Annotated in this window: 97 protein-coding genes (2 of these 97 cut by a window edge); 42 read left to right on the forward strand and 55 right to left on the reverse strand. The window is 66.8% G+C overall.

Annotated features, from left to right (window positions below):
* The 4 genes from FQV39_RS11240 to FQV39_RS11255 all read left to right on the forward strand — a co-directional run.
* A protein-coding gene (locus FQV39_RS11240; RefSeq protein WP_149130364.1) for a BMP family ABC transporter substrate-binding protein crosses the window boundary here: on the forward strand, positions 1-822 show its 3' portion. Its footprint begins 258 nt before the window's first position; 822 of the gene's 1,080 nt are visible here — the last part of the coding sequence; its start codon lies beyond the left edge, outside the window; the stop codon is at positions 820-822.
* Positions 823-1,146: 324 nt separating this feature from the next.
* Positions 1,147-1,419 (forward strand): HU family DNA-binding protein, encoded by a 273-nt coding sequence (locus FQV39_RS11245; RefSeq protein WP_149130365.1) that lies wholly within the window; start codon positions 1,147-1,149, stop codon positions 1,417-1,419.
* 83 nt (positions 1,420-1,502) lie between these two features.
* Complete coding sequence (locus tag FQV39_RS11250) at positions 1,503-2,678, forward strand: vWA domain-containing protein (RefSeq protein WP_149130366.1); 1,176 nt, start codon at positions 1,503-1,505, stop codon at positions 2,676-2,678.
* An 11-nt stretch (positions 2,679-2,689) separates the two neighbouring features.
* Positions 2,690-3,286, forward strand: coding sequence for a hypothetical protein (locus FQV39_RS11255; RefSeq protein WP_149130367.1), 597 nt, complete (start codon positions 2,690-2,692; stop codon positions 3,284-3,286).
* A 3-nt stretch (positions 3,287-3,289) separates the two neighbouring features.
* On the opposite strand, the gene FQV39_RS11260 is transcribed toward FQV39_RS11255, so the two are convergent.
* The 3 genes from FQV39_RS11260 to FQV39_RS11270 all read right to left on the reverse strand — a co-directional run bounded on the left by FQV39_RS11260 (position 3,290) and on the right by FQV39_RS11270 (position 4,721).
* On the reverse strand, positions 3,290-3,712 hold the full coding sequence (locus tag FQV39_RS11260) for a universal stress protein (protein ID WP_149130368.1): 423 nt from the start codon (positions 3,710-3,712) through the stop codon (positions 3,290-3,292).
* Positions 3,713-3,839: 127 nt separating this feature from the next.
* On the reverse strand, positions 3,840-4,160 hold the full coding sequence (locus FQV39_RS11265; RefSeq protein ID WP_149130369.1) for a 2Fe-2S iron-sulfur cluster-binding protein: 321 nt from the start codon (positions 4,158-4,160) through the stop codon (positions 3,840-3,842).
* A gap of 192 nt (positions 4,161-4,352) precedes the next feature.
* Positions 4,353-4,721, reverse strand: coding sequence for an Hpt domain-containing protein (locus FQV39_RS11270; RefSeq protein WP_149130370.1), 369 nt, complete (start codon positions 4,719-4,721; stop codon positions 4,353-4,355).
* A 223-nt stretch (positions 4,722-4,944) separates the two neighbouring features.
* Here FQV39_RS11270 and FQV39_RS11275 point away from each other — a divergent pair, with 223 nt between their 5' ends.
* Complete coding sequence (locus tag FQV39_RS11275) at positions 4,945-11,337, forward strand: apolipoprotein A-IV repeat region-like domain-containing protein (RefSeq protein ID WP_149130371.1); 6,393 nt, start codon at positions 4,945-4,947, stop codon at positions 11,335-11,337.
* A 92-nt stretch (positions 11,338-11,429) separates the two neighbouring features.
* Here the strand turns inward: FQV39_RS11275 and FQV39_RS11280 are convergent, their stop codons facing one another.
* The 5 genes from FQV39_RS11280 to FQV39_RS11300 all read right to left on the reverse strand — a co-directional run bounded on the left by FQV39_RS11280 (position 11,430) and on the right by FQV39_RS11300 (position 16,070).
* Complete coding sequence (locus FQV39_RS11280; protein ID WP_149130372.1) at positions 11,430-12,143, reverse strand: DNA helicase; 714 nt, start codon at positions 12,141-12,143, stop codon at positions 11,430-11,432.
* Between the two features lie 178 nt (positions 12,144-12,321).
* Complete coding sequence (locus FQV39_RS11285; protein ID WP_149130373.1) at positions 12,322-12,918, reverse strand: ABC-type transport auxiliary lipoprotein family protein; 597 nt, start codon at positions 12,916-12,918, stop codon at positions 12,322-12,324.
* Positions 12,919-12,921: 3 nt separating this feature from the next.
* On the reverse strand, positions 12,922-14,064 hold the full coding sequence (locus FQV39_RS11290) for an MlaD family protein (protein ID WP_149130374.1): 1,143 nt from the start codon (positions 14,062-14,064) through the stop codon (positions 12,922-12,924).
* Between the two features lie 3 nt (positions 14,065-14,067).
* A complete protein-coding gene (locus tag FQV39_RS11295) occupies positions 14,068-14,922 on the reverse strand; it encodes an ABC transporter ATP-binding protein (protein WP_187640248.1) in 855 nt (284 codons plus the stop codon).
* A gap of 2 nt (positions 14,923-14,924) precedes the next feature.
* Entirely contained in the window at positions 14,925-16,070 is a 1,146-nt protein-coding gene (locus FQV39_RS11300; RefSeq protein ID WP_149130375.1) for an ABC transporter permease, read from the reverse strand.
* Positions 16,071-16,377: 307 nt separating this feature from the next.
* Here FQV39_RS11300 and FQV39_RS11305 point away from each other — a divergent pair, with 307 nt between their 5' ends.
* Complete coding sequence (locus FQV39_RS11305; RefSeq protein WP_149130376.1) at positions 16,378-17,241, forward strand: hypothetical protein; 864 nt, start codon at positions 16,378-16,380, stop codon at positions 17,239-17,241.
* Positions 17,242-17,294: 53 nt separating this feature from the next.
* Here the strand turns inward: FQV39_RS11305 and FQV39_RS11310 are convergent, their stop codons facing one another.
* From FQV39_RS11310 to FQV39_RS11320, 3 genes are all read right to left on the reverse strand, one after another.
* Positions 17,295-18,170, reverse strand: coding sequence for an ABC transporter permease (locus tag FQV39_RS11310; protein ID WP_149130377.1), 876 nt, complete (start codon positions 18,168-18,170; stop codon positions 17,295-17,297).
* A complete protein-coding gene (locus FQV39_RS11315; protein ID WP_248313327.1) occupies positions 18,167-18,988 on the reverse strand; it encodes an ABC transporter ATP-binding protein in 822 nt (273 codons plus the stop codon). The genes FQV39_RS11310 and FQV39_RS11315 overlap by 4 nt, the downstream gene beginning before the upstream one ends.
* A gap of 173 nt (positions 18,989-19,161) precedes the next feature.
* Positions 19,162-20,193: an ABC transporter substrate-binding protein gene (locus tag FQV39_RS11320; RefSeq protein ID WP_149130379.1), complete on the reverse strand. Its 1,032-nt coding sequence runs from the start codon at positions 20,191-20,193 to the stop codon at positions 19,162-19,164.
* A gap of 149 nt (positions 20,194-20,342) precedes the next feature.
* Between FQV39_RS11320 and FQV39_RS11325 the strand changes: the two genes are divergently transcribed.
* A complete protein-coding gene (locus tag FQV39_RS11325) occupies positions 20,343-21,143 on the forward strand; it encodes a creatininase family protein (protein ID WP_149130380.1) in 801 nt (266 codons plus the stop codon).
* Between the two features lie 176 nt (positions 21,144-21,319).
* Here FQV39_RS11325 and soxR read toward each other — a convergent pair whose 3' ends face one another.
* Positions 21,320-21,775: a redox-sensitive transcriptional activator SoxR gene (gene soxR / locus FQV39_RS11330; protein WP_210251197.1), complete on the reverse strand. Its 456-nt coding sequence runs from the start codon at positions 21,773-21,775 to the stop codon at positions 21,320-21,322.
* 76 nt (positions 21,776-21,851) lie between these two features.
* On the opposite strand from soxR, the gene FQV39_RS11335 reads away from it, so the two are divergent.
* On the forward strand, positions 21,852-22,445 hold the full coding sequence (locus FQV39_RS11335) for an NADPH-dependent FMN reductase (RefSeq protein ID WP_149130381.1): 594 nt from the start codon (positions 21,852-21,854) through the stop codon (positions 22,443-22,445).
* 366 nt (positions 22,446-22,811) lie between these two features.
* The gene (locus FQV39_RS11340; protein WP_149130382.1) at positions 22,812-23,576 is read left to right on the forward strand and encodes an MBL fold metallo-hydrolase; all 765 of its coding nucleotides are present in this window, start codon (positions 22,812-22,814) and stop codon (positions 23,574-23,576) included.
* Positions 23,577-23,783: 207 nt separating this feature from the next.
* Here FQV39_RS11340 and FQV39_RS11345 read toward each other — a convergent pair whose 3' ends face one another.
* From FQV39_RS11345 to otnK, 3 genes are all read right to left on the reverse strand, one after another.
* Positions 23,784-25,313, reverse strand: coding sequence for a malonate--CoA ligase (locus tag FQV39_RS11345; RefSeq protein ID WP_149130383.1), 1,530 nt, complete (start codon positions 25,311-25,313; stop codon positions 23,784-23,786).
* Between the two features lie 29 nt (positions 25,314-25,342).
* Positions 25,343-26,677, reverse strand: coding sequence for a malonyl-CoA decarboxylase (locus FQV39_RS11350; RefSeq protein ID WP_149130384.1), 1,335 nt, complete (start codon positions 26,675-26,677; stop codon positions 25,343-25,345).
* 106 nt (positions 26,678-26,783) lie between these two features.
* Complete coding sequence (gene otnK, locus FQV39_RS11355; protein ID WP_248313328.1) at positions 26,784-28,067, reverse strand: 3-oxo-tetronate kinase; 1,284 nt, start codon at positions 28,065-28,067, stop codon at positions 26,784-26,786.
* A 288-nt stretch (positions 28,068-28,355) separates the two neighbouring features.
* Between otnK and FQV39_RS11360 the strand changes: the two genes are divergently transcribed.
* The 6 genes from FQV39_RS11360 (at position 28,356) to FQV39_RS11385 (ending at position 35,022) form a co-directional block, all read left to right on the forward strand.
* Positions 28,356-29,861: an ABC transporter substrate-binding protein gene (locus tag FQV39_RS11360; RefSeq protein WP_149130385.1), complete on the forward strand. Its 1,506-nt coding sequence runs from the start codon at positions 28,356-28,358 to the stop codon at positions 29,859-29,861.
* Positions 29,862-30,006: 145 nt separating this feature from the next.
* Positions 30,007-30,951: an ABC transporter permease gene (locus FQV39_RS11365; protein ID WP_149130386.1), complete on the forward strand. Its 945-nt coding sequence runs from the start codon at positions 30,007-30,009 to the stop codon at positions 30,949-30,951.
* Positions 30,951-31,832 carry an ABC transporter permease gene (locus tag FQV39_RS11370; protein ID WP_149130387.1) on the forward strand — a complete coding sequence of 294 codons (882 nt, stop codon included), beginning with the start codon at positions 30,951-30,953 and terminating at the stop codon, positions 31,830-31,832. Before FQV39_RS11365 ends, FQV39_RS11370 begins: the two co-directional genes overlap by 1 nt.
* An 18-nt stretch (positions 31,833-31,850) precedes the next feature.
* Positions 31,851-33,650: a gamma-glutamyltransferase family protein gene (locus tag FQV39_RS11375; protein ID WP_149130388.1), complete on the forward strand. Its 1,800-nt coding sequence runs from the start codon at positions 31,851-31,853 to the stop codon at positions 33,648-33,650.
* A 12-nt stretch (positions 33,651-33,662) separates the two neighbouring features.
* Positions 33,663-34,391 carry a DUF1028 domain-containing protein gene (locus FQV39_RS11380; RefSeq protein ID WP_149130389.1) on the forward strand — a complete coding sequence of 243 codons (729 nt, stop codon included), beginning with the start codon at positions 33,663-33,665 and terminating at the stop codon, positions 34,389-34,391.
* A gap of 88 nt (positions 34,392-34,479) precedes the next feature.
* A complete protein-coding gene (locus tag FQV39_RS11385) occupies positions 34,480-35,022 on the forward strand; it encodes a DUF2345 domain-containing protein (protein WP_149130390.1) in 543 nt (180 codons plus the stop codon).
* A 36-nt stretch (positions 35,023-35,058) separates the two neighbouring features.
* Here the strand turns inward: FQV39_RS11385 and FQV39_RS11390 are convergent, their stop codons facing one another.
* From FQV39_RS11390 to FQV39_RS11435, 10 genes are all read right to left on the reverse strand, one after another.
* Complete coding sequence (locus tag FQV39_RS11390) at positions 35,059-36,180, reverse strand: D-TA family PLP-dependent enzyme (RefSeq protein ID WP_149130391.1); 1,122 nt, start codon at positions 36,178-36,180, stop codon at positions 35,059-35,061.
* Positions 36,177-36,635, reverse strand: coding sequence for a RidA family protein (locus FQV39_RS11395; RefSeq protein ID WP_149130392.1), 459 nt, complete (start codon positions 36,633-36,635; stop codon positions 36,177-36,179). The genes FQV39_RS11390 and FQV39_RS11395 overlap by 4 nt, the downstream gene beginning before the upstream one ends.
* Before the next feature lie 50 nt (positions 36,636-36,685).
* Positions 36,686-37,192, reverse strand: a complete 507-nt coding sequence (locus tag FQV39_RS11400) for a GNAT family N-acetyltransferase (protein ID WP_248313329.1) — start codon at positions 37,190-37,192, stop codon at positions 36,686-36,688.
* A gap of 157 nt (positions 37,193-37,349) precedes the next feature.
* Entirely contained in the window at positions 37,350-38,513 is a 1,164-nt protein-coding gene (locus FQV39_RS11405) for an amidohydrolase/deacetylase family metallohydrolase (protein WP_149130393.1), read from the reverse strand.
* A 155-nt stretch (positions 38,514-38,668) separates the two neighbouring features.
* Entirely contained in the window at positions 38,669-39,604 is a 936-nt protein-coding gene (locus FQV39_RS11410) for an N-carbamoyl-D-amino-acid hydrolase (RefSeq protein ID WP_149130394.1), read from the reverse strand.
* Positions 39,605-39,716: 112 nt separating this feature from the next.
* Positions 39,717-40,625, reverse strand: coding sequence for an ABC transporter permease (locus tag FQV39_RS11415; RefSeq protein ID WP_248313330.1), 909 nt, complete (start codon positions 40,623-40,625; stop codon positions 39,717-39,719).
* The gene (locus FQV39_RS11420) at positions 40,622-41,563 is read right to left on the reverse strand and encodes an ABC transporter permease (RefSeq protein ID WP_149130395.1); all 942 of its coding nucleotides are present in this window, start codon (positions 41,561-41,563) and stop codon (positions 40,622-40,624) included. Before FQV39_RS11420 ends, FQV39_RS11415 begins: the two co-directional genes overlap by 4 nt.
* 134 nt (positions 41,564-41,697) lie before the next feature.
* Entirely contained in the window at positions 41,698-43,293 is a 1,596-nt protein-coding gene (locus FQV39_RS11425) for an ABC transporter substrate-binding protein (protein WP_149130396.1), read from the reverse strand.
* 216 nt (positions 43,294-43,509) lie between these two features.
* Positions 43,510-44,922 carry an amidase gene (locus tag FQV39_RS11430; RefSeq protein ID WP_149130397.1) on the reverse strand — a complete coding sequence of 471 codons (1,413 nt, stop codon included), beginning with the start codon at positions 44,920-44,922 and terminating at the stop codon, positions 43,510-43,512.
* Positions 44,923-44,933: 11 nt separating this feature from the next.
* Complete coding sequence (locus FQV39_RS11435) at positions 44,934-46,163, reverse strand: M20 family metallo-hydrolase (RefSeq protein WP_149130398.1); 1,230 nt, start codon at positions 46,161-46,163, stop codon at positions 44,934-44,936.
* Between the two features lie 145 nt (positions 46,164-46,308).
* On the opposite strand from FQV39_RS11435, the gene FQV39_RS11440 reads away from it, so the two are divergent.
* The 4 genes from FQV39_RS11440 to mbfA all read left to right on the forward strand — a co-directional run bounded on the left by FQV39_RS11440 (position 46,309) and on the right by mbfA (position 50,659).
* Positions 46,309-47,715: an MATE family efflux transporter gene (locus tag FQV39_RS11440; RefSeq protein WP_149130399.1), complete on the forward strand. Its 1,407-nt coding sequence runs from the start codon at positions 46,309-46,311 to the stop codon at positions 47,713-47,715.
* A gap of 175 nt (positions 47,716-47,890) precedes the next feature.
* Complete coding sequence (locus tag FQV39_RS11445; protein WP_149130400.1) at positions 47,891-48,652, forward strand: L,D-transpeptidase; 762 nt, start codon at positions 47,891-47,893, stop codon at positions 48,650-48,652.
* A gap of 114 nt (positions 48,653-48,766) precedes the next feature.
* Positions 48,767-49,582 carry a DUF2076 domain-containing protein gene (locus FQV39_RS11450; protein ID WP_149130401.1) on the forward strand — a complete coding sequence of 272 codons (816 nt, stop codon included), beginning with the start codon at positions 48,767-48,769 and terminating at the stop codon, positions 49,580-49,582.
* 120 nt (positions 49,583-49,702) lie between these two features.
* Positions 49,703-50,659, forward strand: coding sequence for an iron exporter MbfA (gene mbfA, locus FQV39_RS11455; protein WP_149130402.1), 957 nt, complete (start codon positions 49,703-49,705; stop codon positions 50,657-50,659).
* Between the two features lie 170 nt (positions 50,660-50,829).
* On the opposite strand, the gene FQV39_RS11460 is transcribed toward mbfA, so the two are convergent.
* Both FQV39_RS11460 and FQV39_RS11465 read right to left on the reverse strand, forming a co-directional pair.
* The gene (locus FQV39_RS11460) at positions 50,830-51,636 is read right to left on the reverse strand and encodes a L,D-transpeptidase (RefSeq protein ID WP_149130403.1); all 807 of its coding nucleotides are present in this window, start codon (positions 51,634-51,636) and stop codon (positions 50,830-50,832) included.
* A gap of 166 nt (positions 51,637-51,802) precedes the next feature.
* Entirely contained in the window at positions 51,803-53,233 is a 1,431-nt protein-coding gene (locus FQV39_RS11465) for a lipopolysaccharide biosynthesis protein (protein ID WP_149130404.1), read from the reverse strand.
* A 333-nt stretch (positions 53,234-53,566) separates the two neighbouring features.
* On the opposite strand from FQV39_RS11465, the gene FQV39_RS11470 reads away from it, so the two are divergent.
* Together FQV39_RS11470 and FQV39_RS11475 are read left to right on the forward strand one after the other, a co-directional pair.
* A complete protein-coding gene (locus FQV39_RS11470) occupies positions 53,567-54,070 on the forward strand; it encodes a GNAT family N-acetyltransferase (RefSeq protein WP_149130405.1) in 504 nt (167 codons plus the stop codon).
* A complete protein-coding gene (locus FQV39_RS11475; RefSeq protein WP_248313331.1) occupies positions 54,067-54,909 on the forward strand; it encodes a DMT family transporter in 843 nt (280 codons plus the stop codon). The genes FQV39_RS11470 and FQV39_RS11475 overlap by 4 nt, the downstream gene beginning before the upstream one ends.
* Here FQV39_RS11475 and FQV39_RS11480 read toward each other — a convergent pair.
* Together FQV39_RS11480 and FQV39_RS11485 are read right to left on the reverse strand one after the other, a co-directional pair.
* Entirely contained in the window at positions 54,896-55,378 is a 483-nt protein-coding gene (locus FQV39_RS11480) for a PaaI family thioesterase (protein ID WP_149130406.1), read from the reverse strand. The two genes, FQV39_RS11475 and FQV39_RS11480, sit on opposite strands and share 14 nt — an antisense overlap.
* Before the next feature lie 228 nt (positions 55,379-55,606).
* Positions 55,607-56,062: a MarR family winged helix-turn-helix transcriptional regulator gene (locus FQV39_RS11485; protein WP_149130407.1), complete on the reverse strand. Its 456-nt coding sequence runs from the start codon at positions 56,060-56,062 to the stop codon at positions 55,607-55,609.
* Positions 56,063-56,286: 224 nt separating this feature from the next.
* On the opposite strand from FQV39_RS11485, the gene groES reads away from it, so the two are divergent.
* From groES to FQV39_RS11505, 4 genes are all read left to right on the forward strand, one after another.
* On the forward strand, positions 56,287-56,574 hold the full coding sequence (gene groES / locus FQV39_RS11490; RefSeq protein ID WP_149130408.1) for a co-chaperone GroES: 288 nt from the start codon (positions 56,287-56,289) through the stop codon (positions 56,572-56,574).
* A gap of 49 nt (positions 56,575-56,623) precedes the next feature.
* Positions 56,624-58,261 (forward strand): chaperonin GroEL, encoded by a 1,638-nt coding sequence (groL, locus tag FQV39_RS11495; RefSeq protein ID WP_149130409.1) that lies wholly within the window; start codon positions 56,624-56,626, stop codon positions 58,259-58,261.
* Positions 58,262-58,716: 455 nt separating this feature from the next.
* Entirely contained in the window at positions 58,717-59,829 is a 1,113-nt protein-coding gene (locus FQV39_RS11500) for a branched-chain amino acid ABC transporter substrate-binding protein (protein WP_149130410.1), read from the forward strand.
* Positions 59,830-60,214: 385 nt separating this feature from the next.
* Positions 60,215-62,308 (forward strand): ABC transporter ATP-binding protein/permease, encoded by a 2,094-nt coding sequence (locus tag FQV39_RS11505; RefSeq protein ID WP_187640249.1) that lies wholly within the window; start codon positions 60,215-60,217, stop codon positions 62,306-62,308.
* Positions 62,309-62,470: 162 nt separating this feature from the next.
* On the opposite strand, the gene FQV39_RS11510 is transcribed toward FQV39_RS11505, so the two are convergent.
* The 8 genes from FQV39_RS11510 to FQV39_RS11545 form a co-directional block, all read right to left on the reverse strand.
* A complete protein-coding gene (locus FQV39_RS11510) occupies positions 62,471-62,953 on the reverse strand; it encodes an META domain-containing protein (protein WP_149130412.1) in 483 nt (160 codons plus the stop codon).
* A 130-nt stretch (positions 62,954-63,083) separates the two neighbouring features.
* On the reverse strand, positions 63,084-64,070 hold the full coding sequence (gene hisG, locus FQV39_RS11515; RefSeq protein WP_149130413.1) for an ATP phosphoribosyltransferase: 987 nt from the start codon (positions 64,068-64,070) through the stop codon (positions 63,084-63,086).
* Positions 64,067-65,179 carry an ATP phosphoribosyltransferase regulatory subunit gene (locus FQV39_RS11520; protein ID WP_149130414.1) on the reverse strand — a complete coding sequence of 371 codons (1,113 nt, stop codon included), beginning with the start codon at positions 65,177-65,179 and terminating at the stop codon, positions 64,067-64,069. The genes hisG and FQV39_RS11520 overlap by 4 nt, the downstream gene beginning before the upstream one ends.
* A gap of 200 nt (positions 65,180-65,379) precedes the next feature.
* Positions 65,380-67,008: a histidine--tRNA ligase gene (gene hisS / locus FQV39_RS11525; RefSeq protein WP_149130415.1), complete on the reverse strand. Its 1,629-nt coding sequence runs from the start codon at positions 67,006-67,008 to the stop codon at positions 65,380-65,382.
* A 292-nt stretch (positions 67,009-67,300) separates the two neighbouring features.
* Complete coding sequence (gene glcF, locus FQV39_RS11530; protein ID WP_149130416.1) at positions 67,301-68,674, reverse strand: glycolate oxidase subunit GlcF; 1,374 nt, start codon at positions 68,672-68,674, stop codon at positions 67,301-67,303.
* Complete coding sequence (gene glcE, locus FQV39_RS11535) at positions 68,674-69,861, reverse strand: glycolate oxidase subunit GlcE (protein ID WP_149130417.1); 1,188 nt, start codon at positions 69,859-69,861, stop codon at positions 68,674-68,676. The genes glcF and glcE overlap by 1 nt, the downstream gene beginning before the upstream one ends.
* A 163-nt stretch (positions 69,862-70,024) precedes the next feature.
* Positions 70,025-70,309: a GIY-YIG nuclease family protein gene (locus tag FQV39_RS11540; protein ID WP_149130418.1), complete on the reverse strand. Its 285-nt coding sequence runs from the start codon at positions 70,307-70,309 to the stop codon at positions 70,025-70,027.
* 15 nt (positions 70,310-70,324) lie between these two features.
* Positions 70,325-71,761, reverse strand: coding sequence for an FAD-binding oxidoreductase (locus tag FQV39_RS11545; RefSeq protein ID WP_149130419.1), 1,437 nt, complete (start codon positions 71,759-71,761; stop codon positions 70,325-70,327).
* Positions 71,762-71,897: 136 nt separating this feature from the next.
* Here FQV39_RS11545 and FQV39_RS11550 point away from each other — a divergent pair, with 136 nt between their 5' ends.
* Entirely contained in the window at positions 71,898-72,803 is a 906-nt protein-coding gene (locus FQV39_RS11550; protein WP_149130420.1) for a LysR family transcriptional regulator, read from the forward strand.
* 60 nt (positions 72,804-72,863) lie between these two features.
* Positions 72,864-73,796, forward strand: coding sequence for an SMP-30/gluconolactonase/LRE family protein (locus tag FQV39_RS11555; protein ID WP_149130421.1), 933 nt, complete (start codon positions 72,864-72,866; stop codon positions 73,794-73,796).
* A gap of 197 nt (positions 73,797-73,993) precedes the next feature.
* Here FQV39_RS11555 and FQV39_RS11560 read toward each other — a convergent pair whose 3' ends face one another.
* The 3 genes from FQV39_RS11560 to mscL form a co-directional block, all read right to left on the reverse strand.
* Complete coding sequence (locus FQV39_RS11560; protein ID WP_149130422.1) at positions 73,994-75,055, reverse strand: AbrB family transcriptional regulator; 1,062 nt, start codon at positions 75,053-75,055, stop codon at positions 73,994-73,996.
* Between the two features lie 120 nt (positions 75,056-75,175).
* A complete protein-coding gene (locus tag FQV39_RS11565; RefSeq protein WP_187640250.1) occupies positions 75,176-76,369 on the reverse strand; it encodes a pyridoxal phosphate-dependent aminotransferase in 1,194 nt (397 codons plus the stop codon).
* Positions 76,370-76,489: 120 nt separating this feature from the next.
* Positions 76,490-76,912, reverse strand: a complete 423-nt coding sequence (mscL, locus tag FQV39_RS11570; RefSeq protein ID WP_149130424.1) for a large conductance mechanosensitive channel protein MscL — start codon at positions 76,910-76,912, stop codon at positions 76,490-76,492.
* Between the two features lie 381 nt (positions 76,913-77,293).
* On the opposite strand from mscL, the gene FQV39_RS11575 reads away from it, so the two are divergent.
* Complete coding sequence (locus tag FQV39_RS11575; protein ID WP_149130425.1) at positions 77,294-80,857, forward strand: hybrid sensor histidine kinase/response regulator; 3,564 nt, start codon at positions 77,294-77,296, stop codon at positions 80,855-80,857.
* A gap of 128 nt (positions 80,858-80,985) precedes the next feature.
* Here FQV39_RS11575 and FQV39_RS11580 read toward each other — a convergent pair whose 3' ends face one another.
* Positions 80,986-81,567: a thioesterase family protein gene (locus FQV39_RS11580; protein ID WP_149130426.1), complete on the reverse strand. Its 582-nt coding sequence runs from the start codon at positions 81,565-81,567 to the stop codon at positions 80,986-80,988.
* A 224-nt stretch (positions 81,568-81,791) separates the two neighbouring features.
* On the opposite strand from FQV39_RS11580, the gene FQV39_RS11585 reads away from it, so the two are divergent.
* The 4 genes from FQV39_RS11585 to FQV39_RS11600 all read left to right on the forward strand — a co-directional run bounded on the left by FQV39_RS11585 (position 81,792) and on the right by FQV39_RS11600 (position 84,468).
* Positions 81,792-82,334 (forward strand): tyrosine phosphatase family protein, encoded by a 543-nt coding sequence (locus tag FQV39_RS11585; RefSeq protein ID WP_149130427.1) that lies wholly within the window; start codon positions 81,792-81,794, stop codon positions 82,332-82,334.
* A 220-nt stretch (positions 82,335-82,554) separates the two neighbouring features.
* Positions 82,555-83,019, forward strand: a complete 465-nt coding sequence (locus tag FQV39_RS11590) for an Lrp/AsnC family transcriptional regulator (RefSeq protein WP_149133795.1) — start codon at positions 82,555-82,557, stop codon at positions 83,017-83,019.
* A 73-nt stretch (positions 83,020-83,092) separates the two neighbouring features.
* A complete protein-coding gene (locus FQV39_RS11595; protein ID WP_149130428.1) occupies positions 83,093-83,365 on the forward strand; it encodes an exodeoxyribonuclease VII small subunit in 273 nt (90 codons plus the stop codon).
* Positions 83,366-83,547: 182 nt separating this feature from the next.
* The gene (locus tag FQV39_RS11600; RefSeq protein ID WP_149130429.1) at positions 83,548-84,468 is read left to right on the forward strand and encodes a pirin family protein; all 921 of its coding nucleotides are present in this window, start codon (positions 83,548-83,550) and stop codon (positions 84,466-84,468) included.
* A gap of 30 nt (positions 84,469-84,498) precedes the next feature.
* On the opposite strand, the gene FQV39_RS11605 is transcribed toward FQV39_RS11600, so the two are convergent.
* A complete protein-coding gene (locus FQV39_RS11605; protein ID WP_149130430.1) occupies positions 84,499-85,728 on the reverse strand; it encodes an MFS transporter in 1,230 nt (409 codons plus the stop codon).
* A gap of 180 nt (positions 85,729-85,908) precedes the next feature.
* Between FQV39_RS11605 and dxs the strand changes: the two genes are divergently transcribed.
* Together dxs and FQV39_RS11615 are read left to right on the forward strand one after the other, a co-directional pair.
* Entirely contained in the window at positions 85,909-87,819 is a 1,911-nt protein-coding gene (gene dxs, locus FQV39_RS11610; RefSeq protein WP_187640251.1) for a 1-deoxy-D-xylulose-5-phosphate synthase, read from the forward strand.
* Positions 87,820-87,829: 10 nt separating this feature from the next.
* Positions 87,830-88,558, forward strand: coding sequence for a TlyA family RNA methyltransferase (locus FQV39_RS11615; protein ID WP_149130432.1), 729 nt, complete (start codon positions 87,830-87,832; stop codon positions 88,556-88,558).
* On the opposite strand, the gene FQV39_RS11620 is transcribed toward FQV39_RS11615, so the two are convergent.
* Positions 88,559-89,059: an NAD-glutamate dehydrogenase gene (locus FQV39_RS11620; protein WP_149130433.1), complete on the reverse strand. Its 501-nt coding sequence runs from the start codon at positions 89,057-89,059 to the stop codon at positions 88,559-88,561.
* Between the two features lie 87 nt (positions 89,060-89,146).
* On the opposite strand from FQV39_RS11620, the gene FQV39_RS11625 reads away from it, so the two are divergent.
* Positions 89,147-89,914, forward strand: coding sequence for an SOS response-associated peptidase (locus tag FQV39_RS11625; protein ID WP_149130434.1), 768 nt, complete (start codon positions 89,147-89,149; stop codon positions 89,912-89,914).
* A gap of 49 nt (positions 89,915-89,963) precedes the next feature.
* A complete protein-coding gene (locus tag FQV39_RS11630; protein WP_149130435.1) occupies positions 89,964-91,559 on the forward strand; it encodes a gamma-glutamyltransferase family protein in 1,596 nt (531 codons plus the stop codon).
* 1 nt (position 91,560) lies between these two features.
* Here the strand turns inward: FQV39_RS11630 and FQV39_RS11635 are convergent, their stop codons facing one another.
* The 5 genes from FQV39_RS11635 to FQV39_RS11655 form a co-directional block, all read right to left on the reverse strand.
* Positions 91,561-92,337, reverse strand: coding sequence for an ABC transporter permease (locus FQV39_RS11635; RefSeq protein ID WP_149130436.1), 777 nt, complete (start codon positions 92,335-92,337; stop codon positions 91,561-91,563).
* Between the two features lie 187 nt (positions 92,338-92,524).
* Positions 92,525-93,325 (reverse strand): ABC transporter ATP-binding protein, encoded by an 801-nt coding sequence (locus FQV39_RS11640; RefSeq protein ID WP_149130437.1) that lies wholly within the window; start codon positions 93,323-93,325, stop codon positions 92,525-92,527.
* Positions 93,326-93,420: 95 nt separating this feature from the next.
* Positions 93,421-94,494, reverse strand: coding sequence for an ABC transporter substrate-binding protein (locus tag FQV39_RS11645; protein ID WP_248313394.1), 1,074 nt, complete (start codon positions 94,492-94,494; stop codon positions 93,421-93,423).
* Between the two features lie 260 nt (positions 94,495-94,754).
* On the reverse strand, positions 94,755-96,167 hold the full coding sequence (locus FQV39_RS11650) for an FAD-binding oxidoreductase (RefSeq protein ID WP_149130438.1): 1,413 nt from the start codon (positions 96,165-96,167) through the stop codon (positions 94,755-94,757).
* 15 nt (positions 96,168-96,182) lie between these two features.
* The gene (locus tag FQV39_RS11655) at positions 96,183-97,421 is read right to left on the reverse strand and encodes a class I SAM-dependent RNA methyltransferase (protein ID WP_149130439.1); all 1,239 of its coding nucleotides are present in this window, start codon (positions 97,419-97,421) and stop codon (positions 96,183-96,185) included.
* Between the two features lie 254 nt (positions 97,422-97,675).
* Here FQV39_RS11655 and FQV39_RS11660 point away from each other — a divergent pair, with 254 nt between their 5' ends.
* Both FQV39_RS11660 and corA read left to right on the forward strand, forming a co-directional pair.
* Positions 97,676-98,722, forward strand: coding sequence for a cysteine synthase A (locus tag FQV39_RS11660; protein WP_149130440.1), 1,047 nt, complete (start codon positions 97,676-97,678; stop codon positions 98,720-98,722).
* 112 nt (positions 98,723-98,834) lie between these two features.
* Complete coding sequence (gene corA, locus FQV39_RS11665; protein ID WP_149130441.1) at positions 98,835-99,890, forward strand: magnesium/cobalt transporter CorA; 1,056 nt, start codon at positions 98,835-98,837, stop codon at positions 99,888-99,890.
* 151 nt (positions 99,891-100,041) lie between these two features.
* Here corA and FQV39_RS11670 read toward each other — a convergent pair whose 3' ends face one another.
* The 4 genes from FQV39_RS11670 to FQV39_RS11685 all read right to left on the reverse strand — a co-directional run bounded on the left by FQV39_RS11670 (position 100,042) and on the right by FQV39_RS11685 (position 104,919).
* Positions 100,042-101,820, reverse strand: a complete 1,779-nt coding sequence (locus FQV39_RS11670) for an SLC13 family permease (RefSeq protein WP_149130442.1) — start codon at positions 101,818-101,820, stop codon at positions 100,042-100,044.
* 18 nt (positions 101,821-101,838) lie between these two features.
* The gene (locus FQV39_RS11675; protein WP_149130443.1) at positions 101,839-102,828 is read right to left on the reverse strand and encodes a magnesium transporter CorA family protein; all 990 of its coding nucleotides are present in this window, start codon (positions 102,826-102,828) and stop codon (positions 101,839-101,841) included.
* Positions 102,829-103,193: 365 nt separating this feature from the next.
* Positions 103,194-104,054, reverse strand: a complete 861-nt coding sequence (locus FQV39_RS11680) for an SDR family oxidoreductase (protein ID WP_149130444.1) — start codon at positions 104,052-104,054, stop codon at positions 103,194-103,196.
* On the reverse strand, positions 104,038-104,919 hold the full coding sequence (locus tag FQV39_RS11685) for an SDR family NAD(P)-dependent oxidoreductase (RefSeq protein ID WP_149130445.1): 882 nt from the start codon (positions 104,917-104,919) through the stop codon (positions 104,038-104,040). The genes FQV39_RS11680 and FQV39_RS11685 overlap by 17 nt, the downstream gene beginning before the upstream one ends.
* Before the next feature lie 284 nt (positions 104,920-105,203).
* Between FQV39_RS11685 and FQV39_RS11690 the strand changes: the two genes are divergently transcribed.
* Positions 105,204-106,004 (forward strand): class I SAM-dependent methyltransferase, encoded by an 801-nt coding sequence (locus FQV39_RS11690; protein ID WP_149130446.1) that lies wholly within the window; start codon positions 105,204-105,206, stop codon positions 106,002-106,004.
* A gap of 119 nt (positions 106,005-106,123) precedes the next feature.
* Here FQV39_RS11690 and FQV39_RS11695 read toward each other — a convergent pair whose 3' ends face one another.
* Complete coding sequence (locus FQV39_RS11695) at positions 106,124-107,899, reverse strand: acyl-CoA dehydrogenase (protein ID WP_149130447.1); 1,776 nt, start codon at positions 107,897-107,899, stop codon at positions 106,124-106,126.
* Positions 107,900-108,073: 174 nt separating this feature from the next.
* On the opposite strand from FQV39_RS11695, the gene FQV39_RS11700 reads away from it, so the two are divergent.
* A complete protein-coding gene (locus FQV39_RS11700; RefSeq protein WP_149130448.1) occupies positions 108,074-109,054 on the forward strand; it encodes an L-threonylcarbamoyladenylate synthase in 981 nt (326 codons plus the stop codon).
* Positions 109,055-109,220: 166 nt separating this feature from the next.
* Complete coding sequence (locus FQV39_RS11705; RefSeq protein WP_149130449.1) at positions 109,221-110,120, forward strand: LysR family transcriptional regulator; 900 nt, start codon at positions 109,221-109,223, stop codon at positions 110,118-110,120.
* A gap of 3 nt (positions 110,121-110,123) precedes the next feature.
* Here the strand turns inward: FQV39_RS11705 and acuI are convergent, their stop codons facing one another.
* A complete protein-coding gene (gene acuI, locus FQV39_RS11710) occupies positions 110,124-111,110 on the reverse strand; it encodes an acrylyl-CoA reductase (NADPH) (protein ID WP_149130450.1) in 987 nt (328 codons plus the stop codon).
* Between the two features lie 150 nt (positions 111,111-111,260).
* Complete coding sequence (locus tag FQV39_RS11715) at positions 111,261-112,490, reverse strand: MFS transporter (RefSeq protein WP_149130451.1); 1,230 nt, start codon at positions 112,488-112,490, stop codon at positions 111,261-111,263.
* A gap of 338 nt (positions 112,491-112,828) precedes the next feature.
* Here FQV39_RS11715 and FQV39_RS11720 point away from each other — a divergent pair, with 338 nt between their 5' ends.
* Positions 112,829-114,002: the 5' portion of a cell wall hydrolase gene (locus tag FQV39_RS11720; RefSeq protein WP_248313332.1), read on the forward strand. It continues 23 nt past the right edge of the window; only the first 1,174 of its 1,197 coding nucleotides appear in the window; it begins with the start codon at positions 112,829-112,831; its stop codon lies beyond the right edge, outside the window.

Consider the following 114,002-nt stretch of genomic DNA (forward strand, 5'->3'; position numbering starts at 1 on the left):
CAGCTCGCCCAGGCCAACAACCAGCTGATCTTCGCGACTTCCTTCGGCTTCATGAACCCGACGATCCAGGTCGCCAAGCAGTTCCCGAAGATCAAGTTCGAGCACGCCACCGGCTATATGCGCGCCGAGAACGTCGCCACCTACAATGCGCGCTTCTATGAGGGCCGCGCCGTGATCGGCACCATCGCCGGCCACATGTCGAAGACGGGCCAGGCCGGCTATGTCGCCTCCTTCCCGATCCCGGAGGTGGTGATGGGCATCAACGCCTTCCACCTCGCGGCTCGCAAGGTGAACCCGAACTTCAAGACCAAGGTCGTCTGGTGCTCGACCTGGTACGACCCCGCCAAGGAGGCCGACGCCGCCAAGGCGCTGATCGACCAGGGCGCCGACATGATCACCCAGCACACCGACTCGGCGGCGCCGCTGCAGGCGGCCGAGCAGCGCGGCGTCTTCGCCTTCGGTCAGGCGTCCGACATGAAGGCCTTCGCGCCGAAGGCCCACCTCTCCGCCATCGTCGACGACTGGTCGGGCTACTACATCAAGCGCGTCAAGGACGTGATGGACGGCACCTGGAAGACCGGCGACGTCTGGGGCGGCATCAAGGACGGCTTCGTGAAGCTCGCGCCCTACAATGACGCGATCACCCCGGCCGCGCGCGCCGCTGCGGACGAAGTGACCAAGGGCATCGCCGCCGGCACGCTGCACCCCTTCACCGGCGAACTGAAGGACCAGAAGGGCGAGGTTCGTCTCAAGGCCGGCGAGAAGGCCAGCGACGAGATGCTCTCCAAGATGGACTGGTACGTCGACGGCATCCAGGCCTGATCGGATGTCCAGCGGCGCCGGCGGATGCGTGTCCGTCGGTGCCGTGATTCGGGCAATGCCCTCCCCATCACGCGCCAGCGGCCGTCCCGCGACCGTTCCAACCCCTAAAAAATGGCGCAATCAGACCGGGAACCGGCGGAACGAAGCCGTTTTCTGTGCGTATCTACCGCCACGGGCATCGTCTTTCCTCGATAACCGTGGCAACTGCGTGAGTTGCGCGCCGCGAATAGCATCCATGTGCCGCGGTCGCTCGTGTCGGAAACGAGCATGAACGGCCGTAGTCCCGCACGCGACGCCTGAAGCACCTTCTCAAGGAGGATTTTCATGACCAAGAACGAACTGATCGCCGCCATCGCTGACGAGACCGGCAAGACCAAGGCGGACGTCTCCGCCATCCTGGCCTCTCTCGGCGCGACCGTCGCCAAGACCCTCAAGCAGGGCGACGACGTCACGCTCGGCGGCATCGGCAAGCTCTCCGCCGCCAAGCGCGAGGCCCGCGAGGCCCGCAACCCGTCGACCGGCGCGACCATCAAGGTTCCGGCCAAGACCGTCGTGAAGTTCAAGGTCACCAAGGACCTCGCCGACGCGGTGGCGTAACAGCCAACGTTCGGGATCGAGCAGCGTTCGCGCTTAGCGCGGACGCTGCTTGACCCGGCGCCTCATGCCCTCACATTAGCGGCATGTTCCTTCGCCTCTTCACCGATCTGCGCGCCGCCAAGGTCCCCGTGACCTTGCGGGAATACCTCACGCTGCTCGAAGGGGTGGAGGCCGATCTCGCCGAGCATAAGGTCGACGAGTTCTATTATCTCGCCCGCGCCACGCTGGTGAAGGACGAGCGCCATCTCGACAAGTTCGACCAGGTCTTCGCCCAGGTGTTCAAGGGCATGGAGACGCTGGGCCAGGCCATCGAGCAGGCCGGCATTCCCGAGGAATGGCTGCGCAAGCTCGCCGAGAAATTCCTGACCGACGAAGAAAAGGCGCAGATCGATGCGCTCGGCTGGGACAAGCTTTGGGAGACGCTGAAACAGCGGCTCGAGGAGCAGAAGGGCCGCCACCAGGGCGGCAACAAATGGATCGGCACCGGCGGCACCTCGCCCTATGGCGCCTATGGCTACAACCCCGAAGGCATCCGCATCGGCCAGGACAAGAACCGCAACTTCCGGGCGGTGAAGGTCTGGGACAAGCGCGAGTTCAAGGATTTCGACGACACGCGTGAGCTCGGCGTGCGCAATCTACGCGTCGCGCTGAGGCGCCTGCGCCGCTTCGCCCGCACGGGCGCGGCCGAGGAGCTCGATCTCGACAATACGATCTCCGAGACCGCCAAGCACGGCTATCTTGACGTCAAGCTGCGGCCCGAGCGCCGCAACGCCGTGAAGGTGCTGCTCTTCCTCGATGTCGGCGGCTCGATGGACTGGCATATCGAGCTGGCCGAGGAGCTGTTTTCGGCGGCGCGGGCCGAGTTCAAGCATTTCGAGCACTTCTACTTCCACAACTGCCCCTATGAGCGCGTCTGGAAGGAGAACCGCCGCCGGCATGATCAGATCATCCCGACATGGGACGTGCTGCGGACCTACCCGGCCGACTACCGCCTCGTCTTCGTTGGCGATGCCTCGATGAGTCCCTATGAGATCGCGATGCCCGGCGGCTCGGTCGAGCACTGGAACGAGGAGGCTGGCGAGGTCTGGATGGAGCGGCTGGTGAACAAGTTCCCGAAATCGGTCTGGCTCAATCCGGTTCAGCAGCATCTGTGGAACTACACCCAGTCGATCCGGCAGATGGGTGGGCTGATGGGCGGGCGCATGTTCCCGCTGACGCTCGACGGGCTGGATGGCGCGATGAGGGTTCTGGCGCGTTGACGATGACGATCATGGATGAAGAGCTGGACGACGCCCCTCCTCCGAGCTGGCGCCAGCGGCCGAAGCCGGTCGGCTTCGAGATCGGCTACAAGCTGGTGGGGGACAGCCTCGAGATCGACCGGACGCGCCGCGTCGACACCGTCAGGCTCAGTGCCGTCGAACAGGTGCGTTTCGTCTACGCGCCGAGCAACATTTCATCCAAAGGCTACAAGACGCAGCTTCGGCTCAGCGACGGTCGGACCGTGAGTTTCGGCAACCTGTCTTGGCGCTCGCTGACCGATCTCGACCGCGACGATGCACGCTATCACCGCTTCGTCTCGGCGCTGTCGGCCGCGATCGCTCGGGCCAATCCGCGCGCCCGCTTCGTGGCTGGGCGGCCGAAACCGCTCTGGCTCGGCGTCGCGGTCGTCGGCGCGCTGTCTCTCCTGATGCTCGCCGCCTTCACGTTGCGCGCCTTCCAGCAGGGAGCAACCAATGCCGGGTTGCTCGGCCTCCTGCTGGTTGCCGCTTCGGTCTGGCAGGTCTGGCCGCTCGTAAGCCTCAACCGGCCGCGGGAACTCGCGACCGGCGAAGTGCCCGACAGCCTCGTTCCGGGCCGGACTGGCTGAAGCTCAGCGTACCACCAGCACCGAGCACTTGGCCCGGCGCACGATGGCCGAGGCGTTCGAGCCGATGACATAGGCCAGCATGCCCGGCTCATGCGAGCCGATAACGATGAGGTCGGTGCCGGCAGCATCCGCCTCGGCCAGCACCTCGCCATGGACCGAACCCAGCAGCACCTTGGCCGAGACGTTATCGGCGGGCAGGTCAACCTTCGCCGCGATCTCGGCGAGCTTCGCTTCGGCATCCTGCTGCTGCTCGGTATCGAAATCAGCAGGCACGAATTCCATGTAGGTGACGGGGACCAGCGAGCGGACATAGATCAGCCGCACCACGCCGCCCGATACCTTGGCGAAGGATACGGCAGCCGCGATCGCTGGCTGGGCAAGTTCGGCCTCCGCCAGATCGACGGGAACCAGAATCGACTTGTACATCGCATCCTCCAAGGCTGGTTGCAGAACCATTCTGGAGTTTGCCAGCACGCGCGCCATGATCCAGCGCAAAATGCGCGATGCGGCAGGGCGCCGCGCGCGCGTCGGTCACGCGTAAGTCAGCGGGATTTCAGCCCTGGCGCTCGGGTGTGCGCACGACGAGCCCGTCGAGATCGTCCCTGATGCGGATCTGGCAGGAGAGGCGCGAGGTCGGCCGCACGTCGAAGGCGAAGTCTAGCATGTCTTCCTCCATCGGCTCGGCGTGGCCCACCGCTTCGATCCAGGCATCATCGACATAGACATGGCAGGTAGCGCAGGCGCAGGCACCGCCGCATTCGGCCTCGATGCCGGGGATCGCGTTGCGGATCGCCGTCTCCATCACTGTGGAGCCCGTGTCGCCCTCGACGGTGCGGCTCTCTCCGTGAGCGTCGATGAAGGTGATGTTCGGCATAAGAGACTCCGGCGGGGCGATATCGGCCCCGCTTAGAACATGTCCCGCAAAAGTGGAAACCACTTTTGCGACAAGAACATGCTTAGCTTTTTGATTTTGCGCGAATTCTATTCGTTCGGCTGGATCAGTCGAACGGAAAGCGCGCGGAGCATTTCAAAGCGGCACGGAACGGGGTTTTGCGCAGCGCCCCGATCAGGCCGCACAGTCGAAGCGCGAGATCACCGCCCGCGCTTCGGCGGCCGCCAGCGCCAGCTCATCCAGAGCACTTTCGGTCAAACGCAGTTCCGCGTCACCAAGACTGTGCTCGATCCGGTCGGCCGCTTCGGCGACCTGCCAGGCGCCAACGGCGCGGGCTGCGCCCTTCAAGGTATGGGCCGCGTCCATGCGGGCCTGCCTGTCGGCGCTGCCGTGGATGGTGCGCAGATGCGCGACGCATTGCTGGGCGAACAGGGTCAGCAATTCGCGCTCAAGCTCATGATCGCCGCCGGTCTGGCGGTGAAGGTGCTCGGTATCGATCGCATTCTGGGGCATGGGCAACTCGTGAACATCAAACCGCCGCATGGGCGATCTCACCCACTCCAAGAAGCGCCTTGATGGTGAACGAGGCGTTAACGACGTTTGTGAATCAAGCACTCAAATGGGTTTCCAAGGTTCCAGGGCTCCACTACCCTTCCAATTGGTAAATGATGGGCGCAGTGTCTCCGATCATCCCGGCCAGAGGCGGCAAGGGACGACGGGGACGGGCTTTCGCGTCCATCGTCAGTAGCGTGGCGAGGCGGCAACGATGAATCGACCCAAGAAGCTCCAGGATCCCACTGAAGCTGCGATGTCGGCGATCGAGGAGGCGCTTCGACTCGACCAGCCCCAGTCCGACATCGCCAGAGGCGAGACGGAAACGCCGGTCAGCGCCGAGCCCCGGCTTCCCGCCACCAGCGAGAACGATCTCAAGCTCGAATTGCCGCGCGTCGAGCCAGCAGCCGCACAGCCCGCGCCCGTAACCCCTCCTCCTCCGGCGCAGCCGCGCGCCAGCGCTGCGCTTGCGCCCGACACGACCCGCGTCGCCAATGACGACCGCCGCGATTCCAGCTCGCTGGTGCAGGCCTTCGCCGTGCGCCCGTCGCGCAAGCCCTATTGGTTCGCCGCGCTTGCCTCGCTCGCCTGGCTGGGCGGAGCCGCCTTCGTGCTGTTCGGCCGCTACGGCTCGTTCAGCAATGGCCTCCCCGAGCCGGTCGCCAATTTCGGCATCGGCGAGTGGACCCTGCTCGCGCTCTCGATCGGCGCGCCGGTCGTGTTCTTCTTCGTCCTGGCGGCGCTCTATCGCCGCACCCAGGAGATGCGCCTGATCTCGCGCGCAATGACCGAGGTCGCGCTGCGTCTCGCCGAGCCGGAGGTCGCGGGGGCCGATTCCGTCTTGTCGCTCAGCCAGACCATCCGCCGCGAGGTCGCCGCCATGGGCGACGGCATCGAGCGCGCCGTGGCGCGCGCCGGCGAATTGGAGACGATCGTGCGCGGCGAGATCTCGACGCTCGAGCGCGCCTATGCCGACAATGAAATCCGGCTGCGCTCGCTGATCGACGAGCTCGTCACCCAGCGCGAGGCCGTGGTCGGCAATGCCGAGCGCGTCAAGCTCGCGATCAGCGGCGCGCATGACGGGCTCGCCAAGGATCTCGACAGCGCCAGCCGCGTCATCGCCGAGGCGGTCACGCAGGCCGGCGACCGCGTCACCGGCTCCCTCAGCGCCAAGGGCGACCAGATCACCCAGGCGCTCGGCCGCGCCGGCGAGCGGATGGTCGAGGAGATCAGCGGCCGCGGGCATGATCTCGTCGAGCGGCTCCAGGTGACCTCGGGCGAGGTATCCGAGCGGCTGGCTGGCGCCAGCGACAATCTTTCGACCATGCTCGACGGTCGCGCCAAGGAGATCGCCGGCTCGCTGGAGCGCACCGGCGCCTCGCTGACCGACGGGCTGACCGCCAGCGCTCAGGGCGTCACCCGTGCCATCAGCGAGACCGGCATGCAGGTCGCGGAGTCGCTGACCGCCCGCGTCGATGTCGTCAACGAGACGCTGAAGAGCACCGGCGAGACGCTGGCGAAGGACATCTCTGCCCGCGGGACCGAGGCGGCGGAGCGCTTCGAGACCAGCAGCCGCAACATGGTCGCGCTGATCGAAAGCCAGAGTGACGCGCTGCAGAAGCGCCTGTCCGAGTCCGGCGAAGCGCTGCGCAGCGCGCTCTCCGACGAGGGCGAGAGTGTCACCACCCGTCTCGCCGAGGTCGGCCGCGGCGTCAACAGCCTGCTCAACCGCCAGAACGAAGCCATCGCCAACCGGCTCACTCAGGTCGGCGAGAGCGTTCATGCTCTCATCGGCACACATGGCGATACGCTGGTCGGCCGCCTCAACGACACGGCCCGCACCGTCGACGACGTGCTGCGCGAGCGCAGCGAGGCGATCATCCTGCGCGTCAGCGATGCCGGCGAGAATCTGAGCAACGCCGTCGAAAAGCATGGCGACGCCCTCACCGGCCGCATCACCGACGTCGCCGGCCAGGTGCACGGCCTGTTCACCGAGCAGGCCGGCAAGCTGGTCGATCGTCTCAGCGAAACCGGTGAGACCGTGCATGCGCTGCTCGACCAGCAGGCGGAGAAACTCGTCGAGCGCGTTTCCGGCGCCGGCAACGAACTCGCCGACCTCGTCGGCCAGCAGAGCGGCTCCGCCGTCGCCCGCGTCTCGCAAGCTGGCAGCGAGCTGGCCCGCCTGCTCGCGGAACGCAGCGAAGCAGCCGTCGCCAATGTCTCCGAAGCCGGTCGCAACCTGACCGCCCTCATGGGCGAACAAGGCGATGCCACCGTTGCCCGCGTCTCCAATGCCGGCGCGGATGTCGCCCGCCTGCTCACGGAACGCAGTGAAGCGGCCGTCGCCAATGTCTCCGAAGCCGGTCGCAACCTGACCGCTCTCATGGGCGAACAGAGCGATGCTACCGTCGCCCGCGTCTCCGATGCCGGCGCGGATGTCGCCCGGCTGCTCTCGGAGCGCAGCGAGGCGCTGGTCGCCAGCGTTTCGGGTGCCGTCAACACCGTCGAGACCCGCCTGCGCGACGAGAGCGACCTGCTCGTCGGCCGCCTGACCCAGGCCGGCCAGGACGTCGGCAATCTCGTCGGCCACCAGAGCGAGCGCCTGATCTCCGGCCTCTCCGAGACCGGCATGCGCGTCAGCGCCCTGCTGGAAGAGCAGGCCGGTGCGATGACCGTGAAGGTTTCGCAGGCCGGCCTCGAGATCAAGGATCTGCTCGGCAGCGAGAGCCAGGCTCTGGCCAGCCGCGTCGCCGATGTCGGCCGCTCCGTGCACGGCATCCTGGCCGAGCGCAGCAACGCGCTGATCTCCCGCCTTGCCGAAACCGGCGAGAGCATCGACCAGAAGCTGGAAGAGCGCGGCGCCGTGCTCGCCCAGCGCATCACCGGCAGCGTCGAAGCCGCACAGAACGCGCTGGAACAGCAGCAGACCGGTTTCCTCGCCAGCATCGGCGAGACTGGCGACAAGGTCGGCGCCCTGCTCGGCGAGCAGCGCGAGACGATGGTCCGCGACCTCGTCAACACCGGCCGCGAGGTCCACACCCTGCTCGGCGAGCAGAGCGAGGATCTGGCGCGCCGCATGACCGAGGCGACCCGCACGCTGACCGAAACGATCAATGTCGACGGCCGCCACGTCGCCGACCGCGTCGCCGAGGCGACGCAGGGCCTGCGCGACACCTTCACGGTCCATGCCGAGGACGCGCGCACCATGCTCGCCGGCACCGGCCGCGAGATCGTGATGGCGCTCACCCAGCAGGGCGGACGTGTCAACGAAGCGCTCTCCGCCAACGCCGAGTCGATGCTGCGTTCGGTCGAGGGCCGCGCCCAGGCATTGACCGAAGCTCTCGCGCTGCGCCACGACGCGCTGACCCGCCTCTTCGACGAGCGTGGCCGCGAGATCGAGACTGCTCTCGGCTCGCGCATGGCGACGCTGTCCACGCTGTTCGACACACAGGGGCGCGAGATCGAAACCGCGCTCGGCGACCGCCTGTCGGCGCTGGCCACCTTGTTCGATACGCAGGGCCGCGACGTCGAGACGGCGCTCGGCGCGCGCCTCGCCGCTTTCGAGGATCTGATCGTCCATCAGGGCGGTGCGCTCACCGCCAAGATCTCGGGTGACGCCCGCGAGCTCACCGAAGCGCTGCACAGCGGCATCGCCCAGGTCGAGAAGCTGATTTCCGAGGACGGCGTCTCGCTCGCCGACAAGGTCGGCACACGCGCACTCGAAGCCGCCGAACTCCTCGCCAGCCGCACCCGCGAGGCAGCGGATGCGATGGAAGGCCAGATCAAGCTGTTCGAGGACCGCTCGGGCGCCAAGAGCGCCGAGATCGCCGGGGCGCTCGACAGCCTGATCGCCCGCATCGACGGCAGCCTCGGTTCGCGGGCCACCGCCCTCAACGAGGCGCTGGTCGAGCGGACGGTCGACATCGCCCGCGTGCTCGCCGAGGGCGGCCGCGAGGTCACCCGCGCGCTTGCGGCCAAGGCCGACGAGATCGGCGAGGTCGTCACCTCGAAGAGCGAGTCGCTGACCCGCACGCTTAGCGACAAGGCCGACAGCATCAACGCCACGCTCGGCGGCCGCGCGCTGCAGATCGCCGATACGCTCGACCAGAGCGTCGCGCGCTTCGAGGAGCGCGTCGTCAACCGGCTCGACACCGTCTCGCACACGCTCGACAGCCGCGGCGACGAAATCGCCACCACGCTGCAGGGCCGCTCCGAGGCGATCGCGGCAGTGTTGTCCGAGCGGGCGCAGGAGCTGCGCGCCCTGTTCGACGATCAGGGCGGTGGCATGGTCTCGTCGCTCGCTCAGCAGAGCGAGGCCATCGCGGCCGCGCTCACCGAGCGTGCAGAGCAGCTGCGTACCTTGTTCGACGATCGTGGGCTCGGCATCGTGGCTGCGCTCGGGCGACGCGGCGACGCCATCTCCGGCGCACTCGACCAGCGCGCCGAGCAGTTGCGCGCGATCTTCGAAGATCAGGGCTCCGGCATCGTCACCGCGCTCGAACGCCAGGGCACAGCCATCGCGAACTCGCTGGAAGAGCGGACCGACGCCATGCGCGCCGCCTTCGACGCCAAGGGCCACGGCCTCGTCGAAGTGCTTGGCCGCCAGGGCGAGACGATCACCCAGTCGCTCGATGAGCGGGTCGAGACGCTGCGTGCGGTCTTCGACGCCAAGGGCAACGGCCTCGTCACGGCCCTCGGGCAGCAGGGCGAGACCTTCACCCAGTCGCTCGACGAACGGGTCGAGGCGCTGCGTGCCGTCTTCGACGCCAAGGGCAATGGTGCCGTCGAGGCGCTGAACCAGCGCGGCGAAGCGCTGGCCGCCGAGTTTGCCACGGTCGGCGAAACGGTGGTGCGCGCGCTCGAAAGCCGCGGTAACGCCATCGTCGCCGGGCTGCGCGACCGCGGCGCCGCCATCTCCAACGCGGTCGAGGCCTCGTCCAACGCTCTGCGCGAGACGCTCGAAGCCGGCTCGAAGCAGTCGGTCGAGGCGCTGGTCGGCACGAATGAGCAGCTGCGCGAGGAGCTGGGCGGCATGCTCGGACGCCTGGGCGAAGCCAACAAGCTGATGCAGCAGATCGTCAACGGCGCGAACAAGAACCTCGCCGCCGTCGAGAACAGCCTGTCGACCCGCGTCGGCGAGTTGCAGAACGTGATCGGCACCGTGATGACGGAGGCCGGCAACGCCTCGCAGCAGGTCACGGCGCAGATCGCCGAGCTGAAGAGCTACTCCGAAGGCACGCTGCGCGAGACGACGGCCCTGATCGGCCAGCTCGACGATCGCGGCACCTCGCTCAGCGAGGCGACGCAGGCCAGCACCGCGGCGCTCAATGCCGTCGCCGGCCGCCTCGAGCAGATCGAAGCCCGCGTCGGCAAGGCGCTGGCCGAACGCCGCGACGCCCTGGAGCAGCTCCATGGGCTGATCGCCAACCGCACCGAGGACGTCGAGACGATCACCCGCTCCTTCGCCTCGCTGATCGACGAGTCGCTCGGCACCGCCGAGGCGCGGGCGCGCCAGATCGGCACCGTGCTCTCCGACTCGGCCGAGGCGACGACGAGCGCCATCGCCCAGCAGTTCGAGACGATCCGCACGGCGACCGGCAAGGAGCGCGAGCGCACGGCGGAGGCCCTGCGCTCGGCCTATGCCCAGGTCTCGACCGAGATCAGCGGCGAGCTCGCCAAGGTGACCGAGCGCTTCCAGAAGGCGGCGCAGGACATGCGCGGCATCACCGGCGACATCCAGCGCGAGCTGGAAGCCACGCGCGCGGAGATGAAGCGCGGCGTGCTGGAGCTGCCGCAGGAGGCCCAGGAATCGACCTCCGCCATGCGCCGTGTCGTGGCCGAGCAGATCAAGGCGCTGAACGATCTCACGGAGATCGTGACACGCTCCGGCCGGCGTGGCGATGTCTCGCTGCCGATCGAGCCGGTCGCGAACCGCAGGACCACGGCCGCCGCCGCTGCCGCCCCTGCCCCGCAGTCGGCTCCGGCCTTCACGCCAGCGCCGCAGCCGAAGCCGGCGGCCGCGGAGCCCCTGCTGCGTCCCTCGCTCGATGCCTCGACCGAGACGGCGCGCGCCGCCACGCCTCGCGCGGAGCCCCGCAGCGAGCCCACCCCTGCGCCGAGCCGCCCCGCTCCGGCTCAGGAGACCGCGCGCCGGCAGCCCGAAGCGACGACGCAGCAGCCTGCCAAGGCCGGCTGGCTCTCGGACCTGCTCAGCCGCGCTTCGCGCGAGGACAAGCCGCCGGAGCCAAGCAAGCCGACGACCCATTCAATCGAGAAGCTCGACTCGCTCTCCGTCGATATCGCGCGGATGATCGACCATGACGCCGCCGTCGAGCTGTGGGATCGCTACAAGCGCGGCGAGCGCAACGTCTTCACCCGCCGGCTCTACACGCTGCAGGGCCAGCAGACCTTCGACGACATCCGCCGCAAGTACCGGCGCGACCCGGAGTTCAAGGAGACGGTCGATCGCTACATCGACGAGTTCGAGCGCCTGCTCGGCGAGGCCGCCAAGGACGACCGCGACTCGATGGTGGCCAAGACCTACCTGACCTCGGAAACCGGCAAGGTCTACACCATGCTGGCCCATGCCAGCGGCCGCTTCGAATAAGCGGCCGCATCCCAGCGGATCAGAAAACGAGAAAGGCCGCCCGCGAGGGCGGCCTTTCCTTTTGCGAGCAGCCGTGACGCGGCCGGCGTATGCTATGCCCCGGTGCGGACGTGCACCTCGCCCCGATTGAGGAAGCAGGCCTTGTCGAAGAGCGACAGGTCGAGCGGGTTGGGCAGCCGTACATCGGCAATGTCCGGGAACGGCTTGCCCGACGCCTCGTAGGACCGGTCCACCTGCGAGATGAAGACCAGGATCAGCCCCCTCTCCCGCGCGAAGGCTCGCAATGTCCTCACCTGAAGCACCAGCTCCGGCGTATCGCGCCGCTGGTCGAGCAGTTGCAGGTAGTCGATGACGACCACCGTGCCGCGCGGCGCCGTCGCCAGCGTTCCCACGATATAGTCGGCGCTGATCGCATCGGAGCAATCACAGTCGAACAGGCCGGCGAACTCGTCCGGCTCGATGCCGAGCGCACGCAGGCGACCCGCCACGTCGGCCGGCGTGTATTCGAGCGTGAAGAAGACGCCACGGCGGCCAGCTCTCATCGCCTCCGCCAGCAGGCCAAGGCTCGCCAGCGTCTTGCCCTGGCCCGGCCGCCCGGCCATCAGAACGAGATCGCCGGACGCAAAGTGGGGCAACAGCGCGCGGGCCGTTTCGGTTCGGGGCTGCTTCGCGACGAGCAGGCTCCAGCTGCGATAGCCTTCATCTGTCGCGATACGATCGAGAGCGGCGTGGAGGGGAATCCGTTCCCTGCGGCTCAGCAGCCTGGCCCTGCGCTTCAGCTGATGGATCGGGGCCGACAACGTCATGACATGAACCTCCTATCGCGGGCAGCGAGTGCAGTCCCTCCTCATGCGTGATGCCCGGACAGTCGGTTGGATCGTCGGAAATGCCCCGTATGGTCATACTTCCCCGGCTGGAGGGGGGAGGCTCGGGCCGAGCCGGGATCGGAATCTAGCCGATGCCGGCCCGATAGGCCATGCCGGATCAGCGCGCCCAGCGCACAATCTCGATCAGCACCTGCGAGAGCGCCCGGTCGAGCGCCTGCGTCGCTCCCGCCCCGTCGACTGAGGCAGCCGGCACGCGGGCGGAGAACAGGCGCGCGCGCTGGATCTTGCCACTCTGATCACCGACGATCCGGGCGGTGATCTCGACCACCGCCATCCCGCTCGCGGCGTCGATGTTGAAACTGCGGATGTTGGTGTTGAGCTGCAGGTCGGGCTGAATACGTTGGCCGGGCGCCGAAACGGAGCCGACGCGGCTGGCGTTCTCGAAGGTCTGGATCAGGCGCGCCTGCACCAGCGCCGGGATGCGGTCGGCCCATTGAGCGCCACCGACGAAGGAAAGCGCCCCGCTCGAATCCCTGACGATGACCCGGTCGGAATCGAGCGTCTGCACCGTGGTCGGCTCGGCCACCACCATGACGGCGCGCGAGCCGCCGACCTTGCCGAAGCCGCTCGGCGCCGAGAGATCGAAGGTCGTCGGCGTCGGGCCGCCACAGCCGGCAAGCATCGCGCCAGTCGCCAGCATGAGGGCCGTGAGGCGAGCCTTCGTCGCCGGGAAGAGCGCTGCCTCGATCGTCATCGCTTAGCGGGATCCATTGTATTGCGGGAGCGGCGGCTTGCTGCCGAAGATGAACTGTTGCGGGTTGCGCTCGAAATTGCGCAATGTCCGGTTGATCTCGGTCAAGGTCTTCTTGCCGTCCGATGCGAGGGTTTCGATATCGCGTACCCCCGGGCCGGTGAAGCGGCTGATACCGGCTGTGATCTCGGCGGTGCGCTTGTCGAGATTGTCGGAGAGCGTGCGGAACGACTTGGCGGCGTCGGCGACCTCCTGGAAGGCGCTGCGGCCGTCAGCGCCCGAGCCGGCGTTGAGGAAGCTCTGCGCCGCCTTCAAAACGCCCTCGAACTGGTCGGCTGCCCTGTCGATCTTGGCCGAGATCGAGGCGGCATCCTTGACGACCTTCGCGACATCGGAGCTCGAGCCGCCGAGCGCGCCGGTGAACTTGTCGACATTTTCGATGATGGCTGCGACCTTCTGCCGGTCGACCGAGCGCACCACCCCGGTCAGTTCCTCACTGAGCGTCTGCAGCCTCTGCGAGAGCGGCTGAATCGTCTCGGCGATGTTGCCGAAGCCGGCCATCAGCTTGTCGACCCCATCAGCGTTCTTGCCGAGCGCCTCGGAGAATTTCTCGACGTTGCGGACGGTGTTGTTGATCGGACCGGCGTTCTGCTTGATCAGCCCGTCGAACGAGGTGAGCATCGTGTCGGCCTTCTGCGCGACGTTGCGCACGGTCTCGATGATGTCCTGCAGCTCGGAGCGCTCGGCGATGATCGTCGGCATCGGCTCGCCGGGCTTGGCGGTCAGAACCGGCGCATCGGGTGCGCCACCGATCAGCTGGAGCGCGACCACGCCGGCCAGGCCCTGCGCCTCGATGCGGGCGCGGGTGTCCTCGCGCAGCGGCGTCGTGCTGGCGACCTGGATGACGGCATAGATGCGGCGCGGATCGTCTGGCTGCAGTTCGATATGGGTCACTTCGCCGACGCGCAGGCCGTTGAACAGCACGCTCGATCCGCGGCCGAGGCCGGTCACGGTGCCGGTGAAGATGACGCGGACACTCTCCTTGCGCCCTGCCCCGCCGCTGTTGAACCAGTAGACGAAGCCGAAGGCCGCAGCGAGGACCGCGAGCGTGAAGAGACCGACGAGTGCGTAGTTGGCGCGCGATTCCATGCCCTAGCCGTTTCGTTCCCGCTCCCCGGCCGGCAGCCGGGCCGTGGCGCGCTCGCCACCGAAATACGCCTTCAGCCACGGATGTTCCGAGGCCAGCATCGTCGCCAGCGGGCCAACCGCGATCACCTTCTTGTCCGCCAGCGCGGCGATTCGGTCACAGGCATGATACAGGCTGTCGAGATCATGGGTCACCATGAAGACGGTGAGCCCGAGAGTCTTCTTCAGCGTCATGATGAGGTCGTCGAACTCGGCCGCGCCAATAGGGTCGAGGCCCGATGTCGGCTCGTCGAGGAAGACGATCTCCGGATCGAGCGCAAGCGCCCGGGCGAGCGCGGCCCGCTTGATCATGCCGCCCGAGAGCTCCGAGGGAACCTTGTCGGCAGCGTCGAGCGGCAAGCCGACGAGATCGAGCTTCACCATCGCCAGTTCTTCGAGCAAGTCAGGCGACAGATGCAGATATTCGCGCATCGGCACCTGAATGTTCTGCTTGACCGTCAGCGCCGAGAACAATGCGCCCTGCTGGAACATCACGCCGAAGCGACGCTCGAGGACGCGCCGCTGCTGAGGGCCGAGCGTATCGACGTTCTCGCCGAAGACCTCGATCGTTCCGCGCGCCTGGCGCACCAGGCCGAGGATCGTACGCGTCAACACGGACTTGCCCTGCCCCGAGCCGCCGACGAAACCAAGGATCTCGCCGCGCATCACGTCGAGGTCGAGCCCGTCCATGATCACCTTCTCACCGAAGGCCACCTTGAGGTTGCGCACCCGGATCACCGCTTCGGGCTCGCCCGCATGCGACTGCTCCGCGGGCGAGACCACCTGCGCCGCATGGGCTGGAGATCTGTCGGGGAAAGCCATCGTCAGAACTCGATCGACGCGAAGAACATGGCGAAGAGGCCGTCGACGACGATGACCATGAAGATCGCCTTCACCACCGAGGCGGTGACCTGGCGGCCAAGCGATTCCGCCGAGCCCTGGACCGCAAGTCCCTCGATCGAGGCGATCAGCCCGATGACGAAGGCCATGAAGGGCGCCTTGATAAGTCCGGCGGCAAAGTGCTTCCAGGTGATGACCGACTGCAGCCGGGCAAGGAAGGTGTCGACGCCGATGCCGCCATAGAGCCATGCGACGAGGCCGGCACCTACGAGGCCCGCCATCGCCGAGATGAAGGTCAGGATCGGCAGAGAGATGATCAGGGCGAGAATGCGCGGCACGACGAGCACCTCGATCGGGTCGAGCCCCATCACGCGCAGTGCGTCGATCTCCTCGCGCATCTTCATCGACCCGATCTCGGCGGTGAAGGCCGAGCCGGAGCGGCCCGCGATCATGATCGAGGTCAGCAGCACGGCGAGTTCGCGCAGGATCAGGATGCCGGTCAGGTTGACGACGAAAGCCGAGGCGCCGAACTGCTGAAGCTGAAAGATGCCCTGTTGCGCGACGATGCAGCCGACCAGGAACGAGATCAGCATGATGATCGGCGCGCCGTTGAAGGCGATCAGCTCGATCTGGTTGACCAGGGACGGCCCGCGGAACTTGCGAGGACCTAGGAAGACGCCGGCAGAACCGACCACGACTTCGCCAAGGAACATCGCGCCGCCGACCATGTCGCGGCCGAAGCCCACGACCGCCTCGCCGATATCGACCAGAATGTCGACCACGCGGAAATGCTGGTGCGGCGCCGGCTGGTCCTCGTCATGGACCTGGACCTCCGCAAGCAGGATGGCGTGCTCGGGCTTGTCGCTGACGATTTCGATGGCTGCGCCATCTCGCTCGCGTTGCGCCTTCAGACGGTTGAGGACGTAGGCGCCGAGCGTATCGAGACGGGTGACGTCGGAGAGATCGAGCCGCACATGGCGCGCCTGCGGCAGATGCTCGACGATCTCCGCGATCAACTCCTCGATGCGCGGGGCACGATCGGCGCTCCAGGAACCGGCGAGCGCCACCGCGACCGTCCCGGCATCGGAGCGGATGGTCGTCTGCGGTTCGGCGGTATCAACGCTCGCCATGTCGCTGTGACGTCCCTCGCCCTGCCCGGGACAGCCTCGCGGCTGCGCAACACCGGTCTATCGCGCCGAAATCCACCCCTTGCCCCCTGTATTGCCGCGACCAGGGCACTTGGCAAGCATAGGGCAATGTCCAGCGCGCTTCCGCCGGAAAGCGTTGCCGAAGGGCCATAGAATTGGCCGTTTCCGAGACAGCCCAGCTCACTGTGCCGCCGGAAGCAGCAATTCCTTAAGCAATCGTGGAGCAGCCTCGTTCCTGGAACATCCCGACCGCCGCTGATTCGGCCGGTCCATCGAAGGCAGAATGGTCATGGGCGACCCGCGCTCGCTGACACCGCTGAGCCAGGCTGACTACGAGGCGATTGAAGCCGCGGTCATGGAGACGTCCCGCGGCCGCTGGTTCATGGCCGAATACGCCAAGCGCAACCGCCAGGCCGATACGCTCCAGCTGCTCGGCGCAATCCACCGGATCGAGCGCGTCGTCGGACTCGGCGTGCAGGAGACCAGCCGCGAAACCAACCTGATCGAAGCCGCTGCCCTGATCAGCGATCTGCGCAGCGACCTGGAGCGCGTGAGCGGCAAGGCCGACATTCGCTCGTCCGGGCTCGCCGTCCGGATCGAACAGGCGGCCGGCACCGTTCTCTCCGCCACGGAAAACATCCAGGAGGCGGCCTGGGGACTGCGCGAAGCCGGCGCAGACGAAGGGCTCTGCGACAAGCTCGATCAGCACTCTGCCGAAATCTCGACCGCGATCGCCGTCGTCGACGGGCTCGTCCAGCGGATCGACAAGATCTCCGACACCATCGCCATGCTGGATTCAAGCCTGCGCGCCTTCGGCGAGATTTCGCGAGAGCCGAGCACCAGCTTCGAGATCATGGCCGCGGCCGCCGAGCGAACGGTAACGCCGACGCCGCCCCCACCGGCGATCCGTCGCAGCTACGGCGATGCAAGCATCGCCGCATCGGACGAGCCGTCAACTCCATATCAGCTCAATGATCAGGCTGCTCCGGAGACGCGCATGGGAACCGTGCATCTCCTCGACGACGACCTCGCCTTCGAGGAGCCGCCAGTCGCACCGCCTGAACCGCAGCGCGTCGCTGCCGGCTATTCGGAGGCGGGCCTGCGCGAGATCGATGCGCTGCAGGCTGATCGCAAGCTGGCCTATTTCGTCTAGCGGCGCTGCGCGTGATCGCGAGCGCGGCTCGGAAGCCACGCTTCAAGCAGGCGTCAGTTCTCGCGCCGGATCGCGCTCTCGTGCCAGCGATGCAGCAGCAGGTAGGAGATCAGGCTCGTCGCCAGAAAGATCGCGATGCCCGACAGCGAGATCATCACCAGCGCGGCGAAGACGCGCGGGATCTTGAGCTGGTAGCCAGCCTCCAGGATGCGATAGGCGAGGCCCGAGGCGCTGCCGCCCGTTCCTGCGACAAACTCCGCCACCACCGCGCCGATCAGCGCGAGGCCTCCCGAGATCTTCAGCCCTGCCAGGAAATAGGGCAGCGCCGCCGGCAGCTTGAGATAGCGCATCGTCTGCCAGCGCGAGGCGCCGTAGAGTTCGAACAGGTTGACGAGATTGTGGTCGGCCGAGTTCAGCCCGAGGATGGTGTTGGACAGGATCGGGAAGAAGGCGACGATCCAGGCGCAGATCAACAGCGACAGGTCGATGTCGTTGGCCCAGATGATGATCAGCGGGGCGATGGCGACGATCGGCGTGACCTGCAGGATCACGGCATAGGGCAAGAGCGCCATCTCCAGCCATTTCGACTGGCTGAACAGCACGGCAAGCGTCACGCCGACGACGATAGCCGCCGCGAGCGCCATGAAGGTGATCTTCAGCGTGATCCAGAGCGAGCCCGAGAGCGTGCCCCAATCGGCGACCAGCGTCTGGCCGACCAGGATCGGCCCCGGCAGCACATAGGACGGGATCTCGTTCCAGCGGACCGCGAATTCCCAGAGCGCCAGCACGATCACGCCGATCGCGAGTGGGGCGAGGATACGCGGCCAGACGCTGACCGGCAGGCCGAGAATGCGCGCCTCGGCCGCAGCAACAGGCAGCGCCTGCGCGTCGGTGCCGTCCGACGCCAGCGTTTCAACAGGCGCGCTCATCGGCCGATCGCTTCCTTGAGCTTGGTGGAGGCGACGCGGCAGAGATGGGCGTATTCGCCAGAAGTCCGGAACAGCTCGTCGCGGGGATAGTCGGCCTCGACGGAAAGATCGGCCATGACCCGGCCGGGCCTCGCCGCCATTACCACGATCCGCTGCGAGAGATAGACCGACTCGAACACCGAATGGGTGACGAAGACAGCGGTGAAGCGCTCACGCCACCACAGCTCCAGCAAATCGTCGTTGAGGCGATGGCGGGTGATCTCGTCGAGCGCGGCAAAAGGCTCGTCCATCAGCAGAATCTTCGGGCGCATCACCAGCGCGCGGGCGATCGAGACACGCATCTTCATGCCGCCCGAAAGCTCACGCGGATAGGATTTCTCGAAGCCCTTGAGGCCGACCAGCGCCAGCATCTCGGCCGCGCGCGCTTCCGCCTCGGCCCGCGGCACGCCCTTCAGCTTCAGCGGCAGCATGACGTTGGCGACGGCGTTGGCCCAGGGCATCAGCGTCGGGTCCTGGAAGACGAAGCCGAGATCGCGCGCGCCATGGCCGATGCTGCCCTGGGCCGCGCCCGTCTCGCCCGGCCAGGTGATCGTGCCGGAGCTCGGTGCACCGAGGCCGGCGATCATGCGCAGGAGCGTCGACTTTCCGCAGCCGGAAGGGCCGAGCAGGCTGATGAACTGCCCTGCTCCGAGTTCGAGATCGACATCGCGGACGGCGAGCGTGCCGTTGGCGAAGCGCTTCGAGACGTGCCGCACCGCCACCAGCGGAGCAGCAGCGCTTTCCTTGTCTACCGGTGTGCTCAGATAGGCTGTGTCCAAAGCCTGATGGTCCGATCTTGGTATTGGCATCGCCTCGTCATCCCGGGCGACCGAAGGGAGACCCGGGATCCATGCCGGAGCCTCTCCGATACGGGTTCAGGCATGGATCCCGGATCGGCGCCGCTGACGCGGCTTGTCCGGGATGACCCGCCCTTTCAGGATGGGGGCTCGGCTCAGGCCTTGCCGATGCCCTTGTTCACGAAGGCGAGGCTGTAGGCCTTCTTGAAGTCGACACCGGCAGGGATCACCCCGGCGTCGGTCATCGTCTTGGCGAAGCTCGCCCAGCGCGCATCGGTCATCGCGCCGATGCCGAGCGTCAGCGCGTCGCCGGACAGCACGATGCCGCGCTCGTTCATCACCTTGAGCGCGTAATCGATCTTCTCCTGATCCATGTCGGGATTATCCTTCAGGATCCGGGCGTTGGCGGCTGCGATATTGGGGCCGCCCTTCATGTACTCCGCCCAGCCTTCGAGCGTCGCGTCGACGAAGCGCTGCACCAGATCCTTCTTCTCCTCGGTCATCTTCCGGGAGACGGTGATGGTGGTGTTGTAGTTCTCGAAGCCGGCGTCGGCGAGGAGATGGACGACCGGCTCGACGCCCGCCTTGCGGATGACGAAGGGCTCGGAAGACAGGAAGCCCTGCTGCGAGATCTTCTTGTCGGCCAGGAACGGCGCCATGTTGAAGGTGTAGGGCCGGATCTGCTCGTCGCGATAGCCGAATTTGAGCTTCAGGAACGGCCAGAAGCCGACGCGCGCCTGCGCGCCGATGAGGATCGGCTTGTCCTTGAGGTCGGCGAGCGTGTCGTTGCCCTGGCCGGGATGCGAGATCAGGACCTGCGGGTCCTTCTGGAAGATCGAGGCGATGCAGAGGAAAGGCAGGTTCTCCTGCGCGAAGCTGAGCGCCTCCAGCGAGTTGCCCATGATCATGTCGACGCGGCCGCCGAGCAGGAGCTGGGTCGGGTTCTGTTGCGGTCCGCCGGGGCGGATATCGACCTCGATGCCGTATTTCTTGTAGATGCCGTTGGTCGCGGCCAGGTAGAAGCCACCATGTTCGGTCTGGGCGCGCCAATTGGTCTGGTAGCTGACCTTGTCGAGTGTCTGCGCATTGACGCGCGCACCCGGCACGGGGATGAGCAGGGACGCGGCGGAGCCGCCGACCAGCCCGAGCGCGGCGCGCCGGTTCACGCGATATTTCATCGTCGTCATCTCGCTATCTCCCCTCATGCCTGCCGGCGGGCCAGCCACTGGCCCGTCTCCTTATCCCATGCGATAGGACGGCGGGACAATGCAACGCCGCGCCACCGGGTTTCTGCACAGAAACAAGGCAATCGCGCCGGCCCCTGACAGGCCTGATCATGACTGCACGTTTCTGGGGTGACCTGAAGAGTTCCGATTTCGCTGCGCTCTCGCCCGAGCGCACCGTGGCGGTGCTGCCGCTGGCCGCGATCGAGCAGCACGGCCCTCACCTGCCGGTCTCGGTCGACACCACCGTGATGAACGCCATGCTGGCCGAAGCGATGCCGCTGGTGCCGGCCGACCTCGACGTGCTCGTCCTGCCGACTCAAGCCGTCTGCAAGTCGAACGAGCATCTGCACTCGCCGGGCACGTTGACGATCGGCTGGGAGAGCGCGATCCGCGCCTGGATCGAGATCGGCGAGAGCGTGAAACGTGCCGGCTTCCGAAAGCTCGTGCTGATCACCTCCCATGGCGGCAATGTCGATCCGATGAAGATCGTCGCGCGGGAGCTGCGCGTCGGCCACGGCATGCTCGCCGTCACCACGGCCTGGATGTCCTTCGGCCTGCCGGACGGGCTCTATGACGAGCTCGACATCCGCCACGGCATCCATGGCGGCGATGTCGAGACCTCGCTGATGCTGCATTTCCGGCCGGACCTCGTCGATATGAGCAAGGCAGCGCCCTTCAAGCCGCATACGGTGACGATGGCCGAGGAGGGCTACACACATCTGCGGCCAACCGGCCCGCATGCCTTCGCCTGGATGGCGCAGGACGTGAACCGCTCCGGCGCAGTCGGCGACGCCAGCCTCGCGACCGCAGAGAAAGGCAAGGCGACGGCCGCCCTGCAGGCAAAGGGCTTCGTCCAGTTGATGGCGGATGTCGCGCGCCTGCCGCTCGATACGCTCTTCCAGGCGGGCTGAAGACCGTCGCGCCCATCCAGGAAACACCGTCATTCCGGGCGGAGCGCAGCGGAGACCCGGAATCCATCGTAGAGCGCAGCGACCTTCGATGGATTCCGGATCGGCGCCGCTTCGCGGCTTGTCCGGAATGACGGCGTGTTATTGTGAAAGGCGATAGGTTCCCCCCTTCCAGAGCCTCAATCGGGATCGAGGAGACGCGGACCCGGCCCCTCCTCGCCCAGCCGGTCGAGCGGATTGTGCAGCGGACAGTCGCGCACCGAGAGACAGCCGCAGCCGATGCAGCCGTTGAGATGGTCGCGCAACCGCGTCAGCCGGTCGATGCGGTGCTCCAACTCGGCCTTCCAGGCGGATGACAGCCGCGTCCAGTCCGCGACGGTCGGCGTGCGTTCCTGTGGCAGGGCCTTGAAGGCCTCGCGGATGGTCTTCAGCGGCATGCCGGCGCGCTGCGCCACCTTGATGATCGCGACCCGGCGCAGCACCTCGCGCGGATAGCGGCGCTGGTTGCCGGGCGTGCGATGGCTGCGGATCAGCCCCTCCGCTTCGTAGAAATGCAGTGCTGACACGGCGAGCCCACTACGGCGCGCGACGTCGCCGACGCTGAGTTCGCCCGGCAAGGACATCTGCTGGGACATCGGGAAAGCCTCTTGACCTTAACCTTACTTGAGGTTCTATAAGCCCTGCTCCCGCGATGCAAACCGGAGCGTTTCCATGCACCAGAAGGTCGATACCCGGATCAGGCTGGCCCTGATCTACGGCAGCAGCCGCGAGGGTCGCTTCTGCGACAAGGTTGCCGGCTGGGCGATTTCGCAGATCCAGGGCGACGGCCCGTTCGATCTCGCCATCATCGACCCCGGCGAGATCGACCTTCCCCCGCGCCATGTCAGCGGCAAGCACCCTGCCCTCGAGGAGCTCAGGCAGATCATCGGCTGGGCCGACGGCTTCGTCGTGGTGACGCCCGAATACAACCGTGGCTATCCGGCGATCCTGAAGTTCCTGATCGACGCGGTCGGGCCGGAATGGCGCGGCAAGCCGGTCGGCTTCGTCTCCTATGGCGGCATTTCGGGCGGCCTGCGCGCCGTCGAGCAGCTGCGCCTCGTCTTCGGCGAACTGCACGCCGCGCCGATCCGCGACGGCGTCGCCTTCGCCGATGTCTGGAGCCGCTTCGACGCCGAGGGGCAGTTGCTCAACGCCGACCGCGCCGAACAGGCGATGGCGGCCATGCTGGGGCAGCTGCATTGGTGGGCGAGCGCGCTGCGCAAGGCGCGAGAGACCGTGCCCTACGGCCAGTTCGCACCGGCCTGAGAGGCTGTCTGGCCACGCCAGCCCTCATCCTGAGAAGCCGCGAAGCGGCGTCTCGAAGGATGCTCCAGATGTCTCCGGAACCTCCTGGATCATCCTTCGAGACGCCATTTCTGGCGAAATGGCTCCTCAGGATGAGGGCTGGGGAGGTTGTCAAACGGGCCGTGATACGTCACGCGAACGTGGAAAGAGCTTCACAAATCCGAACTGGTCTCAGCGTGGCGGGATGCGGAACAATGCCCGTCCCGAGACTAGATCGCCGTGCGTCCTATCGGACGCAAAGTGGCGATCTAGCTCTTTGTTATAGCATCAGATTTTTCCGAAAAGTGGATTCCACTTTTCGGTCCGATGCTTCAGGAGCCGACGGATATGAAGCTCAAACTTCTCCGCAACGCGACGCTGAAACTCGACTATGGCGGCAGGACCTTCCTGATCGACCCCGATTTCGGCCCGCGCCATAGCCGCCGCTCCTTCACCGGGCGCTCGCAGAATCCGATGGTCGACCTCCCCGAGCCGATCGAGGATATCGTTGCGGGCGTCGACACGGTCATCGTCTCGCATCTCCACGCCGATCATTTCGATGAGGTCGCCAAGGAGCGCGTTCCGAAGAACCTGCCGGTCATCTGCCGGCCCGGCGACGAGGCTGCGATCGCCAAGGCGGGCTTCTCCTCGATCACCGCGATCGAGTGCTTCGTCAGGCTGGGATCGATCGTGCTGAAGCGGCACCCGGCCCAGCACGGTACGGGTGCCGTCGTCGAGACGATGGGGCCGGTGATGGGGCTGAGCTTCGAGGCGCCGGGCGAGCCCACGCTCTACTGGTGCGGCGACAGCGTGCTCTATCCGCCGCTGCGCGACGCCGTGACGGCGACCGGACCGGACATCATCGTCACCCATTCCTGCGGCGCGATGTGGGACAATACGCTGATCGTGATGGACGACGAGCAGACGCTCGATGTCGCTGATGCCTTCCCGCGCGCGACCGTGATCGCAACACATATGGAGGCGCTGGACCATGCCACGGTGAGCCGAGCAGCCTTGCGGAAGGCGGCCAAGGAACGCGGCGTCGACATGCAACGCCTGCGCATTCCCGCCGATGGCGAGACGATCGAGCTCGGCGTGCCGGCGCTGGTGTGATCGGAGCTCGCTAGCCGTCATGCTCGGGCTTGACCCGAGCATCTCGGAGAAGGGAGCGTCATTCCGGGCGACCCCTCGGGTCCGGCCTTTGGCCGGCCCAAGGACAGGCTCCGGGAGACCCGGAATCCATCGTAGAGCGCCGGACCCTTCGATGGATTCCGGATCGGCGCCGCCTTGCGGCTTGTCCGGAATGACGAGGAGGCGGTCTTACTCGCCGGCCTTGAGCTGCTTGGCGTAGATGTCCTTGTACTGCTCGCGCAGCAGGTTCTTCTGAACCTTGCCCATGGTGTTGCGCGGCAGCTCGGCGACGACGAAGACCTGCTTGGGCTGCTTGAACTTGGCGAGCCGCTGCTCCAGCGCCCTGGCGATGGCCTGCGCAGTGATGTCGGCGCCGGGCTTGGCGACGACGACCGCGGTGACACCCTCGCCGAAATCGGGATGCGGCACGCCGATGACGGCGCTCTCGATCACGCCCGGCATCTCGTCGATCTCGGTCTCGACTTCCTTGGGATAGACGTTGTAGCCGCCGGTGATGATCAGGTCCTTGCCGCGCCCGACGATATGGACGTAACCGGCGGTGTCGATCTTGCCGAGATCGCCAGTGATGAAGAAGCCGTCCGGCCGGAACTCGGCCTTGGTCTTCTCGGGATTGCGCCAGTAGCCCTTGAAGACGTTCGGACCCTTGACCTCGATCATGCCGATCTCGTCGGCGGCGAGCGCCTTGCCCGTCTCGGGATCGGTAACGCGCGCCGAAACGCCCGGCAGCGGGAAGCCGACCGTGCCGGCCACACGATCCCCCTCATAGGGGTTCGAGGTGTTCATGTTGGTCTCTGTCATGCCGTAACGCTCGAGGATGGCGTGGCCGGTGCGGGCGCTCCACTCCCGATGCGTCTCGGCCAGCAGCGGCGCCGAGCCGGAGACGAAGAGGCGCATATGCTTCGTCGCCTCCTTAGTCAGGCGGGCATCCTGCAAGAGCCGGACATAGAAGGTCGGCACGCCCATCATGCTCGTCGCCTGCGGCAGGTATTTGAAGACCTGCTCAGGATCGAATTTCGGCAGGAGGATCATCGAGGCGCCGGCCAGGAGAATCACGTTCGTCGCGACGAAGAGGCCATGGGTGTGGAAGATCGGCAGGGCGTGCAGCAGCACGTCGTTCTTGGTGAAGCGCCAGTAATCGACCAGCGCCAGCGCGTTCGAGGCGAGGTTGTCGTGGCTGAGCATCGCGCCCTTGGAGCGGCCGGTCGTGCCCGAGGTGTAGAGGATGGCGGCAAGATCGTCCGCGCCGCGCTCGACATCGGCGAAGCTCGTCGAAGCGGCCTTGGCCTTGTCGAGCAGGCTGCCGACACCGACGCCCAGCGTCTCCAGCTTCGCGCCGGCCTTCTCGGCATAGGGGCGCAGCGCCTCGGCCTTGGCCGGATCGCAGACGAAGACCGCCGGCTCGGCGTCGCCGAGGAAATACTCGATCTCGGCCGGGGTATAGGCGGTGTTGAGCGGCAGGAAGATCGCGCCGGCCCGCACCGTGCCGAGATAGAGCATCAGCGCCTCGAAGCTTTTCTCGACCTGCACCGCGACGCGGTCGCCCGGCTTCACGCCGAGGCCAACCAGGGCGTTGGCGAAGCGGGCGGAGACAGCGAGCATGTCGCCATAGGAGAAGCGCCGGCCGTCATCGAGCGCGGCGAAGGGCGCATCCGGCGCCGGCATGCGCGAACGGATCAGGTCGAACAGGTGATTGCCCATGATTTCGGGTCCTTTCAGGCGTTTTCGTCTCAGTTCGCGGCAGGACGCAGGAGCTTGCGCACACTGGACGAGGCCACGACCGTGTTGCGGGTAGCGAAGGCCTCGTGATTGGTCTCGATGTCGTTGAGGTCGTAGCGGTAGTTCACCATCACGCCGTGCGACTCGCGCAACCCGCGCGCCGAGAGATTGCCGCCGACATTGATGCGCTCCAGCCGCGCGCCGTTGCCGAGGTGGAAGCGCGCGACCGGATCGATGACCCGGCCGGAGGCCGTGCGGGCCCGCAGCAGATACTCCGCCGTCATCTGGCCGAGCAGCTTGTCGCGGCGCGCCTTCGTCGCATCATCGAGCGAGATGGTCTCGCCGGCCGGGCGGGCAAGCTCGGAGCGCTCCTCGTTGGTGAGAGCGACGTCGCCCGGCTCCGCCGCGACGCCGGCGAGCCAGCGGGTGAAGCCAGGCACCGGCGAGAGCGTGACGAAGGTGTCAAGCCCCGGCAGCTCGCGCCGCAGATCCTCGGCGACCTGCTTGATCAGGAAATTGCCGAAGGAGATGCCGCGAAGGCCCTCCTGGCAGTTCGAGATCGAGTAGAACACCGCGGTCGTCGCCTCCTGCGCCGGCAGCATCTCGCGCTCGGGCTGAAGCACCTCCCTGATGCTGTGCGGAATCTCGCTGGTCAGCGCGACCTCGACGAAGATCAGCGGCTCGTCGACGAGCTGGGGATGGAAGAAGGCGAAGCAGCGCCGGTCGGCCGGCTCGAGCCGGCGCCGGAGATCGTCCCAGCCCTGGATTTCGTGGACCGCCTCGTAGCGGATGATCTTCTCCAGCACATTCGCCGGCGTGCGCCAGTCGATGCGGCGCAGGACGAGGAAGCCGCGGTTGAACCAGGAGCCGAAGAGATGGCGGAAGTCATCATCGATCGCCTTGAGGTCGGGCTGCGTCTCCATCGCCTCAAACAGTGCTTCGCGCATGCGCACCAGCACAGGCGTGCCTTCCGGCGCGAGGTTGAGGCGGCGCAGCAATTCCTGCCGGCGCGGCTCGGCTGCAAGGTGGAGCGCCGATACCGCCGCCGCATCGGGCTTGCTGCGATAGGCCTCGATCGCTTTGTCGAGCCGGCCATGGTCCGGTCCGAAGCGCTCCTGCAACAGGTTGAAGAAGGCGAGCCGGCCGGGCTTGTCGAGCCGCTGCCAGGCTTCGAGCACCGCCTGCGCCAGCGCCATCCCGGACGCTTCGCCCCGGCCGGACAACAGATCTTCGCAGAGGCGGTCGATCGGACGGGCGCGATTGCCGAGGAAGCGCTCGAAACCGATCAGTGCGCGGCCACGGTCGGCCACGCTCGTCAGAAGTTCGCCGAGAAACGCCATATCCATGCGGGCTCCCAGTTCGACCCGGCATCGCACCATCCCGAAAACCGGGATCCACTTTTCGGGTCGATGACCTGATCCTATACGAGATTCAGCGCAGGCAAATCGGGCATCAGCGCAGCAGCTTCCAGGCTTTCAGGAAGAAATCCGGCGTACCGAAATTGCCCGACTTCAGCGCCACGACCATGTCCGGCCCGTCGACCACGCGCGTCCAGGGCACGCCGGGGTCGATTTCCGGGCCGATCTCCAGCGTGCGGATGCCAAGACCCAGCACGGTCGCGCCCGAGGTCTCGCCGCCCGCGACGAGAAGCCGCGTCACGCCGCCTTCCGAAAGACGCCGCGCCAGCTCCGCGAAGGCATGCTCGACGATGCCGCCAGCCTTGTCGCGCCCGAGCTTGTCCTGCACGGCCGCAACCTCGGCCGGATCGTCGCTGGAATAGACCAGAAACGGCTTGTCCTGCGGCTGCGCCAGCGCCCAGGCGGCGAGCCCGGTCGCATCCTGGCTGCCGTCGGCTAGGGCGAGCGGATCGACCTTGAGCGCCGGATAGCCCGCTTCCAGCGCAGCCTCGATCTGGCCGCGCGTCGCCGTCGAGCAGCTGCCGGAGATGATGCCGGCGCGGCCAGCTGGCGCCTTCAACTCCTGCGGCCCGGGACGCTCCGGCAGCAGGCCGGCCCGGCGGAAGTTCTGCGGCAGGCCCATCGCGATGCCGGAACCGCCCGTCAGCAGGACATGCTCGGACACCGCATGGCCGAGCGTCATCAGGTCCTCGTTGGTCAGGGCGTCGGTGACGGCATAGCGGACGCCATCAGTCTGCAGCTTGGCGAGGCGCGCCTTCACGGCGGAGGGGCCGGCCAGCACGGTGACGTAGTCGACGAGGCCGACCTCGGTCTTCGCCTGCGCCGCCATCAGCCGCATCAGGTTGGAATCCCGCATCGGCGTCAGCGGATGGTCCTTCATCGAGCTTTCATGCAGCGGCACGGCGCCGACGAAGAGATAGCCCTGATAGATCGAGCGGCCATTCGCCGGGAATGCCGGGCAGACGATCGCGAGTTTCGCGCCCAGCCGCTCGGCCAGCGCGTTCGCCACCGGGCCAATATTGCCTTCGGCGGTGGAATCGAAGGTCGAGCAGTATTTGAAGAGGATCTGGCGCGCGCCGCCCTTCAGCAGCGCTTCACAGGCGGCAAGCGAATCTGCCACGGCCTCGGCCACCGGATTCGTCCGCGACTTCAGCGCGACGACGACGGCGTCGGCCTCCGGCAGCGTGCCGGCCGGCGGCACGCCGATGACCTGGACGGTGCGCATGCCGGCGCGGTTCAGCATCAGCGCGACATCGGTCGCGCCGGTCATGTCATCGGCAATCACGCCCAGCAGCATGCGGTCCTCTCCCTCGGCCATCCGGCTCGGTTCTATGCCTGGCAGTTTTAGCGGTCGATTGCCGCCGAGGCGACCGCCATCGTCGCATCCGCCGTTCCCCTTGAAGGCATGCGCCACAGCCTTGCACGATCGACGTTCAGCGCTGCCTTTCGATCAGGCAGTGCTGCCTGCGAATTGATGCGGCGCATGATCGACGGCCCCGTCATTCTGAGTCAGGTTGGTGCCATGAGGAACGAATTCGGCGTGGCAGATGCGAAGCGAGCCGGCCGGACACAGTCCTTACAATCATTCGGCACAAGGGGGAGAAGCATGAAGCTGTTGAAGGTTGCAGTCTCGGCCGCCGCGCTCGCACTCGCGACGCTGCCGGCGCTCGCCCAGGCCCCCTCCACCCTGCGCATCGGGCTGCAGGAAGACCCCGACATGCTCGACCCGCACAAGGCGCGCACCTTCGTCGGCCGCATCGTTTTCATGGGGCTGTGCGACAGGCTCGTCGACATCACGCCCGAGCTGAAGCTGGTGCCGCGGCTGGCGACGGAATGGAATTTCTCCGCCGACGGGCTGACGCTGACCATGAAGCTGCGCAGCGATGCCAAGTTTCACGATGGCGAGTCCTTCAATGCCGAAGCCGCAAAGGCCAATCTCGAACGCGCGATGACCCTGCCCGACTCGCTGCGCAAGTCGGAGCTGGCCTCGGTCGACAAGGTCGAGGCACCCGATGCCGCGACGCTGGTGCTGAAGCTGAAGCGGCCCGACGCCACGCTGCTCTCGCAGCTGACCGACCGCGCAGGCATGATGCTCTCGCCCAAGAGCCTCGCCGGCGATGTCACGGCGAAGCCGGTCTGCTCCGGCCCCTATAAATTCGTCGAGCGGGTCCAGAACGACCGCATCGTGCTGGAGAAGTTCAAGGAGCATTGGGAGGCGGACAAGTACAATTTCGACCGCATCATCTACCGCTCGATCCCCGACACGACCGTTCGCCTCGCCAATCTGCGCTCGGGCGAGCTCGACATGCTGGAGCGCCTCGCGCCGACCGACGTGAAGTCGGCTCAAGGCGACAAGTCGCTCAAGGTGATGAGCATGGCCAATCTCGGCTACCAGGGCATCACCATCAACACCAACAATGGCGAGGCCGCGAAGCAGCCGATGGGCCAGGACAAGCGCGTGCGCCAGGCGCTGTCGCTCGCCATCGACCGCAAGGTGCTGAGCCAGGTGGTGTTCGAAGGGCTCTATGAGCCGATGAACCAGCCGTTCAACCCGGGCAATTTCTACATCAGCGCCGATCTGCCGGTTCCGGCCCGGGATGTCGCCAAGGCCAAGGCGCTGCTCAAGGAGGCCGGGCAGCCCAAGGTCACGGCCGAGCTCTTCGTCACCAACAACCCCGTGGACGCCCAGCTTGGCCAGGTCATCCAGGCGATGGCGCAGGAAGCCGGCATCGACATCCAGATCCGCTCGACCGAGTTCGCCAGCCAGCTGCGCGACCAGCAGCAGGGCAAGTTCCAGATGAGCCGGATCGGCTGGTCCGGCCGCATCGATCCGGACGGCAACATTCACCCCTTCGTCACCACGGGCGGCGGCCAGAACGACGGCAAATACTCCAACCCCGAGGTCGACCGCCTGCTGAACCAGGCCCGCACCGTCTACGAGCCGGCTGTGCGCAAGAAGCTCTACGATGCGGCGCAGAAGATCCTGCAGGACGATCTGCCGATCATCTATCTCTACAACCAGACGGTATTCTTCGCGATGCGCGCGAATATGCAGGGCTTTGTGATCAATCCTGACGGGATGATCCGGCTGGCTGGACTGAAGCGCTCGTGAGGACTTCTGCCAGGTCGACAACCGTGCCGTCATCCCGGGCGGCCGAAGGTCGACCCGGGATCCATCGTAGAGCGCAGTTCCCTACGATGGATCCCGGAGTTCCGCTTCGCTGCATCCGGGATGACGAAGCGGTTCCGGGCGCGCCATGTTCACCCTAATCTTCCGCCGCATCCTGATCGCGATACCGACGCTGTTTCTGGTATCGGCCTTCGTCTTCGCCCTGCAGCGCGCGCTGCCGGGCGACCCCTTCCTCGTCATCGCCGGCGAGGAGCGCGACCCCGCGGTGATCGCGCGGTTGCGCGAGATCTATCACATGGACGATCCCGTGATCGTCCAGTTCTTCGCCTGGCTGGGACAGGTGGTTCAAGGCGATTTCGGCCGCTCGCTGCGCACTGGCGAGCCGGTGCTGAACCTGATCCTGCAGAAGCTGCCGGTGACGATCCAGCTCGCCACCGCCGCTATCCTCGTCGCGATCTCGATCGGCATCCCGATCGGCATCCTGGCGGCGCGGCGCAAGGGCACGATCGTCGACTACTCCGCCAGCGCGGTCGCGCTTTCCGGGTTGTCGATCCCGAATTTCTGGTTCGGGATCATGCTGATCCTGCTTGTCTCGGTGCACCTGAAATGGCTGCCGGCCTCGGGCTATGAATCGATCTTCGTCGATCCCTGGGAGGCGATCCAGCGGCTGATCATGCCGGCCTTCGTGCTCGGCAATGGGCTTGCCGCCTTCCTGATGCGTCATACCCGCTCGGCGATGCTGGAGGTGCTGCGCTCGGACTATGTCCGCACGGCGCGCGCCAAGGGGCTCGACGAGGATACCGTCGTCCACCGCCATGCGCTGCGCAACGCGCTTGTGCCGATCATCACGCTGACGACTCTGCTCTTCGGCGAGTTGCTCGCGGGCGCGGTGCTGACCGAGCAGATCTTCACCATTCCCGGCTTCGGCAAGCTGATCGTCGATGCCGTGTTCAATCGCGACTACGGCGTGGTGCAGGGCGTGGTGCTGTGCACGGCAATCGGCTTCATCCTGATGAACCTGCTGGCCGACATCCTCTACATCCTCGTCAATCCGCGCCTGAGGACCGGCTGATGGCGTCGCTCGATTCCATTTCCGCCGCCGGGCCGGCGACCGGCATCACGGCGCGGCCCGGCGTGCTCGCCCGGCTCGTGCGCAACAAGTCCGCGCTGATCGGCGGCGGGCTCGTGCTGATCTTCGTGCTGATGGCGGTGCTCGCGCCGATCCTGCCGCTGGCAGACCCGTTCAAGTCGAACTTCCTCGCCATCCGCAAGCCACCCTCGGAGCTCTACTGGTTCGGCACGGACGAACTCGGTCGCGATCAGGTCTCGCGGCTATTCTTCGGCGCGCAAGCCTCGCTGCTCGCCGGCATCGTCTCGGTGCTGATCGCGGTGGCGATTGGCCTGCCCTTCGGAATGCTGGCGGGCTGGTATGGCGGCTGGACCGATATCGCGATCTCGCGCGTCACCGAAGCGCTGCTCGCCTGCCCGTTCCTGATCCTCGCCATCGCCTTCGCCGCGGTGCTCGGCCCCTCGCTGACCAATGCGATGATCGCGATCGGGCTTGCAGCGGTGCCGATCTTCATCCGGCTGGTGCGCGGCCAGGTGATGAGCGTGAAGATGGAGGATTTCGTCGAAGGAGCACGCGCGGTCGGCGCGCGCGACCTCCGGCTGATGTTCCGCCATGTGCTGCCCAACACCCTGTCCCCCATCGTGGTGCAGTCGACATTGTTCATGGCGCAGGCAATCATCCTGGAAGCCGCCCTCTCCTTCCTCGGCCTCGGTCAGCAGCCGCCCGCGCCGTCCTGGGGTCAGATGCTCAACGTCGCAAAGAATTTCATGGAGCAAGCGCCGTGGATGTCGGTGGCGCCGGGCGTCTGCATCTTCCTGGCGGTGCTCGGCTTCAACCTGCTCGGCGACGGCTTGCGCGACGCGCTCGATCCAAAAGAAAACTAGGCTTTCAAGGACACGCCCATGTTTACGACCCGCCCCGAAATCCTCGGCACCTTCGGCGTCGTCACCTCGACGCACTGGCTCGCCACCGCCTCCGGCATGGCGATGCTGGAGAAGGGCGGCAACGCCTTTGATGCCTGCGCGGCAGCCGCCTTCGTGCTGCAGGTCGTGGAGCCCCACCTCGTCGGCCCGGCCGGCGACATGCCGGCCGTGTTCTATTCGGCCGACAAGAAGAAGGTCGAGACGCTCTGCGCACAGGGACCGGCCCCGCAGGCGGCGACCATCGCCGCCTACAAGGCGCTCGGCCTCGACCTGATCCCCGGCTCCGGCCTGCTCGCCACCGTGATCCCCGGCGCCTTCGGCGGCTGGATGACGCTGCTGCGCGACCATGGCCGACTGAAGCTGCGCGAGGTTCTTGAGCCCGCGATCGGCTATTTCGAGAACGGGCACCCGATGCTGCCGCGCGTCTCGGATTCGATCCGGGAGCTGACCGAGCTTTTCACCAATGAATGGACCACATCGGGCGCGGTCTATCTGCCCGGCGGCAACGTGCCGGAGGCGCGCAAGCTCTTCGCCAACAAGGCCGCCGCCGCGACCTACAAGCGCATCCTCAGCGAGGCGGAAGCCGCCGGCTCCGACCGGCAGGAGCAGATCCAGGCCGCCTATGATGCCTGGTACAAGGGCTTCGTCGCCGAGGCGATGGATCGCTTCTGCCGCACCACCGAGGTCATGGACTCGTCGGGCCGCCGCAACAAGGGTCTGCTGACCACCGACGACATGGCGAATTGGCAGCCGACCTACGAAACGCCGACCTCCGTGAGCTATCACGACTGGGAGGTCTTCAAGATCGGACCCTGGGGCCAGGGTCCCGCCTTCCTCCAGACGCTGAAGATCCTGGAGGGTGTCGACCTCGCCGGGATGGGACCGGCCAGCCCTGAATTCGTCCACCACGTCGTCGAAGCGATGAAGCTCGCCTTCGCCGATCGCGAGGCCTATTACGGCGACCCGGAGTTCGTGAAGGTCCCGCTCGAAACCCTGCTTTCGGCGGATTACGCTGCAGCGCGACGCAGCCTGATCGGCGAGCGCGCCTCGCTGGAGCTGCGCCCCGGCATCGTCCCGGGCTATGAGGCGCAGGTCGTGCATGCGCTGAAGGCGCTCGGCGCCATCGCCCAGCCGGGCCAGGGCGGCGCCAGCGTCGGCGAGCCGACCATGGCCTCGATGGTCGCAGCCGGACGCAAGGGCGACACCGTCCATATCGACGTCATCGACAAATGGGGCAACATGATCGCGGCCACGCCCTCGGGCGGCTGGCTGCAATCCTCGCCGGTCATCCCGGAGCTCGGCTTCCCGCTCAATTCGCGGGCGCAGATGTTCTGGCTGGAAGAAGGCCTGCCGTCCTCGCTCGCGCCGGGCAAGCGCCCGCGCACGACGCTGACGCCGTCGATCGCCTTCGAGAAAGGCGAGCCCCGCCTCGCCTTCGGCACGCCGGGCGGCGACCAGCAGGAGCAGTGGCAGCTCGGCCTCTTCCTGCGCCGGGTCCATCACGGTCTCAACCTGCAGGAGGCGATCGACCTGCCGCTGTTCCACACACAGCACTTCCCCTCCTCCTTCTATCCGCGCGCCTCGCGTCCGGGCCATATGATGATCGAGGAGAGCATCGGTGCCGCTGCACTCGCCGAGCTGGAGCGCCGCGGCCACGCCATCGAGAAGGCGCCGGCCTGGACAGTCGGGCGACTCACTGCGGCGGAACGCAGCGCCGACGGGCTCTTGCGCGCGGCGGCCACGCCGCGTCTGATGCAGGCCTATGCCGCCGGCCGCTGAGGAACTAGCCGCATGACCTGGTCCATCGTCGCGCGCGACGCTGCCACCGGCGCCTATGGCGTCGCCGTCTCGACCTGTGCCTTCGCCGTCGGCTCGCGCGTCCCCTATGGCGGCGGCCGGACTGGCGCCATCGCGACGCAGGCCTTCGTCAATCCGCTCTACGGTGTCGACGGCCTGAGACTGCTGCAGGAGGGCCGCTCGGCCCTCGAGATCGTCGCGACCCTGACGGCGGCCGATGAGGGCCGTGCCCATCGCCAGCTCCATGTCATCGACCGTGACGGCAGGATCGCCGCCCATACGGGCGCGGCCTGCATCGATTGGTGCGGGGCAGTGGACGGGCCGCAGGTCTCGGTCGCCGGCAATATGCTCGCGGGACCGGAGGTCGTGCAGGAGACGCTGAAGGCCTATATCGCCGCCTCGGGGCTCGATTTCGACGAGCGGCTGCTGGTGGCGCTCGAAGCCGGCGAGAAGGCTGGCGGCGACAAGCGCGGCAAGCAATCCGCCGCGATCCGCATCTGGAGCGGCGAGCCGGTGCCGAGCTTCGACATCCGCGTCGACGATCACGCCGATCCGCTCAAGGAGCTGCGCCGGCTCTGGCGCGTCGCGCATCAGCGCTACGTGCCGTTCCAGCAGGCCTCGCCCTCGCGCAGCCGTCCGGCCGGCGTCACCGACCGGACCGAGCTCGACAGGCTTTGCGACGACTACGCCGCCGGCTGGAACGCGCGGCATCCGGAACGGTAACAACCCAGGCAGTGCTTTCTCGACGCGAGTTCGGCATGCTAGATTGACGCTTGGTCACCTCGTCATTGCCGATGAACGGGAGGCTACGATGGCCGATGCGGATGTCGATAGCCTTCAGCGGCGCATCGCAGCGCTCGAAGCCCAGATCGCGCTACTGACCCAGGCGATCTCGGTCGACAGGGCCGGCAACATAACCATCAGCGCGGCAAGCCGGTTGACGATCCAGAGCGGCGGTCCTTGCGCGATCCAGGCCGGCAGCACGCTCGCCCTCTCCGTCGGCAGCAATATGAGCCTCGCCGTCGCCGGGCGGCTTCAGATCGCCGGAGGGCAAGGAATCGCGCTCGATACCCGCTACTTCACCTTGAATGCGACGGTGAATCTCGAGCTCGCCAGCGCCAAGACCTTGGCGATCAAAGCCGAACGCGAAATGAACGTCGTCGCAGGCAAGGCCCTCACGGCAACGAGCGCGGATACGACGCTGCTGCGAAGTGGCGATGCTCGGCTGAACCTGAAGAAGGATGGGACCGCCGAGCTGCACGGCCGCGATATCACGATACAGGCCAGCGGACGCTTCACAGCGAAAGCGTCCTCCGACCTGGTCCTGAAAGGCCCGCGGATTCTACAGAACTGACATTCCCGACGTTAGTCTGCCTGACGTCAGCTTGCCTTACGTCAGCTTTCCGCGAGCAGCGACGGGCAGTTCGCCGATCAGCTTGTCACCGCGCACGGTGATCAGCCGGTCGACCATGTTGACGACAACGCAGACATGGTTCGGCACGATGCGCACCACCTCGCCGACCACCGGCCGCTCGTTCGAGCCGGACAGGTCGAGGAAGCCATGCTCCTCGGCGAACTGCGCGATCCGCGCCCTCGGATATTCGAGGATGTAGCCGTGGCCGTCGAGATTGCCCTTGTCGCTGGTCAGCGTCTTCGAGCCTGAATCGAGGATGCCGCGCTCCGGCGCCGCCCGGCTCACCACCGAGGCGTAGACCGTCAGCGCGCAGTCATCGAGCGTCGCGACGCCCGCTGCGATCTGCATGCGGTCATTGAAGATCGAGGTGCCCGAGCGATGCTCGGTCGCGCCCTTGAGCTTGCCCATGTTGGGGATGTTGGGCGAGCCGCCGGTCGAGACGATGTCGGCCTTGAGGCCTGCGTCGCGCAGACCGGCATTGGCGGTATCGAGGAAGACCTGCGTTCGCTTCCAGCCATCTTCGGGCGGATACATCAGGAAGCCGGCGAAGCGCAGACCCGGCGATGCCGCGATCATCTTCGCAAGCTCGACCGCCTCTGCGGGCGTCTCGACGCCGGCGCGCTTGCGGCCGGTATCGCATTCCACGACGACTTCGAGGTCGCGCCCGGCGATTTCGGCGGCGCGCGGCAGGCCCGAGATGGTGACCGGGTTGTCGGCGGCGACGATCATCCTGACGCGGCGCTGCAGCGCGCCGAGGCGCCCCAGCTTCTCCTCGCCGAGGATGTTGTAACTGATCATGATGTCGTCGAGGCCGCCATCGGCCATGACCTCGGCCTCGCCGAGCTTCTGACAGGTGATGCCGCGCGCGCCGGCCTCGATCTGGAGCCGCGCCAGCTCGGGCGACTTATGCGTCTTGATATGCGGACGGTTGGCGACACCGGCGGCATCGCAGGCAGCCTGCAGCCGGGCGATGTTGGCATCGACCTTGTCGAGGTCGATCACCACGGCGGGGGTGCCGTAAACGCGCGCGATCTCGGCCGCGAGCGGCGTGGCGGCCGGCTGATCGACAGCCGGCGAGGTGGTGGCGGTCACGGTCATGGCAGCACCTTGATGATGACTTCGATCTCGACGGTCATGCGGTTCGGCAGCGAGCCCATGCCGACGGCGGAGCGGGCATGGCGGCCACGATCGCCGAGCACGGCGACGAACAGGTCCGAGCAGCCGTTGATGACCTTGGGATGGTCGGAGAAGTCCGGCGCGGCGTTGACCATGCCGAGCAGCTTCACCACCTCGACCTTGTCGAGCGAGCCCACAGCCTTCTTCATCGCCGCAAGCAGGCCGAGACCGGTCTGCTTGGCGTGTTCATAAGCCTGCTCGATCGTGACGTCGGCGCCGACCTTGCCGGTCGGATAGGTGCCGTCGGCCCGCTTCGGCCCCTGGCCTGAGAGATAGACCATGTCGCCGACCTGCTTGAAGCTGACATAGGTGGCGACCGGCGTCGGCACCTCCGGCAGCGTCAGCCCCAGTTCCTTCAGCCTGTCCTCGGCGCTCATGGCATTCCTCTCTTCGATTGTCGCCGACATCTGTGCGCCGGCGTCTCCTGTCAATTCTGCAAATCGCGGCGCATGTAGCGGGCCGCATCGTCATAGCTCGCAAGCTTGCGGGCAAGCGCCGGGTCATGCACCTCGCGAAAGCCCTGGCGCTGCCAGAAGCCGGTCGAATCGTTCACCGCGACCAGCGCGAGGCTGGCGAAGCCGGCTCGCATCGCCCGCTCCGCAATCTGCGCAACGATCCGCCCCGCAGCGCCACCGCCCCTGCCCGCCGGCAGAAGCGCGAGGTCATGGATATACCAGTTCCCAGCGCCGGGCGGGATGGCGCCAAGCAATGAATTCAGCGCCGGAACCGTGCCGACCGGCCAGGGATGGCTGACGAGGTAGCCGAGCAGGCCGCCATCTTCGCCGGCCAGTACATGGCAGCCCTCGGAAGCCAGTTGCAGCCGTTCCGCGAAGACCGCTTCGTCCTCGGGATAGCTCGGATGCACCACGGCCGCGATCCGCATCACGGCCGGAAGATCGGCCGGCGCCATGCGGCGCCAGAGCGCGCTTCGCAACAGACACTCCCTTCGTCATTCCGGGGCGAGCCGAAGGCTCGAACCCGGAACCCGCGACCGGGTGCTACGCTTCGAAGCAGTCATATCCACAAGGTTCACCCAGTCGTGGGTTCCGGGTTCTTCGCTGGCGCGAAGCCCCGGAATGACGAGGTGGGGATTACGCGGCGACCTTCGGGAACTTGCTCGTCCGCTTCGGGTGCCACCACTTGCCCTTGAGCACGACGCCCTCGGAGACGATCTTGCGGTCGCCGATCAGGTGCTCACCGACGACGTCCTCGTAGTCGAACTTGCCTTCCTTGACGGTGATGATCGTCGCGTCGCCGAGCGAGCCGACCCTGAGCGAGCCGTATTCCGGGCGCTTCAGCGCCATGGCGGCGTTGACGGTCGAGGCCGCGACGACGTTGTTCAGGCTCATGCCCATGCAGAGGAACTTCGACATGGTGGTGACCTGGTCATAGGCCGGGCCGTCGATGCAGAGCTTGTGCACGTCGGAGGAAATCACGTCCGGTTCGAAGCCGTTGGCCAGCATGGCGCGGGTGGTCTTGAAGGAGAACGAGCCCTTGCCGTGGCCGATGTCGAAGATGACGCCGCGCTTGCGGGCCGCGAGCACCTCCGGCTTCACCGTGCCTTGCGCGGTCGCAGGAGCGTTCGGGAACGGGCGGAAGGCGTGGGTCAGCACGTCGCCCGGCCTGAGCATGCCGATGACTTCCTCATAGGACGGCGGCGGATGGTCGATATGGCACATCAGCGGCATGCCGACCTCGTTCGCCACCTGCAGCGCGATGTTGAGCGGCACCGTGCCGGAGGTGCCGGAGGCGTGGAGACCGACGCGGACCTTGATGCCGACGATGTAGTCGCGGTTCTTGTCGGCGACCTCGACGCAGTCGATCGGGTTCATCAAGCGAAGGTCGCCACTCTCGCCGACCATGACGCGGTGGTCGAAGCCGTAGATGCCGGCATGCGAGACGTGAAGATAGGCGAGGATGCGCGCCTGGCTCTGCTCGATGACGTGCTTGCGGAAGCCCGCCCAGTTGCCGGGGCCGGCCGAACCGGTATCGACCGAGGTGGTGACGCCGGACATCCGGCAGAATTCGTCGGCGTCGATGCCGAGCGAGGTGCCGCCCCAGTAGACATGGGTGTGCAGGTCGATCAGGCCGGGCGTGACGATGTAGCCGGAGACGTCGCGGATCTCCTTGGCGCCCTTCAGGTCCTTGCCGAAGCCGGACACCTTTCCGTCCGTGAAGGCGACGTCGAGGATGCCGTCGTGCTTCTGCGACGGGTCGATGACGCGGCCGCCCTTCAGGATGAGATCGTGAGTCATGGGTTTTCCCGTATTTTGCTTTCAGAACAGGGTGCCGTCATTCCGGGCGTAGCGAAGCGCAGACCCGGAATCCATCACGGGGCGCAACGCCCTCCGATGGATTCCGGACCTGCGCGACTTCGCCGCTTGTCCGGAATGACGGCTGAAAAGATTGGTCACAACGGTGCTACCGCGCCCTTGCGCTCAACGATCAGGCCGTAGGCCTGGGGCTCGCGATGCCTGGCGAAATTGAAGGTCGAGGCCTTATAGCTCTTTCCGAGGTCCATGTCGCAACGGGCGACAACCAGTTCGTCGCCCTCGGTCACGGCCTGCGCGACGACCTCGCCGGTCGGGGCGATGATGCAGGAACCGCCGATCTGGTCGACGCCGGCCTCCAGCCCTGCCTTGGCGACACCGACGACCCAGCTGGCGTTCTGATAGGCGCCAGCCTGCATCACGAGCTGGTTGTGGAAATTGCCGAGCCGGTCGTGGTCCGGCGCCGGCGGGTTGTGCTTGGGCGTGTTGTAGCCGAGCACGATCAGCTCGACATCCTGCAAACCCATCGAGCGGTAACTCTCGGGCCAGCGCCTGTCGTTGCAGATCATCATGCCTATATTCGCGTTCATCGTCCGCCAGACAGGCCAGCCGAGCTCGCCGGTCTCGAAATAGCGCTTCTCGAGATTCTGGAACGGCGCTGCGGGGCGGTGCTCGGGATGGCCCGGCAGATGGATCTTGCGGTATTTGCCGACGATCGCGCCGGACTTGTCGACCAGGATCGCCGTGTTGAAGCGGCGCTTGCGTCCCTGCTCGAAGGCGAGCTCGCAATAGCCCAGATGGAAGCCGATGCCGAGGCGCTTGCTCTCCTCGAACAGCGGCGCGGTCTCGTTCGAGGGCATCGCGCTTTCGAAATAGCTGTCGATCTCGGCTTCGTCGTCGATCCACCAATGCGGGAAGAAGGCGGTGAGCGCCGCTTCCGGGTAGACGACCAGATCGGCGCCGTGCCCCTTGGCCTGCCGCATCAGCTCGACCATACGGGCGACGGCCGAGGCCCGGCTTTCATCGCGCTGGATGGGGCCGAGCTGGGCGGCGGCGACGGTCAGAATGCGGGTCACGTCATAGGCTCCGGATGAAGATCACCCTGCCGTCAAGGCTTCGAGGCACTGAGCCGGCGCGTCAAGCGCCGGCAATGCAGGGCGAGGGTTGTTCCTGCTGCGGGGCTGGTCCTCAGATCGATTTCGCGAGGCGCGGATCGAGCGAGTCGCGCAGACCGTCGCCGAGCATGTTCACCGCCAGAACGGTGAGCGAGAGGAAGACGGCCGGGAACAGGATGATGTGCGGCCGGACCTGCCAGAGCGCCCTGCCCTCGGCCATGATGTTGCCCCAGGACGGCGTCGCCGGCGGCACGCCGGCGCCGATGAAGGACAGGATCGCCTCGACGATCATGGCGCTGGCGCAGATATAGGTCGCTTGAACGCTCATCGGCGCAAAGGTGTTCGGCAGGATGTGGCGCCAGATGATGCGCGGCACGCGCGCGCCGTTGGCCACCGCCGCCTCGACATAGGGCTGCTCGCGCAGCGACAGCACCACGCCGCGCACGAGGCGCGCCACGCGCGGGATCTCGGCGATGGTGATGGCGATGATGACGTTGCCGACCGAGCCGCGCGTGAGCGCCATCAGGGCGATGGCGAGCAGGATCGGCGGGATCGACATCATGCCGTCGATGACCCGCATGATGATGCCGTCGGTCCAGCGCACGAAGCCGGCGAAGAGGCCGATGGTGAGCCCGACAATCGAGGACAGGATCGCGACGCTGAAGCCGACAAGCAGCGAGACACGCGCGCCGTAGATCACGCGCGAATAGATATCGCGACCGAGCATGTCCGTGCCGAACCAGTAGAGCTCGGAGGGCATGCGCGTGCGCCTGCTCGGCGAGATCGCGGTCGGATCTACGGTGCCGAGTAGCGGTGCGAAGATGCCGATGAGCGCCATCAGGATCAGCAACCCGCCGCCGATCGCGACGGAAGGATGCCGGCGCAGATACCGGCGGAAGCGGGCCGAGCGGCTGAGCGTGGCCTTAACCGGCTCAGCGGCAGCGGCGACGGCCGGGGCCGGAATGGAGGATTGAGCGGTCAATAGCGGATCCTCGGGTCGACGAGGGTATAGGTCAGGTCGATCAGCAGGTTCACGAGCACGTAGACCAGACTGAACATCAGCACGACGCCCTGGATGACCGGGTAGTCACGCCGCAGGATGGCGTCGACGGTGAGCCGGCCAAGACCGGGAATGGCGAAGACGCTCTCGGTGACGACCGCGCCGCCGATCAGAAGCGCGATGCCGATGCCGATGATGGTGACGATCGGCACCGCCGCGTTCTTGAGCGAATGCAGGAAGAGCACGTCCTTCTGCGACACGCCCTTGGCCTGGGCGGTGCGGACATAGTCCTGCTGCAGCACCTCGAGCATCGTGGCGCGGGTGATGCGGGCGATCAGCGCGATATAGACGAGCCCGAGCGTCACCGACGGCAGGATGAGGTTCCTGAGCCAGGGCCAGAAGCCCTGCGAGATCGGGGTGTAGCCCTGCACCGGCAGCCAATCGAGCTTCAGAGCGAAGAAGTAGGCGAGCAGATAGCCGACGACGAAGACCGGCACAGAGAAGCCGAGAACGGCGAAAGCCATCGCTCCCTTGTCGATCCAGCTCCCCGCCTTCCAGGCGGCGATGACGCCCATCGGAACGGCGACGACGACGGCGAAGATCAGCGTCAGCACCATCAGCGAGACGGTGGGCTCGATGCGCTGGGAAATGAGCTGCGTCACCGGCAGGTTGGTGAAGATCGAGGTGCCGAGATCGCCCTGGATCACGCGGAAGGACCATTCGGCGAAGCGGACCAGATAGGGGCGATCCAGCCCCAGACTCGCACGGATGCGCTCGACATCGGCAGGCGAAGCCTGGTCGCCTGCGATGATGGCCGCCGGATCGCCCGGCGCGATGTAGAGCAGCGAAAAGACAAACAACGCCACGAAGGCCATGACGGGGATGGTCGTGATGATGCGTCTGACGACGAAAGCAAACATAAAGCCGTCGAACCTCGTTCAGATCGAACCCTGGGGACCCGCGGCCCGGTGTCCTTCCGGGTCGCGGCGAGGCGAAGTGCCGGAGCCCGGCCGGCTCCGAGGGGCGGAGCGGCTCAGCCGCCCCGCAAGAAAAGTCAGCCCTTGGCGACATCCCAGAAGAACGGCAGCGGCCCGCTGACGACCCCCGAGACGTTCTTCCGCCAGGCCTGGTAGCCGAGATAGAAGCCCGTCGGCGCATAGACGACGTTCTCAACCGCCGCCTTGTTGAGCCTGGCCATGGCAGCCTTCTCGCCGGCGAGGTCCTTGGCGTTGAACCAGTTGGTGACCTCGGTCTCGACCGCGGGCACGTCGGGCCAGCCGAACCAGGCCTTCTCGCCATTGGCGCGGATCGCCGTATAGGCGGCCGGATTGATGCAGTCGGCGCCGGCATGCCAGGTGTGGAACATGCTCCAGCCGCCCTGCCCCGGCGGGGTCTTTTGGGCGCGGCGCGAACCGACCGTGCCCCAATCGGTGGCGACGAAATCGACATTCATGCCGATGCTCTTGAGCAGTTCGGCCGTGACGTCGCCCATCGACTTGGTGGCGGCCATGTCCTGCGCGACGATGCAGACGACCGGCTCGCCCTTGTAGCCGGACTCGGCGAGGAGCTTCTTGGCCTCGGCGACATTGCGCTTCTTCAGGATGTCGCCACCCTCCTCGGTGTAGAGCGGTGTCCCGGGGGTGAAGAAACCCGGCAGCGGCTTCCAGAGCTTGTCGTCATCGCCGACGACCGCGCGCATATAGTCTTCCTGGTTCAATGCCGTCAGCACGGCCTGACGTACCTTCACGTTGTTGAAGGGCGGGAAGAGGTGGTTCATGCGGAAGGCGCCGATATTGCCGAGCGGATCGCCGATATCGACCTTGATGTCCTTGTGCGCCTTGAGCACCGGCACGAGGTCGGAGAGCGGGGTCTCCCACCAATCGACCTCGCCGTTCTGGAGCGCAGCGGCGGCCGTCGCCGGGTCGGGCATGATCAGCCACTCGATCCGGTTGACGAGGATGTTCTTGCCGCCGGCAAGCCAGTCCGCCTTCTCGGAGCGCGGCTTGTAGTCCGCGAACTTCTCGAACACCGCCTTGGCGCCGGGAACCCAATCGGCGCGCAGGAACTTCATCGGGCCGGAGCCGACATATTCGGTGATCTGGGTGAAGGGATCGGTCTTGGCGATGCGCTCGGGCATGATGAAGGAGCACGGCGCGTTGTTCTTGGCGAGCGCCAGCAGCATCTTCGGGAAGGGCTGCTTCAGCGACCATTTCCAGGTCAGCTCGTCGACCGGCACCAGTTCGACCTGGATGGCACGAATCATCAGGCCCATCGGATCGCGCGCCGACCAGCGCACCAGGCTCGCGACCACGTCCTTCGAGGTGACCGGCGTGCCGTCATGGAACTTGAGGCCCGAGCGCAGCTTGAAGGTCCAGGTCAGGCCGTCGGAGGAGACCTCCTCGGCCTCGACCATCTGGCGCTGCGGCTGGAACTTGGAATCGATGCCGTAGAGGGTGTCCCAGACCAGCGCGGCGGCGTTGCGGACGACGTATTGCGTTCCCCAGATCGGGTCGAAATTCGCGAGATTGGCCTGCGGCACGAAGCGCAGGGTCTTGGTCGCCCCCTGCGCCAGCGCCGGCATTGCCAGCCCGCCTGAAGCAGCGGCCAGACCGGCGCCCGTCGCGGATTTCAGAAACGTCCTGCGATCCATCAATGCTCTCCCCTGAAGCGGCGTCTCTGATCGGGCTGCCTTGCCGCAAGTTTGAGCAGAAAAATCCTGCCTGACAACACACAGCCGCGCCCGATCAAGGCCGTCCGACCGCCTGCACGGTTCGTGCCAGACGGAACTTCAGAGGCGGGAGCCGGTATTTCCGGCTCCCGGAGGGAGTTTTCGGGTGGTTTGAGGCGATCGCGAAAAAAATCGCGATTAAATCGGTTTGACGGGGGCGTCGACGCGCGCGAACGGTCTGGCCTGCTCGAAGGCAGCCGCCGCCCGCAGCACGAGCGCGTCCTTGCCGAAGGCACCGACGATCTGGAGCCCGGCCGGCAAACCCGCCTTGGTCAGGCCGCAGGGCACAGAGACCGCCGGCTGCTCGGTGACGTTGAACGGGTAGGTGAAGGGCGTCCAGCGCGTCCAATCCTCACCATAGGCGCCATGTTCCGGCGTGTTGCGTCCCGCCGCGAAGGCCGGCAACGGCAGCGTCGGCGTCAGCAGCAGGTCGTAACGGGCGTGGAACTGCGCCATGCGATGGGCCAGCGCATTGCGCTGGTTCAGCAGGGCATCGACATAAGCGGAGGCCGGGATGCTCTCGCCGAACTCCGCGACCGCGACGAGGCCCGGATCCATCCGGGACCGCCCGGCGGCATCGACGCTACGGAGCGCCAGAGCTGCCCCGGAGGCCCAGATCGTCATCAGCGTCTCGATCGGATCGGCGAAGCCGGGGTCGACCTCCTCGACGGTCGCGCCGAGCTCGGCGAAGACCTGCGCCGCCGCAGCCGTCAGCGCGGCGATCTCGGGATCGACGGTGACGTCCTGGCCGAGGCGCGGCGACCAGGCGACGCGCAGGCCGCGGACGCCGCCCTTCAGCCCGTCGACATAGTCCGGCGGACGGTCCGTCAGCGCCGTCATATCGCGCGCATCGGGCTGGCCGATCACCTTCATCGCCAGCGCCGTATCGGTGACGGTGCGGGTCAGCGGCCCGAGATGGGCAAGGAAGCCCATGGTCGAGATCGGCCAGGCCGGGACGCGGCCATAGCTCGGCTTCAGGCCGACGACACCGGTAAAGGCAGCGGGGATACGCACCGAGCCCGCCCCGTCCGTGCCAAGATGGATACAGCCGAGATTGAGCGCGGCGCAGACGGCCGCGCCGGAAGAGGAGCCGCCCGGCCCCGTGCCGGTGTTCCAGGGATTGCGGGTGATGCCGGAGAGCGGGGAGTCGCCGACACCCTTCCAGCCATATTCCGGCATGGTGGTCTTGCCGAGGAACACCGTGCCGGCTTCTCGCAGCCGCGCCGTCGCGGGAGAATCCTCCGTGAAGGGCACATCGGAGGCGACCGCCGAGCCGCGCCGCATCGGCCAGCCGGCGACGCCGAGATTGTCCTTGATGGTGACGGGCACGCCGTCGAGCGGGCCGATCGCCTCGCCCTTCAGCCAGCGCGCCTGCGAGGCTTCCGCCATCGCCAGCGCGATCGCCTCGTCACGGACGACGAAGGCGTTGACCTGCGGCTCGAAGCGCTCGATGCGCGCCAGCGCATCCTTCGCGACATCGACCGGGGAGAGTTCCTTGCTGGCGTAGAGCGGCCCGAGCTCGGCGGCGGAAAGCGAGGCGATCGTCGTCATGCAGGGACCTTTCAGGCGTTGGCGACGCGCCAGGCAGTGCTGAGCAGGATGTTGGCGCCGGCGGCCATGTCGTCGTCGGTGCTGAATTCGGCGGGGTTATGCGAGAGCCCGCCGATCGAGGGGATGAACACCATCGCCGTCGGGCAGAGCCGCGCCATCATCTGCGCATCATGGCCGGCGCCCGAGATCATCCGCCGGATCGGCAGCCCGAACTCGCCAGCGCTCCGCTCGACCTCGGCGATCAGTTCCTCGGCAAACGGCGTCGCCGGGAAACGCGCGAGGTCGCGGAAGGAGATCTCGATGCCATCGCGCTCCGCGAGCTCGGCACAGAAGCGGCGCACCGCCGCCTCGGCCTGGGCGAGTGGCGCATCGAGCGGGTTGCGCAGGTCGAGCGTCATCACCACCGTCTCGGGCACGACATTGACGTTGCCGGGCTGTACGCGGATGACGCCGGAGTTGGCGAGCTGGTGCGGGATCGTCTTGGTCAGCTCGTTGGCGAAGATGTTGATGCGCGCGGCAGCAAGACCCGGGTCCTTGCGATACGCCATCGGCGTCGTGCCAGCGTGGCTCGGCCGGCCCTTGAGGGTCAGCTCCAGCCAGCAGATCGCCTGGATGCCGGTGACGGCACCGAGGCCGCCGCCCTCGTTCTCCAAAACCGGCCCCTGCTCGATATGGAGCTCCAGATAGGCATGCGCGGGCAGGAAGCCCGGCTGCTCCGCACCTTCGTAATCGATGCGCTTCAATTCGGCGCCGAGGCCGACGCCCTCGGAATCGACCTCCTTATGCGCCGCTTCGACGCTCATGCCGCCGGCCCAGACATAGGAGCCGAGCATGTCGGGGTGGAAGCGCGCGCCCTCCTCATTGGTGAAGGCGATGACGGCCATGTCGCGCTTCGGCGTCAGCCCGGCATCGCGCAGCGATGCCAGAACCTCGACGCCGGCGACGACGCCGAGCGCACCGTCGAAGCGCCCACCGGTGCCGACCGTGTCGATATGCGAGCCCATGATGACGGCGGGACCGTCCTGCCGACCTTTCAGGATGCCGACGATGTTGCCGATCGCATCGACCCGGACATCGAGGTCGAGCGCCTTCATCTGGCCGACCAGCCAGTCCCGACCCTGCCGATCCTCATCGGTGAGGGCAAGCCGACGGCAACCTCCTTCCGGCGTCGCACCGATCTTCGAAAGTTCTGCCAGGCGCGAGGCCAGCCTCGCGCCGTCGATCCTCAGATTGGTGCTCATCGGTCCAGACCCTCCAGCGATCTGCGAGGCAAGATGCAGACCGCGACGGGACTTGTCGACCCGCGTCCAGCGCATCTGCTTCGGGCGTCGTCAGTCATGGCTGTGGCTGTTTCAATGCCGCAATCGGCGGTAGAAGCGCACCCCCATGCCGACCGTCGACGCCTTCAAACCGCAGCATCCCTGGCTCATGGAGGCGCGCGCCATGCTCGCCCTGAGCTGGCCGATGGTGCTGACCAATGTCGCGCAGACGGCGATGACGGCGACCGACGTCATCATGATGGGCCATCTCGGCCCGGAGGCGCTGGCTGCCGGCGCGCTCGGCACCAACCTCTATAATGCCGCCCTGATCTTCGGCATCGGTGCGATGGGCGCGGTCGCGCCGATGCTCGCGATCGAGCTCGGCCGCAACAAGCATGCGGTACGCGATCTGCGCCGCACCGTCCGGCAGGGCTTCTGGGCCGCGGCCACCATGGTGGGGCCGATGTGGCTCTTCCTCTGGCAGGCCGAGTTCATCCTGACCGCGATGGGCCAGGACCCGGCCCTGTCCAAGGCGGCCGCATCCTACATCCATACGCTGCAATGGGGCCTGCTGCCCTTCTTTCTGTATCTGTGCCTGCGCGGCTTCGTCGCCGCGTTGCAGCGACCGCGCTGGGCCTTCATCGTCGTGCTCGGCGCCGTCAGCTTCAACGCCGTCGCCAACTGGTGCCTGATGTTTGGGCGGCTCGGCTTCCCGGCGCTCGGCCTGCCGGGTTCGGGTCTGGCGACGGCGCTGTCCTCGGCCTTGATGTTCCTGGGCCTCGCGCTCGTCGTCTCGCTCGACCGGCGCTTCCGGCGTTATCATGTGCTGGGCCGCTTCTGGGTGCCGGACTGGCCGCGTTACCGCGCCTTCTGGCGAATGGGCCTCCCGATCGCTCTGACGCTCGCCTTCGAGTCGCTCATCTTCTATGGCGCGGCCTTCATGATGGGGTTGCTCGGAGCAACTGCGCTTGCGGCCCATGCCATCGCGATCCAGATCGCCTCGCTCGCCTTCATGGTGCCGCTCGGCATCGGCCAGGCCGGGACCGTCCGCGTCGGCCGCGCCTTCGGCGCCGGCGACAAGGAGGGCATCCGGCGTGCCGGCACGATGGCGCTCATCCTGGCGCTGAGCTTCATGAGCTTCACCGCGCTGCTGATGGCAACCGTGCCGCACTGGCTGATCGCACCCTTCCTCGACCGCTCGAAACCCGGCGCGGAAGCGGTGGCCCAGATCGCCGTGGTCTTCCTGTTCTATGCGGCGGTCTTCCAGATCGCCGATGGCGCGCAGGTCGTCGGCTCATCGATCCTGCGCGGGCTCGGCGACACGCGCCTGCCGATGATTCTCGCCGGCATCGGCTATTGGGGCATCGGCCTGCCACTTTCCGCAGCTCTCGGTTTCGTGACCCCGCTCGCCGGGCGCGGCATCTGGATCGGCCTTGCCATCGGGCTGACCGCCGTCGCCGTGATGATGCTCTCACGCTGGTGGGCGCGAGAGCGATTGGGGCTGCTCAAATGGGGGCTGCGGCAGGCGGTCTAGCGGGAGCCAGCTCTGTTGCCGAAGGGCAACAGAGTTACACAGCCACAATTTGGCCATCCCCTGTTCACCCCACGGCCATCTCGGACACCTTGAACGGAAGCCTGCAACGGCGCATGGAACCGCAGCGCCGTCCCACCGTTGACTTCCGCCGCCCGTAACACCGAGTTTGCCGTCGATGTCCCCCGCCCGCCCGTCCGCCTCTCCCCTCGCCCGTCCGACCCGCCGCGCCTTCGCAGCCCTGACGCCGCTGTTCCTCGCCGCCTGCGTGAGCCGGCGCCAGCAACCTTATGAGGTTGCGCCCAAGGGGCCGCAGATCAGCCCGCAATACCTGTCGATGTATGGCGAGCGGCCGGACGAGCAGCACCCGCTGCCGGCGACGGACCTCACCGAGGTCGAGCCGCAGTTCCTGCGCCGCATCGTCTCCTATCCGACCCGCGAGCAGCCCGGCACCATCGTCGTCGATACCGACAACCGCTACCTCTATCTCGTCCAGGAGGGCGGCAAGGCGATCCGCTACGGCATCGGCGTCGGCAAGCAGGGCATGTCCTGGCGCGGCCGCGCCACGGTCGCCCGCAAGGCGCAGTGGCCGCGCTGGACGCCCACCGCGGCGATGATCGCCCGCGAGCCGGAACGGAATCGCCCCTGGGCTGCCGGCATGGCTGGCGGCCTCGAGAACCCGCTCGGCGCGCGCGCCCTCTACCTCTATCAGGGCAGCCGCGACACGCTGTATCGCATCCATGGCACCTCCGAGCCCTGGTCGATCGGCAAGTCGGTGTCCTCGGGCTGCATCCGCCTGTTCAACCAGGACATCATCGATCTCTACAGCCGCGTGCCGACCGGCACGACGGTCGTGGTGCTCAACCGCGGCACGCTGCAGCCGGGCTCCGAGGTCGACGAGATGCCGCCGCCGGACGACGATCTCGACGGCAGCATCTGATACGGCGCGGCAGCTTGCCGCGCAGGTCAAGCAGTTCCGGCCTTGATACTGTCACAGGCCGGTCCCACCTCTTGAGCGCGGCGCAACGATGCCGCGTAACGAGAGGAGATGACGATGACGCCGCAAGAACGCGACGTGATCGCCGGGATTTTCGACCGCCTCAAGCAGGCGGCCAACCAGCCCCGCGACCCCGAGGCTGAGAACTTCATCGCGGAACGCCTGCGCGAGCAGCCCTATGCGCCCTATGCCATGGCCCAGGCGGTCTATGTGCAGGAGCAGGCGCTCGCCAATCTGCACCAGCAGGTCGAAAGCCTGCAGGCGCAGCTGCGCGAGGCCGAGAAGCGAGCCAGCGAGGCCGCGGTCCCGCCGGCTGCCGGCGGCTTCCTGTCCGGCATCTTCGGCGGCGGCAGCGTGCCGCGCGCAGGGTCGGTGCCTTCCGTGACGCCACGTGCCGATGCGGCTGCCCCCTCCAGCGCCTGGAACACACAGCCGCAAGGCCAGCCGATGCAAGCCAGCCCGGTACAGGCCGCTCCGGCGCAGGCCGCCGCGCCGATGCAGCCCGGTCCATGGACCAACCAGCCGCAACAGGCCCCTGGCCGCGGCGGTGGTTTCATGGCGAGCGCCTTGACAACGGCAGCCGGTGTCGCCGGCGGTGTCGTTCTCGGCAATGTCCTCGCCAACGCCTTCAGCGGCGCGGGTGGGGCCGCCAAGGCTGCAACCCCGGCAGCGGCGGCCGATACGAGTGCCAATGCCGGCGCCAACACGCAGCAGGCGGCTTATGATGAGGGCGCCAAGGATCAGGCGGCGCAGGATCGCTCGGATTACGGCCAGGGCTATGACGGCGAGGCCAAGTACGAGCAGGCGAACAACGACGACGATGACGGTGACGATCCCGGCTTCGATTCCGGCGACGACGACAGCTGGGTCTGACCCCTTCCCACGACATAACGCGCCCGCCTCCCTGAGAGGCGGGCGTCTTTTTTGGCGTGAGCCCTTCCCTTTGTTCCCCAGAACCCATAGGTTAGAATTATTCTAATCTATGGACTTCCCATGAAGCGCGTCACTGATCTCGACGAGGCCGAAATCCTCGCCCTTGCCATCGCGAACGAGGAGGAGGATGCCCGCATCTACCTCTCCTTCGCCCAGCGCCTGCGCGCCAACTACCCGCATTCGGCGCGGATGTTCGAGGAGATGGCGACCGAGGAGCAAGGCCATCGCCACAGTCTGCTCACGCTTTATGAAAGCCGTTTCGGCAAGGAGCTGCCACACATCACCCGGCAGGATGTGAAAGGCTTCCTCAAGCGCAATCCTGTCTGGCTGCACGAAGACCTGCAGCTCGATGCAGCGCGTCGGCATGCCGCCCTGATGGAGCTCGAAGCGAGCCGCTTCTATGCCGATGCGGCTCAGCGCGCCTTCGACACCAGCACCCGAAAGCTCCTCGCCGATCTCGCCGAAGCGGAGCGCCAACATGAAAGCCTGGCCGAACGGCTCGGCGAAGAGCTCAAGACCTCGGGTGCCGCCAATGAGGAAGAAGAGACACGCAAGCGGCTCTTCGTCCTCCAGATCGTCCAGCCGGCGCTCGCCGGGCTGATCGACGGCTCGATCTCGACGCTGGCGCCGATCTTCGCCGCAGCCTTCGCGACGCATGATTCCTGGAACGCCTTCGTCGTCGGCCTCGCCGCCTCGCTCGGCGCGGGCATCAGCATGGGTCTGACCGAAGCGCTCTCCGACGACGGGGTGGTGACGGGACGTGGCCATCCTTGGGTGCGCGGCGCCGCCTGCGGCATCGCGACCGCGATCGGCGGGCTCGGCCACACCCTGCCTTACCTCATCCCCGATTTCTGGCTGGCGACCGCCATCGCTGGCGTCATCGTCGCCTGCGAGCTCGTGGTGATCGCCTGGGTGCGCTTCCGCTACATGGATACGCCGTTCGGCTCTGCGATCGTGCAGATCATCCTCGGCGGCCTGCTGGTGCTCGCTGTCGGCGTCCTGATCGGCAGTTCCTAGTGGCTGCTGCGTTTTGATGGAAGCGCGGGTCATCCCGGCCGGAGCGAAGCGGAGAGCCGGGATCCATGCCAGAACCTTTATCAGGAGGCGCTCTGGCATGGATCCCGGGTCAAGCCCGGGATGACGGCGTGTTTCCGCGTAAATTCAGCAGGCTCTAGGGCAACGCCCGCTCAGATCACCAGCACCTTGGCGCCGACGCGCACGCGCTCGTAGAGGTCCTTGACGTCGTCATTGGTCATGCGGATGCAGCCGGAAGAAACCGCCTGCCCGATGGTGTTCGGCTCGTTGGTGCCGTGGATGCGGTAGAGCGATGAGCCGAGATACATGGCGCGCGCGCCCATCGGATTCTCCGGGCCGCCGGCCATGAAGCGCGGCAGGTCCGGCCGGCGCTTGAGCATTTCCGCCGGAGGCGTCCAGCTCGGCCACTCCGCCTTGCGCGTGATCGTCTTCATCCCGGCCCAGGAGAAGCCGGGACGGCCGACGCCGATGCCGTAGCGCAGAGCCCGGCCGCCCGGCTGCACCAGGAAGAGGAAGCGCTGCGGCGTGTCGATGATGATCGTGCCCGGCTTGTGCGGACCGTCATAGGCAACCTCCTGCTTGTGGAAGCGCGGATCGACGAGCTGCTGGATGCCCTGCTGCGGCTCGATCGGCTGACCGAGCGCCGCCACGCGGCGACCGGCCTGCGGCTGGCGCGCAGCCTCGAAGGGATCAGCCTCGTAGCCCGGCGCCGACCTCACCGTCTGGCCATAGGCGTACTGACCACCGGGACGGTTGTAGACGGCGCCGCCTCGGCCATAGGGCGTCGGGTCGCGGCCGGTCATCAGCATCTCGATGAAGCCGCCGCCATAGTTCGCGCGGCCGCGTGCCGCAGCCATCGGGTCATTTGGCCCGGCATAGCCATAGCCCTGCGCCATGGCTGCGCTCGCTGTCAGCGAGCCGGCTGCAATCAGCAACGGAAGGACAATCGTTCGACGCATCACGCAATACTCTCGACATCGACTGCCGGAAGCCTGCGGAGCGGCTTGAAAAGAATGGTGAATCACAGGCTTCGAGCGCGCAATTCACTCCAAAACTCAGCCAATTCGCGGAATTAACCTTAGCGGGTCATCAAGCCGCAGGGTGAAGGAAGCGTTGCCGGCCGGGCTATCGCCTTAACCCTTTGCGGGCGAGCCAACGCAGCTTCAAGCCGCTGCGCCAGCGGCCGACATCGCAGGCGAGGATCACCGCCGCATAGGCCAGCCCGCCGAGGCCGATCTGGAGCGGCAGCTCCGCCAGAGCCGGCGGGCGGTTCTGAAGCGACCAGACCAACAGGCTCATCGCGGCAGCGGCGAGGATCACACAGCCGCAGTCGCGTAGCGGCGGCCATGACGGCAACGCGCCAAGGGCGACTGCACCGGTCACCGCAAAGGCCGTCAGGAAGGCTGCGCTTTGCGCGATCGCGATCGCTCCCGGTGTGGCTGCCCCCAACGGTGCGGCGATGACGGCAAGGTTCACGGCCAGCCCCGCCAAGGCCGCGAAGGTGGCGACGAGGGTGCGCCTGGCCAGCAGGAAGACCGGGTAGATCGCCGCCTGGAACAGCGCGATCGCGGCGAAACCGGGCAGCAGGAGCGCCATATAGCTGGCGAAATGGCCTCTGAAACTTGCGGGCACGAAGAGCCGCTCGAAGGCCGGCAGCGTCAGCCAGAAGCCCAGCACGACGGGCAGCACGACGGCGAGCACCGTCACCATGTTGCGAGCGATGCGCTTCTGCGCGGCGGGGCGGCCCCGGGTCTCGTCGAGGCGGATCACCTCGCGCAGCAGCAGGATCTCCAGCATCGAGGCCAGTACTGGAAAGAGCCTGAGGCCGATATCGGAGGCGAGCGAGAAATAGCCGGCCTCCGCCAGGCCGAAACGGTCCGCCAGAATGGCGCGATTGAGCAGCGGGATCAGCGAATAGACGGCGTTTCCGGCCACCAGCGGCAGCGCATAGCGGGCGAAGCTGCGGGCAAGATCGGTCCGTGCCGCGGCGAGCCCCGGACCTTCATCGGCCAGCCTGCGGCGCACCGCGAGCACCGAGACGATGGTGCTGGCCAGCCCGCCTAGCAAAACCACGACCGGATCGCGTAGCCACCAGGCCGCTCCGACCATCAGCGCGAGGGCAATGCCACTCCTGATGAGGACGAGCCGGGCATAGGCGGCGTCGAGGAAGCGCGAGCGGGCGATGGCACTGTGATAGTCGAACCAGCCGGCTCCGACGCCGCCGGCGACGGCCACCGCGAGCAGCGTCATCGGCAGGCCGGTATCGATGCCCGCGAGCAGCGCCGCCCCTAGCAGCGCGCAGAGTGAGAGGCCAATGCCGGCGAAGAGCAGATCGAGCGTCGCGCGGATGCCGGGATCGCGCTCCCGGCTTTGCGCCGAATAGAAGCGGACGACCGAAAGCTTCAGCCAGTCGAGCAGCGCCGTGTTGACCAGCACGACGACCGCGGCACCGATGGCATAGAGCCCGAACGCTTCCGGCCCCAGAAACAATGCGATGAGCAGCCCGAGGACGAAGTTCAGCCCGGCATTGATGATGAAGGGCACGAGAACAGTCATATGATCCCGGTCATGACGCCCTGAGGCGGAAGCAGCACGACTCACATCCACGGCCGAAACGTCGCGGGCCGTTCTGGCCTAGAGGCTCAAAGGGATCATGGGCAAGGGTTTTTCCGGCGCGCGCTCACCTGCCACGCGTCATTGCGAGGAGCGCCAGCGACGAAGCAATCCAGGGGCGGCAGAGCTCTACGTCCCCCTGGATTGCTTCGCTTGTGCTCGCAATGACGGGGAGTTCACCGCCGATGCGGCGCTTGCATTGCGGCGCTGAACCCCATGCGCTGAGCGGTTGCGCCTCCCCTTGCCTTGGCGGCCAATGACCGGCATCCCTGCACCATGACGTCCAGCCTTCCGCCGCTTCGCGCCGCGCGCGACGACGATTCCGAACCGCTCGCCGCTCTGGTGGCGGCGAGCTTCGCCGAATATCCCGGCTGCCATTTCGACTGGTCGGAGTTTCCGGAACTGCGCCGGCCGGCGAGCCATTTCGCCGCCAGGAACGGGCGGCTCTGGGTCGTCGATGCGCCGAATGGCGGCATCGCCGGCTCGCTCGGCGTCATCCCGGTGCCGGAGCAGAATGCCGTCGAGCTGTTCAAGGTCTATGTCGCGCCCGCCTGGCGTGGCGCCGGGCTGGCGCAGGCCCTGTTTGCCGAGGCGCTCGCCTTCGCGGAAGCCGGCGGCTTCGGCGAGATGATGCTGTGGTCGGATACGCGCTTCGTCCGCGGCCACCGCTTCTACGAAAAGCTCGGCTTCGTGCGCTGGCCGGGCGAGCGCTATCTCGGCGATATCTCCTTCACCTGGGAATACCATTTCCGCAAGCCGCTTGCCGGTCCGCCGGCATGAGCATCACAACCGCGCTGCGCGCCGCGCTCGGCATCGCGCTCCTCACCGCCATGGATGCGGTGATCAAGGGCCAGATGCAGCAGCACCCCTTCATCGTCGCGCTGTTCATGCGCTTCCTGATGGGCGGCCTCTGCGCGCTCGCCGTCCTCGCGTTCGCGCGCCCGGCCCGCCCGACCCGAGACAGCATCATCGGCAATGTCGTGCGCGTCCCGCTCGTCGTGCTGACCGCCGGCAGCTTCTTCTATTCGGTCTCGGTGCTGCCGCTCGCCGAAGCGCTGACGCTCTCATTTCTGGCTCCTGTCTTCGTTGCGGTCCTCGGCGGCCTGCTGCTGAAGGAGACGATCGACCGGCGCGTGCTGCAGGCGCTCGCCTTCGGCCTCGCCGGCATGCTGGTGATGGTCTGGCCGCGGCTGCAGGGCCATGTCAGCGGCGCCAGCCTCGGCGTCGCCGCCGCGCTGTTCTCGGCGGTGAGCTACGCCTTCAATCTGATCCTGCTGCGGCGCATCGCGGTCAGGGAGCACCCCACCGTCATCGTCGCCTTCCAGAATGTCGGGCCGGCGCTGTGCCTCGTCGTTCCCGCCGCCCTCGCCTTCGTGCCGATGACGCTGGCGGATCTCGCGATCTATCTCTTCGCGGGTGCGCTCGGTGTCGCAGGCCATCTCACACTCACCTCGGCCTATGCCAAGGCGGCCGCGTCCCGGCTGGCGGCGATCGAGTACACCGCGCTGATCTGGGCGAGCCTACTCGGCTTCTTCGTCTTCGGCGAGGTTCCGCTCTACACGACTTATCTCGGTGCGCTTCTGATCGTGGCCGGGGCCGGCGCGGTCAGCCGGCGCTAGGCTTCGCCGGAAACACGACGCAGGTTTCCGTACCGTGCGCGAGCAGCTTGCCGCGCTCATCGCGCAGATTGCCTTCGGTCGTGATGACCGAGCCACCGCGATGGATCAGCTTGCCTTCGCAGCGCACCGTGCCGGAGTCCGGCATGACTGGCCGGACATAGTTCAGCTTCATCTCCAGCGTGGTGTAGCCCTCGCCCGGCTTCAGCGTGGAATGGGCGGCGCAGGCCATGGCGGAATCGAGGATCGTGGCGGTCCAGCCGCCGTGGATCGTGCCGAGCGGATTGAAGAAGCGGGGCGACGGCTGGCCGACGAAGACGACGCGCCCTTCATCCGCCTCCGCCAGATCGAAATCCATGGTCCCGGCGAAAGGCGGAGCCGGGTGAGTGCCGTCGATGATGCCGCGCAGGAAGCTCAAGCCATCGCCCGCGACCAGCACCTCGCGGGACACCACTCCGAACGTCCGATCCATGGCACCCTCTCAAATCGTGTATCTGCACGATAAAGAGAGGATGGTGGGTGCGTCAACCGGAGCCGATTGAGAACGCCGTCATTCCGGGCGGAGCGAAGCGCAGACCCGGAATCCATCATAGGGTGTCCAGCTCTACGATGGATTCCGGATCGGCGCCGCGGAACCTGTCCTGGGGCCGACCGAAGGTCGGGCCCGAGGGCGGCTTGTCCGGAATGACGGATCCGGGTTTCAGGCCCCCCCACGCGCAGCGCGGCGCAGCGCCTTCAGCCCGTCGCGGGTCTCGCGCCAACGCTCCTCGCCGAAGCCGCCCTCGATCTTGTCCTGCGCCGCCCGCCAGAACGGAATGGCCGCCTCGATCGCCGCCCTGCCCTTCTGCGTCACCGCATAGACCGCGGCACGGCCACGGCACTCGACCGGCTCGACCATGCCCTCAGTGGCGAGAAGCTGGAGATTGCGGGTCAGCGAAGTACGCTCCAGAGCGAAGCGCTCGGCCAGCTCCGTGATCGACTTCCATTGCCCGGTGCTCAGCGCCGAGAGCAGCACGAACTGGGTGATCTTCAATCCGCTCGGCCGCATCGCCTCGTCATAAGCGCGGGTGACGGCGCGGGCCGTCATCCGGACATGAAGCGCAACGCAGGACCGAGCGATGTCGTCGAGGCGCGGATCGGGCACGAGTGTCGTCATTCAGCCATCTTAGCGTGTTCTAGCGCGTGCGGCAGCCGAAAGGCGAAGGGCTGCGTGCCGCATCCGGCGTTCACTTTGTTGTCGCAGGCTTCCTTGACTCTCCGAGACCCCGAGCCTATCTCCGCGCCATCTGTTAGCACTCTCATCCATTGACTGCTAACAGCCTCCCCCGGGAGCCCTTCCGCGGCGCCCGAACCGAATGAGACCGAGAGGAAGACAGAACCATGAAGTTCCGTCCTTTGCATGACCGCGTCGTGGTCCGCCGCCTGGATGGCGAAGAGAAGACCAAGGGTGGCATCATCATCCCCGACACCGCCAAGGAAAAGCCCCAGGAGGGCGAGGTCATCGCCGTGGGCCCGGGCGCCCGTGACGAGGCCGGCAAGCTCGTCGCTCTCGACGTCAAGAAGGGCGACCGCGTCCTGTTCGGCAAGTGGTCGGGCACCGAGGTCAAGATCGACGGCCAGGATCTCCTGATCATGAAGGAATCCGACATCATGGGCGTCGTCGGCTGATAGCCGCCTGACTGCTCTCTTCCCTTTCCATTTCTAAGGAGTAGCTCTCATGGCTGCCAAAGACGTCAAGTTCTCCACCGAGGCGCGCGACAAGATGCTGCGCGGCGTGGACATCCTCGCCAATGCCGTGAAGGTCACGCTGGGTCCGAAGGGCCGCAACGTCGTGATCGAGAAGTCGTTCGGCGCCCCGCGCATCACCAAGGACGGCGTCACCGTCGCCAAGGAGATCGAGCTCGCCGACAAGTTCGAGAACATGGGCGCGCAGATGGTGCGCGAAGTCGCTTCGCGCCAGAACGACCATGCCGGTGACGGCACCACCACCGCCACGGTGCTCGCCCAGGCGATCGTGCGTGAGGGCGCCAAGTCGGTTGCGGCCGGCATGAACCCGATGGACCTGAAGCGCGGCATCGACCTCGCCGTCGAGGCCATCGTCGCCGATCTCAAGAAGAACTCGAAGAAGGTCACCTCGAACGCGGAAGTCGCGCAGGTCGGCACGATCTCGGCCAACGGCGACTCGTCGGTCGGCGAGATGATCTCGAAGGCCATGCAGAAGGTCGGCAACGAGGGTGTCATCACCGTCGAGGAGGCCAAGACCGCCGAGACCGAGCTCGACGTCGTCGAGGGCATGCAGTTCGACCGCGGCTATCTCTCGCCCTACTTCATCACCAACTCCGAGAAGATGGTCGCCGAGCTCGACGACCCCTACATCCTCATCTTCGAGAAGAAGCTCTCCTCGCTGCAGGCGATGCTGCCGATCCTCGAGGCCGTGGTGCAGACCGGCAAGCCGCTCCTCATCATCGCCGAGGACGTCGAGGGCGAGGCTCTCGCCACGCTCGTCGTCAACAAGCTCCGTGGCGGCCTGAAGGTCGCGGCCGTCAAGGCTCCGGGCTTCGGTGACCGCCGCAAGGCCATGCTCGAGGACATCTCGATCCTGACCGCCGGCCAGATGATCTCGGAAGACCTCGGCATCAAGCTCGAGACCGTGACGCTTCCCCAGCTCGGCCGCGCCAAGAAGGTGCGCATCGAGAAGGAGAACACCACGATCATCGACGGCGCCGGCAAGAAGAAGGACATCGAGGCCCGCGTCGCCCAGATCAAGGCGCAGATCGAGGAGACCACCTCGGACTACGACCGCGAGAAGCTCCAGGAGCGCCTGGCCAAGCTCGCCGGCGGCGTCGCGGTGATCCGCGTCGGCGGCGCGACCGAGGTCGAGGTCAAGGAGAAGAAGGACCGCGTTGACGATGCCCTGAACGCCACCCGCGCCGCGGTGGAAGAAGGCATCCTGCCGGGCGGCGGCGTCGCCCTGCTGCGCGCTCTGAACTCGGTCAAGACGATCAAGACCCAGAACGACGACCAGAAGACCGGCGTCGAGATCGTCCGCAAGGCGATCGCCGCTCCGGCCCGTCAGATCGTCGACAACGCCGGCGATGACGGCGCGGTCGTGATCGGCAAGCTGATCGAGTCGAAGGACTATTCCTATGGCTACAATGCCCAGACCGGCGAGTACGGCGATCTGGTCAAGGCCGGCATCATCGACCCGACCAAGGTCGTGCGCACGGCGATCCAGGACGCGGCTTCGATCGCGGGCCTGCTGATCACCACCGAGGCGATGATCGCCGAGCTGCCGAAGAAGGACGCCCCGATGCCCCCGATGGGCGGCGGCGGCATGGGCGGCATGGACTTCTGATCCATCGCTCCCAGCAAGACTACGGAAGGCCCGGCGCAAGCCGGGCCTTCTCTTTTTGGGGCGCGAGGGAGCCGAACAAGGGCACGGGGAACCCCTCTCCTGTAAGGAGAGGGGCAGGGGTGAGGTGTAGGCCGTTTGACCAGCGAGGTGCGGCCCCATCGCTGAGCAGCGACCACCTCACAGCAAATGCGGTTAGCGGCCTACCCCTCACCCTACCCTCTCCCTCCGGGAGAGGGTTCCCCGCGCTGTCCGAGCCTCTCAATGCTCCGTCTCGGATCCCGCTCATTCCATATCGTGTAAGCGAAGGCGCGAACTGCCCCTCCCCCCGCCATGCATCCCAAGCGGCCCGCTCGCGAAGCGATGAGATGTCATCGTCACCTCTCCTCGCCTATAAAAGCGGCAAGCGACTCCACAACGGGCTCGCGCGGAAACGCCAAACTGATCGGGAGAGGCCCATGAAAACCTCCACATTCCTCAGCGGTGTCGCATTCGCCGCAACGCTGTTCGTCTCGGCGCAAAGCGCTCAGGCCGACATCACCATCGGACTCGTCGCGCCGCTGACCGGCCCGGTCGCCGCCTATGGCGACCAGGTCAAGAACGGCGCCCAGACCGCCGTCGACGTCATCAACAAGAATGGCGGCGTGCTCGGCGAGAAGCTCGTGCTGAAGCTCGCCGACGATGCCGGCGATCCGAAGCAGGGGGTCTCGTCGGCCAACCTGCTGGTCGGCGAGAAGGTCAAGTTCGTGGTCGGACCAGTAACCTCGGGCGTCGCCATGGCGGTTTCCGACGTGCTCGCCGAGAGCGGCGTGCTGATGGTGACGCCGACCGCGACCTCGCCGGCGCTGACGACTCGCGGCCTGGCCAACGTCTTCCGCACCTGCGGCCGCGACGACCAGCAGGCGGAGATCGCCGCGGCTTACGTCCTGAAGAACATGAAGGACAGGAAGATCGCGATCGTCCACGACAAGGGCACCTACGGCAAGGGCCTCGCCGATGCCTTCCAGAAGGGCATCAATGCCGGCGGGCTCAAGGAGGTCGTCGCGCTGACGGTCAACCCCGGCGACAAGGATCTCTCGGCCGTCGTGACGCGCCTCAAGGCCGCCAATGTCGACCTGATCTATTTCGGCGGCTACCATCCTGAGGGTGGGCTGCTCTCCCGCCAGCTCGCCGATGCGGGCGTCAAGGCGGTCATCATCGGTGGCGAGGGTCTCTCGAACACCGAATTCGCCGCGATCGGCGGCGATCATGCCACCGGCACCCTCTTCACCAACGCCACCGACGCGCTGAAGAACCCGGATTCGGCCCAGGCCGTCGCGGCGCTGAAGGAGAAGGGCATTCCGCCGGAAGCCTTCACGCTCAACGCCTTTGCCGCGGTCGAGGTGCTGAAGGCCGCCATCGAGAAGGCCGGCAAGGCGAGCGATGCCAATGGCGCTGCCAAGGCGCTGCAGTCCGGCATGCCGGTCAAGACCGCGATCGGCACGCTGACCTATGGCAAGACCGGCGACCTGAGCTCGCCGAGCTTCTCCATGTACAAGTGGGACGCCGGCAAGATCGTCGCTGCCGAGTGACGCGCAGAGCTGTCGACCAGTCAGCCCCTGCCAGCTTCCCGCCCCGGACGAGCCCCGCTCGTCCGGGGCGGTTCGTTCCAGGTCTGCCGCGCCGCATTTTGCGGGAGCGCGTGTCATCCCGGACAAGCCGCTTCAGCGGCGCCGATCCGGGATCCATCGTAGAGCGCAGAGTCCTACGATGGATCCCGGGTCTCCCGCCGGTAGCCCGGGATGACGGCGCGTTTCCACGGAACCGGCAGAATCCCATGGCCGCCTCCCCCCTCGCCGCCGCCTATCCGCCAGATGACAATTTGCTCATTCGGGCGCATCGCCATTGAAAGGCCCCATCTGCTGCGACATGGTCCGAATCGTGGAGTTTACCGTTTCCCGCCCAGGATCCCTGCCCATGCGTCCGTTGAGCATCCTCGTCGCCGCGTTGGCGGCTGTCACGCTGGTCGTCGGCCAACAGGCCGGATCGGCCGGGCTGATCGGTATGGGCGTCGTCGGCCTGCTGCTGGCGGCGGTAACCTTCCGCTCGCCGAGCCTGGCGTTCTTCCTGCGCATCTTTTCCGGCGTCTTCGCCATCGAATATCTGCTGTTCGGCGCGGCGGCCGTGCTGGCGGAGATCGGCTGGTGGCCGCCGGCACTGCAGATCCCGCCCGTACCGACCAGCCTGCCGACCACCGTCGGCGTCTTCGGCATCCTGATCTACGCGATCTCCTTCGTGCCGGTGATCGCGCGTATCGCCCGCATCGCCTCGCCCTATTTCGAGTCGCAGGAGGTCACCACGGCCAATCTCTGGCCGATCGGCCCGTTCCGGATCCGGCTCGGCACGCTGGCGGTCTCGCTGTTCGTCTTCCTGATCGTGATCAACCAGGCCCAGGTCGGCATCACGCTGCGCCTCTCCTTCTTCAATCGCGACATGTACGACGCGCTGCAGAACAAGGATGCGGCCGCCTTCTGGTATCAGCTGTTCTGGGTGTTCTGCCTGTGGGCTGCTCTCTGGGTGATTTCTGGCCTGATCGAGCTCTTCGCCAACTACACCATCCTGATCCGCTGGCGACAGTTCATGGCGAACGAGTACACGCGGCGCTGGCTCGACCACGCCACGCATTACCGGATCGCGCTTGCCGGCAGCGTCGACAACCCCGACCAGCGTATCGCCGAAGACACCCGCGCCTTCGTCAACCAGACCTACAACTTCGCGCTGCCCCTGCTCTCGCAGGTTTCGACGCTGGTCTCGTTCTCGATCATCCTCTGGAACATCCCGGTCGCCTTCAACCTGCCGGGCACCTCCATCGCCGTTCCCGGCTACATCTTCTGGGTCGCGTTCTTCTACGCGGCGGCGGCGACATGGCTGACGCATCTGATCGGACGCCCGCTGATCCGGCTCGAGTTCGAGCAGGAGAAGCGCGAGGCGAATTTCCGCTTCTCGCTGGCCCGTCTGCGCGAATATTCCGAGCAGATCGCGCTGATGGTCGGCGAACCGACGGAGCGCGCCCATCTCGCCCAGCGCTTCTACGACATCGTCGAGAACTTCTACCGGCTGGTCTGGCGCCGACTGAAGCTGACCAGCTTCACCCTGTCCTACAACCAACTCAGCGTGGTGCTGCCCTACATCATCCTGGCACCGTACTATTTTGCGGGCACGATCACGCTCGGCATCATGATGCAGGTGGCCGGCGCCTTCGACCGGGTGCAGACTGCGCTCTCCTTCATCATCAACAGCTACTCCTCGATCGCCTCCTACCTCGCCTCGATCAACCGTCTGACCTCGTTCGAGACCGCGATCGCCGACGCGCAGCACGGGCCGATCAGCGAGGAGGCGCTCGGCCGCGAGACCTCGCGCGACCAGGGCCTGCACATCCGCAATGCCACACTGCTGCTGCCGAACGGCAAGCCGATCGTGAAGCTCGGCGCGCTCGATTTCGGCAAGGTGCGTTCCACCCTGCTGATCGGTCCGTCCGGCTCCGGCAAGTCGACGCTGTTCCGCGCCATCGCCGGCATCTGGCCCTTCGGCGACGGCAAGGTCGGGATTCCGCCCGAAGCGCAGATCATGCTGCTGCCGCAGCGCCCCTATCTGCCGCAGGGATCGCTCCGGGCCGCGCTGGCCTATCCGGCCAAGGAAGGCGCCTATGACGACGCTGCGATCCGCGCCGCGATGGAGAAGGTCAAGCTCGGCCATCTCGCCGACAAGCTCGACGAAGTCGATCTCTGGGGGCAGCGGCTGTCCGGCGGCGAGCAGCAACGGCTGGCCGTTGCCCGTGCACTGCTGAGCAAGCCGGACTGGCTCTTCCTCGACGAGGCCACCGCCTCGCTCGACGAGAAACTGGAAGGCGAGATCTACGCGGCGATCGACCGCGAGCTGCCTGAGGCCCGTATCGTCTCGATCGGCCACCGCGCGACGCTGCGCAGCATGCACGACGCCGTCGTCACCATGGAGCCGAACGCGGACGGCACCTTTACCCCGACGCCGACGGAAAAAGCGCCGGCTGCCTGAGGCCTCTCCCCTTCTCCCCTTGGGGGAGAAGGTGGCAGCGCGAAGCGCTGACGGATGAGGGCAGCGCTACGTTGCTGAAACGAAAAAAGGGCCGCTTGCGCGACCCTTCCCTCATCCGTCTGCTCCGCAGACACCTTCTCCCCCGAGGGGAGAAGGAGGTGCTCAGAGCGAGCGGCTGAGGGTCAGCTCGCCGGCCGCGCCCTTGAGGACGAGGCGGCCATTGACGATGTCCCAGTTGCGCGCAGCGCGCAGGGCAGTGAGGAAGGCGCGCTCGAAATCGAGCAGGCCCTTGTCGCAGCTGCGCTTGGTCAGGGCGATCGGCCCCACGGCGAGTCCCTGCTGGCGCAGCGGGTAGGCCGAGGCCGAAAAGGTGTTGCAGCCGCCGAAGCCGGTGCCGCGCAGATTCTTGTCGATGATCAGCGTCGCCCGGCGGTCGTAGACGGGCTTGCCGTTCAGCTGGACGACGCTCCAGCTCGCGCCGACCGGAAAGGTCTTCTCCTGCTGGGCCTGCGGAATCTCGGTCTGCCCGCCGAGCTCGGTGCGGGAGGGCATCTGCTGGCGGCGCTGAGCCATGGCCTCGCCCGGCATCAGCATCGGCGCGGCCAGGCCAGCAAGAACGGCCGCAAGGCCAAGGCGTCGGATCATGATCGTCTTACCTGCATTCACTCGCACGGCCGCGCGGGCCGCCAAACCGGTTAACACGCCTAGAGGCCAATTGGCTCAGGATCAAGGCTGAAGCGGGGCAGGCACTGTCATTCCGTTGCGGAAAACCGCTTCAGATGCGCGCGTTGAGTCGTTCCAGCAGGCGGTTCGAGCGGCGGAAGACGTAAGCCGGAGCGGAAACGGTCACATCGTCGGCGCCGAGTCCGTCGAGATGTTCGACCAGCGCGAAGACGGCCTTGTCCGGGCAATGCAGCGTCAGCGGCGTGCCGGCAGCCGGCGCGCCGAACGGCAGGCGCGTGCCGAAACGCCCCCCGAGAGCCGCCAGGACCTCCGGCGACAGATCGAGGCGCGCACGGACCTCGCGGATCGTGCGCCCCTCCTCCTCCGCCGCGATGCGCGAGAGGATGGTCTTTGCGGCAGCCCTGGCGCGGTCGCCCCAGGGCGCGCGCATGGAAGCGACGAGATTGGCTTCCGAGGCCAGCATCACGCCGTCGTCCAGCACCTTCAGCGCATTGGCCGCGAGCGTCGCGCCCGTCGTGGTGATGTCGACCACGATCTCGGCCGTTCCGGCGGCAGGCGCGCCTTCGGTCGCGCCGAGGCTCTCGACGATGCGATAATCGGCAAGGCCGTGCTCGGCGAAGAAGCGGCGGGTCAGGTGCACATATTTCGTGGCGACGCGCAGCTTGCGGCCGTGGCGCGCGCGCATGGTCGAGGCGACGTCGTCGAGATCGGCCATGCTGCGCACGTCGATCCAGGCTTGCGGCACGGCGACGACGACATTGGCGTGGCCGAAGCCGAGGGGGGTGAGCATCTCGACGGCGGCATCGGCATCCGAGAGTTGCTCGCGGACGAGGTCCTCGCCGGTGACGCCGAGATGAGCGGCGCCCGAGGCGAGTTGCGCGACGATCTCCGAAGCCGAGAGGAAGGCGACCTCCGCGCCCTCCACCCCGGCGATCGTGCCGCGATAGCCGCGCTCGCCGCTGGCCTTGACGAATTTCAGCCCGGCGCGGCCGAAGAAGGCGGTCGCGTTCTCCTGCAGCCGCCCCTTCGAGGGCACGGCGAGGACGAGCGGGGCATCGTTGCTGGACGGCTGGCTCATGCCGCGTCTCCCGTCAGCCGGTCGAGCCAGAGCGAGGCGCCGACGGCCGGGATCGGCCGGCCCGCGCCGAGACGGCCGAGAAGGTTGTCGTAGCGTCCGCCGCCAGCCACGGGCTTGCCGTCGCCGCGGGTGGTATCGTGCAGCTCGAAGATGAAGCCGGTGTAGTAGTCGAGATTGCGGGCAAAACCAGCCGAGAAGCGGATCGCGCCGACATCGACACCGCGCGCCGCGAGGAAGCCGGTGCGCTCGTCGAAGGCATCGAGCTGGCGGCCCAAATCGAGCGAGGCCTGGTCGGCCAGCGCCCTGAGCGCGGCAGAAGCGGTATCGGGATCGCCGGAGACGGCGAGCACCTGCGCAAGCAGCGCCTTGACGTCGCTGTTGACCGGATTCTCGCGCTCGGCGGCGTGCGCCAGGAAGCGCTCCGCGATATCGCCAGCGGTACGCCCGCCCACCGTCGAGATGCCCGCGATCGACAGTACATCCTCGACGAAGGCGCGGGCAGCCTTGGGGTCCTGCCCTTCCAGAGCCTTGAGCAGGCCGGCATGGGCGGCATCGCCGTCGGCGGCCGGCGGATCGAGCGCCTCGACGGCCTCAGCGCCCTTGCCCTGCACGATGGCGCGCACGAGGCGACGGCGCGCGGCCCGCGGCACCGAGAGCCCGTCGAGCAGCGCACCGAGCAACGCGACATCGCCCATCACGATGCGCCGCGCCTTCAAGCCCAATGCAGCGGTCGCCTCGATGGTAACAGCCATGATCTCGGCATCGGCGGCGGTGAAATCGGCACGGCCGAAGGATTCGATGCCCGCCTGCAGGAACTCGCCGGGCTCACCAGCGCGCATGCGGAAGACCGGGCCGGCATAGGCGTAGGCCGCCGGTTCGGTCGAGCCCGAGGCGATGTGATCGAGCGCGACGGGGATGGTGTATTCGGGGCGCAGGCACCAGTCGCGGCCGTCGGCATCCTGCGTCATGAAGATGCGGCGGCGGATATCCTCACCCGAGAGATCGAGGAAGACGTCGGCGGGCTGCAGGATCGCGGGCTCGGCATGGACATAGCCCTCGCCTGCGAAGAGCGCGATCACGGTCTCGATGCTGGCGCGGCTTGTGGGCACGGCTTCCTATCCTGTTGCGAGCGCCGTCCTAGCAGCGGTGCGACGAATTTTCGAGGGATTTGAGGGAAATGGGTGAACGGGAATCGAAGGGAGCCGTCGTCATGGTCGGGCTTGTCCCGACCATCCACGTCTTCACTGGTCGAAGGCCGTGTTCAAGACGTGGATGCTCGCCACAAGGGCGAGCATGACGACATCGCCCTTCACGAATGTCGCGCGAGGACCCGCTTCACGCCCTCGACCAGCTCCGCCACCGGCACGGCGAACTGCGCTTCGGCCTGCTTGGCCTTGTGCTCGGCGGAGTCCTTGACGTCGCGGCTGGCGGCCGCGAGCTCGGCGCCGAGGATCAGGTCCTTGATGACGACCGTCCCGGCCTCGCGCTCCGAAGAGCCCTGGATTACCGCGCAGACAGCGCCGCGCCGGTCGGCGTATTTCATCTGGGCGTTGAAGCCGGAAGCGCCGAGATAGAGGTCGGCGCGCAGCAGCGGCTTGCCCTCGGCGTCCGTCGCCTGACGCAGCGCCGAGACCATCGCCTGATACCCAGGCATGAATTCCGGCGACTTGTTGTCCATTGCGGTGACGACGACGAGCGGCAGCTCGTTCTTGCTGTCGACGATCGGCGACTTCACCGCCTTCAGCGCCGAATAGAGCCGCGAGACGCCGATGGAGAAGCCGGTCGCCGGCACGGGCTCGGGCCGGAAGCGGCCGACGAGGCCGTCATAGCGCCCGCCGCCCGCGACCGAGCCGAAGCGCACCACCTGCCCGTCATCATTGGTGACCGGGAAGGTCAGCTCCACCTCGTAAACCGGGCCGGTGTAGTATTCGAGGCCTCGGACGACGGAGGGGTCGACGCGGATGCGGCCCGGACCATAGTCTGCGGCACGGAGCAGTTCCGCGATCTGACGAAGCTCTTCGACCCCTTCTAAACCACGCTGCGAGCCAACAACCGCGTCACGAGCAAATGAAAGAGTCATGTCATCGGACGGCCATGTCTCTTCGCCCCGCGAATCTCCAGCCGGGGCGGGTTCCGCTCGACGACGAGAAGCCTCGATCAGATCGGGATTACTTTCGCGGAAAGCGACTTGGCCTGTGAGGAGAAGAATGCGGTTAGCCTGCTCCTCGTTCAGACCCGCGCCCTTCGTAAAATCCCCGCTCTCGTCCTTGCGCCCCTCACCGAGCAGGAGCCGCACGCCTTCCGGCCCGAACTTGTCGAGCTTGTCGATCGCGCGCAGCACCGTCAGCCGTCGCCCCGCATTCTCTTCGCCGCCGAGCCCGATGGCTTCCATCACGCCGTCGAGCACCTTGCGGTTATTGACCTTCACGACATAGTCGCCGCGCTTGATGCCGAGCTTCTCCATCGTGTCGGCGGCAAGCATGCAGATCTCGGCATCGGCCGCGACGGAGCCCGAGCCGACGATATCGGCGTCGAACTGCATGAACTGGCGGAAGCGGCCCGGCCCCGGCTTCTCGTTGCGGAAGACGTAGCCTGCGCGATAGCTGCGATAGGGCTTTGGCAGCGCGTCGAAATTCTCGGCGACATAGCGGGCGAGCGGCGCCGTCAGGTCGTAGCGCAGCGAGAGCCACTGCTCGTCATCGTCCTGGAAGGAGAAGACGCCCTCGTTCGGCCGGTCCTGGTCCGGCAGGAACTTCCCAAGCGCGTCGGTGTACTCGACGAAGGGCGTCTCGACCGGATCGAAGCCATAGACCGAAAAGCTCTCGCGGATGACGGAGAGCATGCGCTCGGTGGCGGCGACATCGGCCGGGCCACGATCAACGAAGCCACGCGGCTGGCGGGCCTTCAGCTTGGCAGGGGCGGATTTGTCGGCGGACATGGGCAATTCGCTTCGTACTGTCGGGCGATGTTGGTTTTGTCGGGTTTGTCGGCCGACACCGGCGTTCGGTAGACCGCGCGGGCGCAGGGAGCAAGTCACCAGGCGTCATTCTCGGGCGAAGCGAAGCGCAGACCCGAGAATCTCGTTGCCCCAAGACGCGGGAACCTCGACACGCTCTCCTCCCCCTTGTGGGGAGGAGTTGGAGGTGGGGGTGGTGCCGCTTGCACGCCCTCGCCAAGCGGCACCACCCCCATCCCCATACCCTTCCCCACAAGGGGGAAGGGAGAGCGCGCTACTCGGCGGCCGCAAGCCTGACTTCCCGCAACGGCCGATCCGCGATCCCCGCCTTCGCCAGCTTCTCCGGCAGCGGGCCGCCCGTCGCCCAATCCAGCAGCTCGGCGGTGTGGACGACCGGAGTCGTCGCGCCCTTGTCGGCAAAACCCTTCGCGAGCTGGGTCATGCAGCCGATATTGCCGGTCGCGACCAGCACCGGCTTGGTGCGCTCGATATTGCCGATCTTGCGGTCGCGCAGGCGGTCGGCGATCTCGGGCTGGAGGATGTTGTAGACGCCGGCCGAGCCGCAGCAGATGTGGCCCTCCGGCACCTCCTTGACCTTGAAGCCCGCCCCCGACAGCAGCCGCTTCGGCCCGTCCTTGAGCTGCTGGCCATGCTGCATCGAGCAGGCGGAGTGATAGGCGATCGGCATGGCGACGTCGCGCACGGCCGAGAGTTCCAGCGTCTCCAGGAACTCGGTGATGTCCTTCGCCAGCGCAGAGACCTTCGCCGCCTTCTCGGCATAGGCCGGCTCGTTGCGGAACATGAAGCCGTAATCCTTGATCGTCGTGCCGCAGCCCGAGGCGGTGATCAGGATAGCGTCGAGCCCCTCGCCTTCGGCCTCCGCCATCCAGGCGTCGATGTTCGCGCGGGCGAAGGCGAGCGCGTCATGCTCCTGCCCCATATGGTGAACGAGAGCGCCGCAGCAGCCCTCGCCCTTCGGCAACACAACCTCGACGCCGTGGCGGTTGAGCAGACGGATCGTCGCCTCGTTGATCGCGGGATCGAGCACCGGCTGGGCGCAGCCGGAGAGCAGCGCGACGCGCTTCGTCCGTGCCGCGGGCGGCGGGAAGCTCTGCGGGCCTTCCATGGTGGAGCGCGTCGGCAACCGCACCGGCGCCAGCGCCAGCATCGCCTTCAGCCGCGGCCCGACGACGGGAACCACACCCAGCACGGGCATCAGGGGCTTGCCGACCAGCGCCGCCAGCATCGCTGCGCGGAAGCGGCCGGGATAGGGCAGGATCGCCGCCAGAACCTTGCGCAGCAGCCGGTCGTGCCAGGAGCGGCGATAGGTCTCCTCGATATGGGCGCGGGCATGGTCGACGAGGTGCATGTAGTGCACGCCCGAGGGGCAGGTCGTCATGCAGGAGAGGCAGGAGAGGCAGCGGTCGATATGGGTGACGACTTCCGGCGTGGCCGGCTTGCCGTTCTCCAGCATGTCCTTGATCAGGTAGATGCGGCCGCGCGGGGAATCGAGCTCGTCGCCGAGCAGCAGATAGGTCGGGCAGGTCGCGGTGCAGAAGCCGCAATGCACGCAAGTGCGCAGGATCTTCTCCGAGGCCGGCATGCGCGGGTCGGAGGCAAGGCGTTCGGGGGTGAAGTTGGTCTGCATCAGATCCCCGCATACATCCGGCCGGGCTCGAAGATGCCGGCCGGGTCGAAGCTCTTCTTGATGCCGGCCGTCACCCGCATCAGCGGCTCGGCCAGCGGCTGGAACACCGCGACGGCGGCGCGCACCGCATCGGGCGCGCGCACCAGCGTGGCGTGGCCGCCGAGCGGCTTCAGCGCGGTGCGGATGGCGGCGGCACCGGCATCGCCATCGGCTGGAGCCGCCAGCCATAGCAGCCCGCCGCCCCAGTCGTAGAACCAGCGCGCGCCCGGCAGCATCCGCCCGATCGCCGCGGCGACCTTCGCGCCATCCGTCGGCTTGAGCGAGAGCCGCCAGACCGCCTCGCCCGTTCCGGCGAAGAAGGCGGCGTCGCGGATATCGCGCCAGAGCGCGGCCATGTCCTCGCCTTCCAGCCGATCGGGCACGCCGTATTCGCCGAGCAGCAAGGCGAGCTCGCCGGCACGGTACGCGATCGAGTCCGGAAAGTTCTCCAGCCGCAGCAGCGTCACAGCCTCCTCCCCGGCGAGGCCGGCGGGAAGATGCGCCGCGGCCATCGGCTCGAAGGGCGAGCCCAGCGCGTTCGACAGCAGCGCGACGCCCTGCGCGTCCGACAGCCCCCGCCATTGCAGCGTCACGATCTCCGCCGGCTTCGGCAGCACCCGGAAGGTGACTTCGGTGAGGAAGCCGAGCGTGCCATGGCTGCCGCTGACGAGCTTCACCAGATCGAGGCCGGTGACGTTCTTCATCACCCGCCCGCCGGATTTGATCATCTCGCCGCGGCCGTTGATCATGCGGATGCCGATCAGGGAATCGCGCGCGGCGCCAGCATTGATGCGGCGGGGGCCGGAGATGTTGCAGGCAGCGACAGCGCCGATCGTCGGCTCGCCCTCGGTGCCGTAGAGAGCGCGATGGTCCATCGGCTCGAAGGGCAGCATCTGGCCGCGTTCGGCGAGCGTCTCCTGCACCAGGGCAAGCGGCGTGCCGGCGCGCGCGGCGATAACCATCTCCGCTGGCTCGTAGAGGGTGATGCCGGTGAGGCCCGCGCTGGACAGGGTGCTCGCGGCCTGAGCAGGGCGGCCAAGGCCAGCGCGCGTGCCGCCGCCGCGCAGGGTGAGCGGCGTGGCGCTGTCGATGACCGACTTCACGACGGCGCAGGCCTGCGCCTCGGTGGTGGGAGTGTGGATGATCATGTGCAAGCTCCCCCGTCATTCCGGGGCGCGCCGAAGGCGTGAGCCCGGAACCCATGAACACGACATATATCATCGTGCGTTGGGCGCTTCCCGTTCCTTGCAACGTCGTGTTCAGGGGCTCCGGGATCTTCGCTGCGCGAAGCCCCGGAATGACGGGGGAGGTTCACTGCGCCAATAGCGGATACAGATCCGTCCAATCGGGATTGTTCTCCTCGATCAGGTTGATCTTCCATTGTCGCCGCCACTTCTTGATGTCCTTCTCCCGATCGATCGCGTTCGTGGCCGTCGCATGCTCGTACCAAACCAACCGATCGACGCCGTATTTGCGCGAAAAGCCAGGGACGATCTTGCTCCTGTGCTCCTGGATACGGCGGGCGAGATCGCGGGTAACGCCGAGATAGAGCGTTCCGTCTCGTCTGCTCGCCAGCAGATAGACGTGAAACGGCAAGAAGCCCCTCCCCCATCACGCCGGGATCCGTCCTTCCAGCGGAAACACCTTCGCCGGGTTGAGCAGCCAGCGCTCGTCGAACACCGCCCTGACCCGCATCTGCTGGGCGAGATCGGCTTCGTTGAACTGGAAGGTCATCAGGTCGCGCTTCTCGATGCCGACGCCGTGCTCGCCGGTGAGGCAGCCGCCGACCTCGACGCAGAGCTTGAGGATGTCCATGCCGGCATCCTCCGCCTTTTGCGCCTCGACCGGATCATTGCAGTTGTAGAGGATGAGCGGGTGCAAATTGCCGTCGCCAGCATGGAAGACATTGGCGACGCGTAGGCCGTAGCTCTTCACGATCTCGTCCATCCGGCGCAGGACGTGCGGCAGCTGGCCGGTCGGGATCGTGCCGTCCATGCAGATGTAGTCGGCGATGCGGCCGGTGGCGCCGAAGGCGGATTTGCGGCCCTTCCAGATCGCCGCCGCCTCCATCGCCGATTTCGATTCCTTGACGGTGGTGACACCATGCTCGCGGGCGATGGCGACGATGCGGGCGAGCTGGGCATCCATCTCCTCGTCCGAGCCCTCGACCTCGATGATCAGCAGCGCGCCGCAATCCATCGGATAGCCGGCCTTGGCGAAGGCCTCGCAGATCTCGATCGCCGGCTTGTCCATGAACTCCATCGCCACCGGGATGATGCCGGCGCCGATGATCGCCGCCACGGCCGCGCCGGCCTGCTCGCTGGTCGGAAAGCCGAACAGCACGGGGCGTGCGCCCTCCGAGGAGCGCAGGATGCGCACCGTCGCCTCGGTGATGATGCCGAGCTGGCCCTCCGAGCCGTTGATCAGGCCGAGCAGGTCGTAGCCCGGCGAATCGAGATGGCCGCCGCCGATCTCGACGATACTGCCATCGAGCATGACCATCGTGACGCCGAGCACATTGTTGGTGGTAACGCCGTATTTCAGGCAATGCGCCCCGCCCGAGTTCATGCCGATATTGCCGCCGATCGAGCAGGCGAGCTGCGAGGACGGATCCGGAGCGTAGAAAAAGCCTTCGGCGGAGACAGCATCCGTCACCGCGAGATTGGTGACGCCGGCCTGCACCTTGGCCGTGCGGTTGGCGTAGTCGATCTCGAGGATGCGGTTCATCTTCGCGACACCGATCACCACCGCGTCCTCCTGCGGGATCGCGCCGCCGGACAACGAGGTGCCGGAGCCACGCGGGATCACCGGCACGCCCTGCTCAAGGCAATAGCGCAGCACGGCCGCCACCTCCTGCGTGGTCGAGGGCAGCACGACCGCGAGCGGCATGCGGCGATAGGCGGTCAGCGCATCGGTCTCGTAGGGGCGGCGCTCATCATCGCTGGTGATCAGGGCATCCGGCGCGACCAAGCCGGTGAGGCCGGCGATGATCGATTCGCGGCGGGCGAGGATGCCGGCATCCGGCACCGGAAAAGCTATCGCGCTCATCGCTCCCTCCCATCTTCATGGCACCGGGGCGCCGTTCTCAGCGCCTTGTTTGCGCTGCAGATTAGATCAATTCAATGGCTCTTGCAGCGCGGCCAAAGCCAGCCATTATTTCCAGATTGGAAAAGGTGGTGGGTTGATGGATCGATTCGGCGATCTCGATGTGTTTGCGCATGTGGTGACGGCGAAAAGCATGTCGGCGGCCGGCCGGCAGCTCAATCTGTCGCCCGCCGTCATCTCGAAGCGTATCCGCCGGCTCGAGGAGCGGCTCGGTGTGCGCCTGCTCCAGCGCACCACCCGTCAGCTGGCGCTGACCGAGGCGGGCCAGGGCTTCTATGAGCGCGTCGTCTCGATCCTGTCCTCGATCGAAGAGGCCGAGGCCTGGGTCGCGAGCGGCGCCGGCCAGGTGCGGGGCACGTTGCGCGTCTCTGCGCCGACCTCGTTCGGGCGGATGCATGTCGCGCCGCATCTCAAGCGCTTCCTCGACGGCCATCCGCTGGTGACGGTCGAGCTCGTTCTGAGCGACGCCTTCGTCGATGTCGTCGGCGAAGGCTTCGATCTGGCGATCCGCATCGCCGATCTGCAGGATTCCAGCCTCGTCGCCAAGCGGCTCGCCCCGAACCACCGCGTGCTTTGCGCCACACCGGGCTATCTCACCACCCATGGCACGCCAACCGAGATCGGCGACCTCGCCCGCCATACGCTGATCGCCCACAACACGGATCATTGGCGCCTCGACGGCCCGGAAGGCCCGGTCTCGGTGCGCGTCAACGGCCCCTTGCGGACCAATTCGAGCGAGGTGGTGCGCGAGGCGCTGCTGGCTGGCGTCGGCATCGCGCTGCGCTCGACCTGGGATGTCGGGCCGGAACTGAAATCCGGCGCGCTGCAACGTGTGCTGCCGGCCTATGCGGTCGGCTCGCGGGTCGCTGTCTACGCGGTTTATCCGAGCCGCCGGCATATGGAGCAAAAGGTGCGCGCCTTCGTCGATTATCTGGCCGATCTCTACGGCGCCACGCCCTATTGGGATGCGGGGCTTGCACTCTAGGCGCTTGCCGCCGGACCTCGCGGCGGGGATGCTCCAGCCAAATCGTCAGGGAGGAATGACATGTTCGGTGTGCTCGAAGGCACGGGGGTTTCGGTCCTCGATCCGCGGTTCCACCGCGTCATCCCGGGCTCGGCCCGGGTCGAGCGGCTGTGGACGGGCGCACGCTGGTCGGAGGAGCCGGCCTGGTTCCCGGCGCACAACACGCTGGTCTGGTCGGATATCCCGAACAACCGGATGCTGCGTTACGATGCGCTCTCCGGCCATGTCGGCACCTTCCGCCAGCCGGCGCGCAACGCCAATGGCAACACCGTCGATGCACAGGGCCGGCTCGTCACCTGCGAGCATGGCGGGCGGCAGGTCACGCGCACCGAACATGACGGCTCGATCACCGTGCTGGCGAGCCACTATGGCGGCAAGCGCCTGAACTCGCCCAACGACGTAGTGGTGAAGTCGGACGGCTCGATCTGGTTCACCGATCCCGACTACGGCATCCTCACCGATTACGAAGGCGACAAATCGCCTAGCGAGATCGGTGCCTGCCATGTCTACCGGATCGACGGCGAGAGCGGCGAGATCGCGATCGTCGCCGATGATTTCGTCAAGCCCAACGGCCTCGCCTTCTCGCCGGACGAGAGCATCCTCTACATCGCCGATACCGGCGCGAGCCACGACCCCGAGAACGGGCCACGGCATATCCGCAGCTTCACGATCGAGAGCGACGGCTGCACGCTCGGCGCATCCAAGGTGTTCGCCACCTGCACAGCCGGGCTGTTCGACGGCTTCCGTCTGGACATCGCCGGCCGCATCTGGACGAGCGCGGCCGATGGCGTCCACATCTACCATCCGGACGGCACGCTGATCGGCAAGGTCGCGATCCCGGAGATCGTCGCCAATGTCTGCTGGGGCGGCCCCAAGCTCAATCGCCTGTTCATCTGCGGCACGACTTCGCTCTATTCCGTGATGACGCACACCAACGGCGCCATGCGGCCCTAATCCGGCGCAGCGTCGCGGGACATCGGCCTTCCTTGTGATCACCGCCTCGTCATTGCGAGCGCAGCGAAGCAATCGAGGAGGACTGGGTTGAACGCCTCACGCAATCCCCCTGGATTGCTTCGCTGCGCTCGCAATGACGGCTTCTGCGATCCAACCTGATAGAAAATCGCGCTAATGCCTTTAGGCCCGGCCGGCGCTCAGCGCGGCGGCTCGCTCTTCACGCGCGTCAGCACCAGCGGCATGGCGAGACCGATGATGACGAAGCGCACGAGGTGGTGAGCGCCGACATAGAGCGTGTCGAGCCCCATCGCGAAGGCCAGCATCGCCATTGCTTCCAGCCCGCCCGGCGCGAAAGCGACCATGCCGCTGGCGTAGGATGTGCCGGCGAGCCAGGCCGCCGGCCAGGCGAACAGGAAGGCGACACCGATCGAGACGGCGAAGCCGCCGATCGCCAACGGGAACAGCCCCCTGAGCTCCTTGCGCGGGATATGGGCGATGCGCCCGCCCATGGTCGAGCCGAGCAGGATCTGCACGGCGATCTGGATCGGCTGCGGCAACGTGCCTTCGATCAGGCCGCTACTGTGCAGGATCGCGCTGGCGAAGGTCGCGCCGAACATCAGCGGTGCCGCGAGCCCGAGCCGGTCGAGGCCGAGGCCGAGCAGCAACCCCGCCATCGTCACCCACAGCATGGTGCCGGGGCTGACCGAGACCGCAACCGGGATGGGCGCTCCGGCAGAAACGCCGGTCGCCTGCATGAGGCTGGGAAGACAGGCGACCAGGACGAGCAGCCGGAACAGCTGAACCACCGAGATGCGTCCGATATTGGCGCCCTTGGCCTGGGCCACGGCCAGCACGGTCGAGAGCGCGCCGGGAGCAGCGGCGAGCAGGGCATCGATCCAGGGCCAGCGTGCGATATGGCGCAGATAGGCGCCGGTCGCGAGCATGATCGCGGCAACGCCAACGAGCAGCACCGCGAGCGAGGCCGGGTAACGCGCGGCCGCGGCCAGCGCCTCAGGCGTGGCGGAAGAGCCGAGAATGGTGCCGGACAGCACCATCGTCGCGTCGAACCAGGGCCGGCGCAGCGTCGGAAGCGGGCGCAGCAGCGCCACGGCCGTGCTCAGCACCATCGAGCCCGAGAGCCAAGCGGCGGGCATGCCGAGCAAAGCGAACAAGCCCCCGCCGGCAGCTGCCAAGGCGATGACGAGCACCTCCCGCCAGAGGATCGTCAGCCGGTTCGTAGGATAGCCGAAGGGTTTCATCGCGCTCCGGGCGCACCGATTGGGGCAGCGCCGGAGCGTTCATGGCGGCAGGCGCCGCACCGGTCAATCGGCGAGCGGACTGCCCCGCGCAAGGCTGCCCTGCGCTGCGGACGCGGCGGCTCAGATCGTCGCCAGAGCCTGCTGCAGCCGGGCGACCGCCTCGACCAGATCGGAGGATTTGCGGGCGAAGCACAGGCGCAGGCCGGTCTCACCACCGGGACCGAAGGCCGTGCCGGGAGCGAGGCCGACATTGGCCTTGTCGACCAGTTCGAGCGCCAGCTTGCGGGAATCGTCACGGCCATCGATCGAGAAGAACTGGTAGAACGCTCCGACAGGCGCCGAAAGCGTGACGCGATTCGTCGCCTTCAGACCCTCGAAAATGATACGTCGGCCTTCCGCGGCACGCGCGATCTGCTCGGCGACAAAGCCCCCGCCCTCGTCCAGCGCTGCGACCGCACCCCGCTGCACGAAGACCGGCGAGCCGGAGGTCGAGTACTGGATCAGGTTCTCGATGACCTGGCCGAAGGCTTCCGGTGCCTCGATCCAGCCGATGCGCCATCCGGTCATCGCCCAGTTCTTGGAGAAGGTCTGGACGAAGAGGACGCGATCCTCGGCCGTCATGATGTCGTGGAAGGAGGGCGCGCGCTCCGAGCCGTCATAGACGAAACGGCCATAGATCTCGTCGGCGATGATCCAGATGCCGTGCTTGCGCGAGAGCGCGAGCAGCGCTTCCTGCTCAGCCCGCGTCGCGGTCCAGCCGGTCGGGTTGGAGGGCGAGTTGATCAGGATGCCGCGCGTCTTCGGCGTGATCGCTGCTGCGAGCTTGTCGAGATCGAGCGTGAAACGGCCCTGCGCATAGTCCATCGGGACGCAGACCGTGCGCGCACCGGCGACCGCGACCGCCGCGCCGAAATTGGGCCATGCCGGGGTCGGGATGATCAGCTCGTCGCCGGGACCGGCGATCATGCGGACCGCGATCTGGACCGACTGCATGCCCGAGCCGGTGACGAAGAAGCGCTCCGGCGAGAAGCTCTGGCCGTAGAGGCGCTCGTGATAGCGCGCCAGCGCCTCGCGCAACTCGGGAATGCCGCGCTGCCAGGTGTAGAAGGTCTCGCCGGCCGCGAGCGAGCGCGCCGCCGTGTCACTGATGAAGGACGGGGTGGGCAGATCGCCCTCCCCGACCCAGAGCGGGATCAGGCCCGGCCGCAGCCGGCCATAGTTCATGACCTCGACGATGCCGCTTTCCGGTGCGTTGACGGCTTCCGGGCGGAGCTCCGCGACCAGGGTGCTGCCGGGCAGAGTGGCGGTATTCATCAGCATCGACCTCGCGACATTCGATGCCCTCCTTTAGCCGATCACGGCGCCGGCTGGCATGAAATCGCGAGATCAGGTCGATCGGCGGCCGTGATGAATCGCGGCCGCAGAGCCGGCTCGTCAGGCGTTCTTCTGCTGCTTGAGCAGATCGCGAATCTCGGTGAGGAGCGCGACATCGGCCGGGGGCGCAGCCGGCGGCGGCGGAGCAGCTTCAGCTCTGCGCTTAAGCTGGTTGATGCCCTTGACCACGAGGAAGAGGACGAAGGCGATGATCAGGAAGTTGATCGCCACCGTGACGAAGTTGCCGTAGGCCAGCACGGCGCCCTGTTTCTTGGCCTCCACCAGAACGGGCGCCGTAACAGCACGATTGAGGCCGAAGAAATAGTTCGAGAAATCGACGCCGCCGAGCGCGCCGATGAACGGCATAATGATGTCCTGGACGAGAGAATCGACGATCCTGCCGAAGGACGCGCCGATGACCACACCGATGGCGAGGTCGACGACATTGCCCTTCAGTGCGAATTCCTTGAATTCCTTCAGCATGCTGGCCCCCTTCTAGTCGACGACACTTCCCCGTCAGCCGGTCCCGAACGCTAGACCAACCCGACGGAGCCGGAAAAGCCCGAATGCCGGGCAAAATCGGGGGCATCAGGGCTTTTGCGGCAAAGAGCTGGGGATGACTTGCGCCTTTGTCCTATGGCGGGCTCGGGACGCGTCCGATAAACTGTCACAAAACTCGAAGCGGAAGCTCATTTCGAAACGGTAGTTCATGGCGCCCGAACTCCGGCCTCGCTCGCGCATCGGCGCGCTAGAGCATGTCCGCGCTTCTTCGAATCGCGGACATGCTCGAGGTCTTTGTTTGATCGCATTTTCTTCACGCGAACCGGTGTCCACTTCGCTCGAAAATGCTCTAGGGATCGCAGCATGATTCCCGCGTGGTCCGTCATTCTGGTCGCGCTGGCCTATCTGTGCGGGCTGTTCGCGGTTGCGCATATCGCCGACACCTCGGGCCGCAAGCTGATGACCGGCCGGGCGCGCACCACGATCTATGCGCTCGCGCTCGGCGTCTACTGCACCTCCTGGACCTTCTACGGCTCGGTCGGCTTCGCCAATCGCGCCGGCTTCGACTTCCTCGGCATCTATGTCGGGCCGATCCTCGTCATCGGCCTCGGCCATCGCTTCGTCGCGCGCATCGTCAGCATCGCCAAGTCGCAGAACATCACCTCGATCGCCGACTTCGTCGGTGCGCGCTACGGCAAGAGCGAGCGCGTCGCGGCGCTGGTCTGCATCGTCGCCGTCATCGGCGCGCTGCCCTACATCGCCTTGCAGCTGAAAGCCGTCGCCAATTCGCTCTCGGTCTTCCTCACTGCGACCGGCGGGCATGCGCTGATGCCGGGCATCCCACTGCTGAGCGACCTGCCCTTCGTCGTCGCGATCGTGCTCGCCGGTTTTGCCTGCGCCTTCGGCACGCGCCACATCGACGCCACCGAACACCAGGACGGGCTCGTGCTCGCGATCGCGGTCGAATCGCTGATCAAGCTCGTGGCATTCCTCGTGCTCGGCTTCTTCATCGTCTACGGCCTGTTCGGCGGGCCGGGCGACCTGTTCTCCCAGGCCGCGAAGCCACCGGAGGGAATGCTGCCGATCTGGGAGCGGACGTCGAGCTGGCCGAACTTCCTGACGCTGACCCTGCTGTCGAGCTGCGCGGCTCTCCTACTGGCGCGCCAGTTTCACATGACGATCGTCGAAAACCGCGACGTCCGCGACGTGCAGCGGGCAGCCTGGATGTTCCCGCTCTACCTCGTGCTGATCAACCTGTTCGTGCTGCCGCTGGCGGCGGCCGGCGAGATCATGATGCCCGGCAGCGGGGTCGATCGCGACATGACCGTCCTCCTGCTGCCGCTGCAGCGCGAGGCCGGGGTGATCGCGCTCTTCGTCTTCATCGGCGGCCTCTCCGCGGCGACGGCGATGGTGATCGTCGCCTCCGTCGCGCTCGCGATCATGATCTCCAACCACCTCGTGATGCCGGTTCTGTTGCGCGTGCGTCGTGCGCTGAGCGATCCAACCCGCTCCCGCCGGCTGTTCAGCGACGGCAATGGCAGCACAGGCGGCGATCTCGGTTCGCAGGTCGTCATCATCCGCCGCCTCGGCATCTTCCTCGTGATCCTGCTCGGCTATCTCTATTACCGCGCCTCGGGCGAGGCGGCGCTGGTATCGATCGGCCTGCTCTCCTTCGCCGCGACGGCGCAGATCGCCCCGGCCTTCTTCGGCGGGCTGTTCTGGCGGCGCGGAACGGCGCTCGGCGCAGCGGCCGGGCTGACCATCGGCACACTGGTCTGGGCCTACACCCTGCTGATGCCGAGCCTCGCCCTGCCCGGCGGCTGGTGGAGCGATGTCGTCGTCGATGGTCCCTTCGGCGCGCAGATCCTCAGGCCGGAAGCCCTGTTCGGGCTCGACTGGCCGGCGCTGCCGCATGGCGTGTTCTGGAGCCTCGGCCTCAACATCCTCGCCTATGTCGGCTTCTCCTTGCTCAGGCCCGCCAACGCGATGGAGCGGCTGCAGGCCAACGCCTTCGTCGAATCGCAGCCCACGACCATGGCCCAGTCCTTCTCGCTCTGGCGGACCAGCGTCACCGAAGGCGAGCTGCAGGCAACCATCGCGCGCTATCTCGGCCATGAACGCACCGAGCGAGCCTTTGACGGTTTCAACTCCAGCCGCGGCGAAGCGTCGGATCCGAACCGCCACGCCGATATCCATCTGCTGCGCTTCGGCGAGCATCTGCTCTCCTCGGCGATCGGCGCGGCCTCGTCGCGGCTCGTGCTCTCGCTGCTGCTGAAGCGGCGCAACCTCTCGACCGAGGCGGCCTTCAAGCTGCTCGACGACGCCTCCGCCGCGCTCCAGTACAACCGCGACATCCTTCAGCACGGCCTCGACCATGCCGGACAGGGCATCACAGTGCTCGACCGGGACCTGCGCATCGTCGCCTGGAACCAGGCCTTTGTGGCACTGTATGACCTGCCGCCCTCATTGGTGCGCTTCGGCACCGGGCTTGACGAGATCGTGCGCTTCAACGCCGCCCGCGGCGCCTATGGCGACGGCGCGCAGGATGAGCTGATGGCGGCGCGGCTGGAGAGCTTCGTCAAGGACCGCGAGCCGGTGCGCCTCAAGCTCTATCCTTCCAAGAAGGTGATCGAGGTCCGTACCAATGCGCTGCCGGATGGCGGCTTCGTCACGACCTATACCGACATCACCGAGACTGTCGCCGGCGAAGAAGAGCTCGAACGCGCCAATGAGAGCCTCGAGAAGCGCGTCGCCGAGCGCACCGAGGAGCTGCTGCACGTCAATGCCGAGCTGCAGCGCGCCAAAGCGGAGGCCGAAGCCGCCAACGCCTCGAAGACACGCTTCCTCGCCGCCGCCAGCCACGACATCCTGCAGCCACTCAACGCGGCGCGGCTCTATGCGACCTCGCTGGTCGAGCGCGACCGCTCCGCCGGGGAGCCCGATCTCGCCGAGAATATCGACGCCTCACTCGACGCGGTCGAGGAGATCCTGACGGCGCTGCTCGAAATCTCGCGGCTCGACGGCGGCGCGCTCAAGCCCGAGCTCTCCTCCTTCCGGCTCGACGAGCTGATGCGCCAGCTCCAGCGCGAGTTCGAGCCGAGCGCCCATGAAAAAGGTCTCAAGCTCGTCTTCATGCCGACCAGCCTGACGCTGCGCTCGGACCGGCGCCTGCTGCGCCGGCTGCTGCAGAACCTGATCTCGAACGCGATCAAATACACGCCGGGCGGCAAGGTGATGATCGGCTGCCGCCGCCGGGGCAATCAGGTCGCGGTCGAGGTGATCGACACCGGGCTCGGCATCCCGCAGAGCAAGCAGAAGACCGTGTTCCGCGAGTTTCAGCGACTCGACCAGGGCGCCAAGGTGGCGCGAGGTCTCGGCCTGGGGCTTTCGATCGTGCAGCGCATCGCGCGCGCCCTCGATCATGGGCTGACGCTCGATTCGGCGCCCGGACGCGGCACCCGATTCTCGGTGCTGGTACCGCGCGCCGCGCCACTGCCGGCGATGGCGACGGGGACCGCACCGCGGCAGGCGCCGGCCGGGCAGCTCGCCGGAATGCGGCTGCTGGTGATCGACAACGAGCCCGCCATTCTCGACGGCATGAAGCGGCTGCTCGAAGGCTGGGGCTGTCAGGTCCGGACAGCGCCGAGCCTGGAGGAAGCCCTGCCGCATGTCGGCGGCAAGGGCGAGGCCGATGTGCTGATCGCCGACTATCATCTCGACCACGGCAACGGGCTCACCGCGATCAGCGCCCTGCGTGCACGGGCACGGACGCCGATGCCCGCGATCCTGCTCACCGCCGACCGGACGCCGCATGTCCGCGAAGCCGCGAACGCGCTCGACGTCCACCTGCTCAACAAGCCGTTGAAGCCTGCGGCGCTGCGCGCGCTGCTGGCGCAGTGGCGCGCGACCCGGCTCGCCGCGGAATAGGGCATCCTCTCCTTATGCCCAAGACCATGACCGTCATCCCGGGCTTGCCCCGGGATCCATCGTAGAGCTGCGCGCCCTACAATGGATCCCGGAGTTCCGCTTCGCTCCATCCGGGATGACGGGGGAGTTCAGCGGGCCGAGTATCCTGTGCCTCCCTCACCGACTGTCGCCTGGCGCATGGCCTCCTCGGAGGCGAGGAAAGCTGCCACTTCCGGGCTCGGCTCTGAGCTTTCCACGCCAATACCGATCTCGCCGAGCAGGCGGGTGACCGGCACATAGGCCCGCGCACCCTTGTCGTAGAGCGCCGCCCGGACCAGCGCGACCGCCGCAACAATCTCGCCACCGTCGCGACCGCGCATCAGCATGCGGTGCTGCATCACCAGCCAGTTCTCGCTCCAGCACAGAATCTTCGTCTCCACCCGAAAGGGGCGGAACAGGCGCATCTCGCGGCGGAAGCGGATGGTGCCGGCATTGACCACAGGCAGCCAGCGATGACGCAACACCGCCCGCCACAGACCGCTGCGCAGCATCAGATCAAGCCGGCCGAGATCCATCAGCGCCCAGTAGCGACCATTGTTCATGTGCAGGCTGGTGTCGAGATCATGGAACCAGACCCGGAAGGGCAGCAAGGAAGCCTCCCCCGGCAGGTCGAGCCTCGGCCGGAAGCGCGTCGTCAGCAGGAGCCAGATCAGCCGGAACCAGAGATTCATGGGGAGCTTCGCCAAAGCGGGTCGATGGGTCGCGGCTTCCATGTCATGGAGACGTCGGCACTGTCGATCATGCTCGATCGCCACGCGTCCTATCGGACGCGACAACGGTGATCTATCTATTTGTTATCGCATCTGATTTTTCCGAAAAGTGGATTCCACTTTTTTAGTCCGATGCTATAGCGTCTGCCCCACCGGTTTCGCGCCGAGACATCCGGAGCCGTCCCTTGTCGAGCCTTCACGTTTCCCCGCTGTCGAGGTTGAGCGAGACGGTCGCAGCCGTCCGCGCCCGCCATCTCGTGACGCTGATCAATGTCGGCACGCTCGTCGAGCGACCGGCCGGCATCGATGCAAATCGCCACCTCTTCCTCGGCATGTCGGATATCAGCACGCCGCTGGAAGGCCATGTGCTGGCCGGGCAAGACCATATCGAGCGGCTCATCGCCTTCCTGCGCGACTGGGACCGAGAGGCGCCCATGGTGATTCATTGCTGGGCCGGCATCAGCCGCTCGACGGCCGCCGCCTATATCGCCGCCTGCGCGCTCAACCCCGATCGCGACGAGGAGGAGGCCGCTGACGCGCTAAGGATCGCCGCTCCTTCGGCAACGCCCAATGCCCGGCTCGTCGCCCTTGCGGACACCGCGCTTGGCCGCCGTGGCCGGATGATCCGCGCGATCGGACGAATCGGCCGCGGCACTGACGCCTTCGAGGGCACGCCTTTCGCCATGCCTCTAGATCGCCGCGCGTCCTATCGGACGCGGCAACGGTGATCTATGTAATTGTTATCGCATCGGATTTTTCCGAAAAGTGGATTCCACTTTTCGGTCCGATGCTATAGCCTGAATCGGCCGGCGTAACCGCGCATATTCCTGCAACGTCGGGGCAAGAAGCTGCGGATGTCAGCGCTTCTACCCGAGATCAACGCAGAAGATTGCTTGCATCGGACGAAATTTGCGACGATGCATCGCGCGGGAGGTTTCTGCTGTGACCATGACGACCGAGCTCGACTCGCGCGACCGCGCCATCCTGCGGCTTCTCCAGCAGGACGGCCGCATCACCAATTCCGACCTCGCCGAGAAGGTGCATCTGTCGCCCTCGGCCTGCCTGCGGCGCGTGCGCCAACTCGAGGAAAGCGGCCTGATCCGCGGCTATGCGATGATGCTCGACGACAAGATCGCGGGCTTTCCCGGCACGGCCTTCGTCTTCGTCACGCTCGACCAGCAGGGCCGCGCCTCGCTGGAGAGCTTCGAGCAGGCGGTGCAGAGCCTGCCCGAGATCCTCGAATGCCATCTGCTCGCCGGCGCGCATGATTATCTGATGCGCGTGATCTATCGTGACAGCGCCGATTTCGAGCGCATTCACACCGACATCATCACGCAATTGCCGGGCGTCACCCGCGTCCAGTCGACGCTGACGCTGCGCACGATCAAGAAGACCTCGGCGCTGCCGGTCTGACCTGCCTCCGACGAACCGGGTTGCGGCAAGGCTCGCTCCGGCCGATAAGCTCACGGCAAAGAGGAATCGGTCCGTGAGCCAAGACAGCAAGTCTCAAGACAATCCGAACGCCGATGTCGCCGCCCTGCCCTTCGAGGCGGCGATGAAGGAGCTCGAAGGCATCGTCGCGCGGCTGGAGCGCGGCGACGTGCCGCTCGAGGAGTCGATCGCGATCTATACGCGCGGCGAGGCTCTGAAGGCGCGCTGCGACGCGCTTCTGAAGCAGGCGGAAGCCCGCATCGAGCGCATTACGCTTGGCGCCGACGGAAAGCCGACGGGCACGACGCCGCTCGACGTCGACAACTGAGCCGGAACGGCTGCGGCCCCGATAAAGCATCGGATTTTCTTCACGCGAACCGGTGCCCACTTCGCTCGAAAATGCTCTAGCGGGACCTTGAGATTGCGCGCCTGCCAGCGGCCGGTTGCAGCCGGCCGGCTTGCCCACAGGCGCGATCGGGATCACGCTTCATCCCAACCAAGGAGGCCGCCATGTCGCAACTTCCCGCTGAAGATCCCGTCCTGGGCGATGCCCGCTCCTGCGAGGCGATCGACAAGGTGATCGTGCCACGCACGCATGATCTCGGCGGCTTTCAGGTCCGCCGCGCCCTCCCCGCGATCGGCCAGCGCATGGTCGGCCCCTTCATCTTCTTCGATCAGATGGGTCCGGCCGAGTTCCATCTCGGGGAAGGGCTCGACGTCCGCCCGCATCCGCATATCGGGCTCTCGACCGTCACCTATCTCTTCGACGGCGAGATCATGCATCGCGACTCGCTCGGCACGGCGCTGGCGATCAAGCCGGGCGCGGTCAACCTGATGACCGCCGGGCGCGGCATCGTCCATTCCGAGCGCACCGGTCTGGAAGCGCGCGCCACCGGCCCGAAGCTCTACGGCATCCAGGCCTGGCTCGCTTTGCCGAAGACGCATGAGGAGATCGCGCCGCAATTCGTGCATCACGGCGCGCCGGAGCTGCCGCGCATCGTCGAAGGCGGAAAGCGCATCAGCCTGATTATGGGCTCGGCCTATGGCCAGACCTCGCCGGTGCAGTTCCCCTGGGAGGCACTCTATGCCGAAGCCGTGCTCTCACCCGGGTCGATCCTGCCGCTCGACCCCGACTATGACGAGCGCGCGGTCTATATCGTCTCGGGCAAGATCGACATCGCCGGAGAGGAGTTCGGCGCCGGCCAGCTCCTCGTCTTCAAGCCGGGCGACCGCATCTCGATCCTCGCGGTCGACCAGAGCCGTCTGATGCTCGTCGGTGGCGAGCCGATGGACGGGCAGCGCTACATCTGGTGGAACTTCGTTTCGTCCTCGAAAGAGCGCATCGAGCAGGCCAAGCAGGAATGGAAGACCGGCCGCTTCGATACCGTTCCCGGCGACGACAAGGAGTTCATTCCGCTGCCGGAAGGCTGAAACAGTCCTTCCCGGCAGCCGCCGCCCCGTTCAGGCGACCTCGGACAGGTCCCGCAACCTCGGCACCCGCGAAAAGGCGATGACGAGCAGCTGGACCAGGAAACCCGCCGTCGCGAGACCGAGGCACGCGGCAATCCCGGAATGCGCCGCCACGGACGCGCCGATCGCGGCGCCCAGCGGCCTCGCGCCGAAGGTCGCCGTCATGATCAAGGCGGAGACGCGACCGAGCATCGCATTGGGAGTGACCGCCTGCCGCAATGTCATCGTGGAGATCGTCCAGATGATCGGCCCGACGCCGAACAGGAAGAAGCTCGTGCCGACCAGATGCACGGACGGAACCCAGAGCGTCGCGAGCATCACGCTGGCCGCAAAAAAGCCGGCGAGCGGCCCGAGCAGGATCAGCGCCCCGAACGAGACCCGCCGGGCAATGTACGGCGCAAGAGCCGCGCCGACGATCATTCCCGCGCCGTAGATGCCGAGCGTGACGCCGACCTCGGTCGCACCGAGGCCGAGGTTCTGGACTGCATAGGCGACATAGACCGCCTGGAAGATGAACCAGGAGATGTTGAAGAAGACCGCCGTCAGCAGGATCGGCCTGAGCAGCTCGTGGCCCACCGCGAAACGGGCGCCCTCCCCGAGATCGTGCAGCAGATCGCGCCGCTGGCCGGAAGGTGCTTCATCTTTCGGGAGGCCGGCCAGCAGGAGTGCGGCCAGAATGGAGAGCCCGGCGGCCAAGCCATAGGCCGTCGATACGCCGATCCATCCGACGAGCGCCCCGCCGAGCGCCGGCCCTCCGGCATAGGCGACGCTGCGCGCCAGCTCCAGCCAGCGATTGGCATCCGCAAGCCGCGCACGAGGCACCACAGACGGAACGAAGGCCGGCGCCGCCACGCTGTAGCAGACCGTGCCGACGGCGCCGAGCGCGCCGAGCACGGCGAGCCAGGTCAGGTTGAGGCCGCCCGAGGCCAATAGCAGCGGAATCGCCAGCAGCGACAGCGCACGCAGCGCTTCCGTGCCGACCATGAGCCCACGCCGCGAGGCACGGTCCACCATCAGGCCCGCAGGGATGGACAGCAGGAGAAAAGGCAAGGTCTGCGCCGTCTGCAGCCAGCCGGTTTCGGCCGGGCCTGCCGAAAGCAGGAGAACCGCGGCCAAAGGTGCGGCGGCGAGCGCAATCTGCTCCGAGAACTGGGCGGAGAGATTGGACCAGCCGATCCGCCTGAACGCAGCCGGCAGCGGTGTGGTATCGGTCGGGTTCATCACTTGGCATCCCCAAAAGCAATCGTGAGGACACTGAAAAGCGTTGCCGGCATGGGAGCCACCCGTTTCGTGGGAAGAGAAGGCGCTCACCGATGAGGCCGGATTCCAACTCCGGTTTGCCAGCACGGCGCGCAGGCACTATTTCAGGACAGAACCATTCCAATGCGCCCGGACAGCCTCGTGCCACGCCCTGCGACTCCTCTGCTCGACACGATCCACGACGCCGCCGGCCTGCGGGCGCTCGATGATGCCCAGCTTCGGCAAGTGGCGGACGAGCTGCGGCGGGAGATGATCGACGCCGTCTCCGTCACCGGCGGGCATCTCGGCGCCGGCCTCGGCGTGGTCGAGCTCACCGTCGCGCTGCACCATGTCTTCGACACGCCGCGTGACAGGCTGATCTGGGATGTCGGCCACCAGGCCTATCCTCACAAGATCCTCACCGGCCGCCGCGACCGCATCCGCACGCTGCGCCAGCCCGGCGGGCTCTCCGGCTTCACCAAGCGCGCCGAGAGCGACTACGACCCCTTCGGTGCCGCCCATTCCTCGACCTCGATCTCAGCCGGGCTCGGCATGGCAGTCGGACGCGATCTCAAGGGCGAGCGCAACAACGTCATCGCCGTGATCGGCGACGGCGCGATGTCCGCCGGCATGGCCTATGAGGCGATGAACAATGCCGGCGCCCTCGGCTCGCGCCTGATCGTCATCCTTAACGACAACGACATGTCGATCGCCCCGCCGGTCGGCGCGATGTCGGCCTATCTGGCGCGCCTCGTCTCCGGTCGGACCTATCGCTCCTTGCGCGAGGTCGCCAAGCAGCTCGCCGAGAGGCTGCCGCGCTTCTTCCACGACAAGGCCAAGCGCACCGAGGAATATGCCCGCGGTTTCTGGACCGGCGGGACGATGTTCGAGGAGCTCGGCTTCTACTATGTCGGGCCGATCGACGGGCACAATCTCGACCATCTGCTGCCGGTGCTGCGCAATGTCCGCGACGCCGGGAACGGGCCGATCCTCGTCCATGTCGTGACGCAAAAGGGCAAGGGCTATGCCCCGGCCGAAGCGAGCGCCGACAAGTATCACGGCGTCGTCAAGTTCGACCCCGTGACGGGCCTGCAAGCCAAGGCGCCGGCGAATGCGCCGAGCTACACCGCCGTCTTCGCCAATGCGCTGATCAAGGAAGCGCGGGAGGACGACAAGATCGTCGCCGTCACGGCCGCGATGCCCTCCGGCACCGGGCTCGATGCCTTCGGCAAGGAATTCCCGGCGCGTACCTTCGATGTCGGCATCGCCGAGCAGCATGCGGTGACCTTTGCGGCCGGATTGGCAACCGAGGGCTACAAGCCCTTCGTCGCGATCTACTCGACCTTCATGCAGCGCGCCTACGACCAGATCGTCCACGACGTGTCGATCCAGAAGCTCCCGGTTCGCTTCGCGCTCGACCGGGCCGGGCTCGTCGGTGCGGACGGCGCCACCCATGCCGGTTCCTTCGACATCGCCTATCTCGCCTGCCTGCCCGACATGGTGGTGATGGCCGCCGCTGACGAGGCGGAGCTGACCCATATGGTCGCGACCGCGGCCGCTTATGACGAAGGGCCGATCGCCTTCCGCTATCCGCGTGGCGAAGGCGTCGGTGTCGAGATTCCCGATGTCGGCGTGCCGCTCGAGATCGGCAAGGGTCGCATCATGCGCGAAGGCACCCGCGTCGCCCTGCTCTCGCTCGGCACCCGCCTGGCGGAGGCGCTGAAGGCGGCCGACCTGCTGGCGCAGCGCGGGCTTTCGACCACGGTTGCGGATGCGCGCTTCGCCAAGCCGCTCGACGAGGCGCTGATCCTCAAGCTCGCCCGCGACCACGAGATCCTGATCACGATCGAGGAAGGCTCGGTTGGCGGCTTCGGCAGCCATGTGTTGCATCTGCTGGCGCGCAGCGGCGCGCTCGATGCGGGCTTGAAGGTGCGCTCGCTCACGCTGCCGGACGTCTACCAGGACCACGACAAGCCGGATGCGATGTATGCCGCCGCTGGGCTCGACGCCGCCGGCATCGTCGCCGCTGTCGATGGCGCACTCGGAGCGCCGAGCGCCGTCAAGCGCGCCTGACACCCGTTCCATGAAGAGCCGTGCGGACCAGTTGCTCGTCGAGCGCGGCTTCTTCGAGAGCCGGGCGCGGGCGCAGGCCGCGATCGCCGCCGGGCTGGTCAGCGCCGATGGCCGGCCGGTACGCAAGGCCTCTGTGATGGTCGCGCAAGATGCCGCACTGACCGCCGAGGCGCCGCATCCTTACGTTTCGCGCGGCGGGCTCAAGCTCGCGGGTGCGCTCGATGCCTTCGGCTTCGACCCGCAAGGGCTGGTGTGCCTTGATGTCGGCTCCTCGACCGGCGGCTTCACCGATCTCCTGCTGAAGCGCGGCGCGCGCCATGTCGTCGCCGTCGATGTCGGGCGCGACCAGCTCCATGCCTCGCTGCGGGCCGATCCGCGCGTCACCAGCTTCGAGGGGCAGGACATCCGCACGCTGGCGCCGGATGCCCTACCGGAGCAGCCGAGCCTTGCCGCCATCGACGTCAGCTTCATCTCGCTCAAGCTGGTGCTGCCGGCTGTGGCCGCGCTGCTCGCGCCGGCTGCCAGCATCGCGGCGCTGATCAAGCCGCAATTCGAGGCCGGCCGCGCCGCTCTCAAGAAGGGCATCGTCCGGGACGAGGCGATCCAGCGTCAGGTCTGCGACGGGATCGTCGCGGAGTTGCAGGCGCTCGGCTTCGCGGTTGACGGACCGATCCCTTCCCCGATCGAGGGTGGCGACGGCAACCGCGAGTTCCTGGTCAGCGCGCGGCGGAAGGGGTGATCAGCGCGCCAGCAGCGCATCGATCTGCGCCTGCAGGACCGTATCCTCGAAGACAGCAATGTCGATCATGCCATTGGCGTTGATGAACTGCGTGGCGCGGGCGATCTGCCGGCGCAGGGCCTCGCTCGCCACCTCGACGATCATCGGCAGTTCCTTCGGCTGCGGCGTCTCCGCGAGCAGCGCGGTCACTGTCCGCACCAGCCGGGTCATCGATCGGCAGACATCCTCGAAAGCACTCGCGCGGGCGGGGTCGATGCGGTCATAGGCCGCCAGCGCCGAAGCTGCGCAACGCAGCGATGAGGTTCGGAAATGCTCACGATAGCTGATGCTCTGCCAGGCCTGGAGATCGGCGACGAGTTCCTCGTCCATGCCGGCCATCTCGATCAGCATCAGGGCTTCGCTGTAGCGGTTGAGGAAATCGGTCGAGAGACGGGGAGCGTCGACGCTTCCAGCCAGTCCCGCCGGCACCCCAGCCAGCACATTCGTCGCGATGGCACTCATCTTCTGCCCCGAGTCGGCGCGACTATGTTTGGCCAACCGGAAAGAAAGTGTTGATCTGACCGCCTCGTCTCGACGTAAACAGCCGCCATGTGCGGACGCTATGCGATCACCCTGCCCCCCGAAGCGATGCGCGAGGCCTTCGGCTATCGCGAGCAGCCGAACTTCCCGCCGCGCTACAATATCGCGCCGACGCAGCCGGTGCCGGCGGTGCTCGTGCATGACGGGGCACCGCGCTTCCTGCTGATGCGCTGGGGCTTCATTCCCGGCTGGGTGAAGGACGCGAAGGACTTTCCGCTGGTCATCAATGTGCGCAGCAAGAGCGCGGCCGAGAAGCCGTCGTTCCGAAATGCTCTTACGCGTCGGCGCTGCCTGCTGCCGGCCGACGCCTTCTATGAATGGCGCCGCAGCGGCGCCGGCAGGCAGGTGCACAGCGAAGCCTTCCTGTTCCGCCGGCCGGATCGCGGCTTCTTCGCCTTCGCCGCTCTGTGGGAGACCTGGCATTCGCCGGATGGCTCGGAGATCGACACGGTGGCGATGATGACGGGGCCGGCGAACGGCCTGATGGCCGCCATCCACCACCGCTGCCCGATCATTCTCGATCCGCGCGACTATGATGCGTGGCTCGATCCGCAGGCTACGGCGGAGCAGACCGGGCGCCTCCTGAAGCCGCCGCCGGACGATCTGCTGGAAGCCGTCGCCATCGGCAACGCCGTCAACAAGGTCGCCAATGACGGCCCCGAGGTGCAGCTGCCTCTGGTCGAACTGCCCCATCAGGAGGCTCCCGCAGAGCCGAAGCGCCATGCGCGCAAAGCGACCCGGCCTCCCGCGGATGACGGGCAAGGCAGCCTGTTCTAGCGCCGGAATCATGCTCTGATCGTCACAGAAGACGACGAGGAGACGAAAGATGCACGGCCGCCGCCCCACCATGACCTCCCGCCACGGCATGGTCGCCGCGGCCCACCCGCTGGCGGCGCAGGCCGGCGCGAGAGTGCTGGCGCAAGGCGGCAACGCCTTCGACGCCGCAGCCGCCACCGCCGCCGCGCTCAATGTCGTCGAGCCGTTCATGTCCGGCCTCGCCGGAATGGGTTTCGCGACACTATGGGTCGCGGCCGAACAGCGCGTGCGCGTGCTCGATTTCGTGCCGCCGATTCCCGCCAGCTTCCCGACCGAACGCTTCAGCAAGCGAAGCGACCTTGAGCGCGGCCCGCTCGCCGTCGCCTCCCCCGGCAATCTCGCCGGCTGGTGCGAGCTCGTGAAAGCTTACGGCCGCAAATCGCTCGCGGAGGTCTTCGCGCCCGCCATCGCGCTGGCACGGGACGGCTTCGCGCTGGCCGAATTCGGCGCGGCGGAATTCGAAGAGAACGATCCGCTGCTGAAGAACCGCCCCGCGTTCTATCCGGCCTGGGCGCAGAATTACCAGCCCGACGGCGCCCTGCATCTCGGCTCGCTGCTCGTGCAGTCCGACCTCGCGCAGACGCTAAGCGAGATCGCCGCGGAGGGGCCGGAGCATTTCTATCGCGGCGCGCTCGGCGAGAAAGTAGTCACGCATCTGCAGGCGCTGGGCGGCTCGATGACGATGGCCGATCTCGCCGCGGTGAAGACGGTGTGGCGCGAGCCGCTGGCCGCGAGCTTCCGCGGGCTGACGGTGCATGTCCCGCCGCCGCCCTGCGAGGGCTTCCAGTTCCTGCTGACGCTGCGGCTCCTCGACGGACTCGACCTCGCGGCGCTGCCGAAGGACGGAGCGGATCATCTCGACCTCGTCTATCGCGCCATCCGTCTCGCAGCCGGTGAGCGCATTGCCCATAACAATCCAAGCCCGGAGAAGCTTGCCGAGATCCTGTCCGACGCCTCGGTCGAGCGGCTGCGCAAGCGCCTCACCGACGGCAAGCCGGTGACGGGGCCGACCGAGCAGTGGACGCCGCAGGAGAGTGAGGACCCGGCACACACGACCTCGTTCTCGATCGCCGACAGCGAGGGCAATCTGATCTGTATCACCCAGAGCCTCGGCAGCCCCTTCGGCAGCGGTGTCGTCGTGCCCGGCACGGGCCTGTGCCTCAACAACTTTCTGTACTGGGCGGATGTCCAGCCCGGCAGCCCGAACCGCTCCAAGCCCGGCGACGAACTGGCGATGTGCATGTCGCCCTCGCTCTCGACCCGCGACGGCAAGCCGGTGCTCGCGCTCGGCACGCCCGGCAGCTACGGCATCATGCAGACGCAGGCGCAGGCCATGGTCCAGCATCTCGTCTTCGGCCTGCCGCTGCAGGAGGCGATCGAGGCGCCGCGCGCCCGGCTCTGGGACGGCCGCCTCGTCGAGATCGAGAACCGGATCGCGCCGGAAACGATCGCCGAACTCGTCCGGCGCGGCCATGATGCCCGGGCCTTCGATGTCGGCTGGACGATGCGCTGCGGCGGCATGCAGGCGGTCGCGGTCGATCCGGCGACCGGCGTGTTCACCGGCGCCGCTGACCCACGCCGCGACGGCTACGTCGCGACGCCCTAATTCAGACGACGATCTCTCCGCGGAAGGCCCAGCGGGTCATCCGCCGCTCGACCAGTGCGCAGAGCGCATAGAGCGCCATGCCCATGATGGCGATGGAGAACAGGCCGGCGAAGGTCGTCGGCGCGTCGTTGCGCGCGCCGGCGGAGAGCATCAGGAAGCCGATGCCGCGATTGCCACCGACCGTCTCGGACAGCACCGAGCCGACGAAGGCGAGCGTCACCGCCACCTTCAGGCTGGCGAAGAGATAGGGCATCGCGCGGGGAACGCCGACCTTGGTCAGGATTTCCCACTGGCTCGCGCCGAGCGAGCGCATCACGTCCCTCATCTCGGGCTCGATGGTGGCGAGGCCGGTGGCGACATTCACTACGATCGGGAAGAAGGAGATGACGAAGGCGGTGATCACCGCCGGCAAGGCGCCGACTCCAACCCAGATCATCAGGATCGGCACGATGGCGACCTTCGGGATCGCGTTGAAGGCGATCAGCAGCGGGTAGAGCCCGGAATAGACGAAGGGCGAGGCGCCGATGGCGAGGCCGAGCAGCAGCCCGAAGCCGATCGCCAGCGCAAAGCCGATGATCGTGGTCCAGAGCGTCTCCAGGCAGAAGCGCAGCAGGATGTCCCAGCGCAGGACCATCGTCTCGAAGATGCGGCTCGGGCGCGGCGCCAGGATCTCCGGCACGTCGAAGACGATGCAGGCCAGCTCCCAGGCCAGCAGCAGCCCGGCCGCCGCGAGCCAGGGCATGGCGAGGAGCAAGATGCGTTTCTGAGGCTCGGTCATCGGAACCGCTCCGTCATTCCGGGGCATGCCGCAGGCATGAGTCCGGAACCCATGAACACCGTGGGAACCGGAGCAGGCGCCAGTCGCCACCGCGCTTCACCAAGCAGCGGCGCGTTCATGGGTTCCGGGCTCGCCGCTGACGCGGCGCCCCGGAATGACGGCGAAGGTCCGTGAGAGCGAGCCATGGTCACGCATGCTCCATATGGATGCGCTCGCGCAACTCGTGGACGATGTCGACGAACTCGATTGCGAAGGTCGTCTCCAGCGTGCGCGGGCGCGGCAGTTCGATCTTGCGGATCTTGACGATCTTTCCGGGGCGCCGGCTCATCACATAGACGGTGTCGGCGAGATAGACCGCCTCGCGCAGATCGTGGGTGACGAGCACGGCGGTGAAGCGGCGCTCCATCCAGAGCTTCTGCATCACGCCCCAGAGCTCCTCGCGCGTGAAGGCGTCGAGCGCGCCAAAGGGCTCGTCGAGCATCAGGATGTCGGGCTCATGGACGAGCGCCCGGCACAGGCTCGAACGCTGCTGCATGCCGCCGGAAAGCTGCCAGGGGTATTTCTGACCGAAGCCGCCAAGGCCCACCGAAGCCAGCAGCGCCTCGCCGCGCGCGACATATTCCGCCTTGTTGGACCGGAAGCGGCGCTTATGCGGCTCGACCACCTCCAGCGGCAGCAGAATATTGTCGAGCGTCGTGCGCCAGGGCATCAGCGTCGGCGCCTGGAAGGCCATGCCGACGCCGCGGATCGGCCCCTTCACCATCTGCCCGTGCACGCGGACCTCGCCGCCGGTCGGCGGCAGCAGGCCGGTGACGAGCTTCATCAGGGTCGACTTGCCGCAGCCGGACGGGCCGACCACGGCGATGAACTCGCCCTTGGCGATGGAAAGCGTCGCATCCTCCAGCGCCTGCATGCGCGAAGGCCCGCTGCCATAGGCAAGGCTGACCTGGCGCAGTTCGACGAGGGGCGGTTCGGTCGTTTCGGCCATCAGGGACGTCATTCTCGGGCTTGTCCCGAGAATCTCGGGAAGGAAAGGCTCGAAAGAGATGGTCGGGTCGAGCCCGACCATGACGGCTGAATGCGCTACGGCGCGACCATCCGCTCCGCCTTCGGCGGCAGGAACTTGCCCGAGAAGACCTTGTCGGGCTCCGGCGCGGAAGGCAGGCCGAAGGCCTCGGCCACGTCCTTGACCGAGCGGGCGAAGCGCCCCGGATCGACATCGCCCATGCCGTTCGCCTTCACGAAGGGCGTCAGCACGTTCATCCTGAGCGACATGTCGAGGCGCTCGGCCTCCAGCTTCTCGTCGATCAGCGGGTCGCGCTTCTTGGCGGCGGCGATGCCCAGCGCCGGATTGGCCGCGACCTCCTTCCAGGCCTTGGCCGTGGCACGCAAGAAGCCGGTCACCACCTCCGGCTTCGCGGCGAGCGCCGGCGAGATGATGATGCCGTTGCCGTAAACGTCCATCTTGTAGTCGGAGTAGTTGAAGGAGACGACGTCCTCCGCCTTCACGCCGCGCGCCTTCAGATCGAGGATCGACGAGAAGTAGTGGCCGGAGATGAAGTCGACCGTGCCCTGCACCAGCGACTGCTCGCGCAGCTGCGGCGTCAGGTTGACGTGCTGGACGCTGGCGGCGTCGATGCCGTTCTTCTTGGCAAAGGCCGGGAACAGGCGGAAGGAGGCATCGAACACCGGCGCGCCGAGCTTCTTGCCGGCGAGATCGGCGGGCTTCGTGATCCCGCTCTTCTTCAGCGCATGCACGCCGAAGGGCGGGAAGTCATAGGCCATGAAGACGCAGAGGATCTCCTTGCCCGCGTTCTTAGCGTTGTATTCGATCAGCGAGTTCACGTCGGCGAAGCCGATATCATAGGCGCCGGTCGCGACGCGCTGGACGGCGCCGGCCGAGCCCTGGCCAGGGTCCATCGTCACATCGAGCCCTTCGGCCTTGTAGTAACCCTTGTCGAGCGCAACGAGGAAGGGCGAGGTCGGCCCCTGGAAGACCCAATCGAGCGTGAATTTCAGCGGAGTCTGAGCAGCGGCAGGCATCGCCCCGGCCAGCGCGACCATTCCCACCAAAGCCGCACCGACAAGGCCGCGCCGCGTCGGCCCAAAGCCCGTCCTCCGCGCGCAATTCGACAGCATCCGCGTCACGCCGATCATACCAGCCAACCCCTCATGTTCTCGTTATGAGGCCGAAGGCTAGAGACGAGGCAAAACACGGTCAATCAGGCGGGCGAGTGGTCCTGCCAGATTTTTGCGCAGGCCACTCCGTCAACGATGTTTCGTAGTGCAGCTTGCCGACGCAGCGAGCAGGCGTTGAAGCCGCCTTGCGGCGGCGTCATTCTCGGGCGGAGCGGAGCGCAGACCCGAGAATCTCGATCAGGAGACGCTCGGGTCGAGCCCGAGCATGACGTGCAGGCTCAGCCCTTTGCCAGCACCGCGTCGGGGTTCAGAATCGCCTTCGGATCGAGAGTCTTCTTGATCGCCCGCATCAGGTCGAACTCCACCGGGTCCTTCACCCCCGGCAGCAGGTCGCGCTTCAGCCGGCCGATGCCGTGCTCGGCCGAGATCGAGCCGTGAAGCTCCGTGACGATGGCATGGACCGCCTCGTTCATCTCCGCCCAGCCGGCGAGATAGGCTGCCTTGTCGGCACCGACCGGCTGGCTGACGTTGAAATGGATGTTGCCGTCGCCGAGATGGCCGAAGGGCACCGGTCGGCAGCCCGGCACCATCGCCTCCACCATCGGAATCGCCCGCTTCAGGAATTCGGGCGTGGCGTGGACCGGCACCGAGACGTCGTGCTTGATCGAGCCGCCTTCATAGGTCTGCACTTCCGAGAGCATCTCGCGCAGCTTCCAGAAATCGGCACGCTGGGTCAGCGATCCCGCGAGCGCCGCATCGGTGACGATGCCCTGCTCCAGCGCCTCGCCGAGAAAGGCCTCGACCGCCTCGTCGAGCCCGGCAGCGGACTGAGCGGAGACTTCCATCAGCACGTACCAGGGCGACGGCTCGGAGAGCGGGTCGCGCGTGCCCGAGGCGTGGCGCAGGACGAAATCCAGGCCGATGCGCGGCATCAGCTCGAAGGTGGTGAGCGTGCCGCCGGCGCCGGCCTTGGCGGCATTCAGCAGCGTGAGCGCCGCCTCCGGGTCCGGCACGGCGAGGAAGGCGGTAGCGCGCGCCGCAGGCAGCGGGAAGAGCTTGAGCACGGCGGCGGTGATGATGCCGAGCGTCCCTTCGGCGCCGATGAAAAGGTTCTTCAGGTCGTAGCCGGTGTTGTCCTTGCGCAGCTGGCGCAGACCGTTCCAGATGCGCCCATCGGGCAGCACGACCTCCAGCCCCATGCAGAGCTCGCGGGCATTGCCATAGGCGAGGACTGCGGTGCCGCCGGCATTGGTCGAGAGATTGCCGCCGATGGTGCAGGAGCCTTCCGAGGCGAGCGAGAGCGGGAAGAGGCGACCTGCCGCCTCGGCTGCGTCCTGCGCCCGCTTCAGGGTGACGCCGGCCTCGACGATCATGGTGTCACCGTCGGTGTCGACGGTGCGGACCTTGTCGAGCCGCTGCAGCGAGAGGATGACCTCCCTGCCCTCGGCGATCGGGATCTGGCCGCCGACGAGGCCGGTATTGCCGCCCTGCGGCACCAGCGTCGTGCCGGTCTCGGCGGCGAGCTTTACCAGTTCCGCGACCTCTGCGGTCGAGCCGGGGCGGACGATGCCTTGCGCCTTGCCGCGGAAGAGATCACGCCATTCCTTGAGATAGGGCACCATGGCGTCGGCATCGGTGACGATGTTCTTCGCGCCGACGATGCCGGCCATGCGATCAAGAATTGCGCTCATCCCGAAGCCCTACCCTCAGCCCTTCCTGCCGCGCCGGAACACACCGACGAGCTCGACATGGGCGGAATAGCGGAACTGGTCGACCGGCGTCACGCCTTCCAGTGCATATCCGCCCGCAACCAGCGTCGCAGCGTCGCGCGCGAAACTACCGGCATCGCAGGAAACGTAGATCACGTCCCGGACCTTCGAGGCCGCCAGCCGCTTGACCTGCGCCTCCGCACCGGCGCGCGGCGGATCGAGCACCACGACGTCAAAGCCGTTGAGCTCATGCTCCAGCAGCGGGCGGCGGAACAGGTCGCGCGTCTCGGTCGCGATGGGCTTCAGCCCCTGCGTCGCACCGGCGCCCTTGGCCAGGGCGAGCATCGCCGCCTTGTCGCTCTCGACGGCCAGCACCTGCATGCGCTCGGCCAGTCGGAAGCTGAAGGGGCCGCAGCCGGCGAAGAGATCGGCGACGCGCTTGCCCTTGGGCAGCGCCGCCATGACGAGGCCGGCCAAGGCCTCCTCGCCAGCCGCCGTCGCCTGCAGGAAGCCACCGGCAGCCGGGGCGACCAGCGCCTTGCCCATGTGCTGCACGGGCGGCCGGCGCTCGACGACGATCTCGCCATGGTTGGAGAGCCGGGCGAGGTCGAGCCGCTCGGCGAGTTGCGTCAGGGTGAGCCTGAGCTTGTCTCCGAGTGGGCCGTGGCCGCGCATGTCGACGTCGAGCCCGGCTTCCGAGGCGGTGACCTGGATGTCGAGCGGCTTGCTCGCACCGCCCATGCGGTTCGCCAGCATCAGGGCGACGGCAGGCGCGCGGTCCAGGCCCGGCGCCAGCACCGGGCAGGCCTCGACCGCGATCAAATCATGGCTGCGCGCGGCCATGAAGCCGACGACCGTCGCCTCGCCCTGGCGGCGGGCATGGAAGGTGACGCGCCGGCGCCCGGCGCCATGGGCATCGACGAGATCGGCAACAGGCACCTCGATGCCGGCGCGGCTCAGCGCCGTGACCACCTGCTGGCGCTTCCATTCCCGGTAGAGGCCGGGCGCCATGTGTTGCGCCGCGCAGCCGCCGCAGCGGGTGAAGAGCGGGCAGATCGCAGCAATGCGGGATTCTGAGGGCGCGATGATCTCGACGAGCTGCCCGCGCTCGCCGTCGACGACGGCGCGCACGGTCTCGCCCGGCAGCGCATAGGGAACAAAGATGTTGCCTGAGGGCGTCTGCGCGATGCCATCTCCCCGCTGACCGAGGCGATCGACGACGAGGACTTCGTTCATGGCGAGCCTTGGAGAAGGATTTTCTCCTGGCTGCGGCTTGGCAACTGGCATTTTTGCGAACTCGGGGCGTATCGCCCGCTTGCTGGTGACCTTGGCAAGGCTTTCGCACGATCACGTCGCATTCGGACGATTCCGTCCGAATGCGTAAAACGTGATCGATTCTATAAGTTTAGAGCATTGCCCCTGCGAAAAACCGGTTCCCACTTTTTCGCGCAATGCTCTATCAGGTCAGAGACGAATTGGGAAATCCGGCCATGACCATCCGCAACGGCGTCATCGAAGCTATCGGCAACACCCCGCTCATCAAGCTGCAAAAGGCGTCGCAGGAAACGGGCTGCGCCATCCTCGGCAAGGCCGAGTTCATGAATCCCGGACAGTCGGTGAAGGACCGCGCCGCGCTCGCCATCATTCGCGACGCCGAGGCCAAGGGGCAGCTCAAGCCCGGTGGCGTCATCGTCGAGGGCACGGCGGGAAATACCGGCATCGGCATCGCGCTGGTCGGCAATGCGCTGGGCTATCGCTCGGTCATCGTCATCCCGGAGACGCAGAGCCAGGAAAAGAAGGACATGCTGCGGCTCGCCGGCGCGACGCTGGTCGAGGTGCCGGCTGCGCCCTACGCCAATCCGAACAACTATGTGAAGGTCTCCGGCCGCCTCGCCGAGGAGCTGGCAAAAAGCGAGCCGAACGGCGCGATCTGGGCCAACCAGTTCGACAATGTCGCCAATCGGCAGGGCCACCTCGACACCACCGGCCCGGAAATCTGGGACCAGACGGCCGGCAAGGTCGACGGCTTTATCTGCGCGGTCGGCTCGGGCGGCACGCTCGCCGGCGTCGGCATGGCCCTGAAGGCGCGCAACCCCAAGGTGACGATCGGCCTTGCCGATCCGATGGGCGCGGCGCTCTATTCCTATTACACGAGCGGCGTGCTCAAGGCGGAAGGCTCCTCGATCACCGAAGGCATCGGCCAGGGCCGCATCACCGCCAATCTGGAAGGCGCACCGATCGATGCCGCCTTCCAGATCCCTGATGCGGAAGCGGTGCAGATCGTCTTCGATCTGCTGGAGCAGGAAGGCTTATGCCTCGGCGGCTCCTCCGGCATCAACGTGGCCGGTGCGATCCGACTGGCGAAGCAGATGGGCCCCGGCCACACCATCGTGACGATCCTCGCCGATTACGGCACGCGCTACCAATCCAAGCTGTTCAATCCCGAATTTCTGCGCTCGAAGAACCTGCCGGTTCCCGGCTGGCTGGAGCGCGACGGCACGATACTTAAGCAGGTCGCGGCCAGGGTGATGGCGTGAACCTCGAACGCATCACCGCTAAAGCGCTCTTTTTGCCGGAAAAGTGATTTCCATGGACGTGGAACAGTTCTAGCCTGCCGCATGGTGATCTCGCGATCGACGGGGTGATCACATGACAGTCTCGAACGTCAGATTTGCCGCCTCAGCGGCTCCGAAACCGGTCCCTCGCGATCCCGTCGCCGAGGGGCAACTCCACGCCGCCGGCGTCGTCGCATCAAGCGTCTACGCCCATGGCGTGCGCGTCGCCGACATTCCGGTGGAGGAAGCCGGCGACTGGGCAAACAAGGACGGCCATGTCGTCTGGATCGGGCTCTTCGAGCCGGAATCGGCCCTGCTCAAATGCGTCCAAAAGCAGTTCAATCTGCATCCGCTCGCGGTCGAGGACGCGACCAACGCCCATCAGCGCCCGAAGCTCGAGCAATATGGCGACGCCCTGTTCGTGGTGGCGCGCACCGCGCAACTGATCGACGGGCGCATCGCCTTCGGCGAGACGCATATCTTCGTCGGCCGCGGCTACATCGTCAGCGTGCGCCATGGCGCCTCGACCTCGTACACGTCGGTCCGACAGCACTGGGAGACCTGCCCGACCTCGCTGGCCAAGGGTGAGGACTTCATCCTCTATGCGATCCTCGACTTCGTCGTCGACAACTACATGCCGGTGCTCGAGGCGATCCATGACGAGGTCGAGGAGATCGAGGACAAGGTTCTCGCCAAGCCGATGACGCGCTCCGACATCGAGCGGCTTTATATGCTCCGACGCGACCTGCTGCGGCTGCGCAACGCCATCGCGCCGCTGGTCGATGTCTGCCAGCGGCTGACCAGTGGCAATGTGCCCCAGGTGCGGCCAACGCTCGCGACGATGTTCCGCGATGTGACCGACCATGTCCGGACGGTGCAGGAGAAGATCGACAGCCTGCGCGAGGTGCTCGCCTTCGCCTTCGAGGCGAGCCTGCTGGTCGGCCAGAGTCAGGAGAACGCGATCACCAAGCGGCTCGCGTCCTGGGCGGCCATCCTGGCCGTTCCGACCGCAGTCGCAGGCATCTACGGCATGAACTTCAAGAACATGCCGGAGCTCGACCTGCACTACGGCTATTATGGGGTGCTGGCGGTCATCGTCACGTCCTGCGCCGTCCTGTACTGGCGCTTCAAGCGCAACGGCTGGCTGTGAGGCCGCCACGTTTTCATGGAAGCGCACCGTCATTCCGGACAAGCCGCCTTGGCGGCGCCGATCCGGAATCCATCGTAGGGTTCGGCGCTCTACGATGGATTCCGGGTCAAGCCCGGAATGACGGCGCGTTTTCGTCAGAACTCAGCCCGCTTCAGCGCAGCGGCCAGACCAGCAGGATCATCGGCACGGCGAGCAGGATGACGATGAGCGAGAGCGGCGCGCCGAGCCGCGCATAATCGCTGAAGCGATAGCCGCCCGGCCCCATCACCAGCGTGTTGCACTGGTGTCCGATCGGCGTGAGGAAATCGCAGGCCGCGCCGATCGCGACCGCCATCAGGAAGGCATCGGGATTGTAGCCGAGATTTTTGGCGAAGCCGGCGCCGATCGGCGCCATGACGAGCACGGTCGCGGCGTTGTTCAGGAAGGGCGTCACCGCCATCGCGGCGACCAGGATCAGCGCGACCGCAGCCCAGCCCGGCAGACCGCCGCCGATCACGGCGAGCCAGGAAGCGAAGAGATCGGTGGCGCCGGTCGCGCGCAAGGAATCGCTGACCGGGATCAACGCCGCCAGCATCACCAGGATCGGCGCATCGACGTTGTTGTAGGCTTCGCGCAGTGGCACGCAGCGGAAGGCGATCAGCAACACGGCCGCGGCGAAGAAGATGAGCGGTACTGGCGCGAGGCCTGCCGCAAGCGCGATGATCGCCGCGAGCGTGATCGCAACGGTCAGCACGACGCGACGCGTCAAGCCGAGCGGCACGAGCCGGTCAGCCAGCGGTAACAGCCCCATCCCCGAGAGCTTTTCCGGCAGCAGCTTCTCGTCGCCCTGGATGACGACGACATCGCCGGCGCGCAGGCGGATATCACGCAGCCGCTGGCTGAAGCGCTCGCCGGAGCGGCTGATCGCGATCATGTTGACGCCGAAACGGCTGTGAAGCGCCATGTCGCCGGCCGATTGACCGATCAGGACGGAACTCGGCCCGATGATCGCCTCGGCGATACGGTCAGGATCGAGCGCATCCTCCTTGTGCGTCGGGCGGTCCTTGCCGATGAGGTCGAGCCGCCCCTCCGTGACGACCCGCTCCAGCACGGCAGCATCACCACGCAGCAGCAGGATGTCCCCGGCCCGCAGCCCCGCATCCGGGAGGGGCGCCTGCACCCGCCGCTCGTTGCGCAGGATCGAGACGATCTCGGCCCCGCCACCGCCGATCGCCTTGAGATCGGCCACCGTCTTGCCGGCAAGGGGCGACTTCTCGGTCAGCTTCGCTTCGGTGAGGTAATCCTTGATGTCGATGGCCTGGTCGAGCGAGACCGCGCCGCGCCGGTCGCGCGGCAGAAGCCGGTAGCCGACGCTCAGGAAGGCGCAGCCCGCGAGCGCCACGACGATCCCGACCGGCGCAAAATCGAACATGCTGAAAGGCTGGCCGCCAAGTTCCTGCCGCACGCGCGTGACGATGACGTTGGGCGAGGTGCCGACCAGCGTGACGATGCCGCCGAGCAGCGAGGCGAAGGCCATCGGCATCAGGAAGATGGAAGGCGATTTCCCGTCCTTGCGCGCGAGCTGATAGGCGATGGGCAGCATCATCGCGAGCGCGCCGATGTTCTTGATGATCGCCGACATGATGGCGACCGCGAAGACAAGCAGCGGCACCTCGAGCTGGGTCGAGGACAGGCGCGGGCCCAGCTTCGAGAACAGCCGCTCGATGATGCGCGACCGCGCCACCGCCGCGCTCAGAACCAGCGCGCTGCCGACGATGATCACGATGTCATCGGAAAAGCCCTTGAACGCCTCCGCCGCCGGCACCAGCCCGAGCGCCACGGCGAGCAACAGCGCCAGCATCGCGACGATGTCATAGCGCAGGCGCCCCCAGAGGAAGGCCGCCATCATGCCGGCGACGAGGAGGACGGAGAGGAGCTGAGGCTGGGTCATCCGGTCATCAAGGTAGCCTCAGAGCCATTTCTTCCAGCGGAAGAGCAGATAAGGCAGCACCGCGAACAGGATCATCAGCCCGACCGCCAGCGGATAGCCCCACTGCCACTCCAACTCCGGCATCGTCTTGAAGTTCATGCCGTAGATCGAAGCGATCAGCGTCGGCGGCATCAGCGCGACAGAGACGACCGAGAACAGCTTGATGATCTTGTTCTGCTCGATCGAAACGAGGCCGAGCGTGGCGTCCATCATGAACTGCAGCTTGTTGGAGAGGAAGGCGGCGTGTTGCTCGATGGCCTGCACGTCGCGCACCGCAGAGCGCCATTCCGCTGAGAAGCCCGTCTGGGCCTTCTTCGGCCGGGTATAGTTGGCCGAGAGAAAGAGCAGCACGCGCTCGACCGAAACCATGCTCTCGCGCACGTTCGAGATGATGTGCTCGTACTGACCGATCTTCTGGATGACGATCTGATAGACCCCACCCCGCTCGACATCCTGCCCCCGCCCGGCGAAGACCCGGCGCGAGGCGATGTCGATCTTGTCGCCAACGCCGCGCAGCACCTCCGCCGCACGGTCGACGATCGCTTCGATCAGGCCGTCGAGCACCGCTTCCGGCTGCTCGCCGCAGCCGCCCGGCTTGGTGGCGCGATTGAGGAAGATGTTGAAGGCGCCGGGCTCGTCATAGCGCACGGTCACCAGCGCCTTCTCGGTGAGGATGAAGGTGACGTCAGCCAGCTTCGGGACGACCGTATCGGACTGGCAGATGACGCGCGCCGTCATGAAGCGCGCGCCATCCTCGGTGTAGATGATCTCGGAGGGTTCGAGATCATGCATCTCCTCGCGCGTCGGGATCGAGATCCCGAGATGCTGCTCGACGCGCCTGTCTTCCTCGGGTGTCGGGTTGAGCAGATCGATCCAGACGGCGTCTGCCGGAAAGGCCTCACCCGGTTCGAGCGTCGCGTGCCGAAGCTTGTCGCGCGAATCGGAGGAGACGCCGTGGATTATCAGCATGGGCGCGAATCTCGCTGCACGGTCACGATAGGAGCCGGCAGGAACTCCGATCCGGGACGCATGTCAAACCGATGACGGCTCGGAGCGAGGCTTTCCGTCATTGCGAGCGCAGCGAAGCAATCCAGGGGATTGGGCTGAACGTCTCACCCAGTCTCCCTGGATTGCTTCGCTGCGCTCGCAATGACGGACGAGCGGCGTCAGACCCCGCCCTTCACACCCTGCGGCGGCTCCGCGCGTCATTCCGGGCGCAGCGAAGCGGAGACCCGGAATCCATCGTAGAGCGCGACGCCCCTCGATGGATTCCGGATCGGCGCCGCTTCACGGCTTGTCCGGAATGACGGCGCGTGGAGAGCCTTGCCGTTACCTCAGACGCCGCCCTTCACGCCCTGCGGCGGCTTGCTGTCGGCAGGCACGAAAAAGTCGGGCATCAGCGGCACCGACGGATCGACGCGATAGGGCGTGAAGTCGGTGACGCCCTCGCCCGCCATGAAGCTGTCGTCGATCAGGAAGTTTCCGGAGAACTCGCGGGACGGCTTCGAGAAGATCATATGGGCAGCGTCCGCCAGGATCTCGGGCGTGCGACTCGCCTGCACCATCTTGTCGCCGCCGAGCAGGTTCTGGACGGCGGCGGTGGCGATCGTCGTACGCGGCCAGAGCGCGTTGACCGCGATGCCCTTCGGCGCCAATTCCCCGGCGAGCCCGAGCACGCACAGGCTCATGCCGTACTTCGCGATGGAATAGGCGAGATGCGGCGCGAACCACTGCGTCTTCATGTCGAGCGGCGGCGAGAGCATGAGGATATGCGGGTTCTCAGCCTTCTCCAGATGCGGAATCGCGTATTTCGAGACCATGAAGGTGCCGCGCGTGTTGATCTGATGCATCAGATCGAAGCGCTTCATGTCGGTCATCTGGGTGTTGGTGATCTGGATCGCGCTGGCATTGTTCACGACGATGTCGATGCCGCCGAAGGTCTCTGCCGTCTTGGCGATCGCCTCGGCGACACTCTGCTCGTCGCGAACATCGACCATCAGCGGCAGGCATTTGCCGCCGGCCGCCTCTATCTCGGCGGCAGCCGTATAGATCGTGCCGGGCAGCTTCGGATGCGGCTCGGCGGTCTTGGCCGCGATGGTGACGTTGGCGCCATCCTTCGCCGCCTTGAGCGCAATGGCCAGCCCGATGCCGCGCGAGCCGCCGGTGATGAAAAGCGTCCTACCCTTGAGCGACATCGCCGCCTCCCTGTTGGTTCGTGATGACGAAGCGGGCGGGCTGCGAGCCGTCCCGATCGGTGAAGCCATAGGCGCGCGCCAGATCGGCGACATGCAGCACCTGTCCGGCGAAGCCCGCGACTTGCGGGTCGGCAGCGAGCGCCGCGACGGCACGGCCGGCATAGAGCGGCGTCTCTGTCGTCTCGGCGTCAAGGCCCGCGTCCCGGACGCGCTCGGTCAGGACATGGCCCGGCGAGATCCCGAGCGCGGTGACACCGAAGGGCCTGAGCTCCTCGGCCATCGCGAAGCTCAGCCGGTTCATCGCCGTCTTGGCGAGATCGTAGAAGACATCGCCGAGATAGCCGCCCGCCGTGTCGAAGCTCACCGTGACGATGAGACCGGCGCGCATCTGCACCATCGCCGGTGCGACGGCGCGCGCGAGCAGGAGCTGCGCATAGACTCCGCTTTCGAAGCTCTGGCCCAGCCTCGCGGCAGGCCGGCGCCAAAACGGCGCCCCAAAGCCGGAGCCGTCCGGATAGCGCTCGCCGTCATAGCCTTCATTGCCGCCCCAGACCGCATCGACGACGCAATCCAACCTGCCGAAGCGGCGCAGCGCCCAGGCGACGAGCCCGTCGACCTCCCGCTCATTGGTATGGTCACAGCGATAGGGATGGCCCCTGCCGCCGGCCGCCTCGACCTCGCGGGCCGTATCCTCGAAGGTTTCCGGGCGCTGGTCGGTATGCGGCCCGGCTTCGCTGGAGCGCCCGGTGACGATCACCGTGGCGCCGGCCTCGCCCAGCGCCTTGGCGATGCCGCGCCCGAGCCCGCGCGAAGCGCCAGCGACGAGGCAGATGCGGCCGGAGAGTGGGGGAGAGACGGCCGTCATGGGCGCACCGCCAGCCGCCCTTCCGGTCCGCGCGGCGCGGACGGGAAGGCACCGCCGTCATTTCGGGGCGCCGCGAAGCGGCGAGCCCGGAACCCAGAACCGATGCGTTGCATTGCGAAGCGCACCGAGCTTGAACGCCTCATTATCGAAGGGCATCGGTTCTGGGTTCCGGGCTCTTCGCTTGCGCGAAGCCCCGGAATGACGGCGCGGATGGAATGGAAACGGGCTGGCCACGAAGCCCCCGCTGCTCTATAGCCCCGCTCCCCTCGCAACGGAGCAGAACCATGGACAGCGCGGATGTCGCGGCCTGCTGGGAGGCCAATGCCGAAACCTGGACCCGGCATGCCCGCGCCGGCTACGACCTCTATCGCGACGCGCAGAACACGCCGGTCTTCCTGGCGAACCTGCCGCCGATCGCGGGCTTGAGCGGCCTCGACATCGGCTGCGGCGAGGGCTCGAACACGCGCAAGCTCGCTGAACGCGGGGCGCGGATCACGGCGGTCGACATCGCACCGACCTTCGTCCGTCATGCGCAGGAGGCGGAAGTCGCCGCCCCGCTCGGCATCGACTACCGGCTCGGCGACGGCACCGCCCTGCCCCTTCCTGACGCCCAATTCGACTTCGCCACGGCTTTCATGTCGCTGATGGACATGCCGCGGCAGGACAAGGCCCTGAAGGAAGCTGCGCGCGTGCTGAAACCGGGTGGCTTCCTGCAGTTTTCGATCCTTCACCCCTGCTTCGCGCCGCCCTATCGCAAGGTGCTGCGGGACGACGCAGGCAACGTCCGTGCGATCGAAGTCGGCCGCTATTTCGATGGCGTCGACGGCGAGGTCGAGACCTGGCGCTTCGGGGCCGCGCCGGCCGAGGTCAAGGCCAATGTCGAACCCTTCCGCGTGCCGCGCTTCCACCGCACGCTGAGCGAATGGGTCGCGATGATCGTCGCGGCCGGGCTTACGATCGAGCACATGGCCGAGCCGCGCATCGACGCGGAGACGGCCGAGCGAGCGCCCTATCTGGCCGATACGCGGATCGCGCCGTTGTTCCTGCATATCCGCGCCCGCAAACCGGCCCGGCAAGGGATCTGACGCCTGCGCCGCCTGGATCGCCTCGTCATTGCGAGCGCAGCGAAGCAATCCAGGGGGGCGTAGAGCTCTGCCGCCCCTGGATTGCTTCGTCGCTGGCGCTCCTCGCAATGACGAGGTTGTCACGCGGCGAAGACCACCGCCGCGTCGGCGATGGCGCCAGCGCCTTCCGTCACCGCGAGTTCGAGGGCCGGCGCCTCGGTCGCAAGATATTCGGCGTAGAAGCGGGCCGTGGCGAGATCGCCGGCGCCCTCCGCCTCCGAGCGGGTGGCGAGCGCCTTCTTCGCCAGCCCCGTGCCGCCCTGCGCCAGCGCGAAGAGCTTGAGGTAAGGCGTGGCCCCCGCCAGCGCATCGGCCTGGCTCGAACCCAGCGTCGCCAGCATCCACTGCGTCGCCCGCTCCAGCGCATCGACGGCAGCGCCGAGGCGGGCAGCAGCATGGCCGAAGCCCGGCGTGTTCGCGCGCTCGACCTCGCCGACCACGGCGCGCATCTCGGCGATCAGCGCCTTCACAGCCTCACCGCCGGACAAGGGCAGCTTGCGCGTGACGAGGTCGATCGCCTGAATGCCGTTGGTGCCTTCGTAGATCGCGGCGATGCGCGCGTCGCGCAGATGCTGGGCCGCGCCGGTCTCCTCGACGAAGCCCATGCCGCCATGGACCTGCACGCCGGTCGAGGCGACATCGATGCCGATATCGGTGGCATAGGCCTTGGCGACGGGGGTGAGGATCGCGGCGCGCTCGGCCGCAACCTTGCGCTTGCCCTCGGCGGGTTCACGGTGCGAGCGGTCTAGCGCCTCGGCAACGAGATAGGAGATCGCGCGCGCCGCTTGCGTCTTGGCGCGCATATCCATCAGCATGCGGCGCACATCCGGGTGGACGATGATCGGGCTCATGCCCGCGCCCTTCGGCGCGTCGAGCGCGGCGCCCTGCTTGCGCTCATGGGCGAAGGCGAGCGCCTGCTGATAGGCACGCTCGGCGATGGCGACGCCCTGCAGCGCGACGTTGAGGCGGGCGTTGTTCATCATCGTGAACATGCAGGCGAGGCCGCGATTCTCCTCGCCGATCAGCCAGCCGATGGCACCGTCCTTGTCGCCGAAGGCCATGGAGCAGGTCGGCGAGGCGTGGATGCCGAGCTTGTGCTCGATGCCGGAGCAGCGCAGGTCGTTGTGCGCGCCGAGCGAGCCGTCGGCATTGACCAGATATTTCGGCACCAGGAACAGCGAGATGCCCCGCGTGCCGGGAGGGGCATCGGGCAGGCGCGCCAGCACGAGATGGATGATGTTCTCCGTCAGATCGTGCTCGCCATAGGTGATGAAGATCTTCTGGCCGGTGATGCGATAGGTGCCGTCGCCGACGCGTTCGGCCTTGCTGCGGAGCGCATTGAGGTCCGAGCCGGCCTGCGGCTCGGTGAGGTTCATCGTGCCCATCCACTCGCCGGAAACGAGCTTGGCGAGATAGGTCTCCTTCAGATGGTTGGAACCATGGGCATAGAGCGCCTCGATGGCGCCGACCGTGAGCAGCGGGCCAAGGGCAAAGGCGAAGGCGGCGGAGTTCCACATTTCGATGCAGGCGGACTGCAGCAGCGTCGGCAAGCCCTGCCCGCCAAAGGCCTCCGGCGCCGGCAGCGAATTCCAGCCGGCTTCGGCCCAGGCCTGATAGGCCTCCTTCCAGCCCGGCGGGGTGGTGACGGCGCCGTCCTTCAGCTTCGAGCCATAGGCGTCACCGACCCGATTCAAAGGCGCGATGACATCGGTCGCGAATTTCGCCGCCTCGTCCAGCACGGCCTCGGCGACGCCGCCCTCCAGCTCCGAAGCCAACCCGTCTGCGATCAATCGGTCGAGGCCTGCGACATGGCGCATGGTGGCGAGCATGTCCGAAACCGGGGCGCGATAGCTCATAGGTCGTCTCCCTGAGGCGCGCGGGCCCGAAAGGGCAGCCGCAGCCTGCTTTTGCCGTTGCCGCGATGGTAGCGAGGAACTATCGCCTATGCCACGCGCAAGCGAGCGCGACCTTCGTCCCGTGTCGTGCCCATCATTTAGTTTATATATAAACAATCATCGGTCAATCTCGTCGTGAACCAACCCCTTCCCGCCTCTCGCCACACGAAGCTTCTCGCCGCGGATGCCGCCGGCATCGCCGAGGCAGCGGCGCTGCTGCGCGCGGGCGGGCTCGTCGCGATGCCGACGGAGACGGTCTACGGGCTCGCGGCCGACGCGACCTCAGGAACCGCCGTCGCGGGCATCTACGCCGCCAAGGAGCGGCCAAGCTTCAACCCGCTGATCTCGCACCTGCCCGATCTGGCGAGCGCGCGCCGGCAGGGGCTGTTCGACGCCAACGCGCTGGCACTCGCGCAAGCCTTCTGGCCCGGGCCGCTGACGCTGGTGGTGCCCTCATCTTCCGGCTGCACCGTCAGCGAGCTGGCGCGGGCGGGGCTCGCCACGGTGGCGCTGCGCGTCCCGGCCCATCCGGTCGCGCATGCGGTTCTCGAAGCGGCGGGGCGGCCGATCGCGGCGCCCTCCGCCAACCGTTCCGGCCGGATCAGCGCCACCAGCGCCGCCCATGTCCTGGCGGATCTCGACGGGCGCATCGACGCCGTGCTCGATGCCGGCCCGACCGAAGTTGGCGTCGAATCGACCATCGTCGCCTGCCTCGACGGTGCGCCGCGCCTGCTGCGGCCGGGCGGCGTGCCGCGCGCGGCGATCGAGCAGGTGATCGGCCGCCCGCTCGTGCTGACAGGCGAAGCCGGTCACGCCCCGATCGCACCGGGCATGCTGAACTCGCATTATGCGCCGGCCGCGCGAGTCCGACTTGACGCCGACGCGCCACGGGAGGGCGAGGCCTGGCTCGGCTTCGGGCCGGGGCAGGACTTGCCGGCGTCGTTGAATCTCAGCCCGACCGGTGATCTTCGCGAGGCCGCGAGCAATCTCTTCGGCCATCTGCGGCAGCTCGACGAGATGGGGCTGCGGACAATCGCCGTCGCCCGCATCCCGGAACAGGGGCTGGGCGAGGCGATCAACGACCGGCTGCGACGCGCGGCAGCCCCGCGCAACTGACAGGCGTCATTGTCGGGCGAAGCGAAGCGCAGACCCGAGAATCTCTTGCAGGATTGAGAGCCCCTCCGCCCAGAGATGCTCGGGTCAAGCCCGAGCATGACGGCTGATCCAAGCTTGCATCGATGCAAGATTTCGGCTTGCGTGCTGGCGGGAGGACGCACAGCCGATGAATGCCAAGCTCGCCTGGGATGATTTCCGGCTGGTCAAGGCCATCGCCGATCATGACGGGCTGACCGGCGCGGCTGCCGCGCTGTCAGTCAATCACTCGACGGTGTTCCGGCGGCTCGGCCAGATCGAGGAGCTCGTCGGCATGCCGCTCTTCGAGCGGCGCAAGACCGGCTATGTCGCGACCGTCGCCGGCGCCGAGATGGCGGCGCTGGCGAGCCGCATGGACGAGGACGTCACGGCCTTCGCTCGGCGCCTGGCCGGACGTGATGTCACGCCCTCGGGCGAGTTGCGCATCACGACGACCGATACGCTGTACCAGAACGTGCTGCTGCCGATCTTCACGGCCTTTCGCCGGGCTCATCCGCTGATCCGGCTCGATGTCGTCGTCGGCAACCAGGCGCTCAACCTGTCGAAGCGTGACGCCGATATCGCGATCCGCGCTAGCGACACGCCAGGCGAGACGCTGGTCGGCCGGCGCATCGCGACCATCGCCTGGGCGATCTATGGCCGCGCGGAAGACGGCATCACGCCTGAGGAAAAAGCCGATCCCACCCTGCTCTACCAGCGCGACTGGGTTGCGCTCGGCGACCAGCTCTCTCACGTCAAGGCGGCCCGCTTCGTGCGCGAGCATGTCGCGCCGGAGCGGATCGCGCTGAAGAGCTCGGCCGTGCTCGGCATTGCGGAGGCAGTCGGACAGGGCCTCGGCATCGGGCCCGTGCCGTGTTTCATCGCCGACCAACGGCCGGATCTCATCAGGCTGCGGCCGCCCAACCCCGACTTCTCGACCGGGCTGTGGGTGCTCACCCACCCGGACATCCGGCACGTGCCGCGCGTGCGCGCCTTCATGGATTTCTGCAGCGGCGAACTGGCGCGGCAGCGGGCGCTGTTCGAAGGATAAGCCTCAGCCGATCTCGACGACGACGCGGCCCTTCACCTTGCCCTCGACAATGGCTTTGCCGGTCTCAATGACCGCTTCCAGCGGGATCGTCGTGGTGATCAAGGCGAGCTTCTCGCGGTCGAGGTCGCTGGCGAGGCGCTTCCAGGCTTCGAGGCGGCACGGCTTCGGGCACATCACCGAATCGACGCCGAGCAGCGCGACACCGCGCAGGATGAAGGGCGCGACGGAGGCCGGCAGGTCCATGCCCTGCGCCAGCCCGCAGGCGGCAATGGCACCGCCGTATTTCGTCATCGAAAGCAGGTTCGCCAGCGTATGCGAACCAACGGCATCGACGCCCGCGGCCCAGCGCTCCTTGCCGAGCGGGCGGCCAGGGGCGGAAAGCTCGCTGCGATCGATGATCTCGGCCGCGCCGAGGCCTTTGAGATAGTCGGCCTCCTCGGCCCGGCCGGTCGAGGCGATGACGTGCCAGCCGGCCTTTGCCAGCAACGTGATCGCGACCGAGCCGACGCCGCCGGCCGCGCCCGTCACGACGACCGGGCCGTCGGAGGGCTTGAGGCCATGCTTCTCGAGCGCGAGAACGCAGAGCATGGCGGTGTAGCCGGCGGTGCCGATCGCCATCGCCTCGGCGGGCGTCAGGCCTTCCGGCAGCGGCACCAGCCAGTCACCCTTGACCCGGCTCTTCTGGGCATAGGCGCCCAGATGCGTCTCGCCGGTGCCCCAGCCGTTGAGCACGACGAGATCGCCCGGCTTGAAATCAGGATTGTCGGAGGTCTCGACCCGGCCGGCGAAGTCGATGCCGGGGATCATCGGCCAGCGGCGCACCACAGGAGCCTTGCCGGTGATGGCGAGGCCATCCTTGTAGTTCACCGTCGAATGGGTGACGCGGACGGTGACGTCGCCCTCCATCAGGTCGGCTTCGGGGAAATCGGTGAAGGCGAGGTTCGGCCCGGCCTCGCCCTTGGTCGCTACGAGGGCCTTGAACGTCGTCATCACTACCTCCCCAACCTGGGCATCGGACCGAAAAGTGGAATCCGGTTTTCGGACCGCTCCGATGCCGATCCAAAACACGAAAGCCGACAAGGTTGCAGCGGCAGCCCGCCACCGCAACCCCGTCGGCCGTGCGTCCGATCGTCTTCCGGATCAGGCCGGCTGCGCCTGCGGCCGGTGCACCGGCCGCTCGACGATCGGCAGGTTGATCAGGGCCGAGGCGACGCCGAGCGCGACCGAGAGCCACCAGACGAACTGGTAGTTGCCCATCGATTCGTAGAGCACGCCGCCGAGCCAGACGCCAAGGAAGCCGCCGACCTGATGAGAGAAGAAGGCGAAGCCGTAGAGCATCGCCATGTACTTCGTGCCGAACATCAGCATGACCAGCGAAGAAGTCGGCGGCACGGTCGAAAGCCAGAACAGGCCGATCACGATGCCGAAGGTGATCGAGGTCACCGGGCTCGCCGGAATCAGGATGAAGGCCGCAATCGCCACGGCGCGGCCGAGATAGATCCAGGCGAGGAGATGGCGTTTCGGCATCCGCGTCGAGAGCCAGCCGGAGGAGAGCGAGCCGACCGCGTTCGCAAGGCCAATCACCGCGAGCGTCCAGCCGCCGACCCAGGCCGGCAGGCCGGCATCCTTGAGATAGGCCGGCATGTGCACGGTGATGAAGGCGAGCTGGAAGCCGCAGGTGAAAAAGCCGAGGACGAGCAGGACATAGCTGCGGTGCTTGAAAGCCTCGGCCAGCGCCTGCGTCACCGTCTGGTTCGGCAGATTGGCGGCGGCGCCAGCGGCCGCTCCGGTCTTGCGCGTCGCCAGTACGACCGAGATCGGCAGGATCGGCAGCAGCGTGAACGCAAAAACGATCAGCGCCTGCTGCCAGCCCATCGTCTCGATCAGGATATTGCCGATCGGCGGAAACAGGAACTGGCCGAAGGAGCCAGCGGCCGTGCCGGCGCCGAAGGCCATCGGCCGCCATTGCTCGGGCAGGAGCTTGCCGAAGGCGGCAAGCACGAGGTTGAACGAGCAGGCCGAGAGACCGAAGCCGATCAGCACGCCGGCGCCGAGATGGAGCTGCAGCGGCGTGGTGGCATAGGCCATCACGACGAGGCCGGCAGCATAGAGAACAGCACCGACGCAGAGCACGCGCACCGTGCCGTAGCGGTCGGCGATCGCCCCGGCGAAGGGCGCACCGAGGCCCCAGAGCAGGTTCTGGATCGCCAGCGCCAGGCCGAAGATGTCGCGGCCCCAGTGGAACTGCAGCGTCATCGGAATCTGGAACAGGCCGGCGCTCGCGCGCGGACCGAAGGTGATCAGGGCGATCAGGCAGCCGGCGGCGACGATGACCTCCGGTGCGTAGCTGCGCGCTGGAGTGGACGGCATGAAGTTCTCCCAAGAATCGGGAATGTCGGAAGTGTGGCTACACGTTATCGTCCTGCCCTGACGGCAGCCAACGCGATTTCGTGAAATTTGGCATCACGGCGCGACATGGAACGCCGGAGCGGCGGCGATGTTAACCGGCGCTCAACCTTACCAAGGCGATAACGGATTCCAACGAAGGCGCAGCGTCGTTGGCTGGGTTTTTCGTTCCGTGCGATCGGGACGGGTGTGTCGCTTTGAGTCATCGGCGTCTTCACAGGCATGGGCGGGGTCAGCGCCCTCTCGGCATCAAATGGGCCGCGAACACGGTCGCGCCCTGGGCGCTGTCAGTCGGCTTGCTTGTGTCTTTCACCGCCTCCGCCGGCCAGAATTTCGGGCCGACCGGCCTGCCCTCCAGCGCCATCGCCCGGGTTACGCCCGGCCCCGCCTCGGAGCTGGCTGAGGGCCCCTCGATGCTGGTCGCGGCCAGCGCTTTCCGTCTGCCCGGCCTTGCGCTGACCTCCGCCGTCACCCAGGCCAAGCTCTCCTTCGAGGATCCGGAGCGTCGGATCGTCGTCGATCCGCGCGCACCGCGCGAAGATCTGAAGCGCACCGTTGCCAACTTTCCCGAAGTCGACCGCACCGCCAAGGGCGACATGCTGCCGAGCCTGCGGCCCGGTCTCTCCGAACACCCTTCCATCGAGCTGGAGCGCGTCGTCTTCGGCGACACCCAACCCAAGCTGATTTCCGGCGGCTTCTCGCTCGACGCGCAGCGCGCGGCCGAGGCTGTCGATGGCCCGCAGACCGGCTTCGAGCCCTATGCCAACGAGGAGGGCCTGACCGATCCGGCCCTGTCGGATTCCTCGCCTGTCTCGCTCAAGCCGAAGATCACCTCGGCGCGGCAGGCGGAGCTCTATCTCGAGAGCATCGACGGCTCCTCGCCATCGGTGCCGCAGGCGAACCGGCAATCCTCCTCGACGCCGCTGGTCGGCTCGGTGATCGGCACGCTGACGCCGCCCGCCCTGCCCGCGCATGGCGCGCCGCAGCAGCGCAGCCGTGTCGCGCTCGCCTCGGCGCCGGCCAATCGCGACCTGCGGCTGGCGGAGCCCGGCGTGAAGCAGGACTACACCGACCTGATCGCGCCGGAGGCCATGGCGAAGGAACAGCGCTGCCTGGCGGAGGCGGTCTATTTCGAGGCGCGCTCGGAATCCTTCCAGGGCCAGGCTGCGGTGGCGCAGGTCGTGCTCAATCGCGTGAAGAGCGGGCTTTATCCGAGCAGCGTCTGCGGTGTCGTCTACCAGAACAGCAACCGCTATCTCTCCTGCCAGTTCACCTTTACCTGCGAAGGCAAGTCGCTACGCATCACGGAGCCGGGCTCCTGGCGCGACGCGGTCAGGATCGCGCGCGAAGTCTATGAGGGCACGACCTATCTGCCCGAGGTCGGCGCCTCCACGCACTATCACGCCAACTATGTCCGCCCGTACTGGGCGAAGAAGCTGAAGAAGATGGACACGATCGGCCAGCACGTCTTCTACC

It is taken from the genome of Bosea sp. F3-2, from assembly GCF_008253865.1.
Classification (GTDB): Bacteria; Pseudomonadota; Alphaproteobacteria; order Rhizobiales; family Beijerinckiaceae; genus Allobosea.

What these genes read in the sequence shown, in the direction of transcription:
- FQV39_RS11480 (WP_149130406.1), bottom strand. Translation starts at nt 55,378, where the DNA reads ATGGATCGGACGTTCGGAGTGGTGTCCCGCGAGGTGCTGGTCGCGGGC.
- FQV39_RS11655 (WP_149130439.1), bottom strand. Translation starts at nt 97,421, where the DNA reads ATGAACGAAGTCCTCGTCGTCGATCGCCTCGGTCAGCGGGGAGATGGC.
- FQV39_RS11325 (WP_149130380.1), top strand. Translation starts at nt 20,343, where the DNA reads ATGACTGCACGTTTCTGGGGTGACCTGAAGAGTTCCGATTTCGCTGCG.
- FQV39_RS11310 (WP_149130377.1), bottom strand. Translation starts at nt 18,170, where the DNA reads ATGAGCGCGCCTGTTGAAACGCTGGCGTCGGACGGCACCGACGCGCAG.
- FQV39_RS11365 (WP_149130386.1), top strand. Translation starts at nt 30,007, where the DNA reads ATGTTCACCCTAATCTTCCGCCGCATCCTGATCGCGATACCGACGCTG.
- FQV39_RS11350 (WP_149130384.1), bottom strand. Translation starts at nt 26,677, where the DNA reads ATGGATATGGCGTTTCTCGGCGAACTTCTGACGAGCGTGGCCGACCGT.
- FQV39_RS11680 (WP_149130444.1), bottom strand. Translation starts at nt 104,054, where the DNA reads ATGTCGCTCAAGGGTAGGACGCTTTTCATCACCGGCGGCTCGCGCGGC.
- glcE (WP_149130417.1), bottom strand. Translation starts at nt 69,861, where the DNA reads ATGATCATCCACACTCCCACCACCGAGGCGCAGGCCTGCGCCGTCGTG.
- FQV39_RS11290 (WP_149130374.1), bottom strand. Translation starts at nt 14,064, where the DNA reads ATGGAATCGCGCGCCAACTACGCACTCGTCGGTCTCTTCACGCTCGCG.
- FQV39_RS11440 (WP_149130399.1), top strand. Translation starts at nt 46,309, where the DNA reads ATGCCGACCGTCGACGCCTTCAAACCGCAGCATCCCTGGCTCATGGAG.
- FQV39_RS11260 (WP_149130368.1), bottom strand. Translation starts at nt 3,712, where the DNA reads ATGTACAAGTCGATTCTGGTTCCCGTCGATCTGGCGGAGGCCGAACTT.
- FQV39_RS11435 (WP_149130398.1), bottom strand. Translation starts at nt 46,163, where the DNA reads ATGAGCACCAATCTGAGGATCGACGGCGCGAGGCTGGCCTCGCGCCTG.
- FQV39_RS11695 (WP_149130447.1), bottom strand. Translation starts at nt 107,899, where the DNA reads ATGAGCTATCGCGCCCCGGTTTCGGACATGCTCGCCACCATGCGCCAT.
- FQV39_RS11660 (WP_149130440.1), top strand. Translation starts at nt 97,676, where the DNA reads ATGACCATCCGCAACGGCGTCATCGAAGCTATCGGCAACACCCCGCTC.
- FQV39_RS11485 (WP_149130407.1), bottom strand. Translation starts at nt 56,062, where the DNA reads ATGACGACACTCGTGCCCGATCCGCGCCTCGACGACATCGCTCGGTCC.
- FQV39_RS11300 (WP_149130375.1), bottom strand. Translation starts at nt 16,070, where the DNA reads ATGGCGAGCGTTGATACCGCCGAACCGCAGACGACCATCCGCTCCGAT.
- FQV39_RS11675 (WP_149130443.1), bottom strand. Translation starts at nt 102,828, where the DNA reads ATGCTGATAATCCACGGCGTCTCCTCCGATTCGCGCGACAAGCTTCGG.
- FQV39_RS11650 (WP_149130438.1), bottom strand. Translation starts at nt 96,167, where the DNA reads ATGAGCGCAATTCTTGATCGCATGGCCGGCATCGTCGGCGCGAAGAAC.
- FQV39_RS11685 (WP_149130445.1), bottom strand. Translation starts at nt 104,919, where the DNA reads ATGACGGCCGTCTCTCCCCCACTCTCCGGCCGCATCTGCCTCGTCGCT.
- FQV39_RS11510 (WP_149130412.1), bottom strand. Translation starts at nt 62,953, where the DNA reads ATGATCCGACGCCTTGGCCTTGCGGCCGTTCTTGCTGGCCTGGCCGCG.
- FQV39_RS11620 (WP_149130433.1), bottom strand. Translation starts at nt 89,059, where the DNA reads ATGAGTGCCATCGCGACGAATGTGCTGGCTGGGGTGCCGGCGGGACTG.
- FQV39_RS11430 (WP_149130397.1), bottom strand. Translation starts at nt 44,922, where the DNA reads ATGACGACGATCGCCTCGCTTTCCGCCGCCGAGCTCGGGCCGCTCTAC.
- FQV39_RS11425 (WP_149130396.1), bottom strand. Translation starts at nt 43,293, where the DNA reads ATGGATCGCAGGACGTTTCTGAAATCCGCGACGGGCGCCGGTCTGGCC.
- FQV39_RS11475 (WP_248313331.1), top strand. Translation starts at nt 54,067, where the DNA reads ATGAGCATCACAACCGCGCTGCGCGCCGCGCTCGGCATCGCGCTCCTC.
- FQV39_RS11505 (WP_187640249.1), top strand. Translation starts at nt 60,215, where the DNA reads ATGCGTCCGTTGAGCATCCTCGTCGCCGCGTTGGCGGCTGTCACGCTG.
- hisS (WP_149130415.1), bottom strand. Translation starts at nt 67,008, where the DNA reads ATGTCCGCCGACAAATCCGCCCCTGCCAAGCTGAAGGCCCGCCAGCCG.
- otnK (WP_248313328.1), bottom strand. Translation starts at nt 28,067, where the DNA reads ATGGCCGAGGGAGAGGACCGCATGCTGCTGGGCGTGATTGCCGATGAC.
- FQV39_RS11320 (WP_149130379.1), bottom strand. Translation starts at nt 20,193, where the DNA reads ATGACGACGATGAAATATCGCGTGAACCGGCGCGCCGCGCTCGGGCTG.
- FQV39_RS11670 (WP_149130442.1), bottom strand. Translation starts at nt 101,820, where the DNA reads ATGACCCAGCCTCAGCTCCTCTCCGTCCTCCTCGTCGCCGGCATGATG.
- FQV39_RS11550 (WP_149130420.1), top strand. Translation starts at nt 71,898, where the DNA reads ATGGATCGATTCGGCGATCTCGATGTGTTTGCGCATGTGGTGACGGCG.
- FQV39_RS11640 (WP_149130437.1), bottom strand. Translation starts at nt 93,325, where the DNA reads ATGGCCGAAACGACCGAACCGCCCCTCGTCGAACTGCGCCAGGTCAGC.
- FQV39_RS11625 (WP_149130434.1), top strand. Translation starts at nt 89,147, where the DNA reads ATGTGCGGACGCTATGCGATCACCCTGCCCCCCGAAGCGATGCGCGAG.
- FQV39_RS11280 (WP_149130372.1), bottom strand. Translation starts at nt 12,143, where the DNA reads ATGACGTTGTCGGCCCCGATCCATCAGCTGAAGCGCAGGGCCAGGCTG.
- FQV39_RS11705 (WP_149130449.1), top strand. Translation starts at nt 109,221, where the DNA reads ATGAATGCCAAGCTCGCCTGGGATGATTTCCGGCTGGTCAAGGCCATC.
- FQV39_RS11630 (WP_149130435.1), top strand. Translation starts at nt 89,964, where the DNA reads ATGCACGGCCGCCGCCCCACCATGACCTCCCGCCACGGCATGGTCGCC.
- FQV39_RS11500 (WP_149130410.1), top strand. Translation starts at nt 58,717, where the DNA reads ATGAAAACCTCCACATTCCTCAGCGGTGTCGCATTCGCCGCAACGCTG.
- FQV39_RS11450 (WP_149130401.1), top strand. Translation starts at nt 48,767, where the DNA reads ATGACGCCGCAAGAACGCGACGTGATCGCCGGGATTTTCGACCGCCTC.
- FQV39_RS11390 (WP_149130391.1), bottom strand. Translation starts at nt 36,180, where the DNA reads ATGACCGTGACCGCCACCACCTCGCCGGCTGTCGATCAGCCGGCCGCC.
- hisG (WP_149130413.1), bottom strand. Translation starts at nt 64,070, where the DNA reads ATGAGCCAGCCGTCCAGCAACGATGCCCCGCTCGTCCTCGCCGTGCCC.
- groES (WP_149130408.1), top strand. Translation starts at nt 56,287, where the DNA reads ATGAAGTTCCGTCCTTTGCATGACCGCGTCGTGGTCCGCCGCCTGGAT.
- groL (WP_149130409.1), top strand. Translation starts at nt 56,624, where the DNA reads ATGGCTGCCAAAGACGTCAAGTTCTCCACCGAGGCGCGCGACAAGATG.
- FQV39_RS11250 (WP_149130366.1), top strand. Translation starts at nt 1,503, where the DNA reads ATGTTCCTTCGCCTCTTCACCGATCTGCGCGCCGCCAAGGTCCCCGTG.
- FQV39_RS11405 (WP_149130393.1), bottom strand. Translation starts at nt 38,513, where the DNA reads ATGACTCACGATCTCATCCTGAAGGGCGGCCGCGTCATCGACCCGTCG.
- FQV39_RS11385 (WP_149130390.1), top strand. Translation starts at nt 34,480, where the DNA reads ATGGCCGATGCGGATGTCGATAGCCTTCAGCGGCGCATCGCAGCGCTC.
- FQV39_RS11375 (WP_149130388.1), top strand. Translation starts at nt 31,851, where the DNA reads ATGTTTACGACCCGCCCCGAAATCCTCGGCACCTTCGGCGTCGTCACC.
- FQV39_RS11380 (WP_149130389.1), top strand. Translation starts at nt 33,663, where the DNA reads ATGACCTGGTCCATCGTCGCGCGCGACGCTGCCACCGGCGCCTATGGC.
- FQV39_RS11615 (WP_149130432.1), top strand. Translation starts at nt 87,830, where the DNA reads ATGAAGAGCCGTGCGGACCAGTTGCTCGTCGAGCGCGGCTTCTTCGAG.
- FQV39_RS11565 (WP_187640250.1), bottom strand. Translation starts at nt 76,369, where the DNA reads ATGAATACCGCCACTCTGCCCGGCAGCACCCTGGTCGCGGAGCTCCGC.
- glcF (WP_149130416.1), bottom strand. Translation starts at nt 68,674, where the DNA reads ATGCAGACCAACTTCACCCCCGAACGCCTTGCCTCCGACCCGCGCATG.
- FQV39_RS11605 (WP_149130430.1), bottom strand. Translation starts at nt 85,728, where the DNA reads ATGAACCCGACCGATACCACACCGCTGCCGGCTGCGTTCAGGCGGATC.
- FQV39_RS11395 (WP_149130392.1), bottom strand. Translation starts at nt 36,635, where the DNA reads ATGAGCGCCGAGGACAGGCTGAAGGAACTGGGGCTGACGCTGCCGGAG.
- FQV39_RS11465 (WP_149130404.1), bottom strand. Translation starts at nt 53,233, where the DNA reads ATGACTGTTCTCGTGCCCTTCATCATCAATGCCGGGCTGAACTTCGTC.
- FQV39_RS11305 (WP_149130376.1), top strand. Translation starts at nt 16,378, where the DNA reads ATGGGCGACCCGCGCTCGCTGACACCGCTGAGCCAGGCTGACTACGAG.
- FQV39_RS11340 (WP_149130382.1), top strand. Translation starts at nt 22,812, where the DNA reads ATGAAGCTCAAACTTCTCCGCAACGCGACGCTGAAACTCGACTATGGC.
- FQV39_RS11645 (WP_248313394.1), bottom strand. Translation starts at nt 94,494, where the DNA reads ATGATCGGCGTGACGCGGATGCTGTCGAATTGCGCGCGGAGGACGGGC.
- FQV39_RS11600 (WP_149130429.1), top strand. Translation starts at nt 83,548, where the DNA reads ATGTCGCAACTTCCCGCTGAAGATCCCGTCCTGGGCGATGCCCGCTCC.
- FQV39_RS11715 (WP_149130451.1), bottom strand. Translation starts at nt 112,490, where the DNA reads ATGCCGTCCACTCCAGCGCGCAGCTACGCACCGGAGGTCATCGTCGCC.
- FQV39_RS11590 (WP_149133795.1), top strand. Translation starts at nt 82,555, where the DNA reads ATGACGACCGAGCTCGACTCGCGCGACCGCGCCATCCTGCGGCTTCTC.
- FQV39_RS11285 (WP_149130373.1), bottom strand. Translation starts at nt 12,918, where the DNA reads ATGACGATCGAGGCAGCGCTCTTCCCGGCGACGAAGGCTCGCCTCACG.
- FQV39_RS11420 (WP_149130395.1), bottom strand. Translation starts at nt 41,563, where the DNA reads ATGTTTGCTTTCGTCGTCAGACGCATCATCACGACCATCCCCGTCATG.
- FQV39_RS11445 (WP_149130400.1), top strand. Translation starts at nt 47,891, where the DNA reads ATGTCCCCCGCCCGCCCGTCCGCCTCTCCCCTCGCCCGTCCGACCCGC.
- FQV39_RS11245 (WP_149130365.1), top strand. Translation starts at nt 1,147, where the DNA reads ATGACCAAGAACGAACTGATCGCCGCCATCGCTGACGAGACCGGCAAG.
- mbfA (WP_149130402.1), top strand. Translation starts at nt 49,703, where the DNA reads ATGAAGCGCGTCACTGATCTCGACGAGGCCGAAATCCTCGCCCTTGCC.
- FQV39_RS11345 (WP_149130383.1), bottom strand. Translation starts at nt 25,313, where the DNA reads ATGGGCAATCACCTGTTCGACCTGATCCGTTCGCGCATGCCGGCGCCG.
- mscL (WP_149130424.1), bottom strand. Translation starts at nt 76,912, where the DNA reads ATGCTGAAGGAATTCAAGGAATTCGCACTGAAGGGCAATGTCGTCGAC.
- FQV39_RS11370 (WP_149130387.1), top strand. Translation starts at nt 30,951, where the DNA reads ATGGCGTCGCTCGATTCCATTTCCGCCGCCGGGCCGGCGACCGGCATC.
- soxR (WP_210251197.1), bottom strand. Translation starts at nt 21,775, where the DNA reads ATGTCCCAGCAGATGTCCTTGCCGGGCGAACTCAGCGTCGGCGACGTC.
- FQV39_RS11635 (WP_149130436.1), bottom strand. Translation starts at nt 92,337, where the DNA reads ATGACCGAGCCTCAGAAACGCATCTTGCTCCTCGCCATGCCCTGGCTC.
- FQV39_RS11335 (WP_149130381.1), top strand. Translation starts at nt 21,852, where the DNA reads ATGCACCAGAAGGTCGATACCCGGATCAGGCTGGCCCTGATCTACGGC.
- FQV39_RS11580 (WP_149130426.1), bottom strand. Translation starts at nt 81,567, where the DNA reads ATGAATCTCTGGTTCCGGCTGATCTGGCTCCTGCTGACGACGCGCTTC.
- FQV39_RS11360 (WP_149130385.1), top strand. Translation starts at nt 28,356, where the DNA reads ATGAAGCTGTTGAAGGTTGCAGTCTCGGCCGCCGCGCTCGCACTCGCG.
- FQV39_RS11270 (WP_149130370.1), bottom strand. Translation starts at nt 4,721, where the DNA reads ATGCGGCGGTTTGATGTTCACGAGTTGCCCATGCCCCAGAATGCGATC.
- FQV39_RS11255 (WP_149130367.1), top strand. Translation starts at nt 2,690, where the DNA reads ATGGATGAAGAGCTGGACGACGCCCCTCCTCCGAGCTGGCGCCAGCGG.
- FQV39_RS11560 (WP_149130422.1), bottom strand. Translation starts at nt 75,055, where the DNA reads ATGAAACCCTTCGGCTATCCTACGAACCGGCTGACGATCCTCTGGCGG.
- FQV39_RS11295 (WP_187640248.1), bottom strand. Translation starts at nt 14,922, where the DNA reads ATGGCTTTCCCCGACAGATCTCCAGCCCATGCGGCGCAGGTGGTCTCG.
- acuI (WP_149130450.1), bottom strand. Translation starts at nt 111,110, where the DNA reads ATGACGACGTTCAAGGCCCTCGTAGCGACCAAGGGCGAGGCCGGGCCG.
- FQV39_RS11275 (WP_149130371.1), top strand. Translation starts at nt 4,945, where the DNA reads ATGAATCGACCCAAGAAGCTCCAGGATCCCACTGAAGCTGCGATGTCG.
- FQV39_RS11470 (WP_149130405.1), top strand. Translation starts at nt 53,567, where the DNA reads ATGACGTCCAGCCTTCCGCCGCTTCGCGCCGCGCGCGACGACGATTCC.
- FQV39_RS11555 (WP_149130421.1), top strand. Translation starts at nt 72,864, where the DNA reads ATGTTCGGTGTGCTCGAAGGCACGGGGGTTTCGGTCCTCGATCCGCGG.
- FQV39_RS11460 (WP_149130403.1), bottom strand. Translation starts at nt 51,636, where the DNA reads ATGCGTCGAACGATTGTCCTTCCGTTGCTGATTGCAGCCGGCTCGCTG.
- FQV39_RS11265 (WP_149130369.1), bottom strand. Translation starts at nt 4,160, where the DNA reads ATGCCGAACATCACCTTCATCGACGCTCACGGAGAGAGCCGCACCGTC.
- FQV39_RS11575 (WP_149130425.1), top strand. Translation starts at nt 77,294, where the DNA reads ATGATTCCCGCGTGGTCCGTCATTCTGGTCGCGCTGGCCTATCTGTGC.
- FQV39_RS11690 (WP_149130446.1), top strand. Translation starts at nt 105,204, where the DNA reads ATGGACAGCGCGGATGTCGCGGCCTGCTGGGAGGCCAATGCCGAAACC.
- corA (WP_149130441.1), top strand. Translation starts at nt 98,835, where the DNA reads ATGACAGTCTCGAACGTCAGATTTGCCGCCTCAGCGGCTCCGAAACCG.
- FQV39_RS11545 (WP_149130419.1), bottom strand. Translation starts at nt 71,761, where the DNA reads ATGAGCGCGATAGCTTTTCCGGTGCCGGATGCCGGCATCCTCGCCCGC.